The 112,980-nt window shown below is 59.2% G+C and carries 110 protein-coding genes and 4 pseudogenes; 52 read left to right on the top strand and 62 right to left on the bottom strand.

Annotated features, from left to right (window positions below):
- Positions 1-126 precede the first annotated feature (126 nt).
- From BLV67_RS29045 to BLV67_RS29035, 3 genes are all read right to left on the bottom strand, one after another.
- Positions 127-777: a glutathione S-transferase family protein gene (locus tag BLV67_RS29045; protein ID WP_069786327.1), complete on the bottom strand. Its 651-nt coding sequence runs from the start codon at positions 775-777 to the stop codon at positions 127-129.
- Between the two features lie 46 nt (positions 778-823).
- Entirely contained in the window at positions 824-1,459 is a 636-nt protein-coding gene (locus tag BLV67_RS29040) for a LysE family translocator (protein WP_069786328.1), read from the bottom strand.
- Between the two features lie 299 nt (positions 1,460-1,758).
- Positions 1,759-2,067 carry a DUF3077 domain-containing protein gene (locus tag BLV67_RS29035; protein WP_056858293.1) on the bottom strand — a complete coding sequence of 103 codons (309 nt, stop codon included), beginning with the start codon at positions 2,065-2,067 and terminating at the stop codon, positions 1,759-1,761.
- Positions 2,068-2,708: 641 nt separating this feature from the next.
- Between BLV67_RS29035 and BLV67_RS32775 the strand changes: the two genes are divergently transcribed.
- The 3 genes from BLV67_RS32775 to BLV67_RS32765 are packed head-to-tail and all read left to right on the top strand — an operon-like array spanning position 2,709 to position 5,896.
- Positions 2,709-3,086 (top strand): hypothetical protein, encoded by a 378-nt coding sequence (locus BLV67_RS32775; RefSeq protein WP_143039900.1) that lies wholly within the window; start codon positions 2,709-2,711, stop codon positions 3,084-3,086.
- Between the two features lie 9 nt (positions 3,087-3,095).
- Positions 3,096-4,439: a KGGVGR-motif variant AAA ATPase gene (locus BLV67_RS32770; RefSeq protein WP_141722692.1), complete on the top strand. Its 1,344-nt coding sequence runs from the start codon at positions 3,096-3,098 to the stop codon at positions 4,437-4,439.
- Positions 4,436-5,896 carry a hypothetical protein gene (locus tag BLV67_RS32765; RefSeq protein WP_141722693.1) on the top strand — a complete coding sequence of 487 codons (1,461 nt, stop codon included), beginning with the start codon at positions 4,436-4,438 and terminating at the stop codon, positions 5,894-5,896. The genes BLV67_RS32770 and BLV67_RS32765 overlap by 4 nt, the downstream gene beginning before the upstream one ends.
- 86 nt (positions 5,897-5,982) lie before the next feature.
- Here BLV67_RS32765 and BLV67_RS29025 read toward each other — a convergent pair.
- Positions 5,983-6,090 (bottom strand): annotated as a pseudogene (locus BLV67_RS29025) (PIN domain-containing protein); the annotation flags it as partial.
- Positions 6,087-6,557, bottom strand: a complete 471-nt coding sequence (locus tag BLV67_RS29020) for a helix-turn-helix domain-containing protein (protein ID WP_065930566.1) — start codon at positions 6,555-6,557, stop codon at positions 6,087-6,089. The gene BLV67_RS29020 and the pseudogene BLV67_RS29025, both read right to left, overlap by 4 nt.
- A gap of 191 nt (positions 6,558-6,748) precedes the next feature.
- Here BLV67_RS29020 and BLV67_RS29015 point away from each other — a divergent pair, with 191 nt between their 5' ends.
- Genes BLV67_RS29015 through BLV67_RS29005 form a run of 3 tightly spaced genes read left to right on the top strand, consistent with a single transcriptional unit; the run spans position 6,749 to position 8,691 of the window.
- A complete protein-coding gene (locus BLV67_RS29015) occupies positions 6,749-7,912 on the top strand; it encodes an S-type pyocin domain-containing protein (protein WP_069786330.1) in 1,164 nt (387 codons plus the stop codon).
- Positions 7,913-7,928: 16 nt separating this feature from the next.
- Positions 7,929-8,216, top strand: a complete 288-nt coding sequence (locus tag BLV67_RS29010) for a colicin E3-like toxin immunity protein (RefSeq protein ID WP_065930564.1) — start codon at positions 7,929-7,931, stop codon at positions 8,214-8,216.
- Positions 8,217-8,220: 4 nt separating this feature from the next.
- A complete protein-coding gene (locus BLV67_RS29005) occupies positions 8,221-8,691 on the top strand; it encodes a hypothetical protein (RefSeq protein ID WP_069786331.1) in 471 nt (156 codons plus the stop codon).
- Here the strand turns inward: BLV67_RS29005 and BLV67_RS29000 are convergent.
- Positions 8,648-10,030 carry an ATP-binding protein gene (locus BLV67_RS29000; protein WP_069786332.1) on the bottom strand — a complete coding sequence of 461 codons (1,383 nt, stop codon included), beginning with the start codon at positions 10,028-10,030 and terminating at the stop codon, positions 8,648-8,650. The genes BLV67_RS29005 and BLV67_RS29000 overlap by 44 nt on opposite strands.
- Positions 10,027-10,689, bottom strand: a complete 663-nt coding sequence (locus BLV67_RS28995) for a response regulator (protein ID WP_065930562.1) — start codon at positions 10,687-10,689, stop codon at positions 10,027-10,029. The genes BLV67_RS29000 and BLV67_RS28995 overlap by 4 nt, the downstream gene beginning before the upstream one ends.
- A 219-nt stretch (positions 10,690-10,908) precedes the next feature.
- Between BLV67_RS28995 and BLV67_RS28990 the strand changes: the two genes are divergently transcribed.
- The 3 genes from BLV67_RS28990 to BLV67_RS28980 all read left to right on the top strand — a co-directional run bounded on the left by BLV67_RS28990 (position 10,909) and on the right by BLV67_RS28980 (position 14,882).
- Positions 10,909-12,177, top strand: a complete 1,269-nt coding sequence (locus BLV67_RS28990; RefSeq protein ID WP_065930561.1) for a sialidase family protein — start codon at positions 10,909-10,911, stop codon at positions 12,175-12,177.
- A complete protein-coding gene (locus tag BLV67_RS28985) occupies positions 12,177-12,788 on the top strand; it encodes a hypothetical protein (protein ID WP_069786333.1) in 612 nt (203 codons plus the stop codon). Before BLV67_RS28990 ends, BLV67_RS28985 begins: the two co-directional genes overlap by 1 nt.
- Positions 12,789-12,860: 72 nt before the next feature.
- Positions 12,861-14,882: an LTA synthase family protein gene (locus BLV67_RS28980; RefSeq protein WP_069786340.1), complete on the top strand. Its 2,022-nt coding sequence runs from the start codon at positions 12,861-12,863 to the stop codon at positions 14,880-14,882.
- Here BLV67_RS28980 and BLV67_RS28975 read toward each other — a convergent pair whose 3' ends face one another.
- Positions 14,883-15,257, bottom strand: a complete 375-nt coding sequence (locus tag BLV67_RS28975; protein ID WP_056858301.1) for a c-type cytochrome — start codon at positions 15,255-15,257, stop codon at positions 14,883-14,885.
- 181 nt (positions 15,258-15,438) lie between these two features.
- On the opposite strand from BLV67_RS28975, the gene BLV67_RS28970 reads away from it, so the two are divergent.
- The 6 genes from BLV67_RS28970 (at position 15,439) to BLV67_RS28945 (ending at position 22,365) form a co-directional block, all read left to right on the top strand.
- A complete protein-coding gene (locus BLV67_RS28970; protein ID WP_065930559.1) occupies positions 15,439-15,819 on the top strand; it encodes a response regulator in 381 nt (126 codons plus the stop codon).
- Positions 15,820-16,012: 193 nt separating this feature from the next.
- Positions 16,013-16,627, top strand: coding sequence for a biliverdin-producing heme oxygenase (locus BLV67_RS28965; protein WP_065930558.1), 615 nt, complete (start codon positions 16,013-16,015; stop codon positions 16,625-16,627).
- Positions 16,624-18,852, top strand: a complete 2,229-nt coding sequence (locus BLV67_RS28960) for an ATP-binding protein (protein WP_065930557.1) — start codon at positions 16,624-16,626, stop codon at positions 18,850-18,852. Before BLV67_RS28965 ends, BLV67_RS28960 begins: the two co-directional genes overlap by 4 nt.
- A 141-nt stretch (positions 18,853-18,993) precedes the next feature.
- Positions 18,994-19,179 (top strand): hypothetical protein, encoded by a 186-nt coding sequence (locus BLV67_RS28955; protein ID WP_069786334.1) that lies wholly within the window; start codon positions 18,994-18,996, stop codon positions 19,177-19,179.
- A gap of 108 nt (positions 19,180-19,287) precedes the next feature.
- Positions 19,288-21,186: an alkaline phosphatase D family protein gene (locus tag BLV67_RS28950; protein ID WP_069786335.1), complete on the top strand. Its 1,899-nt coding sequence runs from the start codon at positions 19,288-19,290 to the stop codon at positions 21,184-21,186.
- Positions 21,187-21,351: 165 nt separating this feature from the next.
- Positions 21,352-22,365: a sensor domain-containing diguanylate cyclase gene (locus BLV67_RS28945; protein WP_069786336.1), complete on the top strand. Its 1,014-nt coding sequence runs from the start codon at positions 21,352-21,354 to the stop codon at positions 22,363-22,365.
- Between the two features lie 43 nt (positions 22,366-22,408).
- On the opposite strand, the gene BLV67_RS28940 is transcribed toward BLV67_RS28945, so the two are convergent.
- The gene (locus BLV67_RS28940; RefSeq protein ID WP_069786337.1) at positions 22,409-23,425 is read right to left on the bottom strand and encodes an amino acid ABC transporter substrate-binding protein; all 1,017 of its coding nucleotides are present in this window, start codon (positions 23,423-23,425) and stop codon (positions 22,409-22,411) included.
- Between the two features lie 223 nt (positions 23,426-23,648).
- Between BLV67_RS28940 and BLV67_RS28935 the strand changes: the two genes are divergently transcribed.
- Entirely contained in the window at positions 23,649-24,899 is a 1,251-nt protein-coding gene (locus BLV67_RS28935) for a 2-aminoadipate transaminase (protein ID WP_069786338.1), read from the top strand.
- Here the strand turns inward: BLV67_RS28935 and BLV67_RS28930 are convergent.
- A pseudogene (locus tag BLV67_RS28930) lies at positions 24,896-26,430 on the bottom strand (c-type cytochrome); the annotation flags it as partial. The gene BLV67_RS28935 and the pseudogene BLV67_RS28930 sit on opposite strands and share 4 nt — an antisense overlap.
- A gap of 83 nt (positions 26,431-26,513) precedes the next feature.
- Here BLV67_RS28930 and BLV67_RS28925 point away from each other — a divergent pair.
- Both BLV67_RS28925 and BLV67_RS28920 read left to right on the top strand, forming a co-directional pair.
- A complete protein-coding gene (locus BLV67_RS28925) occupies positions 26,514-26,756 on the top strand; it encodes a hypothetical protein (protein ID WP_065930551.1) in 243 nt (80 codons plus the stop codon).
- 70 nt (positions 26,757-26,826) lie between these two features.
- Positions 26,827-27,543, top strand: a complete 717-nt coding sequence (locus tag BLV67_RS28920; protein ID WP_065930550.1) for a hypothetical protein — start codon at positions 26,827-26,829, stop codon at positions 27,541-27,543.
- A 136-nt stretch (positions 27,544-27,679) separates the two neighbouring features.
- Here the strand turns inward: BLV67_RS28920 and ptaA are convergent, their stop codons facing one another.
- Both ptaA and BLV67_RS28910 read right to left on the bottom strand, forming a co-directional pair.
- Entirely contained in the window at positions 27,680-28,759 is a 1,080-nt protein-coding gene (gene ptaA, locus BLV67_RS28915; RefSeq protein WP_065930549.1) for a pyoverdine biosynthesis transaminase PtaA, read from the bottom strand.
- A gap of 96 nt (positions 28,760-28,855) precedes the next feature.
- On the bottom strand, positions 28,856-30,211 hold the full coding sequence (locus BLV67_RS28910; RefSeq protein ID WP_069786339.1) for a serine hydroxymethyltransferase: 1,356 nt from the start codon (positions 30,209-30,211) through the stop codon (positions 28,856-28,858).
- A 274-nt stretch (positions 30,212-30,485) separates the two neighbouring features.
- Between BLV67_RS28910 and BLV67_RS28905 the strand changes: the two genes are divergently transcribed.
- Together BLV67_RS28905 and BLV67_RS28900 are read left to right on the top strand one after the other, a co-directional pair.
- Entirely contained in the window at positions 30,486-31,091 is a 606-nt protein-coding gene (locus BLV67_RS28905) for a helix-turn-helix transcriptional regulator (RefSeq protein ID WP_083221760.1), read from the top strand.
- Positions 31,078-31,956, top strand: a complete 879-nt coding sequence (locus BLV67_RS28900) for a queuosine precursor transporter (RefSeq protein WP_065930547.1) — start codon at positions 31,078-31,080, stop codon at positions 31,954-31,956. Before BLV67_RS28905 ends, BLV67_RS28900 begins: the two co-directional genes overlap by 14 nt.
- Before the next feature lie 149 nt (positions 31,957-32,105).
- Here BLV67_RS28900 and queC read toward each other — a convergent pair whose 3' ends face one another.
- From queC to hmpA, 8 genes are all read right to left on the bottom strand, one after another.
- Positions 32,106-32,804 carry a 7-cyano-7-deazaguanine synthase QueC gene (queC, locus tag BLV67_RS28895; protein ID WP_069788197.1) on the bottom strand — a complete coding sequence of 233 codons (699 nt, stop codon included), beginning with the start codon at positions 32,802-32,804 and terminating at the stop codon, positions 32,106-32,108.
- Positions 32,805-32,907: 103 nt separating this feature from the next.
- The gene (gene cyoE, locus BLV67_RS28890) at positions 32,908-33,795 is read right to left on the bottom strand and encodes a heme o synthase (RefSeq protein WP_017135069.1); all 888 of its coding nucleotides are present in this window, start codon (positions 33,793-33,795) and stop codon (positions 32,908-32,910) included.
- 11 nt (positions 33,796-33,806) lie between these two features.
- A complete protein-coding gene (cyoD, locus tag BLV67_RS28885) occupies positions 33,807-34,148 on the bottom strand; it encodes a cytochrome o ubiquinol oxidase subunit IV (protein ID WP_010206434.1) in 342 nt (113 codons plus the stop codon).
- Positions 34,148-34,774 (bottom strand): cytochrome o ubiquinol oxidase subunit III, encoded by a 627-nt coding sequence (locus BLV67_RS28880; protein ID WP_056858318.1) that lies wholly within the window; start codon positions 34,772-34,774, stop codon positions 34,148-34,150. The genes cyoD and BLV67_RS28880 overlap by 1 nt, the downstream gene beginning before the upstream one ends.
- A 3-nt stretch (positions 34,775-34,777) precedes the next feature.
- Positions 34,778-36,796 (bottom strand): cytochrome o ubiquinol oxidase subunit I, encoded by a 2,019-nt coding sequence (cyoB, locus tag BLV67_RS28875; RefSeq protein WP_017135070.1) that lies wholly within the window; start codon positions 36,794-36,796, stop codon positions 34,778-34,780.
- A 3-nt stretch (positions 36,797-36,799) separates the two neighbouring features.
- On the bottom strand, positions 36,800-37,741 hold the full coding sequence (cyoA, locus tag BLV67_RS28870) for a ubiquinol oxidase subunit II (RefSeq protein ID WP_065930545.1): 942 nt from the start codon (positions 37,739-37,741) through the stop codon (positions 36,800-36,802).
- Between the two features lie 793 nt (positions 37,742-38,534).
- Entirely contained in the window at positions 38,535-39,041 is a 507-nt protein-coding gene (locus BLV67_RS28860) for a disulfide bond formation protein B (RefSeq protein WP_056858320.1), read from the bottom strand.
- Between the two features lie 210 nt (positions 39,042-39,251).
- Positions 39,252-40,433 (bottom strand): NO-inducible flavohemoprotein, encoded by a 1,182-nt coding sequence (gene hmpA, locus BLV67_RS28855; protein WP_069788198.1) that lies wholly within the window; start codon positions 40,431-40,433, stop codon positions 39,252-39,254.
- Between the two features lie 147 nt (positions 40,434-40,580).
- Between hmpA and norR the strand changes: the two genes are divergently transcribed.
- Positions 40,581-42,125, top strand: a complete 1,545-nt coding sequence (gene norR / locus BLV67_RS28850) for a nitric oxide reductase transcriptional regulator NorR (RefSeq protein WP_069788199.1) — start codon at positions 40,581-40,583, stop codon at positions 42,123-42,125.
- A 34-nt stretch (positions 42,126-42,159) separates the two neighbouring features.
- Here the strand turns inward: norR and BLV67_RS28845 are convergent, their stop codons facing one another.
- On the bottom strand, positions 42,160-43,062 hold the full coding sequence (locus BLV67_RS28845) for a DMT family transporter (RefSeq protein ID WP_069788200.1): 903 nt from the start codon (positions 43,060-43,062) through the stop codon (positions 42,160-42,162).
- Positions 43,063-43,199: 137 nt separating this feature from the next.
- Here BLV67_RS28845 and BLV67_RS28840 point away from each other — a divergent pair, with 137 nt between their 5' ends.
- Positions 43,200-44,075 (top strand): helix-turn-helix domain-containing protein, encoded by an 876-nt coding sequence (locus tag BLV67_RS28840; protein WP_056858324.1) that lies wholly within the window; start codon positions 43,200-43,202, stop codon positions 44,073-44,075.
- On the opposite strand, the gene BLV67_RS28835 is transcribed toward BLV67_RS28840, so the two are convergent.
- From BLV67_RS28835 to BLV67_RS28800, 8 genes are all read right to left on the bottom strand, one after another.
- Positions 44,072-46,567, bottom strand: coding sequence for a LuxR C-terminal-related transcriptional regulator (locus BLV67_RS28835; RefSeq protein WP_069788201.1), 2,496 nt, complete (start codon positions 46,565-46,567; stop codon positions 44,072-44,074). The genes BLV67_RS28840 and BLV67_RS28835 overlap by 4 nt on opposite strands.
- 225 nt (positions 46,568-46,792) lie before the next feature.
- Complete coding sequence (locus BLV67_RS28830; protein ID WP_017135078.1) at positions 46,793-48,151, bottom strand: DUF1329 domain-containing protein; 1,359 nt, start codon at positions 48,149-48,151, stop codon at positions 46,793-46,795.
- Between the two features lie 26 nt (positions 48,152-48,177).
- Positions 48,178-49,968: a DUF1302 domain-containing protein gene (locus BLV67_RS28825; RefSeq protein WP_069788202.1), complete on the bottom strand. Its 1,791-nt coding sequence runs from the start codon at positions 49,966-49,968 to the stop codon at positions 48,178-48,180.
- 482 nt (positions 49,969-50,450) lie between these two features.
- Positions 50,451-51,362, bottom strand: a complete 912-nt coding sequence (locus BLV67_RS28820; protein WP_065930539.1) for an SDR family oxidoreductase — start codon at positions 51,360-51,362, stop codon at positions 50,451-50,453.
- 118 nt (positions 51,363-51,480) lie between these two features.
- The gene (locus BLV67_RS28815; RefSeq protein ID WP_065930538.1) at positions 51,481-52,383 is read right to left on the bottom strand and encodes an alpha/beta fold hydrolase; all 903 of its coding nucleotides are present in this window, start codon (positions 52,381-52,383) and stop codon (positions 51,481-51,483) included.
- On the bottom strand, positions 52,383-53,165 hold the full coding sequence (locus tag BLV67_RS28810) for a class II aldolase/adducin family protein (RefSeq protein ID WP_065930537.1): 783 nt from the start codon (positions 53,163-53,165) through the stop codon (positions 52,383-52,385). The genes BLV67_RS28815 and BLV67_RS28810 overlap by 1 nt, the downstream gene beginning before the upstream one ends.
- A 140-nt stretch (positions 53,166-53,305) precedes the next feature.
- Positions 53,306-53,992 (bottom strand): LrgB family protein, encoded by a 687-nt coding sequence (locus BLV67_RS28805; RefSeq protein ID WP_069788203.1) that lies wholly within the window; start codon positions 53,990-53,992, stop codon positions 53,306-53,308.
- The gene (locus BLV67_RS28800; RefSeq protein ID WP_069788204.1) at positions 53,982-54,368 is read right to left on the bottom strand and encodes a CidA/LrgA family protein; all 387 of its coding nucleotides are present in this window, start codon (positions 54,366-54,368) and stop codon (positions 53,982-53,984) included. Before BLV67_RS28800 ends, BLV67_RS28805 begins: the two co-directional genes overlap by 11 nt.
- A 97-nt stretch (positions 54,369-54,465) precedes the next feature.
- Here BLV67_RS28800 and BLV67_RS28795 point away from each other — a divergent pair, with 97 nt between their 5' ends.
- Positions 54,466-55,362: a LysR family transcriptional regulator gene (locus BLV67_RS28795; protein WP_069788205.1), complete on the top strand. Its 897-nt coding sequence runs from the start codon at positions 54,466-54,468 to the stop codon at positions 55,360-55,362.
- On the opposite strand, the gene BLV67_RS28790 is transcribed toward BLV67_RS28795, so the two are convergent.
- Positions 55,343-55,798, bottom strand: a complete 456-nt coding sequence (locus tag BLV67_RS28790) for a flavodoxin (protein ID WP_017135084.1) — start codon at positions 55,796-55,798, stop codon at positions 55,343-55,345. The two genes, BLV67_RS28795 and BLV67_RS28790, sit on opposite strands and share 20 nt — an antisense overlap.
- 129 nt (positions 55,799-55,927) lie before the next feature.
- Here BLV67_RS28790 and BLV67_RS28785 point away from each other — a divergent pair, with 129 nt between their 5' ends.
- Together BLV67_RS28785 and BLV67_RS28780 are read left to right on the top strand one after the other, a co-directional pair.
- Positions 55,928-56,395 (top strand): PAS domain-containing protein, encoded by a 468-nt coding sequence (locus BLV67_RS28785; protein WP_065930533.1) that lies wholly within the window; start codon positions 55,928-55,930, stop codon positions 56,393-56,395.
- A gap of 58 nt (positions 56,396-56,453) precedes the next feature.
- Positions 56,454-57,059, top strand: coding sequence for a hypothetical protein (locus tag BLV67_RS28780; protein ID WP_056858332.1), 606 nt, complete (start codon positions 56,454-56,456; stop codon positions 57,057-57,059).
- A 2-nt stretch (positions 57,060-57,061) separates the two neighbouring features.
- Here BLV67_RS28780 and BLV67_RS28775 read toward each other — a convergent pair whose 3' ends face one another.
- The gene (locus tag BLV67_RS28775) at positions 57,062-58,021 is read right to left on the bottom strand and encodes a MerR family transcriptional regulator (protein ID WP_069788206.1); all 960 of its coding nucleotides are present in this window, start codon (positions 58,019-58,021) and stop codon (positions 57,062-57,064) included.
- A gap of 211 nt (positions 58,022-58,232) precedes the next feature.
- Here BLV67_RS28775 and BLV67_RS28770 point away from each other — a divergent pair, with 211 nt between their 5' ends.
- From BLV67_RS28770 to BLV67_RS28745, 6 genes are read left to right on the top strand one after another with little or no spacing between them, the layout of a single operon-like run.
- On the top strand, positions 58,233-58,790 hold the full coding sequence (locus BLV67_RS28770) for a putative antibiotic biosynthesis monooxygenase (RefSeq protein WP_065930531.1): 558 nt from the start codon (positions 58,233-58,235) through the stop codon (positions 58,788-58,790).
- A gap of 57 nt (positions 58,791-58,847) precedes the next feature.
- A complete protein-coding gene (gene folM / locus BLV67_RS28765) occupies positions 58,848-59,558 on the top strand; it encodes a dihydromonapterin reductase (RefSeq protein ID WP_069788207.1) in 711 nt (236 codons plus the stop codon).
- Between the two features lie 20 nt (positions 59,559-59,578).
- Positions 59,579-60,139, top strand: coding sequence for a GTP cyclohydrolase I FolE (gene folE, locus BLV67_RS28760; protein WP_056858336.1), 561 nt, complete (start codon positions 59,579-59,581; stop codon positions 60,137-60,139).
- Positions 60,140-60,141: 2 nt separating this feature from the next.
- Positions 60,142-60,513: a dihydroneopterin triphosphate 2'-epimerase gene (gene folX / locus BLV67_RS28755; RefSeq protein WP_017135091.1), complete on the top strand. Its 372-nt coding sequence runs from the start codon at positions 60,142-60,144 to the stop codon at positions 60,511-60,513.
- Between the two features lie 16 nt (positions 60,514-60,529).
- Positions 60,530-60,826: a DUF1244 domain-containing protein gene (locus tag BLV67_RS28750; protein WP_069788208.1), complete on the top strand. Its 297-nt coding sequence runs from the start codon at positions 60,530-60,532 to the stop codon at positions 60,824-60,826.
- On the top strand, positions 60,819-61,160 hold the full coding sequence (locus tag BLV67_RS28745; RefSeq protein ID WP_069788209.1) for a HopJ type III effector protein: 342 nt from the start codon (positions 60,819-60,821) through the stop codon (positions 61,158-61,160). Before BLV67_RS28750 ends, BLV67_RS28745 begins: the two co-directional genes overlap by 8 nt.
- 181 nt (positions 61,161-61,341) lie before the next feature.
- Here BLV67_RS28745 and trxB read toward each other — a convergent pair whose 3' ends face one another.
- Positions 61,342-62,304: a thioredoxin-disulfide reductase gene (gene trxB, locus BLV67_RS28740; RefSeq protein WP_069788210.1), complete on the bottom strand. Its 963-nt coding sequence runs from the start codon at positions 62,302-62,304 to the stop codon at positions 61,342-61,344.
- A 292-nt stretch (positions 62,305-62,596) separates the two neighbouring features.
- Here trxB and cysZ point away from each other — a divergent pair, with 292 nt between their 5' ends.
- Positions 62,597-63,361 carry a sulfate transporter CysZ gene (cysZ, locus tag BLV67_RS28730; RefSeq protein ID WP_065930529.1) on the top strand — a complete coding sequence of 255 codons (765 nt, stop codon included), beginning with the start codon at positions 62,597-62,599 and terminating at the stop codon, positions 63,359-63,361.
- A gap of 54 nt (positions 63,362-63,415) precedes the next feature.
- Complete coding sequence (locus BLV67_RS28725; RefSeq protein WP_065930528.1) at positions 63,416-64,594, top strand: glycosyltransferase family 4 protein; 1,179 nt, start codon at positions 63,416-63,418, stop codon at positions 64,592-64,594.
- A gap of 105 nt (positions 64,595-64,699) precedes the next feature.
- Here the strand turns inward: BLV67_RS28725 and BLV67_RS28720 are convergent, their stop codons facing one another.
- From BLV67_RS28720 to rplU, 7 genes are all read right to left on the bottom strand, one after another.
- Entirely contained in the window at positions 64,700-65,803 is a 1,104-nt protein-coding gene (locus BLV67_RS28720; RefSeq protein ID WP_069788211.1) for an NADH:flavin oxidoreductase, read from the bottom strand.
- Between the two features lie 166 nt (positions 65,804-65,969).
- Positions 65,970-66,452 (bottom strand): glutathione peroxidase, encoded by a 483-nt coding sequence (locus tag BLV67_RS28715; protein WP_065930526.1) that lies wholly within the window; start codon positions 66,450-66,452, stop codon positions 65,970-65,972.
- 101 nt (positions 66,453-66,553) lie between these two features.
- Positions 66,554-67,018: a CreA family protein gene (locus BLV67_RS28710; RefSeq protein WP_069788212.1), complete on the bottom strand. Its 465-nt coding sequence runs from the start codon at positions 67,016-67,018 to the stop codon at positions 66,554-66,556.
- A gap of 16 nt (positions 67,019-67,034) precedes the next feature.
- Positions 67,035-68,153 (bottom strand): glutamate 5-kinase, encoded by a 1,119-nt coding sequence (gene proB / locus BLV67_RS28705; protein ID WP_026013771.1) that lies wholly within the window; start codon positions 68,151-68,153, stop codon positions 67,035-67,037.
- A gap of 111 nt (positions 68,154-68,264) precedes the next feature.
- On the bottom strand, positions 68,265-69,488 hold the full coding sequence (cgtA, locus tag BLV67_RS28700) for an Obg family GTPase CgtA (RefSeq protein ID WP_016976186.1): 1,224 nt from the start codon (positions 69,486-69,488) through the stop codon (positions 68,265-68,267).
- Positions 69,489-69,681: 193 nt separating this feature from the next.
- Positions 69,682-69,939, bottom strand: a complete 258-nt coding sequence (gene rpmA, locus BLV67_RS28695; protein WP_003176049.1) for a 50S ribosomal protein L27 — start codon at positions 69,937-69,939, stop codon at positions 69,682-69,684.
- Positions 69,940-69,973: 34 nt separating this feature from the next.
- Positions 69,974-70,288 carry a 50S ribosomal protein L21 gene (gene rplU / locus BLV67_RS28690; protein WP_007950961.1) on the bottom strand — a complete coding sequence of 105 codons (315 nt, stop codon included), beginning with the start codon at positions 70,286-70,288 and terminating at the stop codon, positions 69,974-69,976.
- Positions 70,289-70,687: 399 nt separating this feature from the next.
- Here rplU and BLV67_RS28685 point away from each other — a divergent pair, with 399 nt between their 5' ends.
- The 3 genes from BLV67_RS28685 (at position 70,688) to BLV67_RS28675 (ending at position 72,620) form a co-directional block, all read left to right on the top strand.
- On the top strand, positions 70,688-71,656 hold the full coding sequence (locus BLV67_RS28685) for a polyprenyl synthetase family protein (RefSeq protein ID WP_056858342.1): 969 nt from the start codon (positions 70,688-70,690) through the stop codon (positions 71,654-71,656).
- A gap of 205 nt (positions 71,657-71,861) precedes the next feature.
- Entirely contained in the window at positions 71,862-72,203 is a 342-nt protein-coding gene (locus BLV67_RS28680) for a zinc ribbon domain-containing protein YjdM (protein ID WP_003230858.1), read from the top strand.
- Between the two features lie 159 nt (positions 72,204-72,362).
- Positions 72,363-72,620, top strand: a complete 258-nt coding sequence (locus tag BLV67_RS28675; protein ID WP_056858344.1) for a PA4570 family protein — start codon at positions 72,363-72,365, stop codon at positions 72,618-72,620.
- A gap of 145 nt (positions 72,621-72,765) precedes the next feature.
- Here the strand turns inward: BLV67_RS28675 and bamJ are convergent, their stop codons facing one another.
- The gene (gene bamJ, locus BLV67_RS28670) at positions 72,766-73,383 is read right to left on the bottom strand and encodes a BamJ family beta-barrel-assembly machinery protein (RefSeq protein ID WP_065930525.1); all 618 of its coding nucleotides are present in this window, start codon (positions 73,381-73,383) and stop codon (positions 72,766-72,768) included.
- Between the two features lie 264 nt (positions 73,384-73,647).
- Here bamJ and BLV67_RS33795 point away from each other — a divergent pair.
- Positions 73,648-74,712 (top strand): annotated as a pseudogene (locus BLV67_RS33795) (methyl-accepting chemotaxis protein); the annotation flags it as partial.
- The gene (locus BLV67_RS33790; RefSeq protein WP_371317720.1) at positions 74,704-75,567 is read left to right on the top strand and encodes a methyl-accepting chemotaxis protein; all 864 of its coding nucleotides are present in this window, start codon (positions 74,704-74,706) and stop codon (positions 75,565-75,567) included. The pseudogene BLV67_RS33795 and the gene BLV67_RS33790, both read left to right, overlap by 9 nt.
- Positions 75,568-76,220: 653 nt before the next feature.
- Here the strand turns inward: BLV67_RS33790 and BLV67_RS28660 are convergent.
- The 4 genes from BLV67_RS28660 to BLV67_RS28645 are packed head-to-tail and all read right to left on the bottom strand — an operon-like array spanning position 76,221 to position 80,388.
- Positions 76,221-76,589 carry a glyoxalase superfamily protein gene (locus BLV67_RS28660; protein ID WP_065930523.1) on the bottom strand — a complete coding sequence of 123 codons (369 nt, stop codon included), beginning with the start codon at positions 76,587-76,589 and terminating at the stop codon, positions 76,221-76,223.
- Between the two features lie 29 nt (positions 76,590-76,618).
- Positions 76,619-78,082, bottom strand: a complete 1,464-nt coding sequence (locus BLV67_RS28655) for an N-acyl-D-amino-acid deacylase family protein (RefSeq protein ID WP_069788214.1) — start codon at positions 78,080-78,082, stop codon at positions 76,619-76,621.
- Between the two features lies 1 nt (position 78,083).
- On the bottom strand, positions 78,084-78,944 hold the full coding sequence (locus tag BLV67_RS28650; RefSeq protein WP_069788215.1) for a MurR/RpiR family transcriptional regulator: 861 nt from the start codon (positions 78,942-78,944) through the stop codon (positions 78,084-78,086).
- Positions 78,945-78,984: 40 nt separating this feature from the next.
- Positions 78,985-80,388 carry a GntT/GntP/DsdX family permease gene (locus BLV67_RS28645; protein WP_069788216.1) on the bottom strand — a complete coding sequence of 468 codons (1,404 nt, stop codon included), beginning with the start codon at positions 80,386-80,388 and terminating at the stop codon, positions 78,985-78,987.
- Between the two features lie 193 nt (positions 80,389-80,581).
- Between BLV67_RS28645 and BLV67_RS28640 the strand changes: the two genes are divergently transcribed.
- The gene (locus BLV67_RS28640) at positions 80,582-80,974 is read left to right on the top strand and encodes a lysozyme inhibitor LprI family protein (RefSeq protein WP_056858351.1); all 393 of its coding nucleotides are present in this window, start codon (positions 80,582-80,584) and stop codon (positions 80,972-80,974) included.
- Here BLV67_RS28640 and BLV67_RS28635 read toward each other — a convergent pair whose 3' ends face one another.
- The 4 genes from BLV67_RS28635 to BLV67_RS28620 all read right to left on the bottom strand — a co-directional run bounded on the left by BLV67_RS28635 (position 80,975) and on the right by BLV67_RS28620 (position 85,333).
- Positions 80,975-82,420 carry a SulP family inorganic anion transporter gene (locus tag BLV67_RS28635; RefSeq protein ID WP_069788217.1) on the bottom strand — a complete coding sequence of 482 codons (1,446 nt, stop codon included), beginning with the start codon at positions 82,418-82,420 and terminating at the stop codon, positions 80,975-80,977.
- A 205-nt stretch (positions 82,421-82,625) separates the two neighbouring features.
- The gene (locus BLV67_RS28630) at positions 82,626-83,519 is read right to left on the bottom strand and encodes an NAD-dependent epimerase/dehydratase family protein (protein WP_069788218.1); all 894 of its coding nucleotides are present in this window, start codon (positions 83,517-83,519) and stop codon (positions 82,626-82,628) included.
- Between the two features lie 103 nt (positions 83,520-83,622).
- The gene (locus BLV67_RS28625; protein WP_069788219.1) at positions 83,623-84,519 is read right to left on the bottom strand and encodes a LysR family transcriptional regulator; all 897 of its coding nucleotides are present in this window, start codon (positions 84,517-84,519) and stop codon (positions 83,623-83,625) included.
- A 49-nt stretch (positions 84,520-84,568) separates the two neighbouring features.
- Positions 84,569-85,333: a sulfite exporter TauE/SafE family protein gene (locus BLV67_RS28620; protein WP_065930516.1), complete on the bottom strand. Its 765-nt coding sequence runs from the start codon at positions 85,331-85,333 to the stop codon at positions 84,569-84,571.
- Positions 85,334-85,516: 183 nt separating this feature from the next.
- Between BLV67_RS28620 and BLV67_RS28610 the strand changes: the two genes are divergently transcribed.
- Positions 85,517-86,407: a LysR family transcriptional regulator gene (locus BLV67_RS28610; RefSeq protein WP_069788221.1), complete on the top strand. Its 891-nt coding sequence runs from the start codon at positions 85,517-85,519 to the stop codon at positions 86,405-86,407.
- On the opposite strand, the gene BLV67_RS28605 is transcribed toward BLV67_RS28610, so the two are convergent.
- Positions 86,353-87,759 carry an amino acid permease gene (locus tag BLV67_RS28605; protein WP_069788222.1) on the bottom strand — a complete coding sequence of 469 codons (1,407 nt, stop codon included), beginning with the start codon at positions 87,757-87,759 and terminating at the stop codon, positions 86,353-86,355. The two genes, BLV67_RS28610 and BLV67_RS28605, sit on opposite strands and share 55 nt — an antisense overlap.
- Before the next feature lie 164 nt (positions 87,760-87,923).
- On the bottom strand, positions 87,924-89,174 hold the full coding sequence (kynU, locus tag BLV67_RS28600) for a kynureninase (protein WP_069788223.1): 1,251 nt from the start codon (positions 89,172-89,174) through the stop codon (positions 87,924-87,926).
- Between the two features lie 144 nt (positions 89,175-89,318).
- On the opposite strand from kynU, the gene BLV67_RS28595 reads away from it, so the two are divergent.
- The gene (locus tag BLV67_RS28595; RefSeq protein ID WP_003176072.1) at positions 89,319-89,792 is read left to right on the top strand and encodes an Lrp/AsnC family transcriptional regulator; all 474 of its coding nucleotides are present in this window, start codon (positions 89,319-89,321) and stop codon (positions 89,790-89,792) included.
- Between the two features lie 131 nt (positions 89,793-89,923).
- On the opposite strand, the gene catA is transcribed toward BLV67_RS28595, so the two are convergent.
- The 3 genes from catA to BLV67_RS28580 are packed head-to-tail and all read right to left on the bottom strand — an operon-like array spanning position 89,924 to position 92,325.
- Positions 89,924-90,853 carry a catechol 1,2-dioxygenase gene (gene catA, locus BLV67_RS28590; RefSeq protein WP_065930511.1) on the bottom strand — a complete coding sequence of 310 codons (930 nt, stop codon included), beginning with the start codon at positions 90,851-90,853 and terminating at the stop codon, positions 89,924-89,926.
- Between the two features lie 41 nt (positions 90,854-90,894).
- Positions 90,895-91,185, bottom strand: coding sequence for a muconolactone Delta-isomerase (gene catC, locus BLV67_RS28585; protein WP_056858361.1), 291 nt, complete (start codon positions 91,183-91,185; stop codon positions 90,895-90,897).
- 12 nt (positions 91,186-91,197) lie between these two features.
- Entirely contained in the window at positions 91,198-92,325 is a 1,128-nt protein-coding gene (locus BLV67_RS28580; RefSeq protein ID WP_065930509.1) for a muconate cycloisomerase family protein, read from the bottom strand.
- Between the two features lie 114 nt (positions 92,326-92,439).
- On the opposite strand from BLV67_RS28580, the gene BLV67_RS28575 reads away from it, so the two are divergent.
- On the top strand, positions 92,440-93,315 hold the full coding sequence (locus tag BLV67_RS28575; protein WP_065930508.1) for a LysR family transcriptional regulator: 876 nt from the start codon (positions 92,440-92,442) through the stop codon (positions 93,313-93,315).
- 133 nt (positions 93,316-93,448) lie between these two features.
- Here the strand turns inward: BLV67_RS28575 and BLV67_RS28570 are convergent, their stop codons facing one another.
- Entirely contained in the window at positions 93,449-94,441 is a 993-nt protein-coding gene (locus tag BLV67_RS28570) for an AraC family transcriptional regulator (RefSeq protein WP_065930507.1), read from the bottom strand.
- 313 nt (positions 94,442-94,754) lie between these two features.
- On the opposite strand from BLV67_RS28570, the gene antA reads away from it, so the two are divergent.
- The 4 genes from antA (at position 94,755) to BLV67_RS28550 (ending at position 99,345) form a co-directional block, all read left to right on the top strand.
- On the top strand, positions 94,755-96,146 hold the full coding sequence (gene antA / locus BLV67_RS28565; protein WP_069788224.1) for an anthranilate 1,2-dioxygenase large subunit: 1,392 nt from the start codon (positions 94,755-94,757) through the stop codon (positions 96,144-96,146).
- Positions 96,146-96,637, top strand: a complete 492-nt coding sequence (antB, locus tag BLV67_RS28560; protein ID WP_065930505.1) for an anthranilate 1,2-dioxygenase small subunit — start codon at positions 96,146-96,148, stop codon at positions 96,635-96,637. The genes antA and antB overlap by 1 nt, the downstream gene beginning before the upstream one ends.
- 227 nt (positions 96,638-96,864) lie before the next feature.
- Entirely contained in the window at positions 96,865-97,872 is a 1,008-nt protein-coding gene (antC, locus tag BLV67_RS28555) for an anthranilate 1,2-dioxygenase electron transfer component AntC (protein WP_065930504.1), read from the top strand.
- Between the two features lie 72 nt (positions 97,873-97,944).
- Positions 97,945-99,345: an amino acid permease gene (locus tag BLV67_RS28550; protein ID WP_056858368.1), complete on the top strand. Its 1,401-nt coding sequence runs from the start codon at positions 97,945-97,947 to the stop codon at positions 99,343-99,345.
- Positions 99,346-99,523: 178 nt separating this feature from the next.
- On the opposite strand, the gene kynA is transcribed toward BLV67_RS28550, so the two are convergent.
- Both kynA and kynB read right to left on the bottom strand, forming a co-directional pair.
- Positions 99,524-100,381, bottom strand: coding sequence for a tryptophan 2,3-dioxygenase (kynA, locus tag BLV67_RS28545; protein ID WP_017137968.1), 858 nt, complete (start codon positions 100,379-100,381; stop codon positions 99,524-99,526).
- Positions 100,378-101,028 carry an arylformamidase gene (kynB, locus tag BLV67_RS28540; RefSeq protein WP_058419996.1) on the bottom strand — a complete coding sequence of 217 codons (651 nt, stop codon included), beginning with the start codon at positions 101,026-101,028 and terminating at the stop codon, positions 100,378-100,380. The genes kynA and kynB overlap by 4 nt, the downstream gene beginning before the upstream one ends.
- A gap of 374 nt (positions 101,029-101,402) precedes the next feature.
- Between kynB and BLV67_RS28535 the strand changes: the two genes are divergently transcribed.
- Together BLV67_RS28535 and BLV67_RS28530 are read left to right on the top strand one after the other, a co-directional pair.
- Positions 101,403-101,747: a cupin domain-containing protein gene (locus BLV67_RS28535; RefSeq protein ID WP_003194115.1), complete on the top strand. Its 345-nt coding sequence runs from the start codon at positions 101,403-101,405 to the stop codon at positions 101,745-101,747.
- Positions 101,748-101,851: 104 nt separating this feature from the next.
- Positions 101,852-103,102, top strand: coding sequence for an OprD family porin (locus tag BLV67_RS28530; RefSeq protein WP_069788225.1), 1,251 nt, complete (start codon positions 101,852-101,854; stop codon positions 103,100-103,102).
- 48 nt (positions 103,103-103,150) lie between these two features.
- Here BLV67_RS28530 and mmsB read toward each other — a convergent pair whose 3' ends face one another.
- Complete coding sequence (mmsB, locus tag BLV67_RS28525; protein ID WP_069788226.1) at positions 103,151-104,038, bottom strand: 3-hydroxyisobutyrate dehydrogenase; 888 nt, start codon at positions 104,036-104,038, stop codon at positions 103,151-103,153.
- A 15-nt stretch (positions 104,039-104,053) separates the two neighbouring features.
- Positions 104,054-105,571: a CoA-acylating methylmalonate-semialdehyde dehydrogenase gene (locus BLV67_RS28520; protein WP_069788227.1), complete on the bottom strand. Its 1,518-nt coding sequence runs from the start codon at positions 105,569-105,571 to the stop codon at positions 104,054-104,056.
- A gap of 130 nt (positions 105,572-105,701) precedes the next feature.
- Here BLV67_RS28520 and BLV67_RS28515 point away from each other — a divergent pair, with 130 nt between their 5' ends.
- From BLV67_RS28515 to BLV67_RS28505, 3 genes are all read left to right on the top strand, one after another.
- Positions 105,702-106,649 carry a LysR family transcriptional regulator gene (locus BLV67_RS28515; RefSeq protein WP_065930500.1) on the top strand — a complete coding sequence of 316 codons (948 nt, stop codon included), beginning with the start codon at positions 105,702-105,704 and terminating at the stop codon, positions 106,647-106,649.
- Positions 106,650-106,766: 117 nt separating this feature from the next.
- Positions 106,767-108,563, top strand: coding sequence for a glycosyl hydrolase family 28-related protein (locus tag BLV67_RS28510; RefSeq protein WP_163005478.1), 1,797 nt, complete (start codon positions 106,767-106,769; stop codon positions 108,561-108,563).
- A 631-nt stretch (positions 108,564-109,194) separates the two neighbouring features.
- Positions 109,195-109,485, top strand: coding sequence for a DUF3077 domain-containing protein (locus tag BLV67_RS28505; RefSeq protein WP_017137974.1), 291 nt, complete (start codon positions 109,195-109,197; stop codon positions 109,483-109,485).
- A 157-nt stretch (positions 109,486-109,642) separates the two neighbouring features.
- On the opposite strand, the gene BLV67_RS28500 is transcribed toward BLV67_RS28505, so the two are convergent.
- From BLV67_RS28500 to BLV67_RS28490, 3 genes are read right to left on the bottom strand one after another with little or no spacing between them, the layout of a single operon-like run.
- Positions 109,643-110,590 carry a LysR substrate-binding domain-containing protein gene (locus BLV67_RS28500; RefSeq protein ID WP_065930498.1) on the bottom strand — a complete coding sequence of 316 codons (948 nt, stop codon included), beginning with the start codon at positions 110,588-110,590 and terminating at the stop codon, positions 109,643-109,645.
- The gene (locus BLV67_RS28495) at positions 110,590-111,438 is read right to left on the bottom strand and encodes an EamA family transporter (RefSeq protein ID WP_065930497.1); all 849 of its coding nucleotides are present in this window, start codon (positions 111,436-111,438) and stop codon (positions 110,590-110,592) included. Before BLV67_RS28495 ends, BLV67_RS28500 begins: the two co-directional genes overlap by 1 nt.
- A gap of 53 nt (positions 111,439-111,491) precedes the next feature.
- The gene (locus BLV67_RS28490; RefSeq protein ID WP_065930496.1) at positions 111,492-112,439 is read right to left on the bottom strand and encodes a TauD/TfdA family dioxygenase; all 948 of its coding nucleotides are present in this window, start codon (positions 112,437-112,439) and stop codon (positions 111,492-111,494) included.
- 164 nt (positions 112,440-112,603) lie between these two features.
- On the opposite strand from BLV67_RS28490, the pseudogene BLV67_RS28485 reads away from it, so the two are divergent.
- Positions 112,604-112,774: pseudogene (locus BLV67_RS28485) on the top strand (DUF3077 domain-containing protein); the annotation flags it as partial.
- A gap of 23 nt (positions 112,775-112,797) precedes the next feature.
- Here the strand turns inward: BLV67_RS28485 and BLV67_RS33185 are convergent.
- Positions 112,798-112,980, bottom strand: a 183-nt coding sequence (locus BLV67_RS33185) for a hypothetical protein (RefSeq protein ID WP_208604513.1), incomplete at its 5' end; no start/stop codon positions are given.

Here is a 112,980-nt window from a genome sequence, read left to right as displayed (position 1 = left end):
GGCGAGCGAAACAGCCAGGCCAACCGCTGACATCCCAGCGCCAACCAGAATAACGGCGCCGGCATGGCTCGCTGAGCAACAGCTTTTCAAGACTAGAAGTTTCAACGCCCCTTCTGATCGCCTCGGCTAATAATCCAACCGACCGAAAAGCTCTTCGAAAGGGATCATGACGTGCTCGCGATAAGCTTCACGCTCCCGGAGTCTTTGATACCACGCCTCAACGTGAGGAGTGAGTGGGCGGGAAATAGCTAAAGAGAAGTAACGGTACAGATGTGTGCCAACAGTAATGTCTGCCAACGACAAACGTTCCCCACCCAGAAAGGGCTGCTCGCTCAAGACCTGGTCAAGTAACTCAAAATATTGAGCGCAGAGGCTGATGCTTTTTTCGATAGCTTGCGGATCCCGCAACGCCTCAGGGGTTCGGTAAAAGCCCCAAAACACACCATTTAAAAACGTCGGCTGCAAGCTGGTTTGAGACCAATCCATCCAACGGTCAACTTGAGAGCGCTGAGCTGGGTCCTCACTCCAGAAACCAGATGCCCCATGACGCGCGGCAAGGTATCTGAGAATACTGTGCGACTCCCACACCACTGTCCCGTCATCATCTTTTATGACAGGCACGCGCCCATGGGGGTTCATGCGCAGAAACGCTGGCGAATCCTTGAGGCCGTATTGGCCGCCCGCGGGAATATGGCGGTGGGCCAGACCTAACTCACCTATAAGCCACATGACCTTCTGAACATTGAATGACGAACGTCGCCCCCACACTTCAAGCACGCAGCCTCCTGTTAACCACCCCTAACACAACGTTGCAACCACCCTCTTACCGCCGCCCTTCAACCGCCATCCGCAGAGCCAAGCCCATCAGCACCGAGCCCATCACCCAACGCTGAAACACCTGCCAACTCGGACGGGTGACGAAGAACACGGCGATGGAGCCCGCCATCATTGCAATCACCGCATTGACGCTCACGCTGATGGCAATCTGCGTAAAACCCAGGATCAGTGATTGCATCAGCACACTGCCATGCCCATTCGGGTCAATAAACTGCGGCAACAACGACAAATACATCACCGCCACTTTGGGGTTCAGCAGGTTGGTCACCAAGCCCATCATGAACAACTTTCGCGGGCTGTCCTGGGGCAAGTCCCGGACTTGGAACGGCGACCGGCCACCCGGCTTCACCGCCTGCCAGGCCAGGTACACTAGGTACAACGCGCCACCGAGCCGCAACGCGTCGTAGGCAAACGGCACCGCCATCACCAATGCGGTAATCCCCAGCGCTGCGCAGAACATATAAACAAGAAAACCCAAGGCAACGCCACCGAGGGAAATCAACCCGGCCGTGCGCCCCTGGCAGATCGAGCGGGAAATGAGGTAAATCATATTCGGCCCGGGCGTCAGCACCATCCCGAGGGAGATCAGGCCATAAGCAAGCCAGCTGGACAGTTCGGGCATGGTGTCACTCCTGCAGTATTGTGCTGGGTGCCATGGTAGGGCGTTGAAAAGCAGGGCGTTAGATACAGATCCGCGAGCAAAACGTCATACACCGCTCACGGTAAGGCACATGATCGACTTCGCCTCGCTGCCGTACACAAACATCGCGCACGTTTGATCTGGATTCTGCAGGCAAAAAAAGACCCTGGCGCCCCAAGGTCTTTTTTACTGCTAACGCTGCTTCAACAGATGTACACCGACCGATGTGGGAGCTGGCTTGCCTGCGATGACGCCAGCCGCCACACCCTCAAACCACCCGCTTACACCGAAACAGCGTCCCCTTCCTCCATCACCCCATTGGGCAACATCCCATTCGCCAAATCATCCACCACCGCCTTCGCCATCTCCCCCAAATAATGCGCCGCCCAGGCATAACGGTCCGCGTCTTTGTCCATGGCAGCATCCAACGCGAGCATTTTGGAGCAGTGCAGCAACTCGGAAGCATGCTCCAGGGCATCGCGAATGGGCACGCCGGCATTGACGCGGAATAGACGGTGCAGGTTGGGCTGTTTGCCGCAGGTGGAGAAGGTGATGATGCCGAGGGTTTTGTTGAGAGGTGGGTTGATCATTGGGCACCTCCGGGCTGGGCGGTGGTGACGATGGTGCTGTGTGAGTACGAACTCTCAGAAACGCTCATTGCTTAAGCTCCTAATGTAGTGAGCCGCCACGTTCGTTTCTCATGCGAATGGGTGGCAGCTATGCGCAGGCTGAGAAACCGGGACAATAGGAACCCGGCAGACCCGAAGGTCTCCCACGCATAGCCGCCATGACACAGACATACGAGCACAAAAAAGCGCCAACAGTCTAATGGATGGTGGCGCCTATGCGCCTATTGTTTCTCGGATTCTCAAGTCCGGTCGCTGTTTGGTAGCGACACCTCAAAGGTAGCTCGCAAGAGTATGAGGGTGGAAGAGACAGCTTGTAGCGAAAGATTTCGTAGTCTCCGTCCAGATCAGTAGTCGTAAAAAAGCCACAGCTGCTAGCTCCGCGCCTCTTCATTTGATTCGAAAATACAGGCAGGATATGGGCTATTAAAATCGGACCTCCCTCCGCGGTCTATGCAACAACGGTTACAAAGAGCGGACCAGTAGTGCTCACAGGCGTGACTACCTTTGTGTTCTCATCGCTCAGACGGGTAACGACGCGGAAAATGCCATAGTGCCAGAAACCCCGAATGGAATTACAATTCGGCAGGAAGGGAACGAAAATAATGCCTGAAAACTACGAACAATCAGCTCTGAGACATTTTTCTGATGCGGAAAAATTAGCAAATTCGGGAAGTTTAGGTGGCGCAGGCCATTTGATTGGATTCTCCGCAGAGTGCGCCATTAAGTACTGCGTTGCAAATCTACGACCGGAAAACGAAGTCCCACACGTTCACTTCCCTCAGATTATTGAAGCTGCAAAAAAGCAACTTCAAGGCAGAAGACAAAGTGCAATGCACAACACGTTAAAACGCCCAGAGCTTATGTTAGGATGGAAAATCGAGCAGCGTTATTCGCCCGACAACACCATAACACAAGACACTTACAATAAATGGCGCGAACACGCATCATCCATCATCTTCGCTTCTGGACTAAGGCGTTAAGGGGCTTTTATGAAAAAAGAATCATCACATCAGCTCCGCTATGATGACGTACTGCCAGAGCTCGTATCTTTGATTGTAAGTGAGCTTGGCGAGAACGCCTTAGACAAAAACTTAATTCTTAGAGATGCAGATGGGTTTGTTACATTTGTACTAAGAGAAGACTTTGATGCAAAAAAGATTCAAAAGCTTTCAAACTCCATCTCGACCAAACTGAAAAAGTACGCATCGAACCAGCCTGTATCCACTCCATCTGAAATGTATAGCAGCGAGCTTTCGGCTTTTGACCACGATCAATGGGAATTAGTAAAGCTAGGTAATAAATCCGACATATATGTTCGTTATATAGAGCGAAGAATTGTAGGCGGTGACTGGGTCAGAGGAATGCTTGAACCGTTAAACGATATCCCCCCTGTAGTTGTTTTTTCAAGTCACAAAGGTGGGGTAGGACGCTCAACAGCACTATCTGTAGCGGCCTCAAACATAGCAGATACAGGAAAATCAGTACTTGCGATAGACCTAGACTTGGAGGCGCCGGGCATTGGTGGCATGTTCCATTCCAATGACGCACTTCCGGAATTCGGAGCAATTGATTATTACGTCGAGTTTGGCCGAAGCGAAATTAATGATTTATTTCTAAACAATATGGCAGCAACAAGTACAAAATCTGATAACGGCGGCTCAATAACTATCGTGCCAGCCGCAGGAAAAGCTTGCAAGCGAAACCCAGAGAATGTAATTGGAAAAATCTCAAGAGCATACTTAGAGTCTTTAGATGACACTGGAGCAACTTTATCTTTCTTAGATAAAACAAGAAGTATGCTAATGGACCTATGCAGGGTCAAAAAGTATGATGTTATATTCATAGATGCTAGGGCCGGCCTCAACGAGTCAACAGCAACAACAATTCAAGGATTAGGTGCCGACGTGCTATTTTTCGGCATTGATACGCCTCAAACTTGGGAGGGCTATAATTATTTTCTCTCTCATTTATCTCGCTACAAAAGCGATACAAGCTTCGATAACGATTGGCGCTACAAAATAAAAATGGTTCATGCAAAAGCAGCGAACAGCTCCACCGCTCTAGCAAAATTTCGTGATGAAAGCTTCGAATTATTTGCATCTTATTTATACGATGAAATTGATGGAAATGAGGCAGCAGAGGGACTACCCAATGCATTCAGCTTTGATCTAGACGATCCTACTGCACCACACTTCGCGTGGCCAATCTATATTTCATCTGACTTTTATGAGTTTGATCCAGTAGCAAACAAACTCCAATTAAGCTCTGAGAACACAACCCCTGTATTTGGGGACTTCATTAATGCGCTCAAAGACAGGCTTGGATTCCAATGAAACTCGCCAAATATGAAATCGACATGTTAAGAAAGGTTCTTTCCGACTTAGATCCGAAGTCCTCATCCACTGCTGCGAAGCCGCTCCCAGTAGACCAAATTTATACACCGAAGACCCATAGGGATGCCCTTGATATTGATCGGCCTTTGATTGTTGGCAACAGAGGCACGGGCAAAAGTGTATGGTCGGGTGCACTTGCAGACAAGATGACCCGGACTGCTATCGCGTCACAGTATCAATATCCAGAACTCAACAACACAGAAGTAGTTTTAGGTTTTCATGAGAGTGCTGGGAAGGTAGGAGGGGATATTGCACCCTCAGCAAGGACATTGAGTGCACTTTTAAAAAGCGGCGCCGAACCAGAAGTAATATGGACGGCGGTATTGCTGCAGGCCGTATCTAGCATCACAAAATCTAGACTTCCAAAGTCCTTAGCGGATCTAGTTAGCTGGATAGAAAAAAACCCTGAAAAATGTGAAGAACGCTTGCGTAAAGCTGACGATCACTTCACTAGAAGTGGCAAAAAATTCCTTTTGGTTTTCGATGCACTAGATCGCTTAGGAAGTAGCTGGCACGATATTAGACCTCTTACAAATGGAGTTCTTCGTCTTACACTAGGGATGCAGGGTTTTGAGAGCATGAGAGCCAAAGTATTCATGCGAACGGACCAATTCAAAGACAATATAATCTTCAATTTCCCTGACGCCTCAAAAGTGAAAGCTGCACGCGTGGACCTTTCCTGGCACTCCACAGAGTTATATGGACTACTATTCAAATTACTTATAAAAAATAAAAAATCTTTTCCAGTCCTTGACCGCCTTTACAGAGAGTTAACCACAAAGTCAATACGCGCATATACGGATATCTCAACCCCAGAAGAACAAAAACCTATATTCAACTCGATCGCAGGTGAATACATGGGGTCCGATCATAGGCGAGGACGCACCTATACTTGGATAATAGATCACTTGGCCGACGCTTTTCGCGAAACCACGCCTAGGAGCTTTCTCGTCACATTACAAAGGGCCGCTAATGTTCGCCAAAAACCCATCGATACGGTTATTGATCATCACGGCATAAGAGAAGGAGTCCAGTCTGCTTCAGGCATACGTGTTGACCAATTGCTTGAAGACTACACTTGGATATCCTGTGCACTTGACGATCTCGAAGGGCTGGAAGTGCCCTGCCCTCCGGACTCATTTGTTAAACGCTGGAAAGAAAGATCGACCATAAAGATAATATCTGACTTAACAAAAACAACAAACCTACCAGGACCAGTAGAACTGGAAAGCAAAATCGCGTCTAAAGAAAATTTACTACTTGAGTCCCTAGTTAACATCGGAGTTGTGGAAATCAGATCAGAGTTAAAAATAAATATGCCTGATATCTTCAGAGTAGCTGCAAAAATAAAACGCCGAGGAGGCGTAAAGCCTCCAACATCAGGTCGAGCTCGATAAAATAAAAGTTTCGCTTATAACCCAGGGGTTTGATTCTTTCACTCCCCTTTTACTAATACCTTGCACTCACAAAATTAGTTGCCTGATCGAGCTCGATACAGTCCCGACAAACCAAGCCACATCAGCAAATCCCGGAGTGCCGCCGGGTAGAGAACACACGCATCGTATACCGCGGTAAACGGCGAACACCTCATCCGTCATACCCCATTCCCAACGATTGAGCTTGTTGCGCCAGCGCTTCCATTGCCTCTTGGCTTTCTTCATCACGGCGCTGCTTGAACGCCATCAGATCCGAAAACCGGATTCGCCGATGCCGGCCCGTTTTTGTAAAAGGAATGGCGCCCTCCTCCAGCATCTTGACCAGGTGCGGGCGCGAAACGTTGAGCAGGTCGGCGGCCTCCTGAGAGGTCAATTCGGCATGCACCGGCACGACCTTGACGGCGTTACCGATAGCCAATTCGCCCAGGATGTCGACCAACAGGCGCAGGGCTGAGGTCGGGAGTACAAGTGTGTGGGGTTTGTCTTCTTTGTCGAAGATGTCGATGCGCTGGGTTTCAAATTTGGTCGAAAGCAAAGATGCCAGTTCTCGCTGGCCTTGCACGGCGGCTTCGACTTCCTTTTCCAGCGGCAGGATCGTTTTGGGGAGTTGATTGGTGATCATGATGCAGCTCCGGTGTTACGCAATTCGGTTGAATCAAAGCTAAACGAAACAAACGAAAATCGCAATAATCGAAACAGTCCTGGCTAACCAAACGCTAGTCTCCTTTTCCCACACCAACCATCGAACGAAGCCGACATAAGCCTCCGCTCCCACCTCATAGGCTCACTCCCACACAAGGAAGTGAGCCAGTCATGTCAGAACGCTCGTACCCCATTACCGAAGAAGAACAACTCAAACGGCGGATCCTGATACCGCAGCCGAAACGCGCGCCTTATTCACCGCCGATTGATTTATTTGAGCCGCCTCCCACCCCAGCGCCAACAATCGCCAAACCGCCCGGCTGCGTCTTCACAAAACCCTGCCAACTGCCCAACGGCATCATTCGCTACAACGACCCCACCGGTTACGTACCGTTGGAGTTGCTCAAGGACTATGGCCATTTCAGCCTGTTGGGTGGCCGCGAGGTAGACAGCCGGGGCGCGGTTGCCTTGCGCAAGATCAGCGGCAGTGCCCTGCCCGTCGGTTTGGGGCAGTTGGCGTTACGTTCGGCGGCAATGGAGTCGGCCGCGACTGCGGTTGGCACTGTCGCCGGTGGGCTGCTGACTGGTTTGGTCGCGTTGTTATGGCCGTCGGCGCTGGGCGATAGCGCGCTCTACAGCGAGGAGCAATTACGCTCGCTGCAACGGGCACGGTCGCAGATGCGTTTGCATGTCGAACAGCGTGAGGACGGCACACTCAAGGGATACGGGTTTTACACGGGCAACAACCCCGATTGGCAGATGATCAATGTGGTGCAGTTCCAAAGCCGTGGCGATCAGTTTGTGGCGGATTTGGATGAGGGCGTGGAGCTGATCTGGACGCCTGCGGTTGATCCGGGCGACACGCTGGGGATTCCCGCTTTGGAGGCTGCGCCGCAAGCGCCGGTAATCTGGATTTACCCGCCGACGGAGAAGGCGGCGCAGATTCTGGTGAACCCGATTTATCCACCTGAGTACCGGGATTTTATTCTGGTGTTCCCGGTGGAGTCGGGGGTTCGGCCGCTGTATGTGGTGGTCAATGAGCCACGCAAAGGTCTGAGAAATCCGGACCATGATTACTTTCCAGCACCAAAAACCGAAGATATAACTGGCTTCCCAGGGTTGATCCCCCAAAGGCCGGTGACATCACGACTAGGCGGGGCTGGCTTACGTGAGCGATGGATCGATGCAAAAGGGAGGAAGTTACTTGAATGGGACGCCAAGAAAGGTGAGCTGGAAGTCTATCGAAAGAGTGATTTGGAACACCTCGGCGCATTTGATCCTTATACCGCCGAACGTCGCGGGCCGGCGGACCCAAAACGTCGAATCTACAGATAAAGAGGAGTGCAAAAAAATGGTTATGAAAATCAGATTGCGCTGGTACGAAAAACACAGCGACGACTTGAAAGCGGACGAGTACTCAGCGGATATCGTCGATGTAGACCGTTCTTTTGAAGCACTCGGTTTGAGCGAGGAAAGCGCAGTATATGCAGACGTTTACAACGTTCTCCCAAGCTGGATAACTATTCTCCAACCCCTCTTCCAGCATGTGATAGAGCCCAACCGATTCGACTATCAAATTTCATTCCAATACCAAGGCGCTTGGCCGCCATCTACAAAGCCTCCCCAGAAGGAATTCTGAGGTAATGAAAAAGCCCCTCCTCTACCGCTCAGTCAACACCCGGACCCACGGTGTGCGCCACGGTAGCTGTTTCGCTTATCGCTATGAACGGCATACCAAAAGCGCAAAGCGCTCACTGTCCACACGCGCTTCAATGCATAGCCATCAACGGCACGGCTTCGATTACACGCCACTATTTCGGTTTCTCTTATCCAAAGTCGGTCAGCCATGGGACAAAGTATTCAGCGAAGCCAACGCTCGCCTGGATCGCCCGGAGCCCATGTTCTGGATGGTTGCGCTGCATGAAAATGACAAAGACGAATACGTGCGAATAGGTGAGTCCAGCTATTACAGCGGCTTGTGGGTCGACGAGGCAGGCCTGCTGCAAAAGGTTAGCCCCCAATTGACGCCCGAACAGATGAAGCCCAGTTGTGACTGCTGCACCCACACGTTCAACGGTGTGGTATTCCCGCAGGCGCTTCCATGCAAGCCGTGAAGTTCAGTTGCGCGCACAAGCCGCCCTGCTCCAAATTTCGCAGGCTCAACGTACTGCCGATCTTGCCCACAATCATCGCCACAATCGCCAACCCCAACCCCGCGCCATTGGCGTTATCCCGGCTGTAAAACCGCTCAAACAAGCGCCCCATCTCCGCCTCCTCAATCCCCGGCCCTTCGTCTTCCACGCTCAACCCCTGCGCGCCGATCACCACCCGCACCTCACCACCCACCGGCGAAAAGTTAAGTGCATTGGTCACCAGATTTTGCAGTGCAATCGCCAACGCCACCGGCTCGGTCTGCACCCAGCATTCTTCATTGCCTTCCAGCACCAGCTCAACGCCTTTCTCCATGGCCAATGGGGTGAGTTCAGCGAGTTCTTCACGCACCAGTTCCGTCAGTTGCACCGGCTTGCGCACGGGGTTGCTCAACTGCGGCTCGATGCGGGCCATGGTCAGCAGTTGGCTGCCAATACGCGTGGCGCGGTCTACGCCGTTGACCAAAAAGTCCAGGGCCTCACGCCGTTGTTCTTCAGTCGCAGCGTTTTGCGCGTTTTGCGCGTGAATGCGCAGGATCGCCAACGGCGTGCGCAGTTCATGGGCGGCGTCGGCGATGAAGCGGCGTTCGCGCTCCAGCAGGTCGTCCATCTGCACCAGCAGCCGGTTGAGCGCGGTTTGCATCGGCTCCAGTTCGCTCGGCAGTGGGTTGACGTTCAGCGGTTGCAGGGTGTTGGTGTTACGCCCACGCAGCTTGCGGGCCATGGTGCGCAAAGGCGTCAGCCCCCAGCCGATGGCCAGCCAGATCAGCACGGTCAGCAGCGGCACGCCAATCACGCTGGGCCAGAGCGTGTGGCGCACGATGCGCTCGATCACGCTCTGGCGAATGTCGTCACGCTCGCCCACCCAAATCAGCAGACCTTGTTGCGCGTCAGCCAGGAGGAAGGCGCACCAGTCGTTGCCGCTGTCCATCAGGTCATGGGCGCCGAGTGTGGTGGGCGGTGCTGTGAGGATCGGTGCTTCGGCAGACCGCATGAGCAGTTGCCCGTCGCTGCGCCAGACCTGGAAGGTCAGCCGGGTCTCGTAAGGATGGGCCACGCCCTCCTCGCCCACGCGGCTCATGGCCTGGTCGAACGCCTCATACAGGCGGCCCCAGTCTGCGTCGCCAGGATCGCGCTGGCGCAGTACGCCTTGCAGCAGGCGGGCACTTTGGGCGAGTTGAGCGTCGTAGACTTCTTCGATTTCGTGGTGGCTGTCGCGCAGCACCAGCCAGCTGATCAGGCCGTCGCCGAGCAGGATCAATACCAGCACCGGAATAAGAATACGTGCGCGGACCGAATTCATGGTTTGAGCGCCAGCACATAGCCCACACCGCGCACGGTGCGGATCAGCTCTGTGGATAACTTCTTGCGCAGGTTATGGATCAACACTTCCAGCGTATTGCTCTCAACCCGGTCCTGCCAACCATACAAAGCACGGGACAGCCGCTCGCGGGTCACCACTTTGCCAGGGCGCACCATCAACTGGTGCAGCAGTTGGTATTCCATCGGGGTGACGATGATTTCATCGCCCTGGTAACGCACTTGCTGGGTGGCCGGGTCGAGGCTGATCCCGGCGTGTTCGAGCATCGGTTGGGCGCGGCCCTGGCTGCGGCGCAACAGGGCGCGCACGCGGGCTTTGAGTTCTTCGACGTCGAAGGGTTTGATCAGGTAGTCGTCGGCGCCGGCATCCAGGCCGGCAATGCGTTCGGCGGTGCCATCGCGGGCGGTGAGGACCAGCACCGGCAGGTCGTATTGCCCGGCGCGCAGTTGCTGCAACAGGTCGAGCCCATCGAGGCGCGGCAGGCCGAGGTCGAGCAGCAGCAGGTCGAAGCTTTCGGTGCGCAGGGCATGCAAGGCGCTGAGGCCATCTTGCAACCAATCCAGGGTGTAGCCTTCGGCGCCCAACGCCACGCGAATGCCTTGGCCGAGGGCGCGGTCATCTTCGACGAGGAGCAAGCGCATAGCGAAATCTCTGTAGGAAACGGCGGAATCATGCCGGGTTCCAGTACGGGTTAACCGGGGAAAGATGTTACGGCGCGTTGCCAACTAAGGTTGCACTAAGGTTGGTTTTGCACTGTGCCGGCAGGTACGGGACCACCTGTCGTTATGCATGCTCACCGGCCGCAGGAAGCGCCTGCCGGGTGAACGTGCGCAGTCATCCTTTCTTCTCACAGGTTCCCTATGCGCTGCGCTCTACTGATCTTCAGCCTGCTAGGCGTCTTTACCGCCGCCTGGCTGAGCCATCCACCCCACGTATTGGCGCCGTTTGCCCAGGCGAACCCGAGCCCGGCGAAGGTGGCGGCAGCCCCGCAATACACCAGCCGTTTTGTGTCCTCACAGCTCACCGACTTTGTGCACGCCTCCTCCGTGACCGCCCTGCCCGGCGGCGACTTGATGGCCGTGTGGTTTGCAGGTTCGCGCGAAGGCGCCGCCGATGTGCAGGTGCGCACGGCGCGGTTTGATGCACGCAGCGGCGAATGGGGCGGCGAGCAGGTGCTGGCCACGCGGGAAAGCACCCGCGACGGCACCCAGCGTTACATTCGCAAACTGGGCAACCCGGTCATTGCGCTGGGGCCGGATAAACGCCTGTGGATGTTTTACGTGTCGGTGTCGGTCGGCGGCTGGGCCACCAGTGCAATCAATGTGATGGTCTCCGATGACCTCGGCGCGAACTGGTCGGCGCCTCGGCAACTGGTGACGTCGCCGTTTTTCAATATCAGCACCTTGGTGCGCGCAGCGCCGGTGTTCCATGCCGATGGCTCGATTGGCCTGCCGGTGTATCACGAGTTCATGGGCAAGTTTGCCGAGTACCTGTACTTGAGTGCCGACGGCGCGGTGATCGACAAATTCCGCATCAGCCGCGGCAAACATTCGCTGCAGCCCACCATCGTGGCGCAGGACGGCCAGCGAGCCGTGGCGATGCTGCGCTACGCCGGTGAAACCCATCACCGCGTGCTCGCCAGCCGCACCGAGGATGCCGGGCAAACCTGGAGCGAGCCGTTCCCGCTGGAACCGGCCAACCCCAATTCTTCGCTGGCGGCCGTAGGGACTGAAGACGACCGTTTACTCGTGGCCCTCAACGACCTGCAAGACGGTCGCTTCAAGCTCAGCCTCTACGGCACCGACGCGCAGATGACGCAATGGCGTACGGTGGTGCAATTGGACCAGTCGCCGGACCCGCTCGGCCAACCGTTCTCTCCCCAGGCTTATAAAGAAATCATCGGCGAAGGCTTCCGTGCCTCCAGCGGCGCCAAGCGCCTGCCGCTGGAACAGCGCTTTCTGAGCAACCTGGATTACCGCGTGTGCAAACCCCGTGGCTGCGATTTCGAATACGAATACCCGTACTTCAGCCGCAGCCCGGACGGCATGTACCACCTGGTGTACTCGTGGAATAACACCTTTATCAAACATGTCAGCTTCAACGAAGCCTGGCTGGCGGAGCGTTTGTGATGATGGCGTTGTGGCAAGCCCATTTGAGTTTTGTATTGCTGGGGTTTGTGCTGTTCAGCACGTTGCGGTTTACCGCGCCGTGGCGGCCATGGTTGTTGCCGGTGTTAGTGGTGCTGAGCTTTATCCCGGTAAATGAACTGCCGTTGGCCGCGTATGTGCGCAGTTTTACCGATGACCTGGCGATCAGCACCTTGGTGTTGTTGGCGTGGGTGGCGGTGTGCCGGTTGGGGCTGGTGCAGCCGCTTGGCCGGGCACATCAAGTACAACTGCTGGTGCTGTTTGGCGGGCTGTGTCTGGTGTTGTACCCGGCCGCAATGGGATTGACGTATTTCGACCCGTACCGTTGGGGGTTTAACCCTCGACCAATGATTGTGCTGGTAGGTGCGCTGGCGCTGTTGATGCTGGCGCTGCGCAACAGGCTGGCCGTGTGGATGCTGGCGGTGGGCACGTTGGCGTTTGCGCTGCGGCTCAAGGCGTCGGAGAACTATTGGGACTACCTGGTAGACCCGCTGTTGATGGGCTACTGCGCAGTCGCCGGATTAATGCAACTCAAACTGTGGGAGCGGGCTTGCTCGCGAATGCGGCGTGTCAGGCAGTACATCAGCCACTGACACACCCCTATCGCAGGCAAGCCAGCTCCCACAGTGGGTCTGCGTCGTTTTTTGAAATTGGGAAGGTTAATGATGACTGCATTGCAATCACGCCGCCTGCGCTACGGCGTGGGCGCGATCGGGTTGGTGTTTGTGTTGCTGGCGGCGTCGCGGCTGGTGTTTTTAATCAGCTTTTCCGGCCTGGATTTAAACACCAAGGGCTTGCTGGAAACCTTCGGCATCGGCCTGCGTTTCGACCTGCGCCTGGCGGTGTTGCTTCTGCTGCCACTGGCCGCGCTCGCCTGGTTGCCGCGCTGGAACCTTATTACCCTGCCCGCCCTGCGCTGGCTGGCACGCGGCTACCTGGTGATTGCACTGGCCGTGGTGGGCCTCATCTACATCATCGACTTCGGCCACTACGCTTACCTCGGCGTGCGCATCAACGCGACGGTGCTGCGCTACCTGCAAGACGCGCAGATTTCTCAACAGATGGTGTGGGAAACCTACCCGGTGCTGTGGATAACCGCCTGTTGGTTGGCGGCAGTGGCTTTGTGGGTGTGGGCGCTGGTTTGCCTGGAGCGATTGACCCTGGATCGTGCGCCAAAAACCATCGGCAAACTCACAGTGGCGTCGGTGTCCGTGATCGGTGTGGTCGTGGTGCTGCTGGCCCTGCTGGGCCGCGTGGCCAACCTCAACCTGGAAAACCCGGTGCCGCTGCGCTGGAGCGATGCGTTCTTCTCCGGCAACAGCCAGGTCGCCGCCGTGGGCCTGAACCCGGTGCTGTTTTTGTACGACACCCTCAAGGTTGGCCAGTCGCAATTCGATGAAGCCCAGGTGCGCAGGCATTACCCGCAAGTTGCCGAGTACCTGGGCGTTGAGCGGCCTGACGCGCAACAGCTGAATTTCAGCCGTGAACAAGGTGTGCAGTCCTACAAGCTGACCGGCGAGCGCCCGCCCAACGTGGTCTTCGTCATGCTCGAGTCCCTGGGCACCAGTGCGGTCGGCGCCTATGGCAACCCGCTGAACCCCACGCCGAACCTGGACAAGCTGGCAACCCAAAGCTGGTTCTTCAAACACTTCTATGTGCCGGTCACCGGTACCGCCAAGACCGTGTGGGCGAGCATCACCGGCATACCCGACGTGACCCGCCAGGAGACCGCCACGCGCAACCCGCTGATCACGCGGCAACACACCTTGATCAACGCTTTCGAGGGTTACCAGAAGTTCTACATGATCGGCGGCAACGCCGGTTGGGCGAATATCAACGCACTGATCCGCCAGAGCATCGACGGCGTGCGACTGTTTGACGAAAGCCACTGGCGCTCGCCCCGGGTGGACGTGTGGGGCATCTCTGACCTGGACCTGTTCAAGGAAGGCGACCAACTGTTGCGCGCCGTGCCCAAAGGCCAGCCGTTCTTTGCCTACCTGCAAACTTCCGGCAACCATCGGCCGTTCACCATCCCCAAGCAAAACGACGGTTTCCAACTTAACAACGTAACTCTGGAACATGTCCAGGCCGCCGGTTCGCGCAGCGTCGAGCAATACAACGCGGTGCGTCTGCTGGATTACAACATCGGCCGCCTGATGGACATCGCCAAGGCTGGTGGCTGGTACGACAACAGCATTTTTGTGTTCTTTGGCGACCACAACACGCGCATCAGCCAGATCCCGCACATGGCGCCTGCTTTCGAGCAACTGGGTCTGGAAAGCAACAACGTGCCACTGCTGATCCACGCGCCGGGGCTTAAGCCGCGCGTTATTGACGAAGCCGTGGGGTTGGCGGACTTGCTGCCGACCGTGGCCGGCATGGCGGGCGTGCCGTTTCGTAACGGCGCAATGGGCCGCGATATCCAGCAGCCGGCGCCGGAAGGTGAACGCGTGGTGCCACTGGTATTGCACGAGGGTACCTTCCCGATTATCGGCGGCGTGACCCAGCACTTCCTGTTGCAGATGCAGCACGACGGCGGCTCACCGACCTTGCATGACCTGGCGTCGCAAACACCGCGCGTTGATGTGGCCGAGCAGCATCCCGAAGAGTTTCAGCGCCTGCAGGGGCTGACCCGTGGGCTGCATGAAAGTGCACGGTTGATGCTGTTCAGGAACGTGCGCGAGTGATTACTTGGGCTGGAAGGTCTCCAGGTAGGCCAGGATGTTTTCGATTTTTTCCGGGTCGCTGATACCCCAGAAGATCATACGCGTACCGCTCACCACCTTCTTCGGCGCCTCGATATAGGCGGCGAGTTTGTCGCGGGTCCAGACCACGCCGGAGTTTTTCATCGCGTCGGAATACTGATAGTCCGTGGTGGTGCCGGCCGGCCGGCCGATGATGCCGTTCAGTTCAGGCCCGAAGCCGCCGCGTGCACCTTCACCAATGCTGTGGCAGCCGCCGCAGGTCTTGCTGAACAATTTGCCGCCCGCCTCGGCATCACCGGCCGCCAAGGCCGGGGCGGTGTTGAGGATCAGGGCGAGTGTCAGTAAGGCGTACTTCATGCAGGGCTCCACAGCGGGCAACGATGCGGCAATTATGCCTGTATCCGATTCGGCGTGCCGCTGCGGGCAACCCCGCGCAACCGCTCTAAAACGACCACCCATCGTTTAAAAAACATCCAATCGAACCTAATCAATCAGCGCCCACTCCACCTTACTGAACCCTGATGGTGGAGTAAGGATCATGGCTCAGCCATCGATTTTGGTATTGGAAGACGACGAAATCATTCGTGCGTTGATGGTGGATGTATTGGAGGACTTCGGCGCGCATGTGACGTCGTTTCCTTCGGCGGATGAAGGCATGATTTACCTGGAACGCGGCGATGACCCGGTAGACCTGATCGTCAGTGATATTCAGATGCCGGGGTTACTCAATGGCTATGACTTGAGCAAGGTGGTCGCGCATCGTTGGCCGTCGGTGCCGGTACTGCTGACCTCGGGCAATACCAAGCTGGCGGCGCAACTGGGTGGCTCGGTGCGGTTTTTACCCAAGCCCTGGAGTGCGGAACATTTGGTTAAGTGCGTACAAACGGCACTGACCCAGCAAGGCGCATCCATGCACTAATAGCGTCGCGACATCACTTAAACCGAACTTGCTGTAATGCGCTGTGGTCATTTATTACGCAAGGAGCGACTTTTCTGATCCCCCGTCAGGCTTTTCGCCTTGTGCGTACAGTTGACGGCAATGACTTGTGTAGAATCGTCGCCCATTTCACGCGTCATTCATGGCCTTCAGGCCCACAGTTCGAGCTTATTGAATGCATTCACAGGCCCATGACGTCAGTGCGCCCTCATTGCTGGAAGCGTTGCGCACAGGCACGGGTTTGCTGCATGTGGCGTTGGAAAAGCGCTTGCCGTTTTTCTCCGATCAGTTGGATGCCGGCTGGTATCGGCGATTGCTCCAGGCGTACTACGGGTTTTATGCGCCGATGGAAGCAGCGCTGTACGCGAGTGGCTTGATCCCCGACGGATACGACGCTGTACTGCGTGTGAAAACCCCCACACTGATGGGCGACTTGCGCGCACTTGGCTTGAATGACAACGCCATCAACGCCCTGCCCCGCTGCACCCAACATCCGACCTTCGACACCCCCGCCGCCTGCCTCGGTGCCCTGTACGTACTGGAAGGCGCGACTCTTGGCGGCCAAGTGCTGCGCCGGGAAATGGCCCGGCGCCTGGACATACACGCCGATACCGGCGGAGCGTTCCTTGATGTGTACGGCACCGAAACCGGTCGGCTCTGGAAAAACTTTCTCGATTATTTGGGCCGCCTGCCGCTGGATGCTGACGCAAAACAGCGCGCGGTCGATGCCGCCTGTTCTACATTCAGTGGCTTTGAGCAATGGCTCGCCCGCCAGGAGGTACTGCTATGAAACCCGACGATTTTGAAGAGCTGCTTGCCAACTGTGCCGACGAACCGATTCGCTTCCCGGGCGCCATCCAGCCCCACGGCGTGCTGTTGACGTTGTCGGAGCCTGAGCTGCAGATCACTCAGGTCAGCGCCAACGTGGGCAGCCTGTTCGGCCACGCGCCCGAGGCGCTGCTGGGCCAACCGCTGCACCGGTTAATTGGCGTTGAGCCTGCCCAAGCCGTGCAATCGATCGCCGAAAACAACGGGTTTCTCGATGCTCCGGCGCTGCATGTCACGCTCAATGGTGCGCAATTTGAAGGCTTGCTGCATCGCCATCAGAACGTGCTGGTACTTGAGTTCGAACCGCGCCTTGAAAATTTCAAACCCCGCGCCCTGAATGGCCGCACCAGTGACCTGGGCAAGATGCTGCAACGCTTGCAGTCGGCGAAAACCCTGCAAGCGCTGTACGAAATCAGCGTGACTGAGATCCAGGCCATGACCGGTTACGACCGGGTGCTGATCTATCGCTTCGAAGAAGAAGGCCACGGCCAGGTGATTGCCGAAGCGTCGGCGCCGTCCATGGAGCAGTTCAACGGGTTGTTCTTCCCCGCGTCCGACATTCCCGAGCAAGCGCGCGAGCTGTACCGCACCAACTGGCTGCGCATCATCCCGAATGCCGCCTACGAGCCGGTGCCACTGCTGCCCAAGCTGCGGCCGGGCACCGACCAGCCGCTGGACCTGAGCTTCGCCACCCTGCGCAGTGTGTCGCCGATTCACTGCCAATACATGCAGAACATGGGCGTGCTGTCGTCCATGAGCATCTCGTTGATGGCCGGCGACAAGTTGTGGGGCCTGATCAGCTGCGGCAATCGCGAGCCCTTGCTGGTACCCAACGACCTGCGCGTTGCCTGCCAGACCATCGGCCAGGTGCTGTCGCTGCAGATCAGCGCCATGGAAGCCCTGGACCTGATCCGCCAGCGCGAGGAAAAAGTCGAAGCCCTGGCATTGCTGGACCGCGCAATGAAGGCCTCGGAGCAAAACGTTTTCGATGGCCTGGCCCAGCAGCCGCAGGTGCTGATGGACCTGACCCAGTCGGGCGGCGTGGCGATCATTGAAGACAAGCAATTGCACCGTTACGGTAATTGCCCCGAGCCTGCGCAGATTCGTGCGCTGCACAGGTGGCTGCAGGAAAGCGGCGAGCCGGTGTTTTCCAGCCATAACCTGACATCGGTGTACCCGCCGGCTGCCGAGTTCCAGCCAGTGGCCAGCGGCGTTCTGGCCATGAGTCTGCCCAAGCCTGTGGATAACGGCGTGTTGTGGTTCCGCCCAGAGGTCAAAGAGAACATCAACTGGAGCGGCGACCCGAACAAGCCGCTGAATCTGGAAAGCTCCGACGCCGGTTTGCGCCTGCGCCCACGCACCTCGTTTGAAATCTGGAAAGTCGAAATGGCCGGCATCTCCACCAAGTGGAGCCACGGCGACCGGTTTGCCGCCAACGACCTGCGCCGCTTCGCCCTCGAAAATGACCTGGCCCGTCAAGTGCTGCGCGAACAGCAAGCCGTGCGTGCCCGTGATGAACTGGTGGCAGTGGTGTCCCACGACCTGCGCAACCCGATGACGGTCATCTCGATGCTCTGCGGCATGATGCAAAAGGCCTTCAGCTCCGATGGCCCACATACCTCACGGCGAATTTCCTCGGCCATCGACACTATGCAACAGGCCGCCGGGCGCATGAATGTGCTGTTGGAAGACCTGCTCGACACCTCGAAAATCGAGGCCGGGCGTTATGTGGTCAAGCCCGTGTCGCTGGACGTCAGCCAGATGTTCGAAGAGGCCTATTCGCTGCTCGCGCCGTTGGCGATGGAGAAAGGCATCGACCTGTCGTTCAACGCCGAACCCGGCCTGCAGATCCATGCCGACCCGGAGCGCCTGTTCCAGGTGCTGTCGAACCTGATCGGCAACGCCATCAAGTTCACCCCGCGCCAGGGCAATATCGGTATCAGCGCCATGAGCAATGGCGAAGATATCGTGTTTTCGGTGCGCGACTCCGGCGAAGGCATTGCGCCCGAACAATTGCCCCATGTGTTTGATCGCTACTGGACCAAGACCGAAAACAACCCCACCGGCAGTGGCTTGGGGCTGTATATCACCCAAGGTATCGTGCAAGCCCACGGCGGACGGATTGAGGCGCAGAGTGAGTTGGGGCGCGGCAGCGAGTTCAGGTTTACGGTGCCCAAGCCTGTCTGAAACTCATTCAGTCCAACACATATCAAACATGCAGAAACCTATGGCCGGGAACATAAACCCGGCCAATGCCACTGAAGGGGGGCGCAATCAAAGGGAGTTTTGATGCGAGAACAATCCTCCACCTGAGCAAGAGGTTTTACCATGCTTACAGGCAATATTTTCCCCGGCTATGCCATCGACCTGGTCACCCTCCTGGCTAACCAGAACACCAGGCGTGCTGAAAAGCCCAAAAGTCCCGACAACGACCCAATGATGCAAAACGTACCGCCCAAGCCTAAGCCCTCTCGTTCGTCCCTGGACTCCCTGGGACGTGGCTTCGAGCTCTGATCCAATAAGGGCAATCGGCTGCCGGGTATCCGCTGCAAGCGGTTGACAAAACACTGACATCCTCTGCGTTACCCTTTTCAGCCCTACCTTGTATGAGCTGCTTGCTTCATGCCGCAATCCGACACACTGCCCGCTGTCATTGCCGGCCCACTGCTTCGGCGCCTGGAACCCAAGCGCCTGGTGATCTGGCTGGTGGGCAGCCGTGCCCTGCGATTGGCCTTGAGGCTGCAAGCACCTCAAGGCCAAGCCCTGACGATCGATCTGGGCCCCCGGCAGTGCCAGGTCGTGCCCGTCGGCCGCCACGCCTTTATCCATCTGATCGACGTTTCCCTGAGCGAAGCCCTGCCGCTGGACGTGATCATCGACTATGACCTGCTGGTCGACGGTTGTGGTATTGCGCAATGGGCCCCGCACCTGCTGTATGCCGACGCCGCCTGCGCGAATTTCGTGGTGCACAGCCGCATTCACCAGTTGGTGCATGGCTCGTGCCGCAAACCCCATCACCACGCCGATGACGGCTTGCTGTGCGTAGACCGCCTGCTGGCCGACGCGCACACACCGGCTGAACGCCCGGCGCTGTTGATGATGAGCGGCGACCAGGTCTACGCCGACGATGTGGCCGGGCCCATGCTGCGGGCGATTCATGCGCTGATCGCGGGTTTAGAATTGTTCGACGAATACCTGGAAGGCGCCGTGGTGGATGACAGCGCCAGCCTTTATGAGCATCGCGCCAGCTATTACCACCGCGCGGATCTGCTGCCCGCACTGGACAGCAACGAGACCCTGCGCGAACGGTTTTTCGGCGGTGTGAAAAAACCGATCTTTACCAGCAGCACCGCCGACAACCACCTGGTGACCTTTGCCGAAGTACTGGCGATGTACCTGCTGGTGTGGTCGCCCACGCCCTGGACTCTGATCACGCCACAGCCGCCGTCATTGAGTGCGCCGCAACAACAGCGCTATGACCGTGAGCAAGTGCAGATCGATCGGTTCCGTGACGGCCTGCCCGGTGTTGCGCGGGTTTTCGCACACCTGTCGACGCTGATGATCTTTGACGATCACGACATCACCGACGACTGGAACCTCAGCGCCCAATGGGAAGCCACCGCCTACGGCCATCCATTCTCCAAACGCATCATCGGCAATGCCCTGCTCGCTTATATGCTGTGTCAGGGCTGGGGCAACCAGCCGGATGTGTTTGGCGAACTGCTGGAACACACCCAGGCGCTGGCCGCCAAGACACAAGACAACCACCTGCACGCCGCTGCGCACGATGAGCTGCTGCAACGCCTGCTGAAATTTCAGCACTGGCATTACGTGCTGCCCACCACGCCCGCACTGGTGGTGCTCGACACGCGCACCCGGCGCTGGCGCAGTGAGTTTGCGCTCAAGCAACCCTCCGGCCTGCTGGACTGGGAAGCCTTGAGCGAACTGCAACAGGCCCTGCTGGACCACCCGTCAGCCATCATCGTTTCGCCCGCGCCGATCTTTGGCGTCAAGCTGATCGAGACCGTGCAGAAGGTCTTCAGTTGGTGCGGCTTCCCGCTGTTGGTAGACGCCGAAAACTGGATGGCCCATCGCGGCGCCGCCCAGGTAATCCTGAATATCTTCCGCCACTCACGCACGCCGGGGAACTACGTAATCCTGTCGGGCGATGTGCATTACTCGTTCGTCTATGAAGTGCTGATCCGCCACCGCAGCGCCGGCCCCAAAATCTGGCAGATCACCAGCAGCGGCATCAAGAACCAGTTCCCGGCGCGCTTGCTGGAATGGTTCGACCGCCTCAACCGCTGGCTCTACTCACCGCGCTCGCCCCTCAACGGTTTCACGCGCCGGCGCACCATGCAGGTGGTGCCACATATACCGGAGCATGCCGAGGCGGGTGAACGGCTGTGGAATTCGGCGGGCATCGGCCAAGTGTTTTTCAATGAGCAGGGCCAGCCGGAGGCGATTTACCAGCACAACGCGGATGGTAAGCCGCGAACACAGATGGTGGCGCCGGACTAAAGAGTCGATCGCTGCAGCAGATAATGGCTCTTAGCCACACCACTAAAGCAGCACACTCATCCTATTCAAAGCGCTCAAGCCGCGATGTAGAGTAACGTCAGCCACGGTGTACCGGCGTCAATGAAGACTGGCCGTAGGAGCCAGCATCGGCAGGGAAGTGCACAGATGAACGAGACATCCGGCAATAAACCGCTGCGCAATAACTTTTCCGAACTCAACGCCGACATGTTGCATGCGGTGATGGAACTGGTCAGCGACGGCATCTGGGACTGGAATGCCAACACCGGGTTCGTGTACCGCAGCCCCGGCTGGTACACGATGCTTGGCTACCCCCGCCACTCCCTGGAGAACAGCGTGTTCACCTGGGAGAACGTGATCCACCCCGAAGATTATCCACGCGTCATGGCCGTATTTGATGACTACATCAGCCAACGCGCGCCCCATTACCAGGCTGAGTATCGTTGCCGCAAAGCAGACGGCACTTACCTGTGGATCGAAGACCGTGGCTACGTCATTGCACGTAACCCCGACAATTCAGTAGCACGCATGGTCGGCGCGCACCGCGATATCCATACACGCAAAATTTCCATCGAACAGCTGCAACAGCGCAATCAGTCGCTGGAAGCGCTGGTGGCCGAACGCACCCTTGAATTGTCACGGGTCAATCAGCAACTGCAATTGCAGTTGGACGAGAACCGTTCCCTGGCCGAACAGGACGCCTTGACGCGCATCGCCAACCGTTATCGCCTGGAGAAGGTGCTGCTGGAGGAGTGCGACCGTGCCGAGCGCTTCCGCGTACCGCTGGCCTTGGTGGCCATGGATGTCGATGACTTCAAGCCGATCAACGACAAACAGGGTCATGGCGTCGGCGATCAAACCTTGGTGAGCGTGGTAGAAAGGCTGGAAACCTGTGTGCGCCAGGGTGACTTGCTCGCGCGTTGGGGGGGCGATGAGTTTATGGTGGTCCTGCCCAAAAGCACGGTGGATACCGCCAGGCAATTGGCTGAACGCATCCGTCAGGCCATCGCCGAGATGCCCGCCGTGGGCGACTTCAAAGTCACCCTGAGCCTGGGCGTCGTGGAGCGGCGGATGGGCGAAACGCCCGCCGCGCTGATGGCACGTGCCGATCAAGCACTGTACCGGTCCAAGGCGGCGGGCAAGGATGCGGTCTCTGAGTGATGTAGGAGCTGGCAAGCCAGCGCCCACCTAAGGCAGAGTTCAGTCAGCGCACCGGTGGTGCGTACTGGATGCCGCCATTGCTCCACAACGCATTAAGCCCGCGCTTGATCTTCAGCACGCTGCCCTGGCCGATATTGCGCTCGAATACCTCGTCGTAATTGCCCACTTGCTTGACGATCTGCACCACCCAATCCTTGCGCAGCTTCAGGTCTTTGCCGTAATCGCCGTCGGCCCCCAGCAGCCGCGCCACGTCCGGGTTCCGGGTGGACTTGGCCTGCTCTACGACATTCTGCGAGGTGATGCCCATTTCCTCGGCATTGAGCATGGCGAACAGGGTCCACTTGACGATGCTGAACCACTCATCGTCGCCCTTGCGTACCAGCGGCCCCAAGGGCTCTTTGGAGATCACCTCCGGCAGCACCACGAACTCATCCGGGTGGGCCATCTTGATGCGCTGGGCATACAGGCCCGACTGGTCGGTCGTGAGCACGTCGCAACGCCCGGCTTCCAGGCCCTTGGCGCTCTCGTCGGCGGTGTCGAAGGTGATCGGCGTGTACTTCATGCCGTGGGTGCGAAAGTAATCCGAAACGTTGAGTTCAGTGGTGGTGCCGGCCTGGATGCAGACGGTGGCGCCATCGAGTTGCCTGGCAGCGGTCACGCCCAGCTTGTTGTTGACCAAAAAGCCGATGCCGTCGTAATAGGTCACGCCGGTAAACACCAGGCCCATGCCGGAATCCCGGGAGCTGGTCCAGGTGGTATTGCGGGAGATCAGGTCGATTTCGCCCGATTGCAACGCGGTGAATCGCTCCTTGGCAGTCAACTGGGTGAACTTCACTTTTGAGGCATCGCCGAACACGGCGGCGGCAACAGCGTGGCACACGTCTACATCGAGGCCTGTCATCTTGCCCTGGCTGTCCGGCACGCCGAAACCCGGCAAGCCGTCGCTGACGCCACACTGGATAAAGCCTTTTTTCTGGATCGCGTCCAGGGTCACGCCCGCGTGGGCACTGCCGGCAAGCGCCACGGCCGTGGCCGCGATAAGGGTTTTGAGGTGGTTCATGCGAGGCACTCCCTGTGAATCTTTTATTATTCGGCGCCGCACTGCCCGCGCCGGTTTCTGAGGTTACCCGGCAGTATTGTCAGGTTTGCAGCGTGGCCACAAACGACCTTTAGGCAACAGCTCCTTCCGATTTGGAATGACCCGGCGATTTTATTTCGTTTGCGGCGAGGCCGGCTGCGCGGCTTAGATAAATACACGCCCGCCATTGCCGAGTCCCCGATTCATGAGCCGCGAAACCATCAGCCAATCGATTTCCATCGTTCACCCCATCAGCCTCAGCCACGGTAAAAATGCCGAAGTCTGGGACACTATGGGCAAGCGCTATCTCGATTTTGTCGGCGGCATTGGCGTGCTCAACCTCGGCCATTGTCACCCAGGCGTGGTGGAAGCGATTCGCGAACAAGCCACGCGGCTTACCCACTATGCGTTCAACGCCGCGCCGCACGCGCCCTACATCGAGCTGATGGATCGCCTTTGTGCGTTTATCCCGGTGGATTACGCGGTGAGCGGCATGCTCACCAACAGCGGCGCGGAAGCGGCGGAAAACGCCTTGAAAATCGTGCGCGGCGCCACCGGCCGCACGGCGGTGATCGCCTTTGACGGCGCCTTCCACGGCCGCACCCTGGCCACGCTTAACCTCAATGGCAAGGTAGCGCCCTACAAGCAAAAGGTCGGTGTGCTGCCTGGCCCGGTGTATCACCTGCCCTACCCCAGCGCCGATAACGGTGTGACCTGCGCCGAAGCCCTGAAGGCCATGGACCGTCTGTTCAGTGTGGAAATCGACGTAAACGATGTGGCCTGTTTCATCATCGAACCGGTGCAGGGCGAAGGCGGCTTTCTGGCCCTGGACATCGAGTTCGCCCAGGCCCTGCGCCGCTTCTGTGATGAGAAAAACATCCTGCTGATTGTCGATGAAATCCAGTCCGGCTTCGGGCGTACCGGCCAGCGTTTTGCCTTCTCGCGCCTGGGCATCGAACCGGATCTGATCCTGCTCGGCAAAAGCATCGCCGGTGGCGTGCCATTGGGCGCGGTGGTCGGGCGCAAGGCGCTGCTCGACAATTTGCCCAAAGGTGGCCTCGGTGGCACGTACTCCGGTAACCCGATTGCCTGCGCAGCGGCGTTGGCGACGTTGGATGCGATGACCGACGCGCAATTAAATACCTGGGGTTCACAACAGGAAGCCGCCATCGTCAGCCGCTATGCCGCCTGGCGCGAACAACATCTGTCGCCCTATCTGGGTCGTCTGACCGGCGTGGGTGCCATGCGCGGCATCGAGCTGGCCCATGCCGACGGCACGCCCGCGCCCCAGCAACTGACCCAACTGCTCAGCCTGGCACGCGAGGCCGGCTTGCTGCTGATGCCCAGCGGCAAGTCGCGGCATATCATCCGCCTGCTGGCACCGCTGACCACGGAGCCTGCGGTGCTGGAGCAAGGCCTGGATATTCTCGAGGCCTGCCTTAAGCAGTTGGCTTAATAACGCGCATCCACGGGCTTGCCGCCGTTGGGCCAGTCTTTGACCTTGTCCGGAAAATCCGGGCGCGGTTGGCCAGAGAAATACGCCGCCACGTCCACCGCTTCCTGGTCCGACAAACCGCCCTGCCCCAACGGGAGTTTTTCGTGGACGCCGATCGGCATGTTGCGTTTCACAAACGCCGCCGCGGTGTAAGGCCGTGCCATACCGGCGCCGATGTTGAACGACTGCTCGCCCCACAGTGGCGGGTACACCTGCTTGCCGTTGTCCAGGCCCGGCTTGATCGCCGGGTCAATCTTGCCCACGCCACGCCCGGCGACTTTATCTTCACGGCAGGTGTTGTTTTTCATCCAGTCAAAATACGCGACCATCGCTTGCATATCCGCTGATTGCGGCGCCAGTGGCTTGCCGTTCATCGAGCGGCGGAAACAGCCGTTGATGCGTTCCTTTAGCGTAACCACCTTGCCTGCACGCGGCGCGTAACTGGGGAAGAACGCCGACACGCCCACAAAGGGCGAACCGTCCGCCACGGTGCCGGCGTTGAGATGGCAACTGGTGCAATTGAGCGAATTGCCGACGTTATCCGGCAGCAGCGCCTTGGTTTGCAGGTGCAGGCGCATGCCGCGAACAACCTGGTCGGCGTTGGGTGCGGCGAGCAAATTCGCCAGCCTTGGGGTTTCGAAGGCTGAAGAATCGGTGGTATCAGGGTTGAGTTGGTCACGCAGTTGCTTCACTTGGCCCGCATTGATTGGTGTGCCTTCGTTGCCCCAACGGGTGCGCACGAAAGTGAGAATTTCGGCGATTTCCTGATCAGCCAACCGGTCAACGTGATGTGCAGTAACGAGGTCGGGTGACTTGAGGCAATGCTCGGGTTACCCGCCAAGGGTGGAAACGGGCCTTTTACGCCAGCGCCGTCACTGCGGTGGCAATCACTGCAAAACTGCATATAACCCAGACCGCCACGGCGGGTGAACAGGTCGGCTGGCGGTGCGGCAGGTGCACGGGCGACCGATGGCATTGGCAGGTCGCCTTTACCCGGCGGCAGGGACTTGAGGTAACTGGCGATGGCCGTAAGGTCGTCATCGCTGAAATGCCGGGTGCTGTGGTGGATCACATCGGCCATGTCGCCGGCGACCGTGGCAAAGCGGTCCTGCCCGGTCTTGAGCAGTTGCACAGTGTCTTCGACCGTCCACAGGTTGCGCAGGCTCAGGGCCCGCCAGTGTTCGACGGTTTCACCCGCCAGGTAATGCCGGCCACTGCGGCCCGGATCGCTCATGGCTTTTTCATGGAAAGCGATGCCCCGTGGCGTGTGGCACGAGCCGCAATGCCCCAGGCCCTGGACCCGATAGGCGCCACGGTTGAGCACTTCGCTACGCTGCGGGTCGGGTTGGAACGGCTGCTTGTCGAGAAAGGCAAAATTCCACAGCGCCAGGCCCCAGCGCTGATTGAACGGGAAGCCCATGTCCGCCTCAAGGTTGGCCTGTCGCACCGGCTCGACGCCTTGCATCAGGTAGGCGTACAGGGCGCGCATGTCCCCTGGATCAGCGCCACATCGATGGACAAAAAGATGATGGCTCAACGACTATCAGCGCCTTCCAACCCTGCAAGGGAGCACCCATGCTCGATATCCTCCAAGGCACGCCCCTGTGGGTGTACGCCATCTACCTGTGGATTTGTTATTACGGCATCAAGGCCTGCCTGGGCGGGTGCGAGAATCGACGCTCGTTGATGATTTTGCCGGTGGTGCTGATGGTGGGCGGTGTGTCGGGGTTTACCGTTGGTCTGTTCTGCGGGCGGGCCGATCGATTGCAGCGGGCGCTGAGCGCCTTGCGCCGCGATAAGGGCAGTGTGCTGCCTTGACCTGACCTGCGTGGCCGCCGAAAATGCGCGACGTTTTTTTGTTCCCGCTTACTGAAGTAGTGAAATTTCAATGTCTGATTCTTACACCGAACACGCCGCCGAAGAATCCGTAGTCGCCCTGCAATCGAAGGCCGAATACGAAAATGCCATCAATCTTTCACAGCATGTGCCTGCGGCCAAGATCATCAGCGAGATGGTGCTGGACGCGTTCCACACTTCCAAGGAAAGCGACCAGATCCGCGAACTGCGCGTGGCCATCCGCCAGGCCCATGACGCTTTCGACGACGACAAGGCCTACGACCTGATGGGCCAGCTCAAGCAACTCAAGGATGCCGAAGCGGCCGACAACATCGCCCTCGAAGACCTGAGCAGTAAGTTCTCGATCAGCCGCATCCTCTCCAGTTTCAAGGACGACCCCGAGTTTCAGGAGCTGGTCTACGGCCTGGCCCTCAAGGTGCTGAACCAGTCTCACCAGGCCATCAGCAACCCAAGCGCCGGCAAGGGCAAGGCTGCACGGGCCAAGAAAGAAGCCGAAGTGTTTGTGATCAGCAAGGATGGCATCAGCGTCACCCTGCCGCTGCGCACGCCGCGCTCCAAGCTCAACGTTGACCGTGAAGCGTTCGAATTTCTGGGTTTCAGCTTTGTGGGTGAAGGCGACGAGGCCGAGCTTGAAGTTGAAAGCTTTGTGGATAACGCCGGCGCCGAGCAGCCGTTGAGCCGCAAGAGTGTGATTACTGCACTGCAGCAGCAGACGGCGTTTGATGGGTACAGCATCGCGCAGCAGTAACGCATTACCTGCAACACAGCTGGACTAAAAATGTGGGAGCGGGCTTGCGCGCGAAAGCGATGTATCAGTCAGAACATTTGTTACTGACACACCGCCTTCGCGAGCAAGCCCGCTCCCACATGGGTTTTGTGGTGATTTAAAGACTCGCGAACACCTCGCGAAACCGCGCCATCTCCTGTTTATTGCCCACCGTCACCCGCACCCACTGCGGCCAATTCTTCCACACCCGCCCGACCAATACGCCCTGTGCAGCCAGCTTCTCGATGACCTGTTCGGCCGGTTGCTTCACGTTAATCATGAAGCAGTTGCTTTGCGACGCAGTGCAGGTAAAACCACGCCCCTTGAGCCAAGCCACGGTTTCGTCACGCAGCTGGGCATTGAGCGCCTTGCGTTGCGGCACCAGCTTGAGGTCTTCCAGGCTCGCCCGAGCACCCAGTAGCGTGGACGCCGCCGGCACATTGTCGCCACCAAACACCGCCAGCCGTTCCAGCAACGCCGGGTGGCCGATCGCCAGGCCCAGGCGCGCACCGGCCATGCCGTAGATTTTCGAGAAGGTGCGCAGCACCAGCAAGTCGTCGTGGTCCTTGACCCAGCTCACGCAGCTTTGTGCGTCACAGAAGTCGATGTACGCCTCATCCACCACCAGCACGCAGCCTTTGGGTTTGTTCGCCAGCGCCTGGCGGATCGCTGCGGTGGGCGTCAGGGTGCCGGTCGGGTTGTTGGGGTTGCACAGGTACAGCATGCCCGCCTGAGGGTCTGCGGCGAGCATGGCCGGCACGTCATGGGCGTGGTCGGCATTAAGGCTCACTTCGTGCACCGGCGCCTGCCACGCTTGGGCGGCCTGACGCGGTACTTCATAGGACGGCGTGGCCATCACCAGACCACGGGCCTGGCTGGTAAACGCCAACACGGCGTAGCGCAGGGCGGCCATGGAGCCGGAAAATACGGCGACCTGTTCTTCGGCCAGCCCCTGCGCTTTAGCAAACTGTTCGGCCAAGCCGTACATGTAACCATAGGGATACAGCCCGGAGAGGGCGATGCCACGCTGCATCGCCTCGCGGGCGGCGACTGAAGGGCCGTAGGGGCTTTCGTTGTAGTTGAGTCGCACCCTGTCCGCCGGGGCCGGTGGCGGGCCGGCGACCGCCCAGTCCAGGCGGCCCAGCACCGGCAGGGCCGCACCAAAGGCGAGAAGAGACCGACGACTTACGCTGAACATGGCGCGACTCCTTGTAGACGGGTGATGGTTTCTCACGGTGCGTACAAAGAAGTATGACGAGAAGGCGCCCAGCTGATTTAGCCACCGGCGCCGCGATCAGCCCTCCAGGTAGTCGGCGATCGGGTAATTCATGCACAAGGCTTCCACCGCCGTGCGCGCCTGCTCGCGCACCTCAGGCTCAAGCCGATAGCCCTGTTCGCCCAGCGGGGTGACCTTTTCCAACACCCGACATATCAGCTCAATCACCTGCCGGCAGCCGTCGGCATCGAAATTGCGTTGCGCCATGCAGCCGGTGCCGAGACACAAACCGCTGGTGACCAACTTCGAACGTGTCTCGCCCGGTACGCGATGCTTGCTCACCACAATGGCGCAAGACTCCAGGGCCGCCTCGGCGATGGCGCCGGTCATGGCGCCCGGCAACCGGATCAGTACCGTATGGTTGTCACTGCGCCCACCCACCACGTCGTAACCCTGGGCCGCAAACGCACTGGCCACTTCATCGGCAAGCGCACGACCACGCCCCATGCAGGCGTCAAATTGCGCTGACTTCGCATACCTGAAGGCGGCCGCTTTTGCCGCGATCATATTGACCGCCGGCGCCCCTTGCATGCGCGGGAACACGGCTTGATCCAGCACGCGGCTGAACGTCGACCGCAGGCCGGGCACCTTGGTCTCGGCGTCGCGGCCGCACAGAATCAACCCACCACGCGGGCCGCCCAATTGCTTGTGCGTGCAGGTGATGGTGACGTGTGCGGCGTTGATCGGGCTCGGGTGGCGCCCTGTCACCACCAACCCGGCGATAGCGGAAATATCCGCCAGCAGGATGGCGCCCGCCTCGTCGGCAATCGCGCGAAAGCGCTCAAAATCCACCACCCTTGAGTACGCACCCGCACCGCAAATAATGATGCGTGGGCGATGGGCCAGGGCCAGGCTGCGCACCTGCTCATAATCGATAAGGCCTTCGCCGGTGGTGCCATAGCGGATAGCCTTGTAATAGGCCCCGGTGAACACCGCCGGGCTGCCAAGGGTGAGTTCGCCGCCATGGTCATGGGCCATACCCAGTAGCGTATCGCCCGGTTCAAGCAGCGCCGACAGCACCTGGGATATGGCATTGGACGCCGAATGAGGCTGCACGCCGGCGTAATGCGCGTCGAACAACTCCCGCGCTCTGCGGATAGCCAGGGACTCCACCAAATCGACATTTTCGCAGCCGGTGCGATAGCGTTTGCCGGGTGTGCCTTCGGCGCTCACATTGACCAAGGCCGAGGCGCAGGCCACCAGAGTGCGTGGCTTGACCGCACAGGAGGAAGCCACCAGTGAGAGGGTGCGATGCTGGCGAGTGACTTCAGCATCCAGCAGGCTGGCGAGCTCGAAGTCTTCTGCGCGCAGATCCGCCAGGCCACGACGCAGCAGGTCGGCCTGGTCTTTCAGAGGTACGGTATTGAATGCCATCAGTGCGGGTCCCTTCCTGGGCGTTGCGTGCCGGTCCGTCCTGAACCGAGAGGATCAATTAAACAGGAAATTAAACATTTTCCAAATCAAATGTTCATTTTCCAAACGCCAACCCCATCAAAAGCACGCAAGCAGCGCATCCGGACTTTATTGTTAGGCCCGACGCATGCAACACTCCCGCCGCCGCAAAACCACAAGCGCCCCCGGAACGGGCGCTCCCTGTTGTGGTTGCGCAAACAATGGACGTTAACGACTAAAAGGAAGTGGTGAGCACGTGATACACAGACGCGAAAAAACCGAGCACTTGAAGAGCAACATCAAGTACTTGATCAAAAGCCGCGGCGAGACGCAGTTGTCGTTATCCAATGCTGCCGGCCTGACCAGGACCACCATCTACAACATCCTGGAAGGCAAGGTCGTCAACGTGCAGCAGTCCACCGTCCGCAAGATCTCGGACTTCTTCGGCGTCTCCTACGATGAAATCGAGACCCTCGATTTTGAAGCCAAGGAAATCATCGAGAGCAGTGTTTCCCCACAGGGCAACATGAACCCGGCCGCCGTGCCGGTGCTCAAGGAAAGCCTGGTTATCCAGAACCTGGACAAGCGCATTGGCGAGCTGGCCACGCTGTATCCGCTGACCTACTACTTCGGCTCTTCCTACAACCTGATCGGCGTGCGCCTGGAACGTGGCATCCCCGGCATCAACGAGCCAGGCGATTTGCTCATCGTGCAAAAAGGCGCGTCCACCCTGGGCAAAGAAAAGCTGGTGTACGACCGGGCCACCCAAAAGATGTTTATCACCCTTCAAGCCTGCGCCGGTTCAGAGCGCTTGTGCGTGATCGGCGACATCATTGAGGAGCGCTTCAATGACAACCTATGAAGCCGGCATCGAAAACAGCAAATACAAACTGCTGGGCTTTGAGAATGACAAGAGCCTGGCGGTGATCATGGTGATCGCCACCGGCAAGGTCATCAAGATGAAGCTGAATGAAGTCATCAACAGCGAAATCATGGATAACCTCAATAAAATGGAAATTAAGAACATGTACAAGAAGTTTTATTCACAGGGAGGGACGCTGACGGCCTACGATATCAACGACCGCAACGAAAACTCCTGGATGATCTACATCATTCTGAACCTGTTGCTGTTCACGTTTTATATCTTCACCAGCATTGCCGCGACCAAGCCTATTTACCTGGAGTCGATGGGCATCATCGTCACGCCGGGCACGTTTCTGTACCCGCTGACGTTTTTGATCGTGGATCTACTCAACGAGCAGTTCGGCCTGCGCCTGGCCAGACGCGCCATTTTGTTTGCGTTCGCCAGTAATGCGATGATCATTATTCTGCTGTACGGCTCAACGTTTCTGCCAGGGCTGCCCGGCTGGAAACTCGATGGGCCTTACAACGATGTGATCATTCAGGTGTCCTCGGTACTGGTCGCGTCCTCGGTGTCGTTCCTGGTGTCGGAGAATATAAACTCCTACTTGCTGTGCAAGATCAAGGAACTGACCAACTCCAAATACCTGTACCTGCGGATTTTCCTCAGTACGTTCTTTGCGGTGATTATCGACAGTTTCCTGTTCTGCTTTATTGCGTTCTATGGCGCGATGCAGACCAGCGACATCTTGAGCATGATCTACGTGCAGATCGCGATCAAAGTCGGCTTTGCGTTTTTCAATATCCTGCCGGCCTATGGCGCACGGGCGTTGTTCAAACGCTGGATTACCGGTAGCGCTGCCTGATGTTAATAGGCTGGTTAATGTGACCTAACTGTGGGAGCGGGCTTGCTCGCGAATACGGTATGTCAGTTACAGATAAATTGACTGACCCACCGCATTCGCGAGCAAGCCCGCTCCCACATTTTGACCGAATACCGCTTGCGCCCCTGATCCTAGCTCAACCGCAACTTCTGCTTCAGGCTGCTCATCACACCCGCCTTGTCCTGCAAATACTCATTCAAGCCCCGCGCCCGCAGGTTGCACGCATCGCAATTACCGCAGCCGGTGCCGATGATGCCGTTGTAGCAGGTCAGGGTCTGGTGCTGAACCAGGTCCAGTTGCTGGTGGTAGTCTGCCAGCGCCCAGGTTTCAGCCTTGTTCAGCCACATCAACGGCGTGTCCAGGCGCAGCGTGTAGTCCATGCCCAGTTGGAGCGCGGTGTTCAGCGCTTTGACAAAGTCATCGCGGCAATCGGGGTAACCCGAGAAGTCGGTTTCGCACACACCGGTAATCACGCTTTCGGCTTTGACCTGATAGGCGTAGATCGCCGCCAGGGTCAGAAACAGGATATTGCGCCCCGGCACAAAAGTACTCGGCAGGCTTTCGCCCGAGCTGTTCACGGTCGGCACCGGAATGTTGTCGCGGGTCAGGCTGCTGATCGCCAGCTCGTTGAGCAAAGACACGTCCATCACTTTGTGAACGGTAGCGCCCAACTGCTTGGCCAGCTTCTGCGCGACTTCAACTTCGGCGACATGGCGCTGGCCATAATCGAAGGTGATGCAGTGCACTTCGTCATACTGCCCCAGCGCCTGGATCAGGCAGGTGGTCGAGTCCTGCCCGCCACTGAATACCATCACGGCTTTTTTCGTCATCACGTTGCTTCCTGCATTTGTAGAATGTGGGAATAGTTTAAAGGCCACGCCATAAAAAACCCCGCGCTTCTTGCGAAGGCGGGGCTTTTTGTTGCTCGATGACTCAGTGTGCGTAGGTCAGCAACAGCTCTTTCGGCACTTGGAAATCCAGGGACATCATCACGCTGAGCGCGGTGATGGTGAAGATCGAGAACACGAACAGCTTGCGCGCCCAGACGGTGTCATCCACCGCCTTGTAGCCGGTCCAGGCCATGTACAACCAGTACATGCCCATGGCGGCGGCGACGGCGAGGTAGCTCATGCCGGCGTAGCCACTGAAGGTCAGCATCAAGGTCGCCACAAGGAAGGCCAGGATGTAGAGCAAAATGTGTTTCTTGGCTACCTGAATGCCACGTTTAACCGGCAGCACCGGAATCGACGCAGCCAGGTAGTCATTGAAGCGGAAGATTGCGATGGCATAGGAGTGCGGCATCTGCCACAGGCTGAACATCACCAGCAGCACCAGCGCAGCCATGTCGAAGCTATTGGTCACAGCCACGTAACCAATCACCGGCGGCATCGCCCCGGACAGACTGCCCACCAGCGTGCCGTGAACCGACTTGCGCTTGAGGTACAGGCTGTAAAGGCCGACGTAGATGACAAAACCGATCACGGCAAACAGCGCCGCCAACGGGTTGGCCACCTTGTACAACAGGGCCACACCGGCAACACCCAGGACGGTCGCGTAGATCAGTGCCAGTTTCAGGGAGATAAGGCCCTGCACCAGCACACGATTCTTGGTGCGTTCCATCTTCAAGTCGATGTCACGGTCGATGCAGTTGTTGAACACACAACCGGAAGCTACCACCAGGGACGTGCCGATCATCGCAGCCAAGAAGATGGCCAGATCGACATGCCCCTTGGAGGCCAGGAAGAAACCGCCTGCCACAGAAAGCACGTTACCGAAAATGATCCCCGGTTTGGTGATTTGGATAAAGTGCTTAAGCGACATCGGGTCTTACCTCACTTCGCCATCATGAACGTATGGATGCTGAACATGATCCATATCGACAGGCCAACCAGCAGCAGGATCACAAGACCTGCGAACACGAACGCAATCACGTTATCGCGCTGCTCTTTCGAGCGATCCAGGTGCAGGAAGTACACCAGGTGAACCAGAACCTGAATCACCGCGAACGCCAGGACGATCATCAAGGTGATCGACTTCGGCAAGGTTGGGTACATCACCAGGCCGAACGGGATCAGGGTCAGGATGACCGACAGGATGAAGCCGATAGCGTAAGACTTTACGCTGCCGTGGCTCGCATCATGGCTGTCATGGTCATGGGAGTGTGCATTAGCCATTACAGAGTCCCCATCAAGTAAACGACGGTGAATACGCAGATCCAGACCACGTCCAGGAAGTGCCAGAACAGGCTCAGGCAGCTCAGGCGAGTCTTGTTGGTGTTGGTCAGGCCGTGCTTATTGACCTGATACATCATCACCGCCATCCACAGCAGGCCGGCAGATACGTGCAGACCGTGGGTGCCTACCAGCGTGAAGAACGCGGACAGGAAGCCGGAACGGTGCGGGCCGTAGCCTTCGGAGATCAGCAGGTGGAACTCGTTGATCTCCATGCCGATAAAGCCCAGGCCGAACAGGAAGGTCAGCGCCAACCAGCTCAGTACGCCCTTCTTGCTGCCCTTGTAGAAGGCCAGCATGGCGAAGCCGTAGGTGATCGAACTGAACAACAGCAAGGCGGTTTCGCCGAGCACGTAAGGCAGTTCGAAGATGTCGTGGCCCGACGGGCCACCCGCTACGTTGTTTACCAGTACCGCGTACACCGCGAAGATCGACGCAAACAAGATGCAGTCGGTCATCAGGTAGAGCCAGAAACCGAATACGGTCATTGGCCCCGAGTCGTGGTGATGGTCATCGTGCCCATGGTCATCGACGTGGGCGTGTCCAGCATTGGTCACTAAGTTCGACATGGTTTAAGCCTGTTCCAACGAGGTTTCTACACGGTTGGCCGGGATTTTCTTCTCGGCTACCAGGCGAGCGTGTTGCTCGGCTTCGATGCGTTCGATCGTCTCGACCGGCACCATGTAGCCTTGATCATCACGGGCAGCGTGAATGATGAAGTAACCGATAGTGCCTACCAGGCCCACGATTGCCAGCCACCAGATGTGCCAGATCATCGCGAAACCGAACACGGTCAACAGCGCGCCCATCACCACGCCAGTGGCGGTGTTGTTCGGCATGTGGATCGGCTCGTAGTGCTTGGGACGCTGGTACGCAGTACCGTCTTCCTTGGCTTCGGTGAACGCATCAATGGTGTTCGCAGTAGGAATCACGGCGAAGTTGTAGAACGGTGGAGGCGAGGAAGTCGACCATTCCAGGGTGTGGCCATTCCATGGGTCACCGGAGTCGCAAGCGTTCTGCTTACGGTCACGGATGCTCACGTACAGTTGAATCAGCTGGCAGGCGATACCGGCAGCAATCATCAACGCACCGAACATGGCGACGTACAGGTACGGCACCCACTCAGGGTTGGTAGTGGCGTTCAGACGACGGGTCATGCCCATGAAGCCCAGCGCGTAGAGCGGCATGAACGCGACGAAGAAGCCCGAGATCCAGAACCAGAATGCAGCCTTGCCCCAGCCTTCGTGCAGCTTGAAGCCGAACGCTTTCGGGAAGTAGAAGCTGAAACCTGCGATGTAGCCGAATACAGCACCACCGATGATCACGTTGTGGAAGTGCGCGATCACGAACAGGCTGTTGTGCAGTACGAAGTCAGCACCCGGGATGGCCAGCAGTACGCCGGTCATGCCGCCGATGGCGAAGGTCACCATGAAGCCCAGGGTCCACAGAACCTGGCTGGTGATACGCAGACGGCCGTGGTAGATGGTGAATAGCCAGTTAAATAGCTTCACCCCCGTCGGGATCGAAATCAGCATCGTCGCCAGGCCGAAGAAGGCGTTGACGCTGGCCCCCGAGCCCATGGTGAAGAAGTGGTGCAGCCATACCATGAAGCCCAGTACGGAAATTGCGCCCGATGCATAAACCATCGAGTGGTGACCGAACAGGCGCTTGCCGGTAAAGGTCGAGATCACTTCAGAGAAGATACCGAACGCTGGCAGGATCAGGATGTACACCTCAGGGTGCCCCCATGCCCAGAACAGGTTCACGTACATCATTGGATTGCCACCAAGTTCATTGGTGAAAATGTGGAAATCCAGGTAACGGTCAAGCGACAGCAGCGCCATGGTAGCGGCCAGGATCGGGAACGAAGCCACGATCAGGACGTTTGCCCAGGTGCAGGTCCAGGTGAAGATCGGCATGTCCATCAGTTTCATGCCAGGGGCGCGCATTTTCAGCACGGTGGCCAGGAAGTTGACCCCCGTCAATGTCGTCCCGAGTCCTGATAACTGTAGCGCCCAGATGTAGTAGTCCACACCCACGCCCGGACTGTACTGAATGCCCGACAATGGCGGATACGCAACCCAGCCGGTCTTGGCGAATTCGCCGACGCCTAGGGACAGGTTGATCAGCACCACGCCGGAAACCAGCAGCCAGAAGCTCAGGGAGTTCAGGAACGGGTAGGCAACGTCACGCGCACCGATCTGCAGCGGCAAGGCCAGGTTCATCAAGCCGGTGAAGAATGGCATCGCCATGAAGATGATCATGATCACACCGTGAGCGGTGAAGATCTGGTCATAGTGTTCAGGCGGCAGGTAGCCCGGCGAACCCTCGGTGGCCATGGCCAACTGGGTACGCATCATGATGGCGTCGGCAAAACCACGCAGCAGCATGACCATGGCAACGATGACGTACATGACACCGATTTTCTTGTGGTCGACAGACGTCAGCCACTCGGTCCACAGGTAGGTCCATTTCTTGAAATACGTGATTGCAGCAAACAGTGCCAGACCACCCAGCGCGATCATGGCGATGGTCACCATTACGATCGGCTCGTGGAACGGGACCGCATCCCAACTTAATTTACCAAACATCGTTTACTCCTCTGCCCCAGCAGTTGAATGCGAGCCCGTGTCAGAACCTTCAACCACGGCCACTTCTTTCTTCTCGTGCTTGACCGGCTTGCCTGGCTTCATACCTTCGTACTTGTCGACGATTTTCTGAAACAGGTCCGGCTCAAACGCGGAGTACAGCGCGACTGGGTTGTTCTGGCTTGGTTTGGTCAGGGCGTCGTATTCAGCTTGATCAAGCTGTTTAGGTGCGGCCTTGACTGCGGCTACCCAGGCGTTGAAGTCTTCCTGGCTCGTCGAGATCGCTTTGAATTTCATGCCGGTGAAGCCAGCGCCGCTGTAGTTCGCGGAGATGCCTTCCATTTCAGCTTTTTCGTTGGCGATCAGGTGCAGGCGAGTCTGCATGCCCGCCATCGCGTAAATCTGGCCGCCCAGTGCAGGGATGAAGAACGAGTTCATCACGGCATCGGAGGTGATCCGGAAATTAAGCGGAGTGTTCTCCGGGAACTGGATCTCGTTGACCGTGGCGATACCCAGGTCTGGGTAGATGAACAGCCACTTCCAGTCCAGCGCGACCACTTCGATGTTGATCGGCTTGACGTTGGATTCCAGCGGACGGTAAGGGTCCAGCTCGTGGGTCGACTTATAGGTGATGTAACCCAGGGCGATGATGATGAGGATCGGAACCAGCCACACCGCGATTTCGATCTTGGTGGAGTGCGACCACTTGGGCGCGTAGGTAGCGCTGGTGTTCGACGCGCGGTATTTCCAGGCGAAGGCGAAGGTCATGATGATCACAGGGACCACGACCAGCAGCATCAGCAGGGTAGCGGTGATGATCAGGTTTCGTTGATCCAGACCGATCTGTCCTTTTGGGTCCATCAAGGTCCACTTGCAGCCTCCCAGCATTAACAGCATGCCAATCAGCGGCAAAAAGCCTAGTAATCGGGGGTACCTGTTTTTACTCATCTCACGACCTCTAAAGCAGCTTGCGCAATGCAGTTGGGTTTTGATCGCCAACACTTCACCCTGCCAAGGGTTGGCATTTCTCTTCGATTGAATAAGAGCCTGCCCGTCACGCCATAACTGTACGTTTCACGGACCTGCGGTGAGTTCTTATTCGATTTCGTGGTTAAAGGCCTTGTTACAGACCAATTCCATTTGGTGCGGATAGTTGAAAGGCTGCCGGAACCTTGGGGTCGCACAGAGCCGTCCATCTGCCCCTCGACCGCTCCGGTGCTCAAATATTGAACAGCACCGGACATTCAGTGCGGGCGATTGTAGTTAGCTAGCGATGTATAAACCATGTCTTATAAAGAAATAATTTTTATCGATTACAGCAACAATCCTTCACTAAACCTGCAAAGGTTCGCGATCTTATCGTGTTCGATTCTCAACAAAAACCACAAAAATTGCCGTGTTATTGGGCAGAACGCTACTTCCCTTACACCTTGTAAGGGCTTGCAAAACGGATCCAAGCCCCCATAAAACAAGGCATTCGGACATCACCCAACGGCTCGGACGGCATGACATTCGCGGCATCGCCCAAACGATGAACTGACAGCACAATTTAGCCTTCGGGTGCAAATTCAGGCGGCGGTTTGATGGGTCGGAAACGTCCTGCGACAACGTCCGTGTGACAACATGTCGCACGCTGCGCGCACCTATTGTTGCCCCTCGTCACGGCCCTTTCACAAATCCCTACGAACAAAAACGCCCCGGACTTCCTTCAAGGAAGACCGGGGCGTTTTGGAGAACAGGCTCAGGCCTGGCGCTGGCGATTGCGATAGATGCCCAGCGGCACCAGGATCACCGTCAGCACAAACGCCACCAGCGCCCACTGCGCCAGGGACAGGCCAAGGATGGGCGGGTACGGCGTGCTGCAGAAGCCGTCGACCTGGAAGCCCAATGGGAACACCTTGGCCAGTGGCAGCTCATCGACAATCGGCTGCAACACATCGACGCCGCAGCTCACCTCAGGGAAAAACTGGGTATACACGTGGTGGCCTGCGGCAGCGACGCCGCCCAGGGCACTGAGTACTACCAGCCCTTCAAACAAGGTGACCGCACCTTTGCGGCGCATGGCGGCGCCGATGAAGGCAAAGATCGCAATCAACAGCAAAGCGTAGCGCTGCAGGATACACAGCGGGCACGGCGCCTCGCCCAACACCACTTGCATGTACAGCGCACCGCCGATCAGCGCCAGGCAGATGATGCCCAGCAACACCAGAAAGCGCCGCTCCCTGCCTAAACGCAATTCGTCACTCATCCCCATTTTCCCTTTGTCGTTGTGCCAATGCCGGCAAGTTTACACACAGAGCATGGTTAAAACAGAGAGGGGTTAACAGCGGATTAATCTGGATAAATAGATAACCCAATGTGGGAGCGGGCTTGCTCGCGAAGGCGGTGGATCAGTCACTTATGAGTCAACTGACACGCAGCCTTCGCGAGCAAGCCCGCTCCCACATTTTTAACCGCGTTATTCCAGCGCCGCCGCCGGGCCGAAGAACTCGTAGCGCGCCTGCTGCTCCGGCACTCCCAACGCCTTCAGGTGACGCTTGATCGCCGCCATAAAGCCTTTAGGCCCCAGGAAGTACGCATCCAGGTCACGCTCCTCGGGCAACCACGCCGCCAATTGCTCCTGGCTCAACAGCCCCACCTTGTCCGCCGCCGGGCTCACGCCATCGTCCTCGGCATAGCAATAAAAACGCTTGAGCTGCGGGTGCCTGGCCGCCAGGGCATCGACCCAATCACGGAACGCATGCACGCCGCCGTTGCGCGCGCAGTGGATAAAGTGCACCGGGCGCTCGGTTGCCAGGGCCGCTTCAAGCATGGGCAATGTCGGGGTAATGCCTACCCCGCCACTGATCAGCACCAGCGGTTTATCGCTGTCGGCCAGGGTGAACTCACCCGAGGGCGGGAACAGGTCGATGGTTGCACCGACGTGCATCTGGTCATGCAGGTAGTTGGACACCCGCCCACCGGCCTCGCGTTTGACGCTGATGCGGTACAGGCCCGCATCGCTCAAGGCTGACAGGGAATAGTTGCGGCGCACTTCTTCGCCGTCCAGCACCAGCTTCATGCCGATGTACTGGCCCGGCGCGGCTTGCAGGATCGGGCCGTTATCCACGGGCGCAAAGTAGAAGGAGATGATTTCGTCGCTCTCCTCCACACGCTTGACCAACAAAAATGGCCGCGCACCGCGCCAGCCGCCCGGCGCCTGGGCTTTTTCAGCGTAGATCGCGGCTTCGGCGCCAATCAGAATGTCGGCCAACTGGCCGTAGGCCGCGCCCCAGGCATTCATCACCTCAGGCGTGGCGATCTCGCTGCCGAGCACTTCAGAGATGGCCCGCAGCAGGCAGGCGCCCACAATCGGGTAGTGTTCCGGAAGGATCTGCAAGGCCACGTGCTTGTTGATGATCTTGGCCACCAGGTCACCCAGTTGGTCCAACTGGTCGATGTGCCGCGCATACATCAGCACGCCATTGGCCAAGGCGCGGGGCTGGTCACCGCTGGCCTGGTGGGCCTGGTTGAACAGCGGGCGAACTTCCGGGTATTCGCTGAGCATCATGCGGTAAAAATGCGTGATCAGCGCTTCGCCGCCGCTTTCCAGCAGGGGCACAGTGGATTTGACGATGGCACGGTCTTGGGCACTAAGCATGGCAGACTCCTGGGCTTCTTTACTGATTGTCTGGACCTACTCAGTATTCGTGCCAACTTATTAATCGTTATTTTTCAATAGCTTAAATATGATGTAGTCAGTATGACTGCCTACGCTTTATAGTCATAACGACTACAAGGAGTCATTATGACTGCACAATCACTGCTCACCACCCTGCTGCCACTGGTCGCCGACCTGTCCCGCGAGCTGCCCGAGGGCGAGCGCTATCGACGCCTGCTGCAAGCCATGCGCGCGCTGTTGCCGTGCGATGCCGCCGCGTTGTTACGCCTGGACGGTGAATGGCTGGTGCCGCTGGCAGTGGATGGTTTGAGCACCGACACCCTCGGCCGACGCTTCAAAGTCAGCGAACACCCGCGCTTTGCAGTGTTGCTGAGCAGCCCCGGCCCCACCCGTTTTGACAGCGACAGCGAACTGCCCGACCCCTACGACGGTTTGGTCGACGGCCTGCATGGGCACCTGGAAGTCCACGACTGCATGGGCTGCCCGCTGTTTATCGACGACCAGCCCTGGGGCCTGCTGACCCTCGATGCGCTGGACACCGAGCGGTTCGAGCGCGTCGAGCTGGATGCCTTGCAAGCCTTTGCCAGCCTGGCGGCGGCCACGGTCAATGTCGCCGAACGCATCGAGCGCCTGGCATTGCGCGCCGAAGACGAGCATCAGCGCGCCGAGATCTACCGCCAGGCCAGCGGCCAACAGCACAAGGAAATGATCGGCCAGAGCAAGGCGCACAAGCGTTTGGTCGAGGAGATCAAGCTGGTGGGCGGCAGCGACCTGACTGTGCTGATCACCGGCGCAACCGGAGTCGGCAAGGAGCTGGTCGCCCAAGCTATCCACGCCGCCTCCCCGCGTGCGGACAAACCGCTGATCAGCCTCAACTGCGCCGCGCTGCCGGAAACCCTGGTGGAAAGCGAACTGTTCGGCCATGTGCGCGGTGCCTTTACCGGCGCGTTGAATGAACGTCGGGGCAAGTTCGAGCTGGCCAATGGCGGCACCTTGTTTCTGGATGAAGTGGGCGAACTGTCGTTGACCGTGCAGGCCAAACTGCTGCGCGTGCTGCAAAGCGGCCAACTGCAACGCCTGGGTTCGGACAAGGAACACCAGGTGGATGTACGCCTGATCGCCGCCACCAACCGCGACCTCGCCGAAGAAGTGCGTAATGGCCGCTACCGTGCCGACTTCTACCACCGCCTGAGCGTGTACCCGCTGCAAGTGCCGGCGCTGCGCGAGCGCGGGCGGGATGTGTTGCTGCTGGCCGGCTACTTTCTGGAGCAGAACCGCTCACGTATGGGCCTGGGCAGCCTGCGCCTGACCAGCGACGCCCAGGCCGCGCTGCTGGCCTACAACTGGCCGGGCAATGTGCGGGAGCTGGAGCATTTGATCGGGCGCAGCGCACTCAAAGCTCTGGGTAACTGCCGCGAGCGGCCGAAGATTCTGAGCCTGAGCGCCCAGGACCTGGACCTTCCGGACGTCAGTGCGCCGGCTATCGAAGCACCGCTGCAAGCGCCGCTGGCCGTGACCGGCGACCTGCGCCAGGCCACCGAACATTATCAGCGCCAGGTCATCAGCGCCTGCCTGGAGCGCCACCAGCACAACTGGGCCGGCGCCGCCCGCGAACTCGGCCTGGACCGCGCCAACCTCGGGCGCATGGCCAGGCGCCTGGGCCTCAAATAGCCCAACTGTGGGAGCAGGCAAGCCAGCTCCCACATTAGATAGCCTTCGCCTTTAAGATTGGCTGAACCGACCGAGGCTTCCTGAACACCCACACATTCCCCAACATCACCAGCACCAACCCCATCAGCGCCGGGGCCGTCCACTGGTAACCCTCGGCAAACGCCGACACGTTCAACGCCACCACCGGAAACAACACCGTGCAATACGCCGCCCGCTCCGGCCCCATGCGCCCAACCAGGGTGAGGTAGGCGGTAAAGCCGATCACCGACCCCGGAATCACCAGGTACCACAAAGCGCCGATATACCGCGCACTCCAGTCCATGTCGAAGGGAATGCCGCGTACCGCGCAGTAAGTCGCCAGCATCACGGCGCCATAGGCCATGCCCCAGGCATTGGTGGTCAGCGGCTTGAGCCCGGCCTTCTGTTGCAGGCTCGACAACATATTGCCCGCCGAAAAACACAGGGTCCCCAGCAACGCCAAGCCCAGGCCGAGCAAGGTCTGCGGGCTGGCGGTATGCCCCGCCAGTTCCGGCCAGAACAGAAAGCCCAGCCCCAGCAACCCCAGCGCGCCGCCCATCAACACGTTGCGCGCTACGCGTTGGCCAAAAAACATCCGGGCATTGAGGGCGTTCCACAACGTGGCGGTGGAAAACACGACGGCCACCAGACCGCTCGGGATCCATTGGCTGGCGGTCAGGAAGCACATAAAGTTCACGCAGAACAGGCACAGCCCCTGCGCCAGGCAGATCAAATGCCCGCGCCGGTTCATCACCTGCAACGTGCGGCTGAGCAGCAACAGCGCAAACAGCACCAGCGCCGCCAAACCAAAGCGGTAGACGATCGACACAGGAATCGCCACCACGCCCAATTGCCACTTGAGGGCGATCCAGGTGGTGCCCCAGATCAGCACGGTGAGTAAATACAGGAAAAGGTTCATAGCGGGCTCCGTCGATTGAGCCACAGTGTCCCTTGCCGGCCAGCCGGCGCTCTTGCACATTCTTGCGCTTTTGTCGGCCGCAGGGATCACAGCCATCACCGGCGGGAGTAGGATGCAAGGCGTCGGAGAGCACAACCATGCCAGATCTGGAATCCCTGCAAGTCTTTCAAGCGCTGAACCGCTCGCCCAACGCACGCCTGGAAGCCTGCGCCGAGCTCGGTGACGGCTTGTCTGCGGCCTTGTGGAGCAACCATCACGACTCGCAGGACTACCAGGCGCCGACCCATCACACCTTGTCCTGCTACATCGGCGGCGGCACCGGCACGTTTCGGCGCGATCAGCCTGGCACCAAGGGCGGCCCGGACAAACTCTGCATACTGCCCGCCGAGCACCAGTCGGCCTGGGTGATCAACGGTGAGATCCGCCTGGCCCACGTGTATTTCAGTCCCGAGCAATTTGCCCTCGGCTGCGTCACGTTGCTTGACCGCGAGCCGCGTGAATTGCAATTGCGCGAAAGCACCTTCCTCGAAGACGCCAGCCAGGCCCAGCGCTTTCACCAACTGATCGCCCTCAACTGGCAGGAGCCCGCCGAGCGACTGCTGACCAGCAGCCTGGCCCACGAGATGCTCAGCCACACCTTGCTCAGCCAAGTCGGCGCACGCGATGGCCTGCGCTTAAAAGGCGGGTTGGCGGCGCATCAGCGCCGGCTGCTGGTGGAGTTTATCGACCACCATCTGGAAGACCCGATCAGCCTCGGGCAACTGGCGGGTATGTGTGCGCTGTCGGAATACCATTTTGCGCGGATGTTCCGCCAAAGCTTCGGCCTGCCGCCCCACCAGTACCTGTTGGCGCGTCGCCTGGCGCGTGCGCAAGCCTTGCTGCGTGGCGGCGCCCTGCCCCTTGGCGAAATTGCCTGGCGGTGTGGCTTCTCCAGCGCCAGCCACTTTACCCACCGTTTTCGCCAGGCCATGGGCGCCACGCCCGGGGAATACCGCCAGGCGTTCTGCGCCTAGACCATCAAGCCCAATGTCTTGGCCTTGGCCACCGCTTGGGTGCGCCGCTCAACACCAAGCTTGCTGTGGATGCGCCGCGCGTGGGTCTTGACGGTGTGCAGCGAGATAAACAGCCGGTCGGCGATTTCCAGGTTGGAGTTGCCTTGGGCGATCAGCTGCAGCACTTCCAGTTCCCGCTGGCTCAGCGGGTTTTCCACCACGCCGCTGGGCGCCGCCGGGGTTTCCAGGCCCAGCTCACTCAATAGCCCCGGCGCACGCAAACGCAGCTCGCGAATCGCCTGCTGCACCTGGCAGCGCTGCGCCAGCTCCAGCCCGGTTTGCAAGGCGCGCCGGGCCACGGCCGAGTCGCCCAACTGCCAGGCCACTTCGCCCAACACCAAGTGCAGTTCGGTTTCCAGGCAGAGCATGCCGCGTTGCTGGGTGGTGTCGAGCAAGGCATACAGACGCTCCATGGGCTGAACGGCCACACCCAGCTTCACTTCGGCCAACACCAGCAGGTACTCCAGCCGTGGAATCAGCTCCAGCGTAGCCGGCGGCGCCTGCCGGGCCTGTGGCCCACGGAAGTGGCGCAGCACCCGGCGCACAGCCTCCACAGTCAGTTCCGCACGGCCCTGCTGCAACCAGAAGTGTCCACTGACCAACAACAGCACCGCGCGGTAGACCGAGTCCGGCACATGGCGCTGCTGCATCAAGCGCTCCGCTTCGCGCAGTTGGGCAAACGCCTGGGCATAATCGCCATGGTTGGCCGCCAGCAACGCCAGACCGAGAAACCCGTAGAGCACGCGCTTGTCCTGGCTGTGCAGGCACAGGCTCAAACCGGTCTCGAAACATTCACCGGCGAGCGTGTCCTGGCCTTGGCGCAGTGCCAGATGCCCGCGCCGCAGGGCGATGCGCCCTACCAGTGGCCCGGCCTTGAGGCGGTGGCACGCCAGCATCGCCTGCACATTTTCCAGCAGGCTTTGCGCCCGATACGGTGCACCGCGCTGCTCCAACAACTGGGCGTGATCCAGCTCCAGCAATGCCTCCAACAGCAATGAACCATGGGCACGCGCCAGGCACAGCGCTTCGCGATTCAAGGCTTGGCTGACGTCCAACTCGCCGCGCAGCAAGGCTTGCTGGGTCAGGCCCGACAGGCACATCAGCCGGGAAGTCCAGGCGCTGTCGGGCAACGCTTGCAAAGCCTCCAGAAAATGCTCGCGGGAGCGCTCGGCATCGCCATTAAGGTGCAACAACCAGCCCCATTGCGCCTGCCAGCGCGCCAATAAGTGCCGCTGTTTCGCTGCCGTCGGCTGCGGTGCAAACCGGGCCAACTGGTCGATGCACACACCGGCTTGCTCAAAGCGCCCGGCGAACAGTAGTGCGGCCGTCACCAGCCCCACCAGTTGCGCCGAGCCCAGCATCAATTCATCGCCATGCTGCTCATGCAGGCGCAGCAGCAGTTGCGCATTGTGTTGACGGAACAGATCCTCAAAACTGAAGTGTTGCAACAGACTCACCGCCACCTCAAACGCTTCGGCCAGCAAGGCCTGCTCAAACGCGGCCTGCCAATCGCACTCGGTGGTAAACCATTGGCAAGCGCGCCGATGCCAGGAGCGCTTGGCCGGCCAGGGTTCATCGCGCAGCAAGCGTGCGAGCGGCGCAAAGACCTGCAGCCAATCGGCGGTGTCTTCCCAGGGCTGGATGAAGGCACCCAATGCCTGCAATTCGCGCAGGTAGTGGTCACCGTCGCCGCCGCCGAACAGGTGCTCGCACAGGCTCGGGTTGAAACGCGGCAAGTGCGCCAATACCCGCCAGGCCTCAGCCAACTCCACCGGCAAGGTGCGCAGCAGTTCGTGTTGCAGGTAGTCGAGCAAGGTCTTGTCCGGGTGACCATCGCCGAGCAAGGCAATACGTACCCCGGCGCACCAGCCGCCGCTGAACTGCATCACGCTGTCGAGGCTTTGCTCAGGGCCGAGCAATTGCTGGACCTGCGCCGGGCTGAAGTTCAGCTCACTGCACGTCAACAGTTCATCGTCGAGCAACAGCCGCGGCCAGTTGCATGCGGGCCGCCGCCGCGCGCCCAGCCACCAGGTCAGCGCGGGGCTTGCGACACTGAGCAGGCGGTCGAGCAAAGCATCCAGCTCGGGCGCGGGCAGGCGGCAGTAATCATCCAGGAACAACCACGCCGTGGGCTGCCAGCGGCTGAGGTCGAGCAACAAGGTGGCTTCATCGACAAATGCCAGGCCCAGGTTGTGCGCCAAGCGTCGGCACAACTCATCGGGGCTCAAGGCCGCGCCATTGAGTGGCAGCCAATAAACCTGGCAACCCTTGGGCGCCTGCAAGGCACACTCGGCCAATAGCGCGCTTTTGCCACTGCCGCCCGGCGCGCACAGCAACTTCACCCTTACGGTTGCTGCGAGCAACGGCTCGGTCAATTGCGGGCGTAACAGGTGATGGGCGGACAGCCGTGGCATGAATCCGGGACGGTCCAGGCAGCGGGTCATGGCAGTCATTGCTGCATCCTGCGTTTTTATTGTTATGCAACCTGACGCCCACCCTAGTCCTGTGGTTGGTGGTTGTTGAAGAAGTATTCAGCGGGGTGATCAGTGGCCATGCACAAAACCCAATGTGGGAGCTGGCTTGCCTGCGATGCAGACACCTCGGTCTCACAGCCATACCGAGGTGATGCTATCGCAGGCAAGCCAGCTCCCACAGGTTGATTGCATTTCAAATGGAGATCAGCGAACGCCCTCGGACCGCAAGGCTGCTGGCGTGTAATCCGCCGCCTTGGCCGCAAAGCCGAACACGAAACTGCGCTTTTCCTCATTCTTCATTCCCAGCGCGATGTAGCGCCCGGCGATGATGTCGTACAGGGTTTCCACGGTGTAGGCCGGCACCTGGTGGTCGTAGTAGAACTGCGCATGACCTTCAGCAACGCGCCACAGTTGGCCACGCCCGTCGTAGTGATCCACCAGTGCGACCTGCCAGCTGTCTTCGTCGATGTACATGTGGCGCTTGGCGTAGATGTGCCGCTCGCTTGGCTTGACGGTGCCGACCACTTCCCACACGCGGTGCAGCTCGTAGCGGGTGAGGTCCTGGTTGATGTGCCCGGCCTTGATGATGTCGTCGTACTTGAGGGTCGGCGAATCGAGCTTGTAGCTGTTGTAGGGGATGTACATCTCTTTTTTGCCGACCAGTTTCCAGTCGTAGCGGTCGGGCGCGCCGGAGAACATGTCGAAGTTGTCGGTGGTGCGCAGGCCGTCGGAGGCGGTGCCCGGGCCGTCATACGAGACTTGCGGGGCGCGGCGCACGCGGCGTTGGCCGGCGTTATAGATCCAGGCCAGGCGCGGCTCCTTCACCTGGTCGAGGGTTTCGTGCACCAGCAGCACGTTGCCCGCCAGGCGTGCGGGCGCCGTCACCGATTGCTTGAAGAAACTCAGCACGTTGGCCGCCTTGGCCTGGTCGATGTCCGGGATGGCTTGCGGCACCGCCACTTCTTCTTCGAAGCGGATAGGCGTGTAGCTGCCGTTCGTTTGCGGGGTGGCCTGGGTGATGATGCGCTTGAGGTTGCCGCCGTGGTAACGGGTGATGTGGTTCCACAGCACTTCCACGCCATTTTTCGGGATCGGGAACGCGTAGTAGCGGTTGCCGGTGAAGTTCTCCAGGCCGTTACCGTCGTTGATCGCGTGGACGTTCAGCGCGCTGCGCTTGATCGACTCGTAGATATCCGGCGGCAGGTTGACCGTGCGATGGGTTGGGTACACCGGGATCTTGTAGGTTTCGGGGTAGCGCTTGAACATCGCCACCTGGCCATCGGAAAGCTTGTCTTTGTACTTGTCGACCGTGGCGGCGGTGATCACGAACAGCGGTTTTTCATTGGCGAACGGATCGGCCAGAAAGCCTTTGCTGTCCACCGCGCCGGCATTTTTCGGGATGCCGCCGGTCCAGGCCGGGATCGAGCCGTCGGCGTTGCCGGCTTTTTCGGCGCCGACCGGCGTCAGGGTCGTGCCGAGCTTGGCGGCCTCTTCGGGCGAGACGGCGGCCATGACGTGGGCGGCCAGTACACTCAGGGCCATCACTGCAAATAGCTTACGCATAGGTTGTTGTCCTTCCTTAAACCAAGTCAGAAGTTCACGCCGAAGCTGAGGGCGATAAAGTCGCGGTCGGTGAGGGTGTTGTAGTCACCGCCAAAAAAGTCGGTGTAGCTCAGGCTCGCGGTGTAGGTGTTGCGGTAGTCCGCATCCACGCCGACGCTGATCGCCTTGGCGCCTTCGTTGAAAATGCCGTTGGGGCCGTAGCCGCTGACGTCATGGGACCAGGACAGGTTGGGCTTGAGGTTCACCCCGGCGAACACGTTGTTGTAGTCGAGGATCGCGCGGGCGCGGTAGCCCCAGGAGTTGGCGGTGACGAAGCCGTCGGTATCGCCGCCGAAACCATAGGCGCCGTACACCGAATCGCGGCCATAACGCAGTTTGGTCTTGGCTTCCAGCCCGCCGACGTGCACAAGGGCCGCCTCACCCACCAGCGTCAGGCGTTCGGCACCCAGCACCTGGTCGAAGAATTGGGTCATGGTGCTCTGGATCTGGGTGATTTCCTTGCGGCGGTAGCCTGAGTTGTCCGAGCCGAACGAACTGCGGATGGGCGAGGCGGTTTGGCCGGCAATCGGGTTGACCAGCGCCAGGGTCAGGTCGGTAGTGTTGAGTTGCACCGGCGCATTCGGCCGGTAGCTGATTTCGCCGGTCCAGGCCGTGCCGGTGGGCAAGGTGGTGGAAAAGCTGGCGCCGTAGAGGCGGATGTCTTCCGGGTAATCGAGGTAATACTGGCCACGCCCGAGCATGGTGCTCTGGGCCAGGCCCGAGCCACTGCCGGGCGCAATGGCGTTGGCAGTGCTGACGATACGGCCGATGGTGGCCAGGTTGGTATTGGCGGTGATCGTGCCCACGGTGGGCGTGCGGCTGTGGTAGTTCATGAAGTAGAGGCCGTACTCGGTGTCATCGCCGAGCCAGCGCAAGGCCGCGCCGAATTGGCCGCCATCGCGCGCTTCGCGGTCGTTGGCGCGCTGCACCACCACGCCTTCGCGGGTCACCTGAAAGCCCTGGCCAAACGCTGCGGCCACCGGTTGCAACGGCGCAATCGCCGGGCTGCCGACCGTGTAGTTGCCGTTGCAGCCGTGGGCCACCACGTCGTTACCGAAGAAGGTGCCGCAGTTATCCACCACGGTGTTTTCCCAGTTGAGTTGGTAGAAGCCTTCTACCGACAGCTGGTTGGTGAGGCTTTGGGACGCGAACAGCATGTTGACCGGAATCAGGCCTTCCTTGATCTCGGCGCCAGGACGGCGAAACGCCGAGACGTCGATGGGGTTGATGCTGTTGATCGAGTTACCGATAAACGTACTTTCGCCCCAGCTCACCACCTGTTTGCCGACGCGTACGGCGCCCGGCAAATCGCCGATGGAATAGTTGTGGTACACGAAGGCATCCAGCAACTCGTAGCCGGACGAGCGCGCGCCTTCATCGCGGTGGTTGTTGCTGATTTGCTTGAACTCGCGGTTTTCGTCCTGCAGTTCGAAGTCGTACCAGTACTTGCCGCGCACAAAGATGCCGCTGTCGCCGTACTTGAGCTCCAGATCGTGAATGCCCTTGAAGATCTTGGAGAAGGTCTCGCCCTTCTTGAAGTTCAGCCGCCCGTCATCACCGGTGGACGCCTGCCCCGTGCCGCCGTTGGGAATGCCCACCAGCTTCTTGTCGGCATCGCGCATGCCCCAGCTGGCGCCGACCGACAGCGAGGAATCGAATTGCCCTTCGATCTCGCCGATGTTGAATGAAACAGCCTGTGCCTGAGCGCAACAGCCCAGCGCAACCGCCGTGGCCAGCGCCTGTGGCGTGAAGATGGCGCGCATTGTTGTTTTTGTCATGCGTCTTCCCCGGTGAGTGACAGAAGGCCCCACCCTACTGCCGCCCCTCGGGAGCGATAAGCGCACCAAAGGGGTATTCGTGGTGTCGCTCGAAAGGATGAACAGCCACCCTGGCCGGGGTTTGCGTGCCACCATGGATCAGGCAGATGGGGGATTATCAGGAGGATGGATAGCGCGCAGGCGATCATTACTGAAATTGCAACAGTCCTTGTCCTGAACTGCTATTACTCATCTTGTTACAACCGACTATTCTTAACGCACTTTCAGGGCAAATGGCCCGCTTGGGTAAATCCAGGAAAAGTCTGATTCCAATAGATTGGCCTAATGTTTCAATCTGTTACCGCTGTTCACTGACGTTGATTTGTCGCTCCTTGATCCAACGTCTTACTTCGGCCGCTGCGTTTGCAGCGGCCTTTTTTATGCCCAAAAGAAAACGGGGCGCTTTTAGCGCCCCGTAGCATTCAACGGTGTTCAAGCAACGATCAGAGGCTGAACTTCTGTAAATTGGCCATCATCTCTTTCAACGCTTCGATGTTGTCCTTGGGGTGCGCGGCGCCTTCGAAGTCGCAGATTTGCGCCCAGTGCGCGGCCACATCGTCGGGTGAGAAGCCGGCCTCAGGGTCAAACCCCACGCCCAGGCTGCGTTCCCAGCGGGTCTTGCCGATCCAGCCGCCGCCGACTTCAAACAAGCCCGAAGTGTCCTGGCATGCCTCGCTGCCCAGGTACACCACCAACGGGCTGACCAGCTCCGGCTTGAGGCGCTCGAACACCTGCGGCGGGATCAGGCCTTCGGTCATGCGCGTGGCGCCGGTGGGGGCGATGGCGTTGACCAGGATGTTGTTCTTGCGCCCTTCCAGCGCGAGCGTGCGGGTCAAACCGTAGAGGCCCAGCTTGGCCATGCCGTAGTTGGACTGGCCGAAGTTGCCATAGATGCCCGAGGTGGACGCGGTAAAGATCACGCGGCCATAACCCTGCTCGCGCATGTGCGGCCAGGCGGCGCGGGTAACTTTGTAGGCACCTTCGACATGCACGCGGTACACCAGGTCCCAGTCACTGTCGTCCATTTTGTGGAAGGTCTTGTCGCGCAGAATGCCGGCGTTGTTGACCACCACGTCGACACGCCCGAACACGTCGAGGGCGTGCTGGACGATCTTGTCACCCTCGGTTACGGAGTCATGGTTGGCCTCGGCAATACCGCCGGCCTCTCGAATCTCAGCCACTACACGGTCGGCGGCCGAGGCATTCGCGCCTTCGCCCTGGGCCGAACCTCCGAGGTCGTTGACCAGCACTTTGGCCCCGTGCCTGGCAAACAGCAGCGCATGGGCACGGCCCAACCCGCCGCCGGCACCGGTGACGATCACGACCTTATCCTGAAACTGCACTGACTCACTCATACCGAACTCCGTTGGCGACAATGGCAATGGGCTGAGTGTCACGCACGCAGCCTTTGGTCACAATAAATACGCCCGAGGCTGAATGGTGCTCAATAAGGCAGGGGGATGATTGCCCGGCTCAGGAATAGGCCAAACGCGGTGCCGGCTGACCGATGCGTTCACGAAACGCCAAATAATGCTTGAGCACCAGCACCGGCGCTTCGATCTGCGGGTAGTGGCCGATATTGGCCAGCAACACCGAGTCGGCATTGGGCACCAACTGGTGATAACGCTCCACCATGTGCGCGCCGGAAATGGGGTCGACCTCGCCGTCGATCACCCGCAGCGGCACCTCTTCGCGTTGCATCGCCGCCACCCAGCGTTCACGCATACGCCGGCGCTGGGGAATGTAAGCAATCAGCTTATGCAGGATGCGCGGGCCATCGCCGCAGTTGATCAGGCTCCAGAAGTCATCCAGTGCACTTTCACTGGGCCGCGTGTTCGGGCCGAAAATCTGGCTGAAACTGTTCGACAAGGCATTACGCCCAAAGGCGCGGCCGACCATCCAGCCGAGCGGGCTGAGCAAGAGTTTCTGCACCAGCGCCGGGCGATGGGTCTCGGAAAACAGCCCACCATTGAGGAACACGCAGCTGGCCATCCGAAAGCGGCCGTCGTAGTGGCGCGCCAGTAATTCCTGGGCCACGCTGTCACCATAGTCATGGGCCAACACATGCACCGGCCGCTCCACGCGCAGGTGTTCGAGCAGCGCCTGTTGCAGGTCCGCCTGCTCCAGCAGGCAGTAATCGTGGTTCAACGGCTTGGCCGAATCGCCAAACCCCAACATGTCACAGGCGATCACCAAGTTACGCTGGGCCAGGGGCTGCCACAGGTAGTGCCAGTCCCAACTGGCGGTGGGAAAGCCATGAATCAACAGCAACGGCTCGCCCTGCCCCGCCACCCAGTAACGGATCACGTGGCCACGAAAGAGAAATTCCTGACTACGTTTGCGCCAGGCTCTGAGCGGTATCTCGGCGAGTGGCATCAGCTTTTATACCCGGGATCTTGCAGGTCCAATTTACGCAACAGCGCCGGCCACGCCAGTGCACCGCCCATACCTTGGGCGCTCTTTGTGACAACGGCCACCATCGCCTTGGCCCCCGCCAGAATCTGCGGCTCGATGGCAATCAATTCGGCGCCGCCGTTTTGTGCCAGCACCTGGATGTCGCACGCGCGCTGGAAGGTGAACATCATTAAAAACGTGTCGGCGATCGAGCCGGCGCAGGTCAACAGGCCGTGGTTATGCAGCATGAGGAAATTGTTGTCGCCCAGGTCTGCCTGCAAGCGGGCTTTTTCTTCAGGGTTGAGCGCCACGCCTTCATAGGCGTGATAGGCCAGGCTGGACAAGACAAAGGTGGATTGCTGGCTGATCGGCAGCACGCCCTGCTTCTGCGCCGATACCGCAACGCCCGCGGCGGTGTGGGTATGCAGCACACAGACCACGTCATGGCGCACTTCATGGATGGCACTGTGGATGGTGTAGCCGGCGGGGTTGATCTCGTAGGGACTGTCCATCAGCTTGTTGCCGGCCTGATCGACCTTGACCAGGCTCGACGCCGTTATCTCATGGAACATCAAGCCATAAGGGTTGATCAGGAAGTCATCGGTGCCCGGCACCTTGGCGGAAATATGCGTGAAGATCAGGTCATCCCAGCCATGCAGCGCCACCAGGCGATAGCAGGCGGCCAGGTCGACGCGGGTCTGCCATTCGGCAGCGCTGACCTGGTCTTTGACATGCTGTGGCGATAGAACAGGGGCTAGGCTCACGGCAACAACCTCCTTGGTTCGCGTTCTTATTATTTTTCTGGATGAGGGGCCAGTCTAGTCAGACGCCGTGACGCAAGGAGTTGCCTTGGCAGCCAGCTTGATGACTGAGCGAGTCAGTCATAAGAATAGTACAAGTGGTGTCAGAGAAGTGCCGCCAATAAAGGCACGGCAAACAGGTTGAGCAAGCCCGTGAGCACCATCACCAGGCCCGCCACCGAACCCTCTTCGCCGCCGACTTCGCGCGCGCGGCTGACACCCGCACCATGCGCACCCACGCCAAACAATGCGCCACGCGCCAAGGGTGTACGCAGTGGCAACCATTTGAGCAATACGCCGCCGAGCATGGCGCCGAACACACCGGTGAACATCACGAACACCGCCGTCAGCTCCGGCACGCCGCCAAGGTCCGAGGACACCGGCATGGCGAAGGGCGTGGTGATCGAGCGGGGTAACAGCGACATCGTTACCGAACTGTTCAACGCCAGCGCCTTGGCCAGCCCGAACGAGGTGCCGATGGACGCTGCGCTGCCCGCCACCATGCCCAGCAACAATGCCGACCAGTGGCGTGCCAACAAGCGACGCTGTTGCCAGATCGGCACGGCAAACGCCACGGTAACCGGCCCCAGCACCAGCATCAGCCAGTGGGTGTCGGTGGCGTATTCGGCATAGGCGGTTTTCATCGGCACCGCCACCGCCAGCAGCAGCGCCGGCACCAGAATCAAGGGTGACAGCAGGTAGCGGCCGGTGCGGCTATAGATCCAGCGGCTGAAAATATAGGCGGTCACGGTCAGGGCGAGCCAGAACACCGGCATCAGCTCAAGCTTCACGGCGCAGGCTCCAGCGGCAGACCATCTCCACGGTGAACGCGGTCACGAGCATCACCGCCAGTGTGCTGAAGCCGATCACCAGCAGGATGCGCCAGCCTTCATTGCGCACCAGGCCGCCGTAGTCAAGCAGGCTCATCAGGGCCGGGATAAAGAACAACAGCATCTCCGCCATCAACACCCCGGCGCCCAGTTGCAGGGCTGCCGGCTTGACCAGGCCACTGGCGAAAGTCGCCAGCAACAGGCCAAGGCCCACCACACCGCCGGGGATCGGCCACGCGAACCACACCGACAGCTGGGTGCCGAGCAGATAAATGGCCAGCAGTACCACCAACTCCGTGATCAGGCGGCCGAGATGTTTGAAGGTGAAAGGTTTCATGAGCTTTGGGTCCTCGCAGGCGCTCATTTTAATGAGACACGCCCCATACCCACAGCGAATTGTTAGACTGCATGCTATTCCAAACTGGAATCAAGCGATGGAATTCAAACAGCTGCGCAGCTTCGTCGAAGTGATCCACCGCGGGGGCTTTACCCAAGCCGGTAAAACCCTGCACATCAGCCAATCGGCGGTGAGCAAGCAAGTGGCGCAGCTGGAGCAAAGCCTCGGCACACCGCTGCTGGAGCGCACCGGTTCACACATCCGCCTGACCGCCAGCGGCCAAGTGGTATTGCAGCGCGCCGAGGCCATGTTGCGCCTGCAGACCGAGCTGCTCAGTGAGCTGGACGACATGCAACAACTGACGCGCGGTGAGCTGCGCCTGGGCTTGCCGCTGCTCGCGGGCGATACCTTGTTCGCCGGGTTGTTCGCCGAGTACCGCCGTCGCTATCCGAAGGTCTCCATCCAATTGCTCGAAGGCGGCAGCCGCACTATCGAGCAGGCGATTCTCAACGGTGAATTGGACGTGGGCGGCAGCTTGATGCCCAGCGACCCGGCGTTCGCCTGGCAACTCTTCTGTGATGAACCCTTGGACGCCTTGCTGCCAATTGACCATCCGCTGGCCGACAACGCCCAGGTGCGCCTGGAAGAATTGGCGGACACGCCGTTCCTGATGTACCAGCGCAGTTTCGTGCTCAATGACCGGCTGATGCAGGCGTGCCAGCAACTGGGCTTCACGCCCAAGGAGATCGGGCGCAGCGGCCAGGCGGACTTTCTGGTCGCCCTGGTCGCGGCGGGCCAAGGCGTGGTGTTATTGCCCAGCGTAGTTGCCCGTGGGCTGGTGCGACCGGGCGTGGTGCGCCTGACGCTCAAGGCGCCCGACTTCCTGCGCTGGGACATCGCCTTTATCTGGCGTGAGGGCGCCTATCTGTCGAAAGCCGCCCAGGCGTGGCTGGCATTGCTGCGTGAATTCCCGGTCAAGCGCGCAGTGCAGTGACCAACTCGGCCAGCCACGGCTCGGCGTCGGCTTCCGGGGTCACGCTTTCGCTGGCGTCCAGGCGCAGCATCGGCAGTACTTCGCGCACGCCCAGCTCAGCGAACAGTTCGCGCATTTGCTCACCGCCACCGCAGAACGTGTCGCCATAGCTGGCGTCGCCCAGGCCGATCACCGCACCGGGCAGGCCGCGCCAGGCGGCTGGCAGCTGGTCGCGAATGGTCGAGTACAGCGGTTGCAGGTTATCCGGCAGTTCGCCCATGCCGGTGGTCGATGTGACCGCCAGGAACGCCTCGGGGGCAAAGGCCTGCACGTCGGCCAAGGTGGCGCGTGGGTTGTGCCAGGCTTCAAAACCAGCCGCATTGAGGATGCCGGCGGCGTGGCGGGCGACTTCTTCAGCCGTGCCGTAGACCGAGCCGGAAAGGATGGCGACTTTCATCAATCTGATCCTGTGGTTGAGCGAAAGCGTGGGATATTAGCAGCTGACGCAACTATTTCAGCGCACACCGTGCGACATTCAAAAGTTGTCATAGAATTCAGACTTTAAAAACATGCGATGGACTGCTCAATGATCAACGCCAAACTGATGCAACTGGTGATTAACGCTTCCAACGACGGCATCGTCGTCGCCGAACGTGAAGGCCAGGACAAGCCGCTGATCTACGTGAACCCGGCGTTCGAGCGCATGACCGGTTACGCCTTGGACGACATCCTGTATCAGGATTGCCGCTTCCTGCAGTCGGGTGACCGCGATCAGCCGGCGCTGATGGCCATTCGTGAAGCCCTCGACAGCGGTGGTTCGTGCCGAGAGATCCTGCGCAATTACCGCAAGGACGGCACGCACTTTTGGAACGAGCTGTCGCTGTCCACGGTGTACAACCAAGCAGACAAGCAAACCTACTTCGTGGGCGTACAAAAAGACGTCACCATTCAGGTAAAAGCGCAGCAACGCGTCGCCCAGCTGGAAGCGCAGGTGGCCGAGCTTAAAGATGAGCTGGCGGCGCTCAAGACGACGAGCGGAATTAACAAAGTGTAAAAAATGCAGCCTTTAGGGCGATAATGGCTTTTTAATGCCTCCTCCTTGAGCTACATCAATGCACCGCGACGCTCTACTGACGCAGGACGAGCTGGATTTTATCCAGGACATGCAGCACAACCCGCAGCTCAACCTGCGGGATGCCTGGTCGAGCCTGACGGTCAATGGCGGTGCGCAGATTCGCGATTTGCTCACGCGGCTGGCCGCGCACGACCATGTCACCATCCAGGCGCAGTTCGATAACCAACAACTGACCTTCCCGCTGCACCTGGTGGAAGACGAGTTTCATGCGGTGCATCTGCGCCTGGGCGTGCCGAGCATTTTTGAAGACGGGCCGATGATCCGCCCATGGCGCCTGGCCCTTGAAGCACCCGTGGCGTTGGAAAACGTGCGGGGCAACCCTGCCGCGCTGTGGGTGCATGAAGTGTCATTCAAGGGTGTGCTGGTGGAGATTCGCGGGCGGGTCAAACCGCCGAAAACCTTTTCCCTGTGGTTCAGCCCGTCCGGTTACGAGCGTATTGCCTTGCGCGGCACGCTGGAACGGGAAACCGCGCGAGGCCTGTTCGCTTATCGCTTGAGCCAGAGTGACGCGGATGAGATCGAACGGCTACGCCAGTTCATTCTGCATCAGCACCGGTTGGTCCATCCGCACGTACACGCCTGAAATCAGCTATCCAGGCTGCCTGCGAGAAACTGCTGCAAGCGGCTCTGCATCTGGCGCCCTTCACTGCCCAGGCAGCCGATGGGCGAGCCGGCCAGGTCCTGCTCGGCCAGGTCCGCTGCGGCACCGGCCAGCAACAGCGGGCAATCCAGGGTCAGCGCCAGGCGACTCAGGCGCGCTGCCAGTTCATGGTTGTGCGCATGGTTGGAGAAAATCACCAGCGCCTGGGGACGGATCTTTTCACACACCAGTGTCAGCTCATCAAACGGCTGGCCCATGCCCAGCACTTTCACTGGCGTGTTCTCGTGGCTGAGCATCAGCGCCGCCACCAGCAGTTCCAATTTACGGCATTCGCCCGGCATGGCCGCCAGTAACACCCGCGGCGCCAGAGAGCTGCTCGCAAGTCTTAAGCGCTCAAAGGTATGCATGCGCAGGAAGGTGTCGTAAAAAAGCCATTCACTGGCCTGGCCGAAACGGCCCTGGTGGCGCAGCAGGTCACCCCACAGCGGCATAAAGATGTCCTGGAATGCGACGCTCAGTGGGTAAGTCGCAAAAACCTGGCCGTAAAGGCTCTCCAACTGACGGTCGTCAAAGGCGCTGACCGCGTTCAGCAAACGCGCCCGCCACTGTGACCACTCATGTTCGTCGACGCCATTGCCCTCGGCATGAAGTGCCACAGCCTGCTGATCGTCGCGTGCGAGGATCTTGCCGACCTTGCTGACGGCCACGCCACGCTCAATCCAATCGAGAATGCGATTGAGGGTCACAATATCGGCACTGGAATAGAGCCGATGCCCGCTTTCGGTGCGTGTCGGCTGGATCAGGCCATAACGACGCTCCCAGGCACGCAGGGTGACCGGGTTGACACCTGTCATTCTCGAGACATCACGAATCGGGAACAGCTCATCCGGGTCAGAGACGTGAGCCTGGTTCATTTCGCGAGTTTGAGCAGTCATTTCAGACATCAGAGATCGCAAACATTCATCTAAGTGTGGATCCCATTTAACGCTTTTAGACTTGTCCTTTTCAAGGGCTGGCCTGTCAGACCAATGCCACTGGTGTATTTCTTGAAAACAGGAATAATCCTTGCCTGTTTTTTGGTGATGACCTTACCCGGTCGCCACCTGTGTGCGCCGCCTACCCGGCTCAGCGCACCTGATTACTTGGAGATACACAATGTCTACCTCTCCCGTCACCTTGATGGTTGCGCGCCGCGTGGCCAAAGGGCGCTATGAAGAATTGATGGCCTGGCTGCGCGAAGGCGAGCAATTGGCCACTGACTTCCCCGGCTACCTGGGTTCCGGTGTGCTTGCGCCGCCGCCCCATGATGATGAGTTTCAGATCATCTTCCGCTTCGCCGATGAAAAAACCCTGCATGCCTGGGAGTTCTCCGCCTCGCGCAGCGCCTGGCTAAGCCGTGGCAGCGAACTGTTTGCCGACCCGTCCGAGCATCGCGTCAGCGGCATCGACGGCTGGTTCGGCGCCGTGGGCGCACGACCACCGCGCTGGAAACAGGCGGTGGCGATCTGGCTGGCATTTTTCCCGGTGTCGCTGTTGTTTAACTTCGGCCTGGGGCCGCTGCTCAGCGAGCTGGACATGTTCCCGCGTGTGCTGGTCAGTACCCTGGCACTCACGCCATTGATGGTGTACTTCTTTATTCCGCTCTCGACCCATCTGCTCGCAAGTTGGTTGCATCCAACGCCCACGCCCAAGGCTACCCAAGCCCCTGCGTGAGTACAGGGGCGGCCGGTCGCTGGTATAGTTTCAGCCTGCCAGCGACTCGAGCCTCCCATGACGGTAACCAACGCCCCGATCCTGATCACCGGTGCCGGCCAGCGTGTCGGCTTGTATTGCGCCGAGCGCCTGCTGGACGAAGGCCACAGGGTGATTTTCAGCTACCGCAGCCAACGCCCGGGCGTTGAGGCCTTGCGTGAGCGTGGTGCGCTCGGCGTGTTTGCCGACTTCTCCACTGAGGCCGGGATTCTGGCCTTTATCGCCGAACTGAAAACCCATACCGACAGCCTGCGTGCGATCATTCACAACGCCTCGGCGTGGGTTGCGGAAACGCCCGGCGACGAAAGCCGCGCCTTCACCGATATGTTCAGCGTGCACATGCTTGCGCCGTACCTGATCAACCTGCATTGTTCACCTTTGCTGCAACGCTCGACACCGGCCGATATCGTGCACATCAGCGATGACGTGGTACGCAAGGGCAGCCGCCAGCACATCGCCTACTGCGCCACCAAGGCCGGCCTCGACAGCCTTACACTGTCGTTTGCCGCGCAGTTCGCGCCGCTGATCAAGGTCAACGGCATCGCGCCGGCGATGGTGATGTTCAACGAAGGCGACGACGCGGCGTACCGAACCAGGGTGCTGGCCAAGTCGGCGCTGGGTATCGAGCCTGGGCCTGATGTGATCTACCAGAGTGTGCGTTACCTGCTGGACAACCCGTATGTCACCGGAACCACCCTGACCGTCAACGGCGGGCGGCATATCAAGTAAGCCGTTTGTGAGGATGTTGTATGACCTTGTCCCTGCCCCAACACTACCGCGAGATCCTCAAAGGCCTGGGCGAAGACCCGGAGCGCGAAGGCTTGCTCGACACCCCCAAGCGCGCCGCCAAGGCCATGCAGTACCTGTGTCATGGCTATGAGCAAAACCTGGAAACCATCGTCAACGGCGCCTTGTTCGCCTCCGATAACGACGAGATGGTGATCCTCAAGGACATCGAGCTGTATTCGCTGTGCGAACACCATTTGCTGCCCTTTATCGGCAAGGCCCACGTGGCCTATATACCGACCGGCAAGGTGCTGGGCCTGTCGAAGCTGGCGCGCATTGTCGACATGTACGCGCGGCGCCTGCAGATCCAGGAAAACCTCACGCGGCAGATCGCCGACGCGATCCAGCAGGTCACCCAGGCCGCAGGCGTGGCGGTGGTGATCGAAGCCAAGCACATGTGCATGATGATGCGCGGCGTGGAGAAACAGAATTCAACCATGAACACCTCGGTGATGCTCGGCGCGTTCCGCGAGTCGAACACCACGCGCATGGAGTTCCTGCAACTGATCGGACGGAGCAAGTAGCAATGCCACAACTTCAACCAGGCATGGCGCGCATCCGGGTCAAGGACCTGTGCCTGCGCACCTTTATTGGCATCAATGAAGATGAGATCAACAACAAGCAGGATGTGCTGATCAACCTGACCATCCTGTATGCCGCACAGGAAGCTGTGCGCGACAATGACATCGACCACGCACTGAATTACCGCACCATCACCAAGGCGATCATTGCCCACGTCGAAGGCAATCGCTTTGCGCTGCTCGAACGTCTGACGCAAGAGTTGCTGGACCTGGTAATGAGCAATGAGTCAGTGCTGTATGCCGAAGTCGAAGTGGACAAGCCCCATGCGCTGCGCTTTGCCGAGTCGGTGTCGATAACCCTCGCTGCCAGCCGCTGATAGTTAAGTGAGCCTTATGAACGATCAACAACGCCTCGAACTCGAAGCCGCCGCCTTTCGCCGGTTGGTGGCCCACCTGGACAGCCGCAAGGATGTGCAGAACATCGACCTGATGAACCTCGCAGGTTTTTGCCGCAACTGCTTATCCAAGTGGTACAAGGCCGAGGCCGACGAGCGCCACATCGAGCTGAGCCTCGATGACGCCCGCGAAGTGGTGTACGGCATGCCGTACGCCGAGTGGAAAGCCCAATACCAGCAAGAAGCCAGCGCCGACCAACAGGCGGCGTTCGCCAAAGGAAAACCCCATGACTGATTTGAACACCCTGCGCGCCAGCCTCGACAGCGGCGAACATGTTTTTGCCGACACCCTGGCCTTTGTGGCTGCCGGTTACGACTACCAGCCGCAGGCTTTTACCAATGGCGGCGTAGAAAACGCTGCTGGCCAGAACGAAGGTTCATGCAAGACCTTGGGCCTGGCGCTGCTGGAAGGCTTGAGCGATCAGGAAGCGTTGCTGGCGTTTGGTGAGCATTACCGTTCGGTGGTGGCGACGCCAGAGGGCAGTGATCACGGCAATATTCGCGCGCTGATTGCCCATGGTTTGGCCGGTGTGAAGTTCACCGCACAGCCCCTGACCCGTAAACCCTGAGACAGATACAAATCAAAATGTGGGAGCGGGCTTGCTCGCGAAAGCGGTGTATCAGAGAAATATTCTTTGACTGACACTCCGCATTCGCGAGCAAGCCCGCTCCCACATTTGATCTGTGTTGCCCCTAAACCCCGGGCATAAAAAAACCGGCCTCTCGGCCGGTTTTTTCATTTCAACGGGTTTAGAACGAAGCGTCCTTCAAACCGTCGAGGTAACGCTCGGCGTCCAGCGCCGCCATGCAACCGGCGCCGGCCGAGGTGATGGCCTGGCGGTACACGTGGTCAGCCACGTCACCGGCGGCGAAGATACCTTCGATGTTGGTCGCAGTGGCGTTGCCTTCACGGCCGCCGTGTACAACCAGGTAGCCGTCTTTGGCTTCGAGCACGCCTTCGAACAGCGACGTGTTCGGGGTGTGGCCGATGGCGATGAACACGCCGTCGACTTTCAGCTCGTCGAAGCTGCCGTCGTTGTTTTTCAGGCGAGCGCCGGTCACGCCCATATTGTCGCCCAGGACTTCGTCCAGGGTGGCGTTGAGCTTGAGGATGATCTTGCCTTCAGCCACACGGGCGTGCAGCTTGTCGATCAGGATCTTCTCGGCGCGGAACGTCTCACGGCGGTGAACCAGGGTCACGGTGCTGGCGATGTTGGCCAGGTACAGCGCTTCTTCCACGGCGGTGTTGCCGCCACCGACCACAGCGACCGGCTTGTTGCGGTAGAAGAAACCGTCGCAGGTCGCGCAGGCGGAGACGCCTTTGCCCATGAACGCTTCTTCCGATGGCAGGCCCAGGTAACGGGCGCTGGCGCCGGTGGCGATGATCAGCGCGTCACAGGTGTAGACACCGCTGTCGCCGGTCAGGCTGTAAGGCTTTTTCGAGAAGTCGACCTGGTTGATGTGGTCGAAAACGATCTCGGTTTCAAAGCGCTCGGCGTGCTCTTTCATACGTTCCATCAGCACCGGGCCGGTCAGGCCGTGCACATCGCCCGGCCAGTTGTCGACTTCAGTGGTGGTGGTCAACTGACCGCCCGCCTGCATGCCGGTAATCAGCAGCGGCTTGAGGTTGGCCCGGGCAGCGTAGACGGCAGCGCTGTAACCGGCAGGGCCGGAACCGAGAATAATCACTCGCGAATGACGGGTATCAGACATGACTCACTCCTATCGACCGCCCGGACTACAAGGCAGCTGGAATAAAAAAGGACCGCGAAGCACTTGGGGAAGGCTTGAACTCGCAGGCCCTGAAAATAATGGGTGCAGCGTATAGAGGGGGGCAAGATTAAGGAAATACGGAATAACAATCCAGCTCATAGGTGGTCTCTATGCAGTCGACGCGGTTAATCGACACCCTGGTTACCTAGATGTTACCGCTGATGTCGCCGCTTTCGCCGAACAAGCAAAGCCGGTAAGGTCGGCGCGTTCGTCTTCCTGCTCGGAGTTCTCCATGCCTGCCCCTGCTCTTTCTGGCCCGCAATACCTGCGTGAAGGCCTAAAACTGGTGTTGAGCCCTGGCCTGCGCCTGTTTGTGCTGCTGCCGTTGGCGATCAACCTGGTGCTGTTCGTCGGTTTGATCTATTTCGCCGGCCATCAGTTCAGCCTGTGGGTCGACACCTTGATGCCGACGCTACCCAGTTGGCTGAGTTTCCTCAGTTACATCCTGTGGCCCTTGTTTGTGGTACTGGTAGTGTTGATGGTGTTTTTCACCTTCACCATGCTGGCCAATATCATTGCCGCGCCGTTTAACGGTTTTCTCTCGGAGAAAGTCGAGGTAGTGGTGCGCGGCACCGATGACTTCCCCGCCTTCAGCTGGGGCGAGTTGATTGCCATGGTCCCGCGCACCCTGGCGCGGGAAATGCGCAAACTGGGTTACTTCCTGCCACGCGCCATCGGGCTGTTTATCCTGTCGTTCATTCCGGTGGTCAACCTGATCGCAGCGCCGCTGTGGCTGCTGTTCGGCGTGTGGATGATGGCGATCCAGTACATCGACTACCCGGCGGATAACCACAAGCTGGGCTGGAACGAAATGCTCGCCTGGCTGCGCCAGAAGCGCTGGCAGAGCATGAGCTTTGGCGGCATTGTTTATCTGGTGCTGCTGGTGCCGGTGGTCAACCTGCTGATGATGCCGGCTGCCGTCGCGGGAGCCACGTTATTCTGGGTACGTGAGCAAGGCGCCGAGGCGATGGCGCGGCAGGCGATAGCCAAGTCATAAATCCATCATCCTAGCGTCACAATGACGACATGGCCCACGGTGACACTGTGGGTCATGACGACAGCCTCGCTCCACATCACCCTGATTACCGAAACCTTCCCGCCGGAAATCAATGGGGTGGCCAATACCCTTGGCCGCCTGTGTGAGGGTTTGCGCGCGCGTGGCCATCATGTCGAATTGGTACGCCCACGCCAGGGTGTCGACCAGAGCCGACCCAGCGACGATGGATTACTGTTGTGTCGCGGCTGGCCACTGCCGGGTTACCCGGGGCTGCAGTGGGGCCAGTCGTCGATGCACAAGTTGCTGCGGCGCTGGACACGCCAGCGCCCGGACGTGCTGTACATCGCCACTGAGGGGCCGCTGGGGCTGTCGGCGCTACGTGCGGCGCGGCGCCTGGGGATCAGCGTGGTCAGCGGGTTTCACACCAACTTCCAGCAATACTCCAATCAATATGGCTTGAGCCTGCTCAGCCGCATGGTCACCCATTACTTGCGCTGGTTTCACAACCGCTCGACCCTGACCCTGGTGCCCAGCGCCAGCCAGCGCCTGGAGCTGGAGCGTCGCCACTTCGAGCGCCTGGGCATGTTGTCACGCGGCGTCGACAGCCAGTTGTTCCACCCCGCCAAACGCGATAACGCGTTGCGTGAAAGCTGGGCGCTCAACAACGACCAGATCGCCGTGTTGCATGTGGGCCGCCTGGCACAGGAAAAAAACCTGGGGCTGCTCAAGCGCTGCTTTGAAACCTTGCAGGACACCTACCCGCTGCGCCAGATGAAACTGATCATCGTCGGCGACGGCCCGCAGCGGGCGACGCTGGAAAAGGAACTGCCCGAGGCGATTTTCTGCGGCACCCTGCGCGGTGAAGAACTGGCGCGGCACTACGCGTCCGGCGATGTGTTCCTGTTCCCCAGCCTGACCGAAACCTTCGGCAACGTGGTGCTGGAAGCCATGGCCTCGGGACTGGGTGTGGTGGCGTACGACCAGGCCGCCGCGACCCAGCATATTCGCCATGGCTACAACGGCGTGCTCGCAATGCCGGGGGATGAGGATGCGTTTTGTGACGCTGCCAACTGGCTGCTGGAAGATGCCGAGAGTTTGCGCCGCATGCGCTTGAATGCTCGCCAGCATGCGAGCCGCCAGGGTTGGCCGGCGATTATCGAGCAGTTTGAGCGTCAATTGCGCGGGGTGTGCGGCGAGCGGACGGTGATTGCAGGGGAGTCGCGTTTGATCTGAGGCCAGTGTTGACCGTTAGATCGCAATCGCGGGCAAGCCCGGCTCCCACATTGGAACGCATTTTCCTGTGGGAGCCGGTTGCCCGCGATGGCGTCGAAGCAGACGCTACACCAGGCTGGTCAACGCCTCACGACTGAACGGCAGAATGTCGCCCTCACGGCCTTCGCGCACTTTCACGGCCCAATCCGGGTCCACCAGCAGGGCACGGCCCACGGCAACCAGGTCGAATTCCTCGTTGTTCAGACGCTCCAGCAGTTTTTCCAGGCTGGCCGGTTGGGCGACCATGTCGGTGTTGACCATGAACTGCAGGAACTCGCCATCCAGGCCCACACTGCCGACGGTGATGGTCGGCTTGCCGGTGAGCTGGCGGGTCCAGCCGGCCAGGTTGAGGTCGGAGCCTTCGAATTCCGGCTCCCAGAACCGACGCGTGGAGCAGTGGAAAATATCCACACCGGCGTCCGATAACGGCTTAAGGAACTCACCCAGCGCCTCGGGGGTTTGCACCAGGCGCGCGGTGTAGTCCTGCTGCTTCCATTGAGAGAAGCGCAAGATGATCGGAAAGTCCGGACCGACGGCGGCGCGGGTGGCCTGGATCAATTCAATGGCAAAACGCGAACGGTTGGCCAGGCTGCCGCCGTATTCGTCTGTGCGCTGGTTGCTGCCTTCCCAGAAGAACTGATCGACCAGATAGCCGTGGGCGCCGTGGATCTCCACGCCATCCATGCCGATGCGCTGGGCATCCTTGGCGGCTTGGGCGAAGGCGCTGATCACGTCCTTGATGTCTTGATGGGTCATGCCGTGAACGACGACAGTGCCGTCTTTGAGTTTCTCCATCGGGCCGTAGGCCGGCACGCTGGCGTCAGGCTCGGTGCCGATACGGCGCACGCTGCCCACGTGCCACAACTGCGGGACGATCTTGCCGCCTTCGGCGTGTACGGCGTCGACCACTTTCTTCCAGCCGGCCAGCGCGGCCTCACCGTAAAAATGCGGGACGTTCGGGTAGCCATTGGAGGCCTGATGATCGACCACGGTGCCTTCGGTGATGATCAGGCCCACACCGGCGGCGGCGCGGCGACGGTAGTACTCGATGACTTTGGAATTGGGTACGCCGCCCGGTGAGAACGAACGGGTCATGGGCGCCATGACCACACGGGTGGACAGTTGCAGTGCACCGAGCTGGAAGGGTTTGAACAGAGCTTGGACAGGCATGGGGCACTCCACATAAGAGGGATTTATGATGTGGATAATATGGGCCGCGCAATGTACTGGGTAGCACTATTGATCTGGGTGATTAAGGGGTAAAAGCGGGACGCTGAGCGTCCGGGGCGGCATTCCCACGCAGAGCGTGGGAACGATCAAGCTGCACCAAAGGTGTTCAGCTCAGGGCTTTTTCGATGGCCTGTACGATCGTCGGATCATCCGGTGCGGTGCGCGGCGAGAATCGCGCCAGTACACGACCGTCCTTGCCGAGCAGGAACTTCTCGAAATTCCAGGTGATATCCCCGGGAAACTCAGCGCCCTCGCCCGCCAGCAGGCGATACAGCTGATGGCGATCGTGGCCGTTCACGTCAAGCTTGCTGCCCAACGGGAAGGTCACGCCGTAGTTCAGGCTGCAGAACGCCTGAATTTCCTCTTCGGTGCCCGGCTCCTGGCCTGCAAACTGGTTGCACGGCAGGCCAAGCACAGTAAAACCCTGGCCTTTGTACTGCTGATAAAGGTTTTCCAATGCCGCATATTGCGGGGTCAAACCACATTTGGAGGCCACGTTGACCACCAGCACCACTTGCCCCTTGAAGGGCGCCAGCGGCAGCTCTTGTCCGTCCAAAGCTTTGAGTTTCAGGTCGTGGAAAGCACTCATGACGAACTCCAGATATCCCATGTTCTTCGCGTTGCGGCTGTTCGAGATTACAGACCACAAGCCTGCAATCATAGACGCCGATTGAAAAACTCGCCCGCCGGTTACTGCGCGGTCGGCCAGGGCAAAATCGGAATCGCGGTGACCGCATTCTGCGGGCTGCCTTCGATCAGACGGTCGCTGTAGACCAGGTACACCAGGGTATTGCGCTTCTTGTCGAGGAAGCGCACCACCTGCATGGTCTTGAACACCAGCGAAGTACGCTCCTTGAACACTTCGTCGCCATCCTTGAGCTCGCCCTTGAAATGAATCGGGCCAACCTGACGGCAGGCTATCGACGATTCAGCGCGGTCTTCGGCCAGGCCCAGGCCGCCTTTGACGCCGCCGGTCTTGGCACGCGACAGGTAGCAGGTCACGCCGTCGACCTTGGGGTCATCAAACGCCTCGACCACTATGCGGTCGTTGGGGCCGACAAACTTGAACACCGTCGACACCTGGCCGATTTCTTCGGCCGAGGCCAGCAACGGCATGGCCAGCAGCAGGCCGAGCAATCCTTTCATGACACGCATCGTGTATTTCCTTTATTCAGACCAGGATCAGGTTATCGCGGTGAACCAGTTCCGGTTCGGCCATGTAACCCAAGAGTCCGACAATCGCGTCGGACGATTGTCCAATAATCTTCTGGGCTTCCAGTGCGCTGTAGTTGGCCAGGCCACGGGCGATCTCGCGACCATCGGGCGCCACACACACCACCATCTCGCCACGGCGGAAGCTGCCCTGCACCAACTTGACGCCGACCGGCAGCAGGCTCTTGTTGCCCTGGGACAAGGCTGACACAGCACCGTCGTCCAGAACCAGCGTGCCACGGGTTTGCAGATGACCGGCCAGCCACTGTTTGCGCGCCGCGAGCATGCCGCGTTCCGGCGACAGCAGCGTACCGATGCGCTCACCGGCCTTGAGGCGGTCCAGCACACGCTCCAGGCGCCCACCGACGATGATGGTGTGCGCGCCGGAACGCGCGGCCAGGCGTGCCGCACGCAGCTTGGTCTGCATGCCGCCACGGCCCAATGCACCGCCGACGCTGCCGGCCACGGCGTCGAGCGCCGGGTCATCGGCGCGGGCTTCGTAGATAAGCTGGGCGTCGGGGTTGTTACGCGGGTCAGCGTCAAACATGCCGTCGCGGTCGGTGAGGATCACCAGCAGGTCGGCTTCCACCAGGTTGGCGACCAGCGCGGCCAAGGTGTCGTTATCACCGAAGCGGATTTCGTCGGTGACCACCGTGTCGTTCTCGTTGATCACCGGGATGACCTTGAGCTCAACCAGTGCGCGCAGGGTGCTGCGAGCATTGAGGTAACGCTTGCGGTCGGACAGGTCGTCATGGGTCAGCAGGATCTGCGCCGTGTGGCGGCCGTGCTCGGCAAAGCTGGATTCCCAGGCTTGCACCAGGCCCATTTGGCCGATGGCGGCGGCGGCTTGCAGTTCGTGCATCGCGCTGGGTCGCGCGGTCCAGCCGAGGCGGCTCATTCCGGCGGCAACGGCCCCGGACGAGACCAGCACCAACTCGACACCGGCCTCATGCAAGGCCACCATCTGCTCGACCCAGACGCTCATGGCTGCGCGATCCAGACCTTTGCCATCCGCCGTCAGCAGCGCACTTCCGATCTTTACGACCCAGCGCTGCGCACCTGTCACTTTGCTCCGCATCATCTTCAACCTTAGATAGAGGGCCGCGCGACCCAGCGCTGGCCATAACGTTATATCCGGATACTAAAACGCCGCTCTGTAAGGAGCGGCGTTCAAGTTTACTGCAACGAATCAGTCGCGCACGTAAATGATTTCCGGACCGTCTTCATCATCCACGTCTTCTTCGTCCCAATCGTCGTCGCCGATGTCATGGACCGACTTCACGCCGCTGCGGCGCAGGGCACGCTGGTCGTCCAGAGCCTGCAGCTGGGCGCGGGCTTCGTCTTCGATCTGCTGGTCGAGTTCGGCCAGTTCGGCCTTGAATACCGGGTCGGCCGCCAGGCGGTCGGCGCGGTCTTCGAGGTAGCGCATGATGTCGCGGGTCAGGCGCTCGGTGCCTTCTTTGGCGATGGCCGAGATCACATAGACCGGGCCTTCCCACTCCAGACGGTCAACGATTTCCTTGACGCGTTCTTCGTGCTCTTCTTCGAGGATCTGGTCGCACTTGTTCAGCACCAGCCAGCGGTCACGCTCGGCCAGGGCCGGGCTGAACTTGGTCAGCTCGCTGACGATCACTTCGGCGGCATCCGGTGCGCTGGTGTCATCCAGCGGCGCCATGTCGACGAGGTGCAGCAGCAAACGGGTACGCGACAAGTGCTTGAGGAAGCGAATCCCCAGGCCGGCACCGTCGGAAGCGCCTTCGATCAAGCCGGGAATGTCGGCGATCACGAAGCTTTTCCAGCGGTCTACGCTGACCACGCCCAGGTTTGGCACCAGGGTGGTGAACGGGTAGTCGGCGACTTTCGGCTTGGCGGCCGAGACCGAGCGGATGAAGGTACTTTTACCGGCGTTCGGCAAGCCCAACAGGCCCACGTCTGCCAGTACTTTCATCTCCAGCTTGAGGTCACGCTGCTCGCCGGGCTTGCCCGGCGTGGTCTGGCGTGGCGCACGGTTGGTACTGGACTTGAATCGGGTGTTACCCAGACCGTGCCAGCCGCCCTGCACAACCATCAGTTTCTGGCCGGCCTTGGTCAGGTCGCCAATCACTTCCTGGGTCGCAGAGTCGATGATCGTGGTGCCGACCGGTACGCGCAGTACCAGGTCTTCGCCTTTTTTACCGGTGCAGTCGGTGCTGCCGCCGTTGGAACCACGCTCGGCATCGAAGTGCCGGGTGTAACGGTAGTCGACCAGGGTGTTGAGGTTTTCGTCGGCCATCATGTAGATGGAACCGCCGTCGCCGCCGTCACCGCCGTTTGGGCCACCGTTTTCGATGAATTTTTCGCGACGGAAACTCATGCAACCGTTACCGCCGTCGCCTGCTTTTACTCGGATGGAAACTTCATCAACGAACTTCATAACAAAACGCCTCTCGTCGCATGGACGAGCTTAAGAAACCAAGACATAAGACTCTTGCAAAAATGAGCGCAGCGACCTCAGAAAACGACCGCACATCCAGCGCCTGAGCCCATCACAAACAGCTTTGCAAGAGACTCACTCCACAAACGAAAAAGCCCCGTCGCGAGACAGGGCTTTTCCAGCGATCGCGCAATTAAGCGGCGACAACGCTCACGTAACGGCGGTTGAACGCGCCTTTTACTTCAAACTTGATCACGCCTTCGATTTTAGCGAAGAGGGTGTGATCTTTACCCATGCCAACACCGTAACCGGCGTGGAATTGGGTGCCGCGCTGACGCACGATGATGTTGCCCGGAATGATTTTCTGGCCGCCATACATCTTAACGCCAAGGCGTTTGGCTTCTGAGTCGCGACCGTTACGGGTACTACCACCAGCTTTTTTGTGTGCCATGAGTCAATTCTCCTAGTGAGGAATTAGGCTGAAATTAAGCCTGAATACCGGTGATTTTGATCTCGGTGTACCACTGGCGGTGGCCCATACGCTTCATGTGGTGCTTACGACGACGGAACTTGATGATGCGGACTTTATCGTGACGACCTTGGGAGATCACTTCAGCCACAACGGTAGCGCCAGCAACAACTGGAGCGCCGATGTTCACGTCATCGCCATTAGCGACCAACAGAACGCGATCAAAGGTAACGGATTCGCCAGTAGCGACTTCCAGTTTTTCGATCTTCAGGTATTCACCTGGGGCGACCTTGTATTGCTTGCCACCAGTAACAATTACTGCGTACGACATGGTATTTCTCCGATAATCCTGCTCACCCAGCGCTTTATAAGAAAAGGTATTGGCTGGCATGGCTGCATGGGATGGACGTCCCGAATGCAATTGCGTAAGGCAGGTGCTGCCCAGGAAGTTCAGGGTGCGCGATTGTACGCAAGCTGTAGATGCCTTGCAAGGGGCCGCCAGTCGCCTTGAAAGCGTAGCGAGCGAAGGGAAGACAACGAAAAAACAGGCGAGGAAGCGGAGTTTACGGGTTGTAAATGAGCATTCCGAGCCTGTTTTTGACGCAGGATTGCGCGCGTAGAGCCGAAGGCTCCCAGCCTGCAGTAGCTTTCATGGTGACTGGGCGCGCCTTGACACTGCGGGGTCAGGGTCCTAGCATGCCGCGCAACCCTTCTGGAGCGACTGTCGCTGATGCAACCCCAAGCTTTCTACCGCGCGGTCGCGGACGATTTTAGCGCCGTCGACGGCATCATCAAGCAGCAGCTGACGTCTAAAGTGCCGCTGGTCTCCAAAATTGGCGACTACATTACGTCGGCGGGCGGTAAACGCCTGCGTCCTTTATTAGTGTTGCTGTGTGGCAAGGCACTGGGCCGCGAAGGCGATGACCTGCGCCTGCTGGCCGCCACCATCGAATTCCTGCACACCGCCACCCTGCTGCATGACGACGTGGTCGACATGTCCGGCATGCGCCGTGGCCGCGAGACGGCCAATGCGATGTGGGGCAATGCCCCCAGCGTACTGGTAGGCGACTTCCTGTACTCGCGCTCGTTCGAAATGATGGTCGAGCTGGGCTCGATGCCGGTGATGAAGATTCTTTCACAAGCCACGCGCATCATCGCCGAAGGCGAAGTGTTGCAGCTGTCCAAGGTCCGCGACGCCAGCACCACCGAAGAAACCTACATGGAAGTGATTCGCGGTAAAACCGCGATGCTCTTCGAAGCATCCACCCACAGCGCCGCCGCCCTCTGTGGCGCAACGGCCGAACAGGCCGAAGCCCTGCGCACCTTCGGTGATCATCTGGGCGTGGCATTCCAACTGGTCGACGATCTGCTCGACTATAAGGGTGACGCCGAAACCCTGGGCAAGAACGTCGGTGACGACCTGGCCGAGGGCAAGCCGACCTTGCCGCTGATCTACACCATGCGCGAAGGTACGCCGGAACAGGCCGCCCTGGTGCGCAAGGCGATCCAGAAAGGCGGAATTGAAGACCTCGAAGCTATCCGTGCAGCGGTAGAAGCCTCGGGTTCGCTGGAATACACCGCACAGTTGGCGCGCGACTATGTGGCCCGTGCCATCCAGTGCCTGGACGCCCTGCCAGCCAGCGAATACCGGGACGCCCTGGTTGAGCTGAGTGAGTTTGCGGTCGCCCGTACGCACTAAAGACTCTTTGCAGAGCTGGCTTATGTGGGAGCGGGCTTGCTCGCGAATGCGGTAGATCAGTCAGCTATGAAGTGACTGACACACCGCATTCGCGAGCAAGCCCGCTCCCACATTTGGTTCACCATTCCCAACTCACTCCCCGCTCTCAGCACAAAACCCTATATAATGTGCGACTTTTAGCCACCCTGACTCTCAAGGAGCTTTAGTGAGCACGTTGCCACCCTGCCCAAAATGCAATTCCGAGTACACCTACGAAGACGGCGCCCAGCTGATCTGCCCGGAATGCGCCCACGAGTGGTCCGCCAATGGCGAGGCCGAAGTGGCGGGCGACGAAACCGTGAAGAAAGACTCTGTGGGCAATGTCCTGCAAGACGGCGACACCATTACCGTGATCAAGGACCTCAAGGTCAAGGGCACGTCACTGGTGGTCAAGGTCGGCACCAAGGTCAAGAACATCCGCCTGTGCGACGGCGATCACGATATCGATTGCAAGATCGACGGTATCGGCCCGATGAAACTCAAGTCCGAGTTCGTGCGCAAAGTCTGAACCTGCTGCATCCATCCCGCGCCCGCCGCGGGATGGCGTTTTGCCCTCCGCGCTGACCTGTCTCAATATCCACACAGAAAAACCAGGAAACCGCCAATAGGCACTTGCTATTCTACGAATAAGAATTATTCTCATTGAAACCCATCAAGGAGAACCACCATGACTTATTTGATAGATGCCTGGCTGGATCGCCCACACCCTTACCTGCGGATCCTGCATCGGGAAACCGGCGAAGTTTGTGCGGTGCTAGAAGAAGAAGCCTTGAGCGAACTGCAGGACCAGGGCGACCTGGACGTCAACGGCTTGAGTTCGAGTGAACCTGGGGTGCTGAAGGAGGTGGTGCGTAATCTGTTTCTGTTCTGCTATGCCAGAGCGTTGCGCCCGGCGACGGAGCTCAATGGCAAGTTCCACCCATGAACCACCGCGCAAAACCTGAATGCACCGGCTTCATGTGGGAGCCGGGCTTGCCCGCGATACAGGCGACTCGGTCAAACCCGCTACCGAGGTGATGCTATCGCAGGCAAGCCAGCTCCCACACAGAGCCAGGCGCAATCAACAGGCCTTACAGAACGTCGAGCAGCTCAACGTCGAACACCAGAACGCTGTGCGGCGGAATGCTGCCAACGCCTTGGGCGCCGTAAGCCAGTTCGCTCGGCACGTACAGGCGCCATTTGCTGCCGGCATTCATCAGTTGCAGGGCTTCGGTCCAGCCAGCGATCACGCCGCCCACCGGGAATTCTGCAGGCTGGCCGCGCTCGTAGGAGCTGTCGAACACAGTGCCGTCGATCAGGGTGCCATGGTAGTGAGTACGCACCTGGTCTTCACGAGTCGGCTTGGCGCCGCTACCGGCGGTCAGCACTTCAAATTGCAGGCCGGAAGCCAGGGTGGTGATGCCTTCACGCTTGGCGTTTTCAGCCAGGAACTCCAGGCCGGCGCCAGCAGCCGCTTCGGCCTTGGCTGCCGCTTCGGCTTGCATGATTTCACGGATCACTTTGAAGCTGGCCGCCATTTGCTCTTGATCAACACGGCTTGGCTTGCCGGCGAAGGCGTCGGTCAGGCCAGCCAGGATGGCGTCGATGCTCACGCCCGGTGGCGGGTTGTCGCGCAGTTGGTCGCCCAACTGACGGCCGATACCGTAGCTGACGCGGGTTTCGTCGGTGGACAGATTAACTTCGGACATGAAGAGGCTCCGCTGTAGGGCAGCACGGTTTCCCGTGCCATCCAGAACTAAAAGGGCCCGCAGACTAGCACACAAGAGCCGCCTCTGATCAGCCCCCCGGCTGCCGCCTTCAGAGGATCCAACCTTGCAATAGCGACCCTTCGTCGCACCCGTAAGAAATGTATTTCAGAATCACCCCCCGCCGCCGATACAGCGCTACAAACTTTGGCTGGCTCAAACAACAACACCGTCCAGCAGACACACATCATTCTTGCGGAGCATTCGATGAATAGCTGGTTCGGCAACATCAGCGTCAACCTCAAACTCGGCCTGGGCTTTGGCCTGGTGCTGGTCCTCACCTCGATCCTGGCCCTGACCGGCTGGACCAGCCTGGGCGGCTTGATCGACCGCAGTAACTGGATGAGCGACATCACCCAGCTCAACGCGTCCCTGACCAAGCTGCGCATCGTGCGCCTGCAATACATGCTGGCCAATGGCGACGAAGCCGTGGCACAGAACGTCCAGACCAGCCTTGACGCCTTCGCCGCCCAGCAACAGAAACTGCTGGACAGCTTCAAGAGCCCGGAAAATCGCAAATTGCTCACCGAGCAGAAAGCCGTCATCACGGCTTACCAGCAGTCGCTGAACAAAATGCGTGAGGCCTACCGTAACGGCAATGCCGCGCGCCAAGTGATGGGTGACAAGGCCGACATCGCCAACGGGCAGATCGACGCACTGGAGACCGGCGTGCAGCAAGCGCCCGACAGCCCGGAGCGCTTCGCCCAGTACCAGGCTGTGACGCACGCCAAGGAAGAATTCCACCTGGCGCGCTATGAAGTGCGTGGCTACACCAACTCCCCCAGCGCAGAAACCGAAGCCCGCGCTGCGGCTCAAATCGAGAAAGCCATCAGTGGCTTGAAAGGCCTCAGCAGCGTATTTGGTTCAAGCCAACAAAGCGCACTGACGTCGCTGGAAACCGCACTTGGCGCCTATCGCAGCGCCGTACAGAGCTACAAGGCCGCCAACGCCAACATCGTCAGCGCCCGCGCCGAAATGACCACCCAGGGCGCCGATATCGTCACCATCAGCGACAAGCTGTACGACATTCAGCTCGATCGCCGTGACGCCGAAAGCACCCAGGCCCGCAGCCTGCAATTGATCAGCACCTTGCTGGCGTTGCTGGTGGGCATCATCGCGGCCCTGGTCATCACCCGCCAGATCACTCGCCCGATCCAGGACACCCTGGCCGTGGTGGAGCGTATCGCTTCCGGTGACCTGAGCCACAATATCCAGGTGACCCGCCGCGATGAACTCGGCGTATTGCAGCAAGGTATCCAGCGCATGGGCACCACCCTGCGCGAGCTGATCAGCGGCATTCGCGACGGCGTAACCCAGATCGCCAGCGCCGCCGAAGAACTCTCGGCCGTGACCGAGCAGACCAGTGCCGGCGTGAACAGCCAGAAGATCGAGACCGATCAAGTCGCCACCGCGATGCATGAAATGACTGCCACCGTGCAGGAAGTCGCGCGCAACGCCGAGCAAGCCTCGCTGGCCGCTGCCGACGCCGATGGGCAAGCCCGCGCCGGCGACAAAGTGGTGGCCGAGGCCATCGCTCAGATCGAACGCCTGGCCGCCGAAGTGGCGCGCTCTACCGACGCCATGACGCACCTGCAGCAAGAGAGCAACAAGATCGGCAGCGTGATGGACGTGATCAAGGCCGTGGCCGAGCAGACCAACCTGTTGGCGCTCAACGCGGCGATTGAAGCGGCGCGTGCCGGTGAAGCCGGTCGTGGCTTTGCCGTGGTGGCTGACGAAGTGCGTGGCCTGGCCCAGCGCACACAAAAATCCACCGAGGAAATCGAAGGCCTGGTCGCCGGTTTGCAGAACGGCACCCAGCAAGTGGCCACGGTGATGAACAACAGCCGCAGCCTCACCGACAGCAGTGTCGAGTTGACGCGCAAGGCCGGTGTATCGCTGGAGAACATCACCCGTACCGTGTCGAACATCCAGTCGATGAACCAGCAGATTGCAGCGGCCGCCGAGCAGCAGAGCGCTGTGGCTGAAGAGATCAGCCGCAGCATTGTGAACGTGCGCGATGTGTCGGAGCAGACCGCTACTGCGAGCGATGAGACGGCTAAATCGAGCGTGGAACTGGCGCGTTTGGGCAGCCAGTTGCAGCAGATGGTCAGTCATTTCCGGGTGTAAAAAACTAAAGCGAAAAACCAAAAAGCCGCCTCGGTTCAAGCCGAGGCGGCTCCACTTCTCAGACCTTAAAGGTCATCGAAGCTGTCCCGCAGGAATACCCAGACGTGATAAACACGTAGGGCATTCACTACGAGGTTCCACGTACGTCGTGCAAACTTAGACATACTCGGCCCTCCTTGAGTTGGGCCTTACCTCCAGCGCACTTACCGGAACACGTGAGCCTTCAGACGCGGGTCGATTGCGCCTTTTGAGGCAGCCGGGCTAATGGTCCTTCCGCATCAATCCGGCACGGATTACTAGCCCGTGGCGGTCGGTCAAGAATTCGCGCGCATACCCGGCTCACCTGAAAAGCAACAAACGCAGAACGGGGAAGATCCTAACCAACATTCCCGTCTAAGGTGTGTCGAATAGTGGTCAAATATCCAGTATCGACCGATAGATTCAGTGCAAGCTTTTGCAGCCAAATCGGGCAAGAGAAAAACACCTAAAGTATCCATGCTGGCGACGGTTCCGTCTTGCGTGACGACATGACCGGCGGTAGTATCTGGCTGCGGGTCGATTGCGTCTTTTGAGATAGCAACCCAGCCACTCACTGGGTTTGCAATAAAAAACCGCCCTACTAAGGCGGTTTTTTATTGCCTGCGATTTACCCTTCAGCCCTCGCCTTCCTCAACAAACACCAACCGATTCCCAAACGGGTCCTTGATGCTCATCTCCCGCGAGCCCCAGGGCGTTTCTTCAACCCCAGGCTTGGCATACCGGTAGCCCTTGGCCAGCAACTGCTGCTGGTAGCCGTCCACGCCTTGTGCCTGAATCCGCACCGCCGCACCCGGCGAAGCATCGCCATGGTGTTCGGATAAATGCAGCACGCATTCGCCCAACGACACCTGTAGGTACAACGGGAAATTCGCCTCGAAACGGTGCTGCCAGTCAATCTTGAACCCGAGGAAGTCGACGTAGAACTCCAACGCTTTGGACTCGTCGAATATGCGCAAAATCGGGGTGACTTTTCCTAAGTGCATGGCAACCGCTCCGTGTATGAATGCGCCCACTATAGAGACGAAAACCCGCCACGCAAATCGCCATTGCGCGCGAGGAACAACCCCGGCCGCTGACCATTGGCCTGCCCATCGCTATAGCTCAGCACGCCATTGACCCACACGCCATCAATCCCCTCGGCGGCGCGTTGCGGTTCTTTGAAATCCGCCACATCACGCACGCGCAACGGGTCGAACAACACCAGGTCGGCCCAGTGCCCCTCACGAATTTCCCCGCGCTCGGCCAGGCCAAAACGCGCCGCCGACAACCCGGTCATTTTGTGCACCGCCGTGTGCAGTGGAAACAACCCCACATCGCGGCTGAAGTGCCCCAGCACCCGTGGGAACGCGCCCCACAAACGTGGATGGGGAAACGGGTCTTCCGGCAAACCATCCGACCCCACCATCGACAACGGATGCGCAAGAATACGCCGTACATCCGCCTCATCCATTCCGTAGTACACCGCCCCTGCCGGTTGCAGGCGACGTGCCGCATCCATCAGCGAAACGTCCCATTCGGCAGCGATGTCCTGCAGGTCGCGCCCCCCGACCTCCGGGTGCGGTGTTGACCAGGTAATCGTGATACGAAACGCGTCGGTGACCTGTTTTAGATCCAGCGTCGACGAGCTGGCGGCATAGGGATAGCAATCACACCCGACCGGATGGGTTTTCGCCGCCCGTTCCAGTGATGCCAACAGTTGCGGACTACGCCCCCAATTGCCCGCACCGGCACACTTGAGGTGGGAAATGATCACCGGCGCCTGCGCATGTCGACCAATCACAAACGCCTCATCCATCGCCTCCAGCACCGGTTCGAATTCGCTGCGCAAATGCGTGGTGTACACCGCACCAAACGCCGTGAGTTCCTCACTGAGTTGCAGCACTTCATCGGTCTCGGCATTGAACGCGCTGGCGTAGGCCAGGCCTGTGGATAACCCTAGGGCACCCGCCTGCAGACTCTCCTGCAACTGCACGCGCATGGCGGCAATTTCGCCGGGGGTGGCGGTGCGGTGCAGGTCGTCCATATGGTTGCTGCGCAAGGCGGTGTGGCCGATCAATGCGGCAACGTTGACTGCCGGATGGGCCCGCTCCACCGCCGCGCGATAGTCGGCAAAACGTGGATAGACGAATGCTTCACGCGCCCCCAGCAGGTTCATCGGGTCGGGCGGATCATTGCGCAAACTCACAGGCGATGCACTGATGCCGCAGTTGCCGACAATCACCGTGGTCACGCCCTGGCTGAGCTTGGGCAGCATCTGCGGATGGCGGATCACCACCGTGTCATCGTGGGTGTGCACGTCGATAAAACCCGGCGCCAACACGCGGCCACTGGCGTCGATTTCCTGCTCACCGGTTGCGCTCGACAAATCGCCAATGCGCTCGATGCGCCCGGCGCGCAGCCCCACATCGGCGACATAGCCCGGCGTGTTGCTGCCATCAATGATCAGCGCCTGGCGGATCAGCGTCTCGTACTTCATTTCAGTCTCCAAGCGGCAGGCTGTCGGGGCCGCCGCGATAATCGTCGAGGGCCAGCTTGATCCGGCGCAGGCGTTCCTGGTTGTCGTCCGGCCGGGCCAGCGCCAGCTCGGTGGCGAGCAGATCGATGGCCAACAGCATGCCGTAGCGCGCCGCAGTGGGCTTGTAGATAAAACTGGTTTCGGCCGGTTGCAGCGGCAGCAGTACGTCCGCCAATTCGGCCAGAGGGGAGTCGGCCAGGGTGATGGCGATGATGGGCGCATCGTAGCTACGTGCCAGTTTCACGACGTCCAACAGTTCTGGCGTCAGCCCGGTGAGCGAGCACACGATCAACGCCTGCTCCGGGCCTGAAGTGGCCGCCGTGACCCGCATCATCACCGGATCATGGCTGGCGGCAATCGGGTAGCCCAGGCGTACCAGACGCACCTGCAATTCGTCACTGCACAGGCTCGATGGGCCGCCCATGCCGAACGCGTGAATCATCCGCGCCTTACCCAACAGGCTGACCGCATCAACAAAACTGGCCTGGTTAAACCCCGACAGGTGCTGACGCAATGTCGCTTCGATATCCCCCAGAATCTGCCGGTGAAACGCCGACTGCTCCGGCAACCCGGCCGGGTCAAGGAAGCGACTGCCCACGCCACTGGCCTGGGCCAATTGCAGGCGCAAATCGCGTAAATCGCGGCAACCGACGCTACGGGCAAACCGCGACAAGGTTGCCGTGCTGACCTCGGCCCGTTGCGACAACGCTTCCAGGCTGGCCGACGCGGCAAAGCCCACGTCATCGAGCATCAGCTTGGCGATACGGCCTTCACCGGCGCTGAACGAATCCTGACGGGCGCGGATCTGGTAGAGGATGTCCATGACGGCTCCGGGTTACAAAACGAGACTTATAAAACAATGCTTATAAAACAAGAGAAAGGCCGTAAGTCAGACCGAACGCGACCACCGAAATCAAAGTCTCCAACACGGTCCAGGTCTTGAAGGTCTGGATCACCGTCATATTGAAGTATTCCTTGATCAGCCAGAAGCCGCCGTCGTTGACGTGGGAAAAGATCACCGAACCCGCACCGGTCGCCAGCACCAGTAATTCAGGGTGTGGATAACCCAGGCCCAAGGCAACGGGCGCGACTACACCCGAGGCCGTGGTCATGGCCACAGTGGCCGAGCCGGTGGCGATGCGCATCAACGCGGCAAACAACCAACCCATCACCAACGGCGACAGCTGGAAGGCATGCGCCAGGCCAAGAATCTCATGGGTCACGCCCGCGTCCACCAGGATGCGGTTCAAGCCGCCGCCCGCGCCCACCAGCAAGGTGATGCTGGCGGTCGGCGCCAGGCACTCATTGGTGAACTTGAGGATCGCTTCGCGGTTGAAGCCCTGGGCCAGGCCCAGGGTCCAGAAGCTCACCAGCGTGGCGACCAGCAGCGCAATCACCGAGTTGCCGATAAACAGCAGGAATTGGTTGAAGCCAGTGCCCGGAGTGGAAATCACGTTGGCCCAACCGCCGATCATCATCAGCACCACCGGAAGCAGGATGGTGCCCATGGTCAGGGCGAAACTTGGCAAACGTGTACGCGGCTCGCGCTCGATAAACTGGCGTTCCAACGGGTTTTCCGCCGGCAAGTGGATGCGCGGCACGATGAACTTGGCATACACGGGGCCGGCGATGATCGCCGTGGGAATGCCGATCAGAATCGCGTACAGCACGGTCTGCCCCACCGACGCGTTATAGGCCAGCACCGCCATCATCGCCGCGGGGTGTGGCGGCACCAGCGCGTGCACCACCGACAGACCGGCGACCATCGGCAAGCCGACCATCAGGATCGACACGCCCACGCGCCGCGCCACCGTAAAGGCGATCGGCACCAGCAACACAAAACCGACCTCGAAAAACAGCGGCAGCCCCACCAGGAACGCAATACACACCATCGCCCAATGGGCGTTGCGCTCGCCGAAACGGTTGATCAGCGTACGCGCCACCTGCTCGGCACCGCCGGATTCGGCCATCATCTTGCCAAGCATGGTGCCCAGCGCCACCACCAGGGCGATATGCCCAAGGGTCTTGCCGACGCCCGCCTCATACGAGCCCATGATGGTGTCCGCCGGCATGCCGGCCATCAAAGCCAGGCCGATGGACACCAACGTGATGACGATAAACGGGTTGAGTCGGTAACGTGCAATCAGCACGATCAATGCAATGATGGCGATGGCAGCGTATGCCAACAGCCCAAAGCCCAGTGGTGCGGCCATGCGGTACTCCTTGGAAAGGGTCACGTCGAAATGGTTGTGAAACTCATAAATCATTACCGGGTTGGATTTTCAATTTTTGTGAAAGTCATTTTCGCCCACGGATAAGCGCTGTCGCTTTGGGATATGCCCAACGCCAGCGGATGAAAATTCGGGGGGTGTTCTTACACGAAGTTTTTTGCGCGTGGAAACTCAACTACCAGGGCCGAGTCTCAGATGGCAGCCCTACTCACAACCAGGAAAACCGACAATGAAGCGCAAGACCCTGCTTGTTCCTTTCGCCGCCAGCGCACTGCTGCTGGCCTTTTGCGGCAGCGCCTCGGCCGATGACAGCCCGGCGCTGAAAAAATGCCTGGATGGCGCCAACACCACGGCGGATATGGTTGCCTGCAACGCCACCGAAGCCAAGATCCAGGATGCGCGCCTGAACAAGGCCTACAAAGCCGTCCTTGCCCTTCAGGAAGGCAAACAAAAGCAGCAACTGCAAGACGTGCAGCGCCTGTGGATAAAGTACCGGGACGCCAACTGCGGCTTCATCGGCTCAGCGACCGGCGGCACCATCGATCAGGTCAATGGCATCGGCTGCATGCTGGACATGACCCAGACCCGCGCCCAGGAACTGGAAAACATGCTGCCGCTGTAATCAGTCGTGATGCACGCGGGCGCGCTTGAGCAGCTTCTTGCAGCGCTCCGACAAATGCAGCACGCGCACATGCTTGCCGGCCTTGGTATAGCGCTCGCGCAGGGTCATCAACGCAGCAATCGCCGAGTAGTCGACAAAGCTCAGGTGACGACAATCGAGCGTCACCTGGGCCGGGTCGTTGGCCGGGTCGAACTGGTTCAAGAACGGCGTGGTCGAGGCAAAGAACAGCGTGCCGTGCAGGCGATACAGCTTGCTGCCGTCGGCTTCCAGATGCTCATCGGCATACAACTCACGGGCCTGTTGCCAGGCGAAGTTCAGCGCCGCAATCACGATGCCGCACAGCACGGCGGTGGCCAAGTCGGTGAACACGGTAATCACCGTGACCGCAATAATCACCAGCACGTCATTGACCGGCACCTTGTTGATCACCCGCAGCGACGCCCAGGCGAAGGTCTGCTGGGACACCACGAACATCACCCCCACCAGCGCCGCCAGCGGAATGCGCTCGATCAGCGGCGACAGAAACAAAATGAACAACAGGATCATCACCCCGGCAAACACCCCGGAGAAACGCCCGCGCCCGCCGGAGCTTAAGTTGATCACGGTTTGCCCGATCATCGCGCAACCGCCCATGCCGCCAAACAGGCCCGAGACCATATTCGCCGCGCCCAGGGCCACGCTTTCACGGTCGGGGTAGCCACGGGTTTCGGTGATTTCGTCGGTGAGGTTCAGGGTCAGCAGGGTTTCCAGGAGGCCAACCATCGCCATCAGGAACGCGTAGGGCGCGATGATGCCGAGGGTTTCCAGGGTCCAGGGGATCTGCGGCAACGCGAAGGTCGGCAAGCCGCCGGCGATGTGGGCCATATCGCCCAACGTACGGGTCGGCAAGCCCAACACGTACACCGCCAGCCCGACGCCCAAAATCGCCACCAGCGCGGGCGGCACGGCGCGGGTCAGGCGTGGCAGCAGGTAGACAATCGCCATGGTGGCCGCCACCAGCCCGGTCATCACGTACAACGGCGTGCCGCTCAGCCAGGTTTCACCGCTTTTGAAATGCTCCAGCTGTGCCAGCGCAATGATGATCGCCAGGCCGTTGACGAACCCGAGCATCACCGAGTGCGGCACCATGCGCACCAGTTTGCCCAGCCGTAACAGGCCGAACGCGACCATGATCAGCCCGCCCAGCAGCACGGTCGCGAGCAAATACTCCACGCCGTGTTGCACCACCAGCGCCACGATCACCACCGCCATCGAACCCGCCGCGCCCGAGACCATGCCCGGCCGGCCGCCGAACAAGGCCGTGAGCGTGCAGATGATAAAGGCGCCGTAGAGGCCCATCAGTGGGTTGAGGTGAGCCACCAGGGCAAAGGCGATGCATTCGGGCAGCAGCGCAAAAGACGTGGTGAGGCCGGCCAGGGCATCGGCGCGCAGACGGGTGAGGTTCATGAGGTACCAGGGAATAGCGAGGGATATGGCGGGGGATGGTACGGAATTGCGGCGGGTGGGGCCAGTGAAGTGTCAGCCAGATAGACCGAGTGGCCCCCTTCGCGAGCAAGCCCGCTCCCACATTTGACTGCATTCCAAAGCTGGAACGCGGTCAATGTGGGAGCGGGCTTGCTCGCGAAGGGCGCGCCGCGGTACTAAGCGAACATCACACCATCTCGTGACGAATCCACTCCACCACCGACGTGCGCTTCGGCGCCCAGCCCAACAACTCACGTGCATGCTTGCCACGCACCCGGCTGTTGGAGCCCAGGCCATAGTTGGCCATTTCATAACCCCACTCTGCCTCAGCCTCGGCCAATGGCCAGTCCTGCGGCTCGCCCAGGTTCAGCGCTTGGGCAATCGCGGTGGTCATGTCGACAAATGCCGCTTCGCTGCTTTCCACAAAGTAGAACGTGCCCGGGACGTTTTTGGTCAGCGCCAGCAGATACAGGGCCACCACGTCTTCAATGTGCACGTTGGACCAGATGTTCTGGCCGGTGCCCACATGCCGTACCACACCACTTTTGCGCGCTTGCTTGAGCAGTCGCGGCAACTGCACGCTGTCACGCTTCACGCCCAGGCTGTGACCGTAGATCAGGGTGTTGCAGATCACCGCCGAGTTCACGCCGTCTTTGGCCGCTGCCAGGACCAGGTTGTCGATGGCCACGCGCGCGGCCTTGTCGACGGTCGGCTCCGGCAGGTTGTCTTCAACGTAGATGACATCGCTGGCTTTACCGCCCGACGCATCACCGACAATGCTCGAACCGCTGGTGTGCAGGAACGGCTTGTTCGAACCTTTCAAGGCGGCCAGCAAGGTTTCGACGGCAGCACGATGGTCGCTGCTGGCGGCGTTTATTACCGCGTCGGCCTGTTGCGCCTGCGCGGTCAACACGGCGGCGTCATCCAGCGTGCCGATCACGGGCGTGATGCCCAGGGCAGTCATTTCAGCCGCTTGCTCGGCGCTGCGCACCAGGCCGGTGACCGTGTGGCCGGCCTTGACCAGGCCGGTGGCGATGGAGCCGCCGATAAACCCTGCTGCGCCGGTGACGAATACATTCATGGAGGTTGCTCCTGACGGGGTAAGTGATGGGCCCAGTATCAAGCAGTCATTTGCGCCGAATAAGCCCATGTTGCCCAATTCAATCTTGCGTGCAGGTCACGAATCAACAGGCATATCGCGCCAACTTGGCTTGAATGAAGTCCAGGAAGCACTGGATGCGCAGCGCCAACTGAGAGTTACGGTAGAACACCGCGTGGATCGGCTGGCGATAGCCGCTGTTGAAGGCTTCCAGCAACGGCACCAGGCGCCCGGCATCGATGTCGGCGTTGGTCATGAAGTTCGACAGGCAGCAAATGCCCTGCCCTTCCAGCGCCAGCTGGCGCACGGTTTCACCGCTGGAGGCGGCAATGCTCGGCTGGATCAGCCAGCGGTCGCCTTCCACGTGACGCAGCGGCCAGTGGTTGAGGGTTTCGGTCTGGGTAAAGCCCAGCAGCGTATGGTCGGCCAACTCGGCCACTGTCTTCGGCGTGCCGAACTGCTTGAGGTAATCGGGGCTGGCGAGGACATGCAGCGGCGTACAGCCCAACGAGCGCGCATGCAGGGTCGAGTCGGCCAGGGCACCGATGCGGATGGCAATGTCGGTGCTCTGCTCCAGCAGGTCGATGATCAGGTCGTCGCTGTTCAGTTCCAGCTGGATATCCGGGTAGAGGCTGCGAAACTCGGCAATGTACGGCACGATCCCATGCAGCATGAACGGCACGGCCGCATTGATGCGCAGGCGCCCGGCCGGGTTCTTCTGGCGCGACGACAGGCGCTCTTCCAGCTCGTCCATCTGCGCCAGGATCACCTTGGCCTGTTCGAAAAAATACTTGCCCTCTTCGGTCAGGTCCATGCGCCGCGTGGTGCGGTTGATCAGCGTGGTGTCGAGCTTGGCTTCCAGGCGCGACAAGGTGCGGCTGACTGCCGACGGCGTCTGCCCGACCTGCTCCGCAGCCGCCGAAATCGAGCCGCACTCAATCACGCTGACGAAGATCTGTAGCTCATCGGATCGGGCTTTCACGGGTTGTCCTCTCAATCGGTTCGCGACAGCTTACACCGTGAACAGCCACTCAGCCGCTGATCAACAGATGACTGCCCAACAGCACCATGCCGATAAAAAACACCCGCTTGAACAGCACCGCACTGATGCGCTGGCGCAGCACCTGGCCCAGCCACATGCCCAGCAACGCGGGTATCAGCGCCAGCAACGAGGCGCTGACTTCGCCACCGCCCAGGGTGCCGCGCCAGGCCAACGCAGCAGCCAAGGCCAGCGTGGAAGCGGTGAACGCCAGCCCCAGCGCCTGCACCAATTGATCGCGGTGCAAACCCAGGGCTTGCAGATAGGGCACGGCCGGAATCACGAACACCCCCGTCGCCGAAGTGATAAGGCCGGTGACCAGACCGCACAACGGGCCCAGCCAGCGCTCGGTTTGAGGTTTCACCTTGAAGGTCGGCAGGAACAAGCCACTTAACGCATACACCAGCAAGGCGCCACCTAGCGCGCGAACCACCCAGTGCCCGCCGTCCATGCCCAGCCACAAGGTGCCGAGCCCGGTGCCGAGGAAAATCAGCAGCAGCATGGGCCATAGGCGTTTGAGCAAGGCGCTCAAGTGGCCGCCGAACGCCAGTTGCCAGAGGTTGGTGACCGTTGAAGGGATGATCAGTAAAGCAGCAGCCTGCGCCGGCAGCATAGCCAGGCCGAGCATGCCCATGGCCACGGTGGGCAGGCCCAGGCCGATCACGCCTTTGACCGTGCCGGCCAGCAGGAAGGTGCCGATTACCAGCAGGGTCAAGGCGGGGCCGAGGTTTTGGTAGAACGCAAGGAAGGTAGTCATGGGGCGATTGTGTGGACTTAAGGCGTTTATGGAAATTCGCCATATACTGAGGCAGCCTCTTGTTTTGCGTGAGGCTGAGGGCCTCTTCGCGAGCAAGCCCGCTCCCACATTTGAAATGCATTCCAATGTGGGAGCTGGCTTGCCTGCGATAGGGCCAGTGAAGTCACTCGAGAAACCCCAGCCATGCACTTTGACCTGATCGACCTGCGCCTCTACCTGCACACCCTCGACACCGGCAACATCACCGCCGGCGCGGCGCGCAGCCATTTATCCCTGGCCGCCGCCAGCGCGCGCATCCGCGCGATGGAAGCATCACTTGGCATTGAGCTACTGGAACGTAACCGCCGTGGCGTCACCCCAACACCCGCCGGCAAAGCCCTGGCCCGCCACGCCCGGCTGCTGTTGCAACAGGCCGAGCACCTGCAACAGGACCTGGCCGAATACGCCAAGGGCATCAAAGGCCAGGTGCGCCTGCTGTGCAACACCACCGCCCTGAGCGAATACCTGCCGGAACTGCTGGCGGATTTTTTGCGCCAACACCCCAACCTCGATATCGACCTGCAGGAGCTGCCGAGCCTGCGCATTACCCAAGCCTTGCGCCAGGGCACAGCAGACCTGGGGATTATCTCTGATGCCGTGGACACCCACGGCCTGCAGACCCTGCCGTTTCGCGATGACCCGCTGGTGCTGATCATGCCCCTCGATCATCCGTTGGCGACGGCGAATTTCATCGACAGCCTGCAATACGACTACGTCGGCCTGACCGCCCACAGCGCCCTTTCGGTGTACCTGGAAGAACAGGCGCTGCACGCAGGCTTTCGCCTGCAAACCCGCATTCGCGCCGAGGGTTTTGATGGGTTGATCCGCATGGTCGCCGGCGGCGCCGGCCTGGGCATCGTGCCCCAGGCTGCATTGGAACGTTGGCCGACAGAAAAGCGCATCAAGGCCCAGCCTTTAACTGAAGACTGGGCCTGTCGCACGCTGCTGTTGTGTGCCCTCTCCTTCGAGCAGTTGCCGGGTTACGCCAAGGCCTTGTTCGACGCCCTGGCCCTGCCCTTGCGGAAAAACCCGTAATACACCGCCGACAGAATCAGCAGGAATGGCACCCCAAACACCAGCGTCATCTTGAAGGCCTCGGTGAAGTACGTGGTGATCATCACCGCCCCCATCAGCACCAGACCCAGCAGCGTGCTGTAGGGAAACAGGCGCAGCTGAAACGACAACTTCGGCCCGCCATGGCGCTTGCGATAACGGCGGAAAAACAGGTGCGTGAGGAAAATCATGAACCAGGTGAAGATCGCGCCAAACATCGAAATCGCCATCATCAAGGTGAACGAGCTTTCCGGGTACACCACATTCAGCAGGGTCGCCAGGGCGATGCCGGAGCTGGACAGCAGCAACGCGTTCAGCGGAATGCCGCTCTTGCTCAAGGCGCCCATGGACTTGGGCGCAAAGCCTGCACGCGACAGGCTGAACATCATCCGTGTGGTGATGTAGAGCTGGCTGTTCATCGCCGACAACGCGGCGATCAGGATCACGAAGTTCATCACCCCCGTGGCACCGGGAATGCCGATGGTCTGCATCACCGTGACAAACGGGCTCTGGGTCTGGCCGGCCTGGTTCCACGGCACAATGGCGAGCATCAACGCGAGCGTCAGCAGGTAAAACACCACCAACCGCACGATGGTGGCGCGAAAGGCTTTCTTTACCGCCTGCTCCGGGTCGGTGGCTTCACCGGCGGCCACGGCGATCATTTCTACGCTCAGATAACTGAAGATCGAGACGATCACCGCAATCCACATGCCGCTCAGGCCATGGGGGAAAAACCCGTCATGGGCCGTGTAGTTCTGCACACCATAGTCAGGGTTGCCGGAACCGAACACCACGTACACGGCGAGGATGATGAAGCCGACGATCGCGGTGATCTTGATGGTCGAGAACCAGTATTCGAAGTTGCCGAAGGTCTTTACGCTGATGGCATTGAGCAGAATCAGCACACTGGAAAACGACACGATCCACACCCACTCCGGCACGTTGGCGAACCAGTACTTCATGTACATCGCCACCGCCGTGACCTCGGCGCCCACCGCCAGCACAATTGCCGCCCAGTAGGCATAACGCACCAGAAAGCCGGCCAGCGGGCTGATGTAAAACTCGGCATAGGCGCCGAACGAGCCCGAGGTGGAGTGCGCCACGGTCATCTCCGCCAGGCAGCCCATCAACAGCAAGGTGATCAACGCACCGATGGCGTAACTCACCAGCACACTCGGCCCGGCGTAACCGATGGCGTAGGCGCTGCCCATGAACAGCCCGGTGCCGATGGCGCCACCGATGGCGATCATGCTCATCTGGCCGGAAGTGAGCTGGCGCCTCAGGCCCAGTTCGCGCTGGGTGATCTCTGCAAAGCCGTTGTCTGGCGTGGTCACGTGGTGTGCCCCTTTATTATTGTGATTGCACTGTTTGGATATTGACGCAGATTCCCTGTGGGAGCGGGCTTGCTCGCGAATGCGGTGTGTCAGTTAATGCATGTGCCGGCTGTTCCACCGCATTCGCGAGCAAGCCCGCTCCCACATTTTGATTCGTGTTGTACTTAAGTGACGCTGTTGCGCACTTTGAATTGCGGCTGGTCCCAGGTGTGGTTGTCGAGGATTTCGCCCAGGATCTCCACGGCGTCAAATACCTCGGTATAGCTCGTATACAACGGCGTAAATCCAAAACGCATGATGCGCGGCTCGCGGTAATCACCGATCACCCCACGGGCAATCAAGGCCTGGATCACCGCATAACCTTCCGGGTGTTCGAAACTCACATGGCTGCCGCGCTTGGCATGCTCACGCGGCGTAATCAGCACCAGGCCGTGGGCGGCGCAACGGGCTTCGACCAGCGCGACAAACAGGTCGGTCAAGGCCAGGGATTTGCTGCGCAGGCTGGCCATGTCGGTCTGGGCAAAAATCTCCAGGCCGCATTCGACCATGGCCAACGAGGTGATCGGTTGTGTGCCGCACAGGTAGCGCGCGATGCCGGCGCTTGGCGCGTATTGAGCTTCCATGGCGAACTGGCGCGAGTGACCGAACCAGCCCGACAACGGCTGGCGCACCACATCCACCAACGCCGGGTTGACCCACACGAACGCCTGGGAGCCAGGCCCGCCGTTCAGGTATTTGTAGGTGCAGCCAATTGCATAGTCAGCACTGGCGTGATGCAGATCGATGGGCACCGCGCCCGCCGAATGCGCCAGGTCCCAGATACTCAGCGCGCCGCATTCATGGCTCAGGGCGGTGAGCGCCTGCATGTCGTACATGTAGCCGGTCTTGTAATTGACGTGGGTGAGCATCACCACCGCCACGTCCTGGCCGATGGCTTGGGGCAGTTCGTCCGGGCTGTTGACCAAGCGCAGGGAATAGCCCTGTTGCAACAGCTCGGCCAGGCCCTCGGCGATGTACAGGTCGGTGGGGAAGTTACTCGCCTCGCTGACGATCACCTTGCGCGCAGGCTCGCGTTGGCGCTGTACGCTCAAGGCAGCGCTGAGCACCTTGAACAGGTTGATCGAGGTGGTATCGGTAATCACCACTTCACCGTCACGCGCGCCGATCAGCGGCGCCAGGCGGTTGCCCAGGCGTTGGGACAAGTCGGCCCAACCGGCGCTGTTCCAGCTGCGAATCAAGCCATTGCCCCACTCCTCGGCGATCACCTGCTGCGCTCGCGCCAACGCCGCTACCGGGCGTGCGCCCAGAGAGTTGCCATCGAGGTAGATCACGCCCGCAGGCAAGGCAAACTGCTGACGCAGTGGCGCCAGCGGGTCCTGGGCGTCGAGGGCTTGGCAGTGGCTTCGAGTGGTCATGGGGCGTCCTGATTTTTATAAGTGAGGATGGACCAAATAATGAACGAAGCTTTAGAGAATTTTCGTGCAAAGTGGTAGGTAACAGGCTAATTAAGCTGTAGGAAATTCGAATTTAACCCCCAAACACGCGGATTTATTCTAACCATGATTCTCGACGCCACCGACCTGCGCCTCCTGCATTTTTTGCAACAGGATGGGCGCATCAGCAACCAGGAATTGGCGGAAAAAGTCGCCCTGTCGCCCTCCGCCTGCCTGCGCCGTTTGCGCCTGCTGGAGAGCGAAGGAATCATCAGCGGCTACCGCGCCGTGTTGAATGCCGAGCAGTTGGGGATTGAGCTTGAGGCCATCGTGCACCTGTCGTTGCGCCAGGATGTGGAGGACTGGCACGAGACCTTTATCAAGAAGGTGCAGGGGTGGCCGGAGGTGGCCAGTGCCTATGTGATCACCGGCGCCAGCAACTATGTATTGCGCGTGCAGGCGCGCAACCTCAAGCACTTTTCCGACTTTATCGTGAACCACCTGAACCGCACGGCCGGGGTGATGGATATTCGTTCGGAAATAGTGTTGCAGAAGATCAAGGATCGGGATGAGGTGTTGGATCTGGTGGTGCGCAAATAACCAGATGCTCGTTCCCACGCTCTGCGTGGGAACGCCTCCTGTGACGCTCTGCGTCACGCCTTTAAGAGCGGACGCGGAGCGTCCTGGGCGGCATTCCCACGCCGAGCGTGGGAACGATCTTGCGCGTTTAATCAGTCTTCGAGGGCGCGAACGCGCTGCATGCGCTTTTGCTCTACCGGCGCGTCCGCCAGCTGCAACTCAAAGTCAAAATCAATCTGCGCAAACCGCCCTTGCACCCCAAACTCCCGCGCCAATTGCTGATCGTCACTAAAGCGAATCTCGGCGATCAACTCATCGCGCGTCGCGTAGGCAAAATCATCATGCAGGTACGGGTCGTCCGACAGGTTGATCTGCGTGGTCAAGTGCCGGTGCCCCGGCGCCGAGATGAAGAAGTGAATATGCGCCGGCCGTTGCCCGTGGCGCCCCAACTGGTCGAGCAACTGCTGCGTCGGCCCGGTCGGCGGGCAGCCATAGCCCGACGGCACGATGCTGCGAAAACGGTAGTTGCCCTGGGCATCGGTCTCGATGCGCCGACGCAGGTTGAACTCCGATTGCGTCGGGTCAAACCACGAATAGGTGCCACCCGTGTTGGCCTGCCACACATCCACAATCGCGCCCGCCAACGGCTTGCCATCGGTGCCCCGCACTTGCCCGCGCATAAACAGCGGCACCGCGTCGTCCTTGCCATCGTCCAGCCGCGCTTCGTAGTGGCTCAGTGGCGCACCCGCCACGTACAGCGGGCCTTCGATGGTGCGGGGCGTGCCACCGGATTTGCCGGCCTCTTGGTCCGCAGCGTCCATCAACAGGTCCAGGTAATGCTCCAGGCCCAAGCCGGCGGCGAGCAAACCCGCTTCCTGATTTTTACCCAATTCGTTGAGGTAATTGACCGCCTTCCAGAACTCTTCCGGGGTCACTTCCAGGTCTTCGATGATGTTTACCGTATCGCGCAGGATCCGATAGATCAGCGCCTTGGCGCGCGGGTTGCCGCCGTCGTTATGGTTGCCGCTGGCTTCTTCGAGAAACGCCTGGGCATGGGCAGTCTGGGACAGTCGGATGGACATGGTGCAAATCCTCATCTTGTAATTATTGGGTGCAAACGGGCTTAACGGTCGTCCTCATGGATCGACGAAGGGTGGCGGCACAGGGCGTTCACTTCGATGGCCATGTAGGGAAAAAGCGGCAGTTGCATCAGCAGGTCGTGCAGGTCTTGCACGCTGTCGACGTCGAATACGCTGTAGTTGGCGTAGTGCCCGGCGATGCGCCACAGGTGGCGCCATTTGCCCTCCTGTTGCAGGCGCTGCGCCAGGGCTTTCTCCTCGGCCTTGAGGCTGGCGGCGCGCTCGGGGTTCATGTCCAGCGGCAGGTTCACGGTCATTTTTACGTGGAACAACATGGCAGGCGCCTCTTAGTGTGTGTCACGACGAAAGAACGCCAAACGCTCTTCATCAATGGCCAGGCCCAGGCCCGGTGCGGTGGACACATGCAGCTCGAAATCGCGGTACACCGGCGGCTCGCTGAGGATGTCTTCGGTCAGCAGCAGCGGGCCGAACAGTTCGGTGCCCCACGCCAGCGTGTTCAAGGTGAGGAAGGCATGCGCCGACGCCAACGTGCCGATGCCGCCTTCGAGCATGGTGCCGCCGTACAGGCCAATGCCCGCCGCCTCGGCAATTGCGGCGGTGCGCAACAGCGCACGCGGGCCGCCGTTTTTGGCGATCTTGAGCGCGAACACTGAAGCCGCGCCCTCGCGGGCCAGGTTGAAGGCGTCCTCCACACACTCAATGGACTCATCGGCCATGATCGGCGCCGGGCTCGACAGGTTGAGCCGGGCCATGCCGCCACGGTTGTTGCGCGAAATCGGCTGCTCGATCAGGTCGACGCCGTTATCGCCCAGCACCTTGCAGGCGCGCAGGGCCACGGCTTCGTCCCAGGCCTGGTTGACGTCGACGCGCACACTGGCGCGTTCGCCCAGGGCTTTTTTGATCGCGAGCACATGGGCCAGGTCGCGGCTGACCTCACCGGCGCCGATCTTCAACTTGAAGATACGATGGCGGCGCAGGTCGAGCATCTTTTCGGCTTCGGCGATGTCCTGTTCGGTGTTGCCGCTGGCCAAGGTCCAGGCCACCGGCAAGGCGTCGCGCACGCGCCCGCCGAGCAGCTCGCTCACCGGCAGGTTCAGGCGTTTGCCCAGTGCATCGAGCAAGGCGCTTTCGATGCCGGATTTGGCAAAGGTGTTGCCGCGAATGCTGCGCTCCAGGCGCAACATGGCCGCGTTGATATTGCTTGCGTCCTGGCCGATCAGCAGCGGCGCGAAGTGACGGTCAATGTTGACCTTGATGCTGTCCGGGCTTTCGTTGCCGTAACTCAAACCGCCGATGGTGGTGGACTCACCGATGCCTTCAATGCCGTCGGCGCAACGCAGGCGGATGATCACCAGCGTCTGGTTTTGCATAGTGTGCATCGCCAGCTTGTGCGGGCGAATGGTGGGGAGGTCGACGATGATGGTCTCGATCGACTCGATGGCGCAAATCGGCATGGCTATACCCATTGGGTTCTTTATAGGTTTGAGCCGATTCTGTGCCGTATTTTTAAAGGCTTCCAATATAGAATGGGTCTCGCACAATACCCTCAAGGTATGAAAGGAGCCGTCATGGAACTGCGTCATCTGCGCTATTTCCAGGTGCTGGGTGAAACCCTCAACTTCACCCGCGCCGCCGTTCGCCTGCACATCGCCCAGCCGCCGTTGAGCCGGCAGATCCAGCAACTGGAAGATGAACTGGGCGTGATTCTGCTGGAACGCGGCCGCCCGTTGCGGCTGACCGAGGCCGGGCGGTTTTTCTATGAGCACGCCAATGTGCTGCTGGAACAACTGGCTAAAGTCTGCGACACCACGCGGCGCATCGGCCAGGGCGAAAAGACCTGGCTGGGCATCGGCTTCGCACCCTCGACCCTGTACGGCGTGCTGCCGGAGTTGATTCGGCGGCTGCGCAACCATGAGGCGCTGGAGCTGGAGCTGGGCTTGTCGGAGATGACCACCTTGCAGCAAGTCGAAGCGCTCAAGGCCGGGCGCATCGATGTGGGCTTCGGGCGCATTCGCATCGACGACCCGGCCATCGTCCAGCGCGTGCTGGTGGAAGACCGACTGGTGGCCGTATTGCCCGCCGGCCACTCGCTGCTCGGCGCGCCCGCCACCCTCGCGCAATTGGCCGCAGAGCCCTTTGTGCTCTACCCCGGCAACCCGCGCCCCAGCTATGCCGACCATGTGATCGCGCTGTTCGACGCCCATGGCTTGAGCCTCAAAGTGGCGCAGTGGACCAACGAGTTGCAGACGGCGATCGGGCTGGTGGGCGCAGGGATGGGCGTGACGCTGGTGCCGGCCTCGGTGCAGGTGCTGCACCGGGCGGACATCGGCTACACGCCGATTGTGGAAGCCACTGCGACTTCGCCGATTATCCTGAGCCGGCGCGTGAAGGATCAGTCGCCAGGGCTGAGTCATTGTTTGCAGTTGGTTGAGGAGTTGATCTAAGTTCTCCCAAACAATGCAATTCCCCTGTGGGAGCTGGCTTGCCTGCGATAGCGGTGGGTCAGTTAACCAAGATGCCAACAGGTCCACCGCCATCGCAGGCAAGCCAGCTCCCACAGTTTGATCTTCATTGTTTTCAAATGCTGCGCAGGCGCTTGCGCTGCAGGGTCTGGCTGGGGGATTCATCAAACAACTTGCGGTACTCCGCCGAAAACCGTCCCAAGTGGGTAAAGCCCCAGCCCAGCGCGATCTCGGAGATGGTGCGGATTGAACCGTGCTCGAGGATCTCCTGGCGCACGGCACCCAGCCGGTACTTCTTCAGGTAAGCCATCGGCGACAGCGCAAAGTATTTGCGAAACGCATCGAACAGCTTGAACCGCGACACACCCGCGGCCACTTCCAGGTCTTCCAAATTCACTGCCTCGCGGGCGTTGTCGTGGATGTATTGCCGGGCCCGGATCAAATAGTGCGGCAGCTTCACGCCCAGCACGGCGCGCAGTTCTTCCGAATAGTTGTTCGGCTGGGCCAGGATCAACCCCTTGATCAGCGAGCTTTCCAGATCCCGCGTAAACGCCGCCTGCTCATACAACTCGCTGCTGCACTCAAGCTCGGCAATAAAGTAGCGCGCCATGCGCCACCACGACGCCGAAGCACCGTCCACGGCATCCATCACCGACTCAAAACGCAGTGGCGCTTCAATCGGCCGTTGCAGCAACCCTTCCAGCGACTCACTCATCGCCGCCCGCGTAATCACCACCTGCAATTTGCGACAATCACCGGATATCGCCAGTACCTGATGCTCGTTAGGCGACAAAATCACGCCTTGGTCACGGTTGGAGCTCAAGCGCTCGCCGTTCTTGCTCAATTCCTGCTCGCCCACCAAGGGCAGGCTCAGGCTGTAGCTGCTGAAGTGCTCGGCGTCTTCGATATCAATGGTCACGTCGGTGCCATATTCGATCACGCCCAAGGTGGTGGCGCGGGACTTGAACACGTTGGCGCTGTGGTGAAAACGCAGGCGCTCGGGCGTGCTTGTCGCCAGGCGGTGCGGCCCGCAAATGCCGGACATCCAGCTGCAGGCGCCTTCCAGGTCGAAGCGTTGAATATGGATTTCGCGTGTATGGCTACTCATCAGGGTGCACCCACGGCGGTTAGGCGGTTGCGCGCTCTGGCGGCGCGTCGTTGGCAATCGACAGCAAGTTCTACGCCACGCCCGCCTGAATGCAACCGGGTGGATAGCAACCGTCGACTATGTGGATAAGCCGCAGGCGTTTGCGACCTTCCCTTGGTAGGACAGTAGCGCATGGCGTCACCTGGGCGCACTGAACTGGGTATTTGCTGCCCAATTTTGCGGCCTGCCTTCCCCCATTAAGCGGATAGCCCGCGCCCTGCTCCACTGCCTCTAATAACCCACCGATTAGCCCCTATCAAAAAAGGTGCCTCCCATGAGTGGTGCAAGAAGCGTCGAGCAGTGGAAAACGTTTATCGAAGGTTGCCTGGACTTTCGGCCGGTGGACGAAGTGTTCCGCATTGCCCGCGACATGTTCACCGAGCCCGAACTGTTCGATCTGGAGATGGAACTGATCTTCGAAAAAAACTGGATCTACGCCTGCCACGAAAGCGAACTGGCCAATAACCACGACTTCGTGACGATGCGCGCCGGGCGCCAGCCGATGATCATCACCCGCGACGGCGAGGGCCAGCTCAATGCGCTGATCAACGCCTGCCAGCATCGCGGCACCACGCTGACGCGCGTCGGCAAGGGCAACCAATCGACCTTTACCTGCCCGTTCCACGCCTGGTGCTACAAGAGCGACGGCCGGCTGGTGAAGGTCAAGGCGCCGGGCGAGTACCCGGAAGGTTTCGACAAAGCCACACGCGGCCTGAAAAAAGCCCGTATCGAAAGCTACAAGGGCTTTGTGTTCATCAGCCTCAACGTGCAAGGCACCGACAGCCTGCAAGACTTCCTCGGTGACGCCAAAGTGTTCTTCGACATGATGGTCGCGCAGTCCGCCACCGGTGAACTGGAAGTGCTGCCGGGCAAATCCGCCTACACCTACGACGGCAACTGGAAGCTGCAAAACGAAAACGGCCTGGACGGTTATCACGTCAGTACCGTGCACTACAACTACGTGGCCACGGTGCAGCATCGCCAGCAGGTGAATACCGAAAACGGCAGCGGCTCCGCCAGCACCCTGGACTACAGCAAACTCGGCGCCGGCGACGCGAATACCGATGACGGCTGGTTCGCCTTCAATAACGGCCACAGCGTGTTGTTCAGCGACATGCCCAACCCCGGCGTGCGCTCGGGCTACGCCACCATCATGCCGCGCCTGGTGGATGAACACGGCCAGCAGAAAGCCGAGTGGATGATGCACCGCCTGCGCAACCTGAACATCTACCCGAGCCTGTTCTTTCTCGACCAGATCAGCTCGCAGCTGCGCATCATCCGCCCGGTGGCGTGGAACAAGACCGAGATCATCAGCCAGTGCCTGGGGGTGAAAAACGAGTCGGAGGCCGACCGCGAAAACCGCATTCGCCAGTTTGAGGACTTCTTCAACGTGTCAGGCATGGGTACGCCGGATGATCTGGTGGAGTTTCGCGAAGCCCAACGCGGTTTCCAGGGCCGCCTGGAGCGCTGGAGCGATATCTCACGGGGCAGCCATCGCTGGGAAACCGGCCCTACGCCGAACAGCGAAGCCATCGGCATTCAACCGGCCATGACCGGCACCGAATTCACCCACGAAGGGCTGTATGTGAACCAGCACCGTAACTGGCAGCAATTTCTGCTCAAAGGCCTGGACCAGCAAGCGCTGACACTGCGGGAGGTGAAGTGATGGATGCCCAATTGCAGTACCGGATCGAGCAATTCTTCTACCGCAAATCCGAACTGTGCGACGCCCAGGACTGGGACGCCTACGTGCAGCTGTTCGACCCGCAGAGCGAGTTTCACCTGCCGCAATGGGACTCGGAACACGTGTACACCCGCGACCCCAAACGCGAAATGTCGCTGATCTACTACGCCAACCGTTCGGGCCTGGAAGACCGCGTGTTCCGTTTGCGCACCGGCAAGGCGGCGTCGGCCACGCCGATGCCGCGCACCTTGCACTTGATCAATAACGTGCGGATCGCCGAGCAGGCAGACGGCACGCTGGAGGTGAAGCTGAACTGGCACACGCTGTTCTATCGCCTGGCCACCTCAGAGCAGTTTTACGGGCCTGCTACGTACCACCTCAAGCCGAATGGCGACAGCTGGCTGATCACCCGCAAGCACGCACTGTTGCTCAACGACACCATCAACTCGGTGCTGGATTTCTATCACCTGTAGCAGAGAAATTTTGTGACAAGCACCGTCCTGTGGCGAGCGGGCTTGCCCCGCGTTGGGGCGCGAAGCGGCCCCTGGCCCAGGCACTGCGGTTTGACTGGATAAATGCGGTGACTTTATTGGGGCTGCTTCGCAGCCCAACGCGGGGCAAGCCCGCTCGCCACAACAAGCCCGTGCGCCACAAAAGCTCACGGGGCAGCCACAAAAATCAGATACGCGGAGTTATGCGGATGAATCACAAAGTGGCCTTCAGTTTTGCCGACGGCAAAACCCTGTTTTTCCCGGTAGGTGCGAATGAAATCCTGCTGGATGCGGCATTGCGCAACGGCATCAAGATCCCCCTCGATTGCCGTGAAGGCGTGTGCGGCACCTGCCAGGGCCGTTGCGAGTCCGGCGCTTACACCCAGGATTATGTCGATGAAGAAGCCCTCTCCAGCCTCGACCTCAAGCAACGCAAGATGCTCAGTTGCCAGACGCGGGTACAGTCCGACGCAACGTTCTACTTCGATTTTGAGTCGAGCCTGTGCAATGTGCCAGGGCCGGTGCAGGTGCGCGGCAAGGTCAGCGAAGTGCAACTGGTGTCGGCCAGCACGGCGATTTTGCAGCTGACCCTGGACGACTCACTGGACTTCCTGCCCGGTCAGTATGCCCGTCTGTCGGTCCCAGGCACCGACCGTTGGCGTTCGTATTCTTTTGCCAACCGGTCGGGCAATCAATTGCAGTTTCTGGTGCGCCTGCTGCCCGATGGCATCATGAGCAACTACCTGCGCGAACGCTGCCAGGTGGGTGATGAAGTGCTGATGGAGGCGCCATTGGGTGCCTTCTACCTCAGGCATGTGACCCGGCCGCTGATCCTGGTGGCCGGCGGCACCGGCCTGTCGGCCTTGCTGGGCATGCTCGACGAGCTGGCCGCCAACGGCTGCGACCAGCCGGTCCACTTGTATTACGGCGTGCGCGGGGCCGAGGACTTGTGCGAAGCCCAACGCATCCACGCCTATGCCTCGACAATCCCCGGCTTTCGCTACACCGAAGTGCTCAGCGCCCCGTCACCCGAGTGGCCGGGCAAACGCGGCTACCTCACCGAACATTTCGACCTGGCCGAATTGCGGGACGGTTCGGCGGATATGTACGTGTGCGGCCCCCCTCCAATGGTCGAATCCATTCAACAATGGCTGGCGGATCAGGCACTTGATGGCGTTCAACTGTATTACGAAAAGTTTACGCAGAGTAATATCTGACCCCTCAGCGGTTCTGAGGGGCTGATGCGGCGTGCACTCACCCTCAAGAAAAACAAGTAGAAGGGAATGTTAATGGCGGATGACATGGTTAACCCGGTGGGCCTCAAGCGTGGCCTGAAGAACCGGCACATTCAGCTGATTGCCTTGGGAGGGGCGATTGGCACAGGGTTGTTCCTCGGTTCGGCCGGGGTACTCAAGTCGGCGGGGCCGTCGATGATCCTGGGCTACGCGATTGCCGGTTTCATCGCATTCCTGATCATGCGCCAGCTTGGCGAGATGATCGTCGAAGAGCCGGTGGCCGGCTCCTTCAGCCACTTTGCCCACAAATACTGGGGCGGCTACGCAGGCTTTCTGGCGGGCTGGAACTACTGGGTGCTCTACGTGCTGGTGGGCATGGCCGAACTGACAGCCGTGGGCAAATACATCCAGTTCTGGTGGCCGGAGATTCCGACCTGGGTCAGTGCGCTGGTGTTTTTTGTCGCGGTCAACCTGATCAACACCCTCAACGTGAAGTTCTTCGGTGAAGCCGAGTTCTGGTTTGCGATCATCAAGGTAGTGGCGATTGTCGGCATGATCGTGCTCGGCTGCTACCTGCTGTTCAGCGGCACCGGCGGCCCGCAAGCTTCGGTGAGCAACCTGTGGAGCCACGGCGGGTTCTTCCCCAATGGCGGCATGGGGCTGTTGATGTCGATGGCCTTCATCATGTTCTCGTTCGGCGGCCTGGAGCTGGTGGGCATTACCGCCGCCGAGGCCAGCGAGCCGCGCAAAGTGATCCCCAAGGCGATCAACCAGGTGGTGTACCGCATCCTGATTTTCTACGTCGGCGCACTGACCGTGCTGCTGTCGCTGTACCCGTGGGACCAACTGCTGCAAACCCTCGGCGCATCGGGCGACCCCTACAGCGGCAGCCCGTTTGTGCAGATCTTCTCGCTGATCGGTAACGACACCGCCGCACACATCCTCAACTTCGTGGTGCTGACCGCAGCGCTGTCGGTGTACAACAGCGGCGTGTACTGCAACAGCCGCATGCTGTTCGGCCTGGCCGAGCAAGGCGACGCGCCCAAGGCGCTGATGAAGCTCAACAAGCAAGGCGTGCCGATTCGCGCCCTGGCCATTTCGGCGCTGGTGACGATGCTGTGCGTGGTGGTCAACTACGTCGCGCCGCACAGTGCGCTGGAACTGCTGTTCGCGCTGGTGGTTGCCTCGCTGATGATCAACTGGGCACTGATCAGCCTCACCCACATCAAGTTCCGCAAGGCCATGGGCGAGCAAGGCGTGACGCCGTCGTTCAAGACCTTCTGGTTCCCGTTCAGCAACTACCTGTGCCTGGCGTTCATGGTGGTGATCATCAGCGTGATGCTGGCGATTCCAGGCATTCGCGAGTCGGTGTATGCGATGCCGGTGTGGGTGGGCATCATCTACATTGCCTACCGGTTGCGGATCAGAAACGCAAAAGTAGCCGTGGCGCAGTAACCCCTGTGAGAGCCGGGCTTGCCCGCGATGGCGGTGGGTCAGTCAGTGGATGGGCTGGCTGACACACCGCCATCGCAGGCAAGCCAGCTCCCACATGAAGCGGACGCAGAGCGTCCAAAGCGGCATTCCCACGCAGAGCGTGGGAACGATCAGCCCCGGTTCTGCGGGGCTTTTTTGTTTAGAGCGTGGAACGCACTCGCCACAGTTCGGGGAACAACACCGTGTCGAGCATCTTGCGCAGGTAACCCACACCTTCCGTGCCACCGGTGCCGGGCTGGAAGCCGATGATGCGCTCCACCGTGGTCACATGTCGAAAGCGCCACTGGCGGAATGAGTCTTCCAGGTCGATGAACTTCTCGGCCAACTGATACAAATCCCAATACCGGCTCGGGTCGCGGTACACCTCGCGCCACGCCGCTTCCACCGACTCATCGTGAACCGTGGCCGCCGTCGGGTCGCGTTCGGCGCGTTTGGGGTCAATCGCCAACCCGGCTTTAACCATCAGATTGATCGCCTCGTCATACAACGACGGCGTGGCAATCGCCACTTTCAACTCGTTCAGCAACTCCGGGCGATGCGCATGCGGGCGTAACAGCGCTGCGCTTTTATTGCCGAGAATAAATTCGATCTCGCGGTACTGGAACGACTGAAACCCCGACGACTGCCCCAGAAACGGGCGAATCGCCTTGTATTCCGACGGCGTCATGGTCGCCAGCACGGCCCAGGCGTGCACCAGTTGGTCGAAGATCCGCGACACCCTTGCCAGCATCTTGAAGGCCGGCGGCAACTCGCCCAGGCGCACGTGTTCGCGGGCGGCCTTGAGTTCGTGGAGCATCAGTTTCATCCACAGCTCCGAGGTCTGGTGCTGGATGATAAAGAGCATCTCGTTATGGTCCGGCGACAGCGGGTGCTGGGCACTGAGCACTTTGCCTAGGTCCAAATAGTCGCCGTAGCTCATGGACTCGGAAAAATTCAGTTCGGCGTTATGCCATTCTTCCGGCGGCTGGTAATCAGGTGAGAAGGGACACTGGCTCATCGCGTGGGCTCCTTGAGCGGGCGCAGAATGGCACGGACGGGGCTCGCGTCCAGGTTGGCAAAGCGCAGCGGCAGTGCGATCAACTCATAGTCGCCCTCCGGCACGTCATCGAGCACGATGCCTTCGAGAATCGCCATGCCATGGCGGGCCACGGCGTTGTGCGAATCCATGGTCTTGGACTGTTGCGGGTCCAGGGACGGCGTGTCGATACCGATCAGGCGCACGCCCAGGCTGGCGAGCAGCTCAATGGTTTGCGGGGCGATGGCGGTGAAATTCGAGTCCCATTCGGTCAGCGGCGCTTGTGGATAAGTGCGCAGCAGCACGCGCTCAGGCAAGTTATCCACACGCCCTTGCAATTGATGGGGCTGCACCAGCGCACCGCTGCCCAGGCAATGCAGCACCCGGCATGGCCCCATGTACACATCCAGCGACACCTCACCGATCGGCGCGCCGTCGGCGCTGTAATGCAGCGGCGCATCCACATGGGCGCCGGTGTGCGGCGAAAAGGTCACGCGCCCTACATTCACCGGGCACTCCGGGCCAAACTGCCATACGCGCGCTTCCTGGAACGGCGTATCGCCCGGCCAGGTCGGCGTCGCCGTACTCAAGGGCGGGCTGATATCCCACCACGTTTTTATTGGGTTCATTGCAAGGCTCTCACTCGTTCCTGGGTGAATGATACGAGGGCCAGCCGTGCATTTTCTTGCGAATTCCAGCGTAAGGCGGGAAATATTTCGCAGTTACTGCGAGGAAACAGCAGTTTACCGCACAAACCTATCACTCAAGAGTTCCTCCATTCCCTGTGGGAGCCAGGCTTGCCCGCGGTGACGGCGGCACAGCTTGCATCTCCAGCACCTGACACTCCGCTATCGCGGGCAAGCCCGGCTCCCACAGGGGTTTGCGGCGCCTGGTGAATCACGACGCACCTGCGCTTCTGGGCATCCCGATGTCGAGTTCAGACCACTGGCCCAACGCCCCAGGCCTTAGGGTGGACGCTTCCATTCCCTGCCTCGGAGCCGTCATGTCCAAGCCCATCACCGTACTGCGCGACACCCACCCGCTACCTGTCCTGGATGCCTGCAAGTGGGAAAAGCTCGAGGGCGACCCGCACACCGTCAACCTCAACGCCTACACCAGCGAAGACGGCAGCAAAATCATGGGCACCTGGATCTGCACGCCGGGCAAGTGGTACGTGGAATACGTGAAGTGGGAATACTGCCATTTCCAGGAAGGCTACTGCGTGATCACCCCCGAAGGCATGGCGCCGATTCACCTGCGCGCTGGGGATATCTTTGTGGTGGAACCCGGCATGAAAGGCACGTGGGAAGTGGTCGAGACCGTGCGTAAGTATTTTGTGTTTGCGTAAGTCACATCAGACAACCCCTGGCTGACTTCAGCTTAGTCCTAGCGTGAGTCCGTCCCCCTTAAAGCACCCTGCGATGAGTCCTCTCTCTCACGCAGGCTGCCTAAGTGAACGTTCTGACCAAAATATGCACGCTGAATATCTGCATTTTTCTCGCACCCTCTGCCTTTGCTGACTTCATCAACGACAGCACCGGCAAGCTGGAACTGAAAAACTTTTACTTCAACCGCGATTATCGCGAGCCCAATGCCGCACAGTCCAAGCGCGAGGAATGGGCACAAGGCTTCGCATTGCACATTGAGTCCGGGTTTACCGATGGCACCGTAGGCATGGGGGTAGATGTCCTCGCCATGGCGGGCTTTAAGCTCGATTCGAGTGCAGACCGAACCCGCTCCGGCTTATTGCCGGTGCGCCAATCCGGCAAAGCCGAAGACAGCTATGGCGAAGCTGCCTTTACGGCAAAATTCAGGGCCTCCCAAACGACGCTGAAAGTGGGTGCGCTGGCCCCACCGACGCTTCCGATACTGGAAAAAAACGTTGGCCGCCTGCAGCCGCAGCTTTTCAGGGGCGCACACCTGCGCTCCCAGGAACTCAAAGACCTGACGCTGGACGTGGGCAGAATTACCCACGTCAACCAGGTCGACTCAACCCACTATGAAGCGTTAGCGGTCGCCACCGGCGCACGCAGGAATATCGTGGTGCGTGGGAAGAATCAATCCAATGCATTCGACTTTGCAGGCGGTAGTTACGCCGTCAACAAACAACTCACCGCCAGCTACTACTACAGCACGCTGGACAACCTCTACACCCAGCACGCGGGCAGCCTTCAACATACCTATCCGGTCGCCGAGAACCAAAGCCTGAAAAGTGAATTGCGTTACACGCGCTCTCTCGATAACGGCCACACCAACATCGACAACACCGCAGTGGGCGCGATGCTGACCTACTCATGGGGGGCGCATAAATTGGGTGGGGCCTACCAAACCATGTCAGGCAACACAGGCTACGCCGCTGTAAGAGGAAGCTATCCCACACTGGTGAATTTTCTGCAGTACAGCGATTTCGCCAATAAGGATGAAAAGTCCTGGCAAGTGCGCTACGACTTCGACTTCACCGCGCTGGGCGTTCCCGGCCTTTCCATGTTCACGCGCTATGCATCGGGCAGCAACGTCGACCGAGGGCCTGGCCGTTCGCAAGGGCGTGAGTGGGAGCGGGATATCGATGTGAGCTATGCCTTCCAGAATCCGACCCTGAAAAACGTCAAAGTCCGCTTACGCAACGCAATGATGCGCTCCAACTTTGAAAGCGATATAGACGAAACACGCTTGATCGTCAGCTACGAAAAGCCACTGTGGTAACCGGCAAAAACCCGAAAGCCCGCCCGACGCGGGCTCTCGGAAACACCCCTACTTGGGTTTGCGATAGCTGTTGATGATGGCCGAGAAGTCTAGGCCGCCTTCCCCACGCTGACTCATCGATTGATACAACTGCTGGGCCACGGCGCCTAGGATTACCGGTTGCTTGGCCTGGCGCGCGGCTTCGGTGGCCAGGCCCAGGTCTTTGAGCATCAGGTCGGCGCCGAAACCACCGGTATACCCACGGGACGACGGCGCAGTTTCAATCACGCCCGGCCATGGGTTGTAGGTGTCGGAACTCCAGCAGCGCCCGGTGGAGCTGTTGATGATGCCGGCCAGCACTTGTGTGTCGATGCCCAGTGAATCGCCCAGGGCCATGGCCTCGCTGACGCCGACCATGCTGATGCCGAGCAACAGGTTGTTGCAGATCTTGGCGATCTGGCCGGTGCCGACGTCGCCGCAATGCACGATATTGCGGCCCATCTGCGCCAGCACTGGTTGCAAGGTAGCGAACAGCTCCGGGGTGGCGCCGACCATGAAGGTCAGCGTCCCGGCTTGCGCACCACCGGTGCCGCCGGAGACTGGCGCATCCGCCACCACCACGCCTTGCTTTGCCGCTGCCGCGGACACATCGCGAATAGTTTGCGGGTCAATGGTGCTGCAATCCACCGCAGGCACGCCTTTGCCGATGCCAGCGAGTACGCCGTCTTCATTCAGCCACACACTGCGCACATGGGCAGCGGCCGGCAGCATGGTAATCACCAGCTCCGCGCCACTGGCCGCATCACGCGGCGAGTCGCTGATGGCGCCGCCCAGTTCGGCCAACTCCTTGAGCACTGTCTGGTTCAAATCAAACAGGTTAAGCGCATGGCCAGCCTTGATCAGGTTGCGGGCCATGGGCGCACCCATGTTACCCAGGCCGATAAATGCAATCTTCATGGTCGTCTCCCCAAATCAGCGCAGGTTGATGGTGGTGTTGACGCCATCGTTGACCGTGTCGTCGTCGAACCAGCGGCTGGTGACGGTTTTGGTCTGGGTGTAGAACTGCACCACTTGTTTGCCATACGGGCCGAGGTCGCCGAGCTTGGAACCACGGGAACCGGTGAAGCTGAAGAACGGCACCGGCACCGGAATCGGGATGTTGATGCCGACCTGGCCTACATCGATTTCGCTCTGGAACTTACGCGCCGCCGCACCACTTTGGGTGAACAGGCCGGTGCCGTTGCCGAACGGGTTGGCGTTGACCAGCGCAATGGCCTCATCCAGCGTGGCGACTTCCAGCACCACCAGCACCGGGCCGAAGATTTCCTGGGTGTAGATCTGCATATCAGTGGTCACGCCCGAGAACAGGGTCGGGCCGACGAAGTTGCCTTGCTCGAAACCCGGCACCTTGATGTCGCGGCCATCCAGCTCCAGCTTGGCGCCTTCTTTCACGCCGCTTTCGATCAGTTCCAGGATACGGGCTTTGGCGCGTTTGGAGATCACCGGGCCGACATCCGTGCCCGCTTCGCTGCCGGCATTGACCTTGAGTTTTTGCGCCAGCGCTTTCAAATCCGGCAGCCACTGCTTGGCCGCGCCCACCAGCACCACCACCGAGGTGGCCATGCAACGCTGGCCCGCCGCGCCGAAACCCGCACCGACCAGGGCATTCAGCGTGTGTTCGCGGTTAGCATCCGGCAGCACCACGGCGTGGTTCTTGGCGCCCATCATCGACTGCACGCGCTTGCCGTGTTTGCCGGCCTGGTCATAAACGTGGGTGCCCACGGCGGTCGAACCGACGAAGGATACTGCCTTGATATCTTTATGGGTGCACAGCGCATCCACCACATCCTTGCCGCCGTGCACCACGTTGAGCACGCCGGCCGGCACACCGGCTTCCAGCGCCAGCTCTACCAGCAACATAGTCGACAGCGGGTCTTGCTCGGATGGCTTGAGGACGAAGGTGTTACCGCAGGCAATCGCCATCGGGAACATCCACAGTGGAATCATTGCCGGGAAGTTGAACGGCGTGATGCCTGCACACACGCCGATGGGCTGACGCAGGGTGTAGGTGTCGACGCCACCGGCGACGTTTTCAGCGAACTCGCCCATCTGCAAGGTGCCGATGGAGCACGCGTGCTCGACCACTTCCAGGCCACGGAAAATATCGCCTTCGGCGTCCGCAATGGTCTTACCCTGCTCGGCGCTGAGGACTAAGGCGATGCGCTTGGAATGCTCGCGGATCAAGGCCTGCAGCTTGAGCATGATGCGCATGCGTGCACCGATCGGCGTGAGCTTCCAGGTTTGAAAAGCTTGATGGGCAGCGTCGATGGCGGCGTTGACTTCATCGGCGGTGGCGAAAGGGACTTTGGCCAGCACCTCTTGGGTGGCCGGATTGACGATGTCTTGCCAGTGGGTGGTCTTGGACTCGACCCATTCGCCCTTGATCAGCAACTTGACCTGTTGCACGGAAATATCGGCAGAAGCGTTCATGTGGTCTCCAATCTTATATTTATGCAGAGACAAGGCGCGTAAACCGCCTTGGGAAATGAGGCGTTCGGACTGTTTTTGGAGTATAGATGTGCAAATCTCTAATAAGAACGCACATAAAAGCCGGTCCAATATGCAAAAAAACATCACCTCGCTTGGCTCCCTGAACTGGGATGACCTGAAGTTTTTCCTCGAAGTGGCCCGCACCCGCAAGGCCAGCGTCGCCGCCAAGCGCCTGGCGGTGGACTACACCACCGTGTCACGGCGCATCAGCTCACTGGAAGTGTCGCTCGGCACATTGTTATTCGAAAAATCCCGGACCAACGGCTTCGTGCTCACCACCGAAGGCCAGCGTTTGCTCGGGTATGCGGAGTCCATCGAAAGCACGTTGCACATGGCCTGCGAGCAGGTGTCCGGCTCTGGCGTGGCGCTGTCCGGGCATGTGCGCATGGGCTGCACCGAAGGTTTCGGCAGTTTTTTCGTTACGCCGCAGCTCAGCCACTTTGTCGACACTTACCCGGCAATCTCGGTGGATATCCTGCCACTGCCCCACTTCATCAGCCTGTCCAAGCGCGAAGCCGACATTGTGATCGCCCTGGAGCGCCCGGAACACGGGCCGTACGTGTGCTGCAAACTGTGCGACTACAAACTGCAGCTGTACGCGACCCAGGACTACCTCGACCAGCACCCGCCAATCCGCAAACCGGCGGATTTGGCCGAGCATCCGTTTATCAGTTACGTGGATGACCTGGCGTTCAGCTCGGAGCTGTTGTACCTGGCCAATGTGGTGCCCGGCGCCAGCGCGAGTTTGCGCAGTACCAGCGTGATCGCGCAGTACGTGGCGGCGCAGCAGGGCCGGTCGATGGCGATATTGCCGTGCTTTTTGGCGGCGCAGGACCCACGGTTGTTGCCGGTGCTGGGGGAGCAGATTGCGATTACGCGGCAGTTTTGGATGTATTGCCGGGAGGATTTGCGGAAGCTGAAACGGATTACGTTGTTGTGGGATTACATCAGGGAAGTGACGGAGCAGAATGCGGGGTTGTTGATGGGGACGACAAGGGAGATGAGGTTTTCGGACTGAGGTGCGCAGTTGATCTTGCTCGAAGCAATATATAGATGACACATAACGTGCTTTCTTCTTGTTTACTCAAGAAAGGTTGCTTTATATTCAATATCAAATTACTACAGGATGTATAGCATGACAGATTCATCTGTTTTTTCTCCAAATGGAGAACCAGGCTCCCTAGAACCACAAGGCACCCCAGAAACTTCAGAGTCACTAAATGTCATCCTGCCCAGTAAAAGCGCAACTGCTATTCGCCAATTGTCTAATACCGGCGCACCGTATGCTCGTACATTTGACTATGGTACGACTCCCTTTACGGGAGGCGGTGGCGTAGATTATCAACTGGATCCAACCGACACTGTTTCTGCTGATAATGGAGGAACAATTTTGGTTAATCCAACCGATGGCGGACGGTGGAAAGCGTCGAGTCTTCCTTATTACAATCCACGTCAGTTCGGTTGTAAAGGTGATGGAAAAACAGACGATACAGTTGCATTTCAAAACTGCATTAATGCTGCAATAACAGCCGGTATTGAAATCCGTATCCCTTCCGGCAAATACCTTATTAGCAAAACTCTAAACTTTGATCTTAGTGATTCCACAGAATTCACTGACACCCGCAAAATTGATATGCGCGGAAGCGGCATCCAAACGTGCCGCTTTGAATTTACGGGCACCGACGCTTGTATAAAGGTTACTGGCGGCACAGGTTCTGGAAAAATCCCATCGCAAATGTTTCAAGTATTCTCCGGATTCGCCATTAAGGGCAATCAGGCATCTGGGTCTATTGGCTTTTACCAAGATACTTGCCAGCATATTTTCATGCAAGACATTGAACTCACCCTGCTGGATGTTGGTTTAAAGCTTCTGGATGCGGACTTCTCTTCATTTCAAAAAATTATTATCCATTGGAATAACAGAGGGCTTATTGCTGAACAGCGTAGCCCTAGGCTTATCAATAGCACAGCCCCCAATGGACTTGACTTTATTGGCTGCCAAATTGCTGGCAATAAAACGTATGGTGCCGCCTTTGTTAAAGGTTCTTGCATTAACTTCTACGGCGGAGATATAGAAGGTAATGGAATCGATGGAGACGGTAAAGGTTTCGGCCTATTGTTCCAGGACTGCGGTGTGCAAGGTGGCGTAGGTGCTAACCTTAACGGCGTCTACTTTGAGCAGAACAATGGTATTGCTGATGTGTGGGTAAGCGCGAGCAATGCACCGGATGCCACTTTAAACCCTAACCATTGCGTGCACAATATAGACTCTTGCTCATTCAACCGAGTCAGCAATAAAAACTTCACCATCACTAACATCTTTGCTACGTTCACGTCTTCTGTTGCTGGTAAGCAGAAGCTGAATGTGCGTTCATCTGGCTTTAAAGGGTATGGGAATTACGCTGCATCCAATGGCCGCCCTTATATTAAATTCGGCCTTGACAACATGAACGCTTATAACTTTCACGCTGAAGGAAACCTCTTCCAAGATGATATCGAAGCCATTCCACAACAAGAGCACTTCAGTTGCGTGATAGGTCTAAATACTAAGCAATCAATTACTCAGGGCGTGCTGACCGATGTCGATTTCACTGCGGCCATTTTTGATCCTAGCGCCCTACACGATCCAACACACGCAACTTACATCACCGCCCCTATCACCAATAGGTACACCGTAACCGCCAACGCCAACTTTACTGCCAACTCAATTGGCACAAGATTAATTAGAGTCAACGTGAATGGCGTGGAGGTAATGAATGACTCTAAAAATGCTACCGGAGGTGGAAACAACACTTATCTAGGCTTAACAGTTGAGCTTTCTTTAAATAAAGGAGACAAGGTAAGCATGCAAGTATTCCAAGATACATCCACCGCACTTGATCTACTTGATTCTTCTACTCGATTGAGCTTTAAGAGTGCCTCTCCCACTTAAGGCCAAGTGACAATAGGCTGCCCCTGAAGACCTCGAGGGCTGGCTTGCTTTGTTATAGACATAAGAGCAACTGCTCAAAGATATTCAGGGGCAAGGTGGAACAACCTGATGGCAACCATGCTTATTTAACCATCGACCTATCAGACTTTCTTAGAAAAAATGGACGATGTGTATCTCACTGTCACTGCTTAAAAAGGTGCGGTTATGCCTGTAGTGATACTGCTTGGTGAGAAGAGCAAGCAAAGTAGAAATACGCGTCGCTTAGCAAAGAGACGCGGAGGTTGTGGTCCTGCGGATTAAAAGGCCATCAGCGAAGATTCGCTTTAATTTGCAGGACATTTCCTAGAGACTCTCTACCCTATTGCGCCTTACCGTTTGGGTCACTAGCCTCCTGACTTCGCTGCTCATCAGCGATCGGGTTTAGCGATCCGAGTTTCAGGCGTAACACTGCCCCCAACAGTATCAGCTGGCTCTCGTCAGCTTTTAGCGTTTTATGGCGGCTGTGTGCGGGAGACTTTCGAGTCTACCCGGGATGCGCTCTGGCCCGGATCGCTAACCTGCACACAGCTGCCACCCTCTTCATGTTTAGCGATGTGATGTGGCAGCTCTACTTCAGCAGAGAGCAATCATCATGAGCAAAATCGTCCCCGATCCACCCCTTTCATCCATCACCACCCTCGGCGTCGTCACCTTCGGCGACTACGGCGAAAACCAAAAACCGCTGTTCCGCGTCAACTCCGGCATGCCCATCGAGCAAGCCCTGGAACACGCCTCCACCCTGCTGTTTTACTCCAAGAAACTCGCCATGGAAGCCGCCATGGATGTACGCGGCGAACAATACGCCTGGGCCGCGCACTACCTGTGTGAGATGGGCAAAGCCGTGGTGGATGACCTGACGCAGGCAATGACCCCAACGAGCTAAAGGCTAGATCGCAGATCGTTCCCACGCTCTGCGTGGGAATGCCGCCCTGGACGCTCTGCGTCCGCTCTTGAAGTCGTGACGCGAGCGTCACAGGATGCATTCCCACGCGGAGCGTGGGAACGATCGGAATGTGGGAGGAAGCTTGCTCCTTCCACTTCTAAACCGCACCAGCCCCGGCTATTTGCGGATACCGAGCCCGCACTTCCCGCAAAAACTCACCCGCGGTGCTCTTGAGCCAAGCAATTAACCGAGCGATATCGGGCTCCGACTGTCGTCCGTTTCGGCAAATAATGTAGTAGGCCGCTGGCGACATCATCACTGGGCTATTCAGCGCAACCAACGTGCCGCCTTCCAATTGGTCGTACACCAACGCAGTTCTGCCCAGCGCAATCCCTGTGCCCTTCACCGCCAGACTGATCGCCTGGCTCGAATCCGGAAATCGCGGCCCATGGTGATAAGGCGGCGCCGCCAGCCCCTGAAATGCAAACCAGCTTTCCCACCCCGGGCACACCTGATCGTCCACCCGATGGATCAGCGGGTACCGGGCGACATCTTCCAGTGCAATATCACCCTTCAACCGCAGAAACTCCGGCGAACAAACGGGGAACACCGCGTCGCGCATCAGCAGTTCAACATGATGATCCGGGTAGTCGCCGTACCCCATCACCACCGCAACATCGTATTGATGAGCCTCCAGGCTGGCGCCGCTCATGTCAGCGCTGATCAACACCAGGTCAATGTTGAACGAGGCCTCAGTGTGAGAGCCGTGCATTCTGGGAATCAGCCAAGTCGAACAGAGGGAAGAGGTGCATGAGAGGTACAACGGCTGGGATTTACCGGGGTTGAGCGAATGCAGCACCCCGTCCAGCGCCTTGAAAAATCCGTCGGTTACCGGCAATAAGGCCTGCCCCGCTGCCGTCAGCTTCACACCGCGCGAGTGCCGCTCAAACAACTGCACGCCCCACCACTCCTCAAGGCCCGCAATTTGATGGCTGATGGCACTGGCGGTGAGGTTGAGCTCAGATGCAGCACGCGCAAAACTACCCGTTTGAGCTGCGCTGACGAACGCTTGAAGCATGGGTGTGGGAGGCGGACGCTGGGCCATCAGGTGCTCACTTTGATCAAGATGATCCCGCAAACAATGACGAATGCCGACAGCATCCGTCGCCAACCGAACCGTTCATGAAAGAACAGCGCGGCAATAATGGCGCCGATAATAACACTGGTTTCCCGCAGCGCTGAGACCTTGGCGACCGCATCCAGCGATAACGCAAACAACACCAATCCGTAAGACGCCAGGTAAAAAACACCGCCTAACAGGCCTACTCGCCAATGCCCACGTATTGCTTGAGCCAAGGCTGAACGCTCTTTGGAATACGCCAGCACAGGGATCGGAATACTCTGGAACACTGTCAGGTAGATGATGTACTGCATTACCGTCTCACTCGCTCTTACACCTTTGGCATCCACCACCGTGTAAGACGCAATAAACACACCGGCGCACACCGCCATCAGGATCGGTTTGAACATCTGCGCCGTCATCCTGCGCACAAAAGTCAGGCTGATAATCCCCACACAAATCAGCAACACTCCGGTCAACGCCTGAAGTGACAACTGCTCATGCAGCAGAAAGTAGGAAAACAGCGCGACCAATACGGGCGGTACCCCACGCATCACGGGATAAACCTGGCCAAAGTCACCCGTTTCATACGCCTTGATCAGAAATAGCCTATAGACCGTATTGAGCATCACGGAGACGAGGATATAGCTCCCAACCTCCAGGCTCGGCACACTGACAAATGGCAAGGCCAGCAGGCATATCACTAGCGCGGTACCATCAACCATGGCCAAGGTCATGAAGCGACTGCTACCGGCGCGGACTACTGCGTTCCAGGTGGCGTGCATGAAGGCAGAGATCAAGACCAGCGTGATCGCGATATCGGAGTTGTCCATGGGGCTCGGCTTATGGCGGATATTTGAGGACTTACGTTATGAACATCGGGGCATCATTGTTTGCGTAACCACATCCGTAGCATATAGCGATTCAGATCGCTCAAAGGCTCAGTATCATTGATTTCGGAACGTGGGGCGCTCATATCAATGAAGTGTGTCCGGGTATGAAGAAACTTGTTATCGGCCGAAATAAGTACCTGTCCTGGCTCCAGCAGTACTCGATGCTGAACCGATGATTGATCGAGAACGGTATCTAGAAAGTCCAGCGCTTGGGATTGAGCCACTGTTAACGGCACTCCTGCCTTCAAATGAGCCGACTCTATGTAGACTCGAAAGTATCTAATCAGTGGAACACCTTCACTTGAAAAACTCAGGATGGGAGCTTTAAACAACTGCTCTTCATCTGACATGCCGCGATTCTCAAAAAAGAAGTCACATTTGAGTTCTTCCAGTATTTCCGGGAACGCCATCAGTTCCGCATAAACAGAGCTTGCATCAATGAGAATACTCTCCCCGCCTAAAAGCGCTTTCTGTCCGCAAGCTAAGATCAAGTAATCGATAGGCAGTGGGTCGCTCACCCCATCATTGTGTACGTAGGCACCTTGACGGGTTTGATGGTATCTCGCACCTTCCTCAATGCTCTTACCACCTCGGTCATAAACCTCAATCACCTTGTGACCGAGATGGTTCTGCACCATTGGCTTACCTAGTAAAGAACCGAATGTCCACACCAGCGATTTGAAGCTTGCAAGCTCTTCGACCTTAAAGCCATCGAGGATCAAGACATGACTCTCGTGATCAATCATGTTTCGTATTCTATGTAGTTCCTCGCTAAGAACGGGCAATAGCAGTGGATTTATATAGGCAGGCTTCGCATCAAATCGACTATCCTGAATTTCGGATTCGATAATTTTTTTTGCACTTAATAGTTCCTCAAAAGCTTTTTTTGAAAGCCTGACCTTAGAAACCTCTTGGCGAAAATTACTGACGTTTATGTTCATCGCAATCCTTTACGGTAGTTAGAGCGGATATTTAACTAAACTCAGCACTTTCTAAAAAGCGAAACCTCATCAGCCCAGCCATCAAAATTCGTCATGGCAGACCGTTCCTACAGATAAAAACACTGGACGTTTATTGCTGGAATTCGGCTATGGCGCATCAGCCTCAGCGAAGCCTTGAACACGCCTCCACCTTGCTGTTTTACTCCAAGAAACTCGCTATGGAAGCCGCCATGGATGTACGCGGCGAACAATACGCCTGGGCCGCACACTACCTGTGTGAGATGGGCAAAGCCGTGGTGGATGACCTGACGCAAGCAATGACGCCGAGCAGCTAAGCGAACACGCCAGCAAGCACACTTCAAAACAAAATATGGGAGCGGGCTTGCTCGCGAAAGCGGTGGGTCAGTGAGTAAATCCTCAGCTGACCCACCGCCATCGCGGGCAAGCCCGGCTCCCACAGTTGAATGGTGGCGGGCACAAGATTCAGGTCTGGCACAAATAAGTGTGGGAGCTGGCTTGCCTGCGATGGCGGTGGGTCAGG

The sequence above is a fragment of the Pseudomonas salomonii genome (genome assembly GCF_900107155.1).
GTDB classification, from domain to species: Bacteria; Pseudomonadota; Gammaproteobacteria; order Pseudomonadales; family Pseudomonadaceae; genus Aquipseudomonas; species Aquipseudomonas salomonii.
The sequence above is the reverse complement of the archived record's forward strand: the minus strand, read 5'-3'. Positions and strand labels throughout refer to the sequence as shown.

Bases quoted from the DNA above. Each gene is read 5' to 3' on its own strand.
- BLV67_RS29040 (WP_069786328.1), bottom strand. From the start codon at position 1,459: ATGCCCGAACTGTCCAGCTGGCTTGCTTATGGCCTGATCTCCCTCGGG.
- BLV67_RS29035 (WP_056858293.1), bottom strand. From the start codon at position 2,067: ATGATCAACCCACCTCTCAACAAAACCCTCGGCATCATCACCTTCTCC.
- BLV67_RS32775 (WP_143039900.1), top strand. From the start codon at position 2,709: ATGCCTGAAAACTACGAACAATCAGCTCTGAGACATTTTTCTGATGCG.
- BLV67_RS32770 (WP_141722692.1), top strand. From the start codon at position 3,096: ATGAAAAAAGAATCATCACATCAGCTCCGCTATGATGACGTACTGCCA.
- BLV67_RS32765 (WP_141722693.1), top strand. From the start codon at position 4,436: ATGAAACTCGCCAAATATGAAATCGACATGTTAAGAAAGGTTCTTTCC.
- BLV67_RS29020 (WP_065930566.1), bottom strand. From the start codon at position 6,557: ATGATCACCAATCAACTCCCCAAAACGATCCTGCCGCTGGAAAAGGAA.
- BLV67_RS29015 (WP_069786330.1), top strand. From the start codon at position 6,749: ATGTCAGAACGCTCGTACCCCATTACCGAAGAAGAACAACTCAAACGG.
- BLV67_RS29010 (WP_065930564.1), top strand. From the start codon at position 7,929: ATGGTTATGAAAATCAGATTGCGCTGGTACGAAAAACACAGCGACGAC.
- BLV67_RS29005 (WP_069786331.1), top strand. From the start codon at position 8,221: ATGAAAAAGCCCCTCCTCTACCGCTCAGTCAACACCCGGACCCACGGT.
- BLV67_RS29000 (WP_069786332.1), bottom strand. From the start codon at position 10,030: ATGAATTCGGTCCGCGCACGTATTCTTATTCCGGTGCTGGTATTGATC.
- BLV67_RS28995 (WP_065930562.1), bottom strand. From the start codon at position 10,689: ATGCGCTTGCTCCTCGTCGAAGATGACCGCGCCCTCGGCCAAGGCATT.
- BLV67_RS28990 (WP_065930561.1), top strand. From the start codon at position 10,909: ATGCGCTGCGCTCTACTGATCTTCAGCCTGCTAGGCGTCTTTACCGCC.
- BLV67_RS28985 (WP_069786333.1), top strand. From the start codon at position 12,177: ATGATGGCGTTGTGGCAAGCCCATTTGAGTTTTGTATTGCTGGGGTTT.
- BLV67_RS28980 (WP_069786340.1), top strand. From the start codon at position 12,861: ATGACTGCATTGCAATCACGCCGCCTGCGCTACGGCGTGGGCGCGATC.
- BLV67_RS28975 (WP_056858301.1), bottom strand. From the start codon at position 15,257: ATGAAGTACGCCTTACTGACACTCGCCCTGATCCTCAACACCGCCCCG.
- BLV67_RS28970 (WP_065930559.1), top strand. From the start codon at position 15,439: ATGGCTCAGCCATCGATTTTGGTATTGGAAGACGACGAAATCATTCGT.
- BLV67_RS28965 (WP_065930558.1), top strand. From the start codon at position 16,013: ATGCATTCACAGGCCCATGACGTCAGTGCGCCCTCATTGCTGGAAGCG.
- BLV67_RS28960 (WP_065930557.1), top strand. From the start codon at position 16,624: ATGAAACCCGACGATTTTGAAGAGCTGCTTGCCAACTGTGCCGACGAA.
- BLV67_RS28955 (WP_069786334.1), top strand. From the start codon at position 18,994: ATGCTTACAGGCAATATTTTCCCCGGCTATGCCATCGACCTGGTCACC.
- BLV67_RS28950 (WP_069786335.1), top strand. From the start codon at position 19,288: ATGCCGCAATCCGACACACTGCCCGCTGTCATTGCCGGCCCACTGCTT.
- BLV67_RS28945 (WP_069786336.1), top strand. From the start codon at position 21,352: ATGAACGAGACATCCGGCAATAAACCGCTGCGCAATAACTTTTCCGAA.
- BLV67_RS28940 (WP_069786337.1), bottom strand. From the start codon at position 23,425: ATGAACCACCTCAAAACCCTTATCGCGGCCACGGCCGTGGCGCTTGCC.
- BLV67_RS28935 (WP_069786338.1), top strand. From the start codon at position 23,649: ATGAGCCGCGAAACCATCAGCCAATCGATTTCCATCGTTCACCCCATC.
- BLV67_RS28925 (WP_065930551.1), top strand. From the start codon at position 26,514: ATGCTCGATATCCTCCAAGGCACGCCCCTGTGGGTGTACGCCATCTAC.
- BLV67_RS28920 (WP_065930550.1), top strand. From the start codon at position 26,827: ATGTCTGATTCTTACACCGAACACGCCGCCGAAGAATCCGTAGTCGCC.
- ptaA (WP_065930549.1), bottom strand. From the start codon at position 28,759: ATGTTCAGCGTAAGTCGTCGGTCTCTTCTCGCCTTTGGTGCGGCCCTG.
- BLV67_RS28910 (WP_069786339.1), bottom strand. From the start codon at position 30,211: ATGGCATTCAATACCGTACCTCTGAAAGACCAGGCCGACCTGCTGCGT.
- BLV67_RS28900 (WP_065930547.1), top strand. From the start codon at position 31,078: ATGACAACCTATGAAGCCGGCATCGAAAACAGCAAATACAAACTGCTG.
- queC (WP_069788197.1), bottom strand. From the start codon at position 32,804: ATGACGAAAAAAGCCGTGATGGTATTCAGTGGCGGGCAGGACTCGACC.
- cyoE (WP_017135069.1), bottom strand. From the start codon at position 33,795: ATGTCGCTTAAGCACTTTATCCAAATCACCAAACCGGGGATCATTTTC.
- cyoD (WP_010206434.1), bottom strand. From the start codon at position 34,148: ATGGCTAATGCACACTCCCATGACCATGACAGCCATGATGCGAGCCAC.
- BLV67_RS28880 (WP_056858318.1), bottom strand. From the start codon at position 34,774: ATGTCGAACTTAGTGACCAATGCTGGACACGCCCACGTCGATGACCAT.
- cyoB (WP_017135070.1), bottom strand. From the start codon at position 36,796: ATGTTTGGTAAATTAAGTTGGGATGCGGTCCCGTTCCACGAGCCGATC.
- cyoA (WP_065930545.1), bottom strand. From the start codon at position 37,741: ATGAGTAAAAACAGGTACCCCCGATTACTAGGCTTTTTGCCGCTGATT.
- BLV67_RS28860 (WP_056858320.1), bottom strand. From the start codon at position 39,041: ATGAGTGACGAATTGCGTTTAGGCAGGGAGCGGCGCTTTCTGGTGTTG.
- hmpA (WP_069788198.1), bottom strand. From the start codon at position 40,433: ATGCTTAGTGCCCAAGACCGTGCCATCGTCAAATCCACTGTGCCCCTG.
- norR (WP_069788199.1), top strand. From the start codon at position 40,581: ATGACTGCACAATCACTGCTCACCACCCTGCTGCCACTGGTCGCCGAC.
- BLV67_RS28845 (WP_069788200.1), bottom strand. From the start codon at position 43,062: ATGAACCTTTTCCTGTATTTACTCACCGTGCTGATCTGGGGCACCACC.
- BLV67_RS28840 (WP_056858324.1), top strand. From the start codon at position 43,200: ATGCCAGATCTGGAATCCCTGCAAGTCTTTCAAGCGCTGAACCGCTCG.
- BLV67_RS28835 (WP_069788201.1), bottom strand. From the start codon at position 46,567: ATGACTGCCATGACCCGCTGCCTGGACCGTCCCGGATTCATGCCACGG.
- BLV67_RS28830 (WP_017135078.1), bottom strand. From the start codon at position 48,151: ATGCGTAAGCTATTTGCAGTGATGGCCCTGAGTGTACTGGCCGCCCAC.
- BLV67_RS28825 (WP_069788202.1), bottom strand. From the start codon at position 49,968: ATGACAAAAACAACAATGCGCGCCATCTTCACGCCACAGGCGCTGGCC.
- BLV67_RS28820 (WP_065930539.1), bottom strand. From the start codon at position 51,362: ATGAGTGAGTCAGTGCAGTTTCAGGATAAGGTCGTGATCGTCACCGGT.
- BLV67_RS28815 (WP_065930538.1), bottom strand. From the start codon at position 52,383: ATGCCACTCGCCGAGATACCGCTCAGAGCCTGGCGCAAACGTAGTCAG.
- BLV67_RS28800 (WP_069788204.1), bottom strand. From the start codon at position 54,368: ATGAAACCTTTCACCTTCAAACATCTCGGCCGCCTGATCACGGAGTTG.
- BLV67_RS28795 (WP_069788205.1), top strand. From the start codon at position 54,466: ATGGAATTCAAACAGCTGCGCAGCTTCGTCGAAGTGATCCACCGCGGG.
- BLV67_RS28790 (WP_017135084.1), bottom strand. From the start codon at position 55,798: ATGAAAGTCGCCATCCTTTCCGGCTCGGTCTACGGCACGGCTGAAGAA.
- BLV67_RS28785 (WP_065930533.1), top strand. From the start codon at position 55,928: ATGATCAACGCCAAACTGATGCAACTGGTGATTAACGCTTCCAACGAC.
- BLV67_RS28780 (WP_056858332.1), top strand. From the start codon at position 56,454: ATGCACCGCGACGCTCTACTGACGCAGGACGAGCTGGATTTTATCCAG.
- BLV67_RS28775 (WP_069788206.1), bottom strand. From the start codon at position 58,021: ATGTCTGAAATGACTGCTCAAACTCGCGAAATGAACCAGGCTCACGTC.
- BLV67_RS28770 (WP_065930531.1), top strand. From the start codon at position 58,233: ATGTCTACCTCTCCCGTCACCTTGATGGTTGCGCGCCGCGTGGCCAAA.
- folM (WP_069788207.1), top strand. From the start codon at position 58,848: ATGACGGTAACCAACGCCCCGATCCTGATCACCGGTGCCGGCCAGCGT.
- folE (WP_056858336.1), top strand. From the start codon at position 59,579: ATGACCTTGTCCCTGCCCCAACACTACCGCGAGATCCTCAAAGGCCTG.
- folX (WP_017135091.1), top strand. From the start codon at position 60,142: ATGCCACAACTTCAACCAGGCATGGCGCGCATCCGGGTCAAGGACCTG.
- BLV67_RS28750 (WP_069788208.1), top strand. From the start codon at position 60,530: ATGAACGATCAACAACGCCTCGAACTCGAAGCCGCCGCCTTTCGCCGG.
- BLV67_RS28745 (WP_069788209.1), top strand. From the start codon at position 60,819: ATGACTGATTTGAACACCCTGCGCGCCAGCCTCGACAGCGGCGAACAT.
- trxB (WP_069788210.1), bottom strand. From the start codon at position 62,304: ATGTCTGATACCCGTCATTCGCGAGTGATTATTCTCGGTTCCGGCCCT.
- cysZ (WP_065930529.1), top strand. From the start codon at position 62,597: ATGCCTGCCCCTGCTCTTTCTGGCCCGCAATACCTGCGTGAAGGCCTA.
- BLV67_RS28725 (WP_065930528.1), top strand. From the start codon at position 63,416: ATGACGACAGCCTCGCTCCACATCACCCTGATTACCGAAACCTTCCCG.
- BLV67_RS28720 (WP_069788211.1), bottom strand. From the start codon at position 65,803: ATGCCTGTCCAAGCTCTGTTCAAACCCTTCCAGCTCGGTGCACTGCAA.
- BLV67_RS28715 (WP_065930526.1), bottom strand. From the start codon at position 66,452: ATGAGTGCTTTCCACGACCTGAAACTCAAAGCTTTGGACGGACAAGAG.
- BLV67_RS28710 (WP_069788212.1), bottom strand. From the start codon at position 67,018: ATGCGTGTCATGAAAGGATTGCTCGGCCTGCTGCTGGCCATGCCGTTG.
- proB (WP_026013771.1), bottom strand. From the start codon at position 68,153: ATGCGGAGCAAAGTGACAGGTGCGCAGCGCTGGGTCGTAAAGATCGGA.
- cgtA (WP_016976186.1), bottom strand. From the start codon at position 69,488: ATGAAGTTCGTTGATGAAGTTTCCATCCGAGTAAAAGCAGGCGACGGC.
- rpmA (WP_003176049.1), bottom strand. From the start codon at position 69,939: ATGGCACACAAAAAAGCTGGTGGTAGTACCCGTAACGGTCGCGACTCA.
- rplU (WP_007950961.1), bottom strand. From the start codon at position 70,288: ATGTCGTACGCAGTAATTGTTACTGGTGGCAAGCAATACAAGGTCGCC.
- BLV67_RS28685 (WP_056858342.1), top strand. From the start codon at position 70,688: ATGCAACCCCAAGCTTTCTACCGCGCGGTCGCGGACGATTTTAGCGCC.
- BLV67_RS28675 (WP_056858344.1), top strand. From the start codon at position 72,363: ATGACTTATTTGATAGATGCCTGGCTGGATCGCCCACACCCTTACCTG.
- bamJ (WP_065930525.1), bottom strand. From the start codon at position 73,383: ATGTCCGAAGTTAATCTGTCCACCGACGAAACCCGCGTCAGCTACGGT.
- BLV67_RS33790 (WP_371317720.1), top strand. From the start codon at position 74,704: ATGGGCACCACCCTGCGCGAGCTGATCAGCGGCATTCGCGACGGCGTA.
- BLV67_RS28660 (WP_065930523.1), bottom strand. From the start codon at position 76,589: ATGCACTTAGGAAAAGTCACCCCGATTTTGCGCATATTCGACGAGTCC.
- BLV67_RS28655 (WP_069788214.1), bottom strand. From the start codon at position 78,082: ATGAAGTACGAGACGCTGATCCGCCAGGCGCTGATCATTGATGGCAGC.
- BLV67_RS28650 (WP_069788215.1), bottom strand. From the start codon at position 78,944: ATGGACATCCTCTACCAGATCCGCGCCCGTCAGGATTCGTTCAGCGCC.
- BLV67_RS28645 (WP_069788216.1), bottom strand. From the start codon at position 80,388: ATGATTTATGAGTTTCACAACCATTTCGACGTGACCCTTTCCAAGGAG.
- BLV67_RS28640 (WP_056858351.1), top strand. From the start codon at position 80,582: ATGAAGCGCAAGACCCTGCTTGTTCCTTTCGCCGCCAGCGCACTGCTG.
- BLV67_RS28635 (WP_069788217.1), bottom strand. From the start codon at position 82,420: ATGAACCTCACCCGTCTGCGCGCCGATGCCCTGGCCGGCCTCACCACG.
- BLV67_RS28630 (WP_069788218.1), bottom strand. From the start codon at position 83,519: ATGAATGTATTCGTCACCGGCGCAGCAGGGTTTATCGGCGGCTCCATC.
- BLV67_RS28620 (WP_065930516.1), bottom strand. From the start codon at position 85,333: ATGACTACCTTCCTTGCGTTCTACCAAAACCTCGGCCCCGCCTTGACC.
- BLV67_RS28610 (WP_069788221.1), top strand. From the start codon at position 85,517: ATGCACTTTGACCTGATCGACCTGCGCCTCTACCTGCACACCCTCGAC.
- kynU (WP_069788223.1), bottom strand. From the start codon at position 89,174: ATGACCACTCGAAGCCACTGCCAAGCCCTCGACGCCCAGGACCCGCTG.
- BLV67_RS28595 (WP_003176072.1), top strand. From the start codon at position 89,319: ATGATTCTCGACGCCACCGACCTGCGCCTCCTGCATTTTTTGCAACAG.
- catA (WP_065930511.1), bottom strand. From the start codon at position 90,853: ATGTCCATCCGACTGTCCCAGACTGCCCATGCCCAGGCGTTTCTCGAA.
- catC (WP_056858361.1), bottom strand. From the start codon at position 91,185: ATGTTGTTCCACGTAAAAATGACCGTGAACCTGCCGCTGGACATGAAC.
- BLV67_RS28580 (WP_065930509.1), bottom strand. From the start codon at position 92,325: ATGCCGATTTGCGCCATCGAGTCGATCGAGACCATCATCGTCGACCTC.
- BLV67_RS28575 (WP_065930508.1), top strand. From the start codon at position 92,440: ATGGAACTGCGTCATCTGCGCTATTTCCAGGTGCTGGGTGAAACCCTC.
- BLV67_RS28570 (WP_065930507.1), bottom strand. From the start codon at position 94,441: ATGAGTAGCCATACACGCGAAATCCATATTCAACGCTTCGACCTGGAA.
- antA (WP_069788224.1), top strand. From the start codon at position 94,755: ATGAGTGGTGCAAGAAGCGTCGAGCAGTGGAAAACGTTTATCGAAGGT.
- antB (WP_065930505.1), top strand. From the start codon at position 96,146: ATGGATGCCCAATTGCAGTACCGGATCGAGCAATTCTTCTACCGCAAA.
- antC (WP_065930504.1), top strand. From the start codon at position 96,865: ATGAATCACAAAGTGGCCTTCAGTTTTGCCGACGGCAAAACCCTGTTT.
- BLV67_RS28550 (WP_056858368.1), top strand. From the start codon at position 97,945: ATGGCGGATGACATGGTTAACCCGGTGGGCCTCAAGCGTGGCCTGAAG.
- kynA (WP_017137968.1), bottom strand. From the start codon at position 100,381: ATGAGCCAGTGTCCCTTCTCACCTGATTACCAGCCGCCGGAAGAATGG.
- kynB (WP_058419996.1), bottom strand. From the start codon at position 101,028: ATGAACCCAATAAAAACGTGGTGGGATATCAGCCCGCCCTTGAGTACG.
- BLV67_RS28535 (WP_003194115.1), top strand. From the start codon at position 101,403: ATGTCCAAGCCCATCACCGTACTGCGCGACACCCACCCGCTACCTGTC.
- mmsB (WP_069788226.1), bottom strand. From the start codon at position 104,038: ATGAAGATTGCATTTATCGGCCTGGGTAACATGGGTGCGCCCATGGCC.
- BLV67_RS28520 (WP_069788227.1), bottom strand. From the start codon at position 105,571: ATGAACGCTTCTGCCGATATTTCCGTGCAACAGGTCAAGTTGCTGATC.
- BLV67_RS28515 (WP_065930500.1), top strand. From the start codon at position 105,702: ATGCAAAAAAACATCACCTCGCTTGGCTCCCTGAACTGGGATGACCTG.
- BLV67_RS28510 (WP_163005478.1), top strand. From the start codon at position 106,767: ATGACAGATTCATCTGTTTTTTCTCCAAATGGAGAACCAGGCTCCCTA.
- BLV67_RS28505 (WP_017137974.1), top strand. From the start codon at position 109,195: ATGAGCAAAATCGTCCCCGATCCACCCCTTTCATCCATCACCACCCTC.
- BLV67_RS28500 (WP_065930498.1), bottom strand. From the start codon at position 110,590: ATGGCCCAGCGTCCGCCTCCCACACCCATGCTTCAAGCGTTCGTCAGC.
- BLV67_RS28495 (WP_065930497.1), bottom strand. From the start codon at position 111,438: ATGGACAACTCCGATATCGCGATCACGCTGGTCTTGATCTCTGCCTTC.
- BLV67_RS28490 (WP_065930496.1), bottom strand. From the start codon at position 112,439: ATGAACATAAACGTCAGTAATTTTCGCCAAGAGGTTTCTAAGGTCAGG.